The 115030-nt window shown below is 71.9% G+C and carries 99 protein-coding genes and 1 pseudogene (2 of these 100 only partly in view); 55 read left to right on the forward strand and 45 right to left on the reverse strand.

Annotated elements, in window-relative coordinates:
- Nucleotides 1-643 carry the 5' portion of an AraC family transcriptional regulator gene (locus ACQP17_RS01330; protein ID WP_433854511.1) on the reverse strand. Its footprint begins 350 nt before the window's first position, so the window shows 643 of its 993 coding nt (coding positions 1-643); the start codon lies at nucleotides 641-643; its stop codon lies off the left edge, out of view.
- Between the two features lie 516 nt (nucleotides 644-1159).
- On the opposite strand from ACQP17_RS01330, the gene ACQP17_RS01335 reads away from it, so the two are divergent.
- Together ACQP17_RS01335 and ACQP17_RS01340 are read left to right on the forward strand one after the other, a co-directional pair.
- Complete coding sequence (locus ACQP17_RS01335; protein ID WP_433854512.1) at nucleotides 1160-2380, forward strand: styrene monooxygenase/indole monooxygenase family protein; 1221 nt, start codon at nucleotides 1160-1162, stop codon at nucleotides 2378-2380.
- A gap of 79 nt (nucleotides 2381-2459) precedes the next feature.
- A complete protein-coding gene (locus ACQP17_RS01340) occupies nucleotides 2460-4184 on the forward strand; it encodes a styrene monooxygenase/indole monooxygenase family protein (RefSeq protein WP_433854513.1) in 1725 nt (574 codons plus the stop codon).
- Between the two features lie 103 nt (nucleotides 4185-4287).
- Here the strand turns inward: ACQP17_RS01340 and ACQP17_RS01345 are convergent, their stop codons facing one another.
- Complete coding sequence (locus ACQP17_RS01345) at nucleotides 4288-4659, reverse strand: winged helix-turn-helix transcriptional regulator (RefSeq protein WP_433854514.1); 372 nt, start codon at nucleotides 4657-4659, stop codon at nucleotides 4288-4290.
- Nucleotides 4660-4751: 92 nt separating this feature from the next.
- Between ACQP17_RS01345 and ACQP17_RS01350 the strand changes: the two genes are divergently transcribed.
- From ACQP17_RS01350 to ACQP17_RS01370, 5 genes are all read left to right on the forward strand, one after another.
- Nucleotides 4752-5591 carry an SDR family oxidoreductase gene (locus tag ACQP17_RS01350; RefSeq protein WP_433854515.1) on the forward strand — a complete coding sequence of 280 codons (840 nt, stop codon included), beginning with the start codon at nucleotides 4752-4754 and terminating at the stop codon, nucleotides 5589-5591.
- 607 nt (nucleotides 5592-6198) lie between these two features.
- Nucleotides 6199-7251 (forward strand): hypothetical protein, encoded by a 1053-nt coding sequence (locus ACQP17_RS01355; protein WP_433854516.1) that lies wholly within the window; start codon nucleotides 6199-6201, stop codon nucleotides 7249-7251.
- Nucleotides 7252-7365: 114 nt separating this feature from the next.
- Nucleotides 7366-7686 carry a hypothetical protein gene (locus tag ACQP17_RS01360; RefSeq protein WP_433854517.1) on the forward strand — a complete coding sequence of 107 codons (321 nt, stop codon included), beginning with the start codon at nucleotides 7366-7368 and terminating at the stop codon, nucleotides 7684-7686.
- A 151-nt stretch (nucleotides 7687-7837) separates the two neighbouring features.
- On the forward strand, nucleotides 7838-8530 hold the full coding sequence (locus ACQP17_RS01365) for a DUF4232 domain-containing protein (protein ID WP_433854518.1): 693 nt from the start codon (nucleotides 7838-7840) through the stop codon (nucleotides 8528-8530).
- A 200-nt stretch (nucleotides 8531-8730) separates the two neighbouring features.
- Nucleotides 8731-9483: a (2Fe-2S)-binding protein gene (locus ACQP17_RS01370; RefSeq protein WP_433854519.1), complete on the forward strand. Its 753-nt coding sequence runs from the start codon at nucleotides 8731-8733 to the stop codon at nucleotides 9481-9483.
- 85 nt (nucleotides 9484-9568) lie between these two features.
- On the opposite strand, the gene ACQP17_RS01375 is transcribed toward ACQP17_RS01370, so the two are convergent.
- Together ACQP17_RS01375 and ACQP17_RS01380 are read right to left on the reverse strand one after the other, a co-directional pair.
- A complete protein-coding gene (locus tag ACQP17_RS01375; protein WP_433854520.1) occupies nucleotides 9569-9790 on the reverse strand; it encodes a DUF7489 domain-containing protein in 222 nt (73 codons plus the stop codon).
- A gap of 90 nt (nucleotides 9791-9880) precedes the next feature.
- Nucleotides 9881-10606, reverse strand: coding sequence for an SDR family oxidoreductase (locus tag ACQP17_RS01380; protein WP_433854521.1), 726 nt, complete (start codon nucleotides 10604-10606; stop codon nucleotides 9881-9883).
- A gap of 103 nt (nucleotides 10607-10709) precedes the next feature.
- Here ACQP17_RS01380 and ACQP17_RS01385 point away from each other — a divergent pair, with 103 nt between their 5' ends.
- Entirely contained in the window at nucleotides 10710-11561 is an 852-nt protein-coding gene (locus ACQP17_RS01385) for a LysR family transcriptional regulator (protein WP_433854522.1), read from the forward strand.
- A 236-nt stretch (nucleotides 11562-11797) separates the two neighbouring features.
- The gene (locus tag ACQP17_RS01390; protein WP_433854523.1) at nucleotides 11798-12334 is read left to right on the forward strand and encodes a hypothetical protein; all 537 of its coding nucleotides are present in this window, start codon (nucleotides 11798-11800) and stop codon (nucleotides 12332-12334) included.
- 202 nt (nucleotides 12335-12536) lie between these two features.
- On the opposite strand, the gene ACQP17_RS01395 is transcribed toward ACQP17_RS01390, so the two are convergent.
- Both ACQP17_RS01395 and ACQP17_RS01400 read right to left on the reverse strand, forming a co-directional pair.
- Complete coding sequence (locus ACQP17_RS01395) at nucleotides 12537-13535, reverse strand: D-alanyl-D-alanine carboxypeptidase family protein (protein WP_433854524.1); 999 nt, start codon at nucleotides 13533-13535, stop codon at nucleotides 12537-12539.
- A gap of 270 nt (nucleotides 13536-13805) precedes the next feature.
- Nucleotides 13806-14459, reverse strand: coding sequence for a CatB-related O-acetyltransferase (locus tag ACQP17_RS01400; protein WP_433854525.1), 654 nt, complete (start codon nucleotides 14457-14459; stop codon nucleotides 13806-13808).
- 314 nt (nucleotides 14460-14773) lie between these two features.
- On the opposite strand from ACQP17_RS01400, the gene ACQP17_RS01405 reads away from it, so the two are divergent.
- The 4 genes from ACQP17_RS01405 (at nucleotide 14774) to ACQP17_RS01420 (ending at nucleotide 19950) form a co-directional block, all read left to right on the forward strand.
- Complete coding sequence (locus tag ACQP17_RS01405; protein ID WP_433854526.1) at nucleotides 14774-15304, forward strand: EF-hand domain-containing protein; 531 nt, start codon at nucleotides 14774-14776, stop codon at nucleotides 15302-15304.
- A 255-nt stretch (nucleotides 15305-15559) separates the two neighbouring features.
- Nucleotides 15560-17182: an acyl-CoA dehydrogenase family protein gene (locus tag ACQP17_RS01410; protein WP_433854527.1), complete on the forward strand. Its 1623-nt coding sequence runs from the start codon at nucleotides 15560-15562 to the stop codon at nucleotides 17180-17182.
- Between the two features lie 83 nt (nucleotides 17183-17265).
- On the forward strand, nucleotides 17266-18618 hold the full coding sequence (locus ACQP17_RS01415; protein WP_433854528.1) for a cytochrome P450: 1353 nt from the start codon (nucleotides 17266-17268) through the stop codon (nucleotides 18616-18618).
- Nucleotides 18619-18855: 237 nt separating this feature from the next.
- Nucleotides 18856-19950: a PP2C family protein-serine/threonine phosphatase gene (locus ACQP17_RS01420; protein WP_433854529.1), complete on the forward strand. Its 1095-nt coding sequence runs from the start codon at nucleotides 18856-18858 to the stop codon at nucleotides 19948-19950.
- Between the two features lie 60 nt (nucleotides 19951-20010).
- On the opposite strand, the gene ACQP17_RS01425 is transcribed toward ACQP17_RS01420, so the two are convergent.
- A complete protein-coding gene (locus tag ACQP17_RS01425) occupies nucleotides 20011-20727 on the reverse strand; it encodes an SDR family oxidoreductase (RefSeq protein ID WP_433854530.1) in 717 nt (238 codons plus the stop codon).
- A 72-nt stretch (nucleotides 20728-20799) separates the two neighbouring features.
- On the opposite strand from ACQP17_RS01425, the gene ACQP17_RS01430 reads away from it, so the two are divergent.
- The gene (locus tag ACQP17_RS01430; RefSeq protein ID WP_433854531.1) at nucleotides 20800-21612 is read left to right on the forward strand and encodes a helix-turn-helix transcriptional regulator; all 813 of its coding nucleotides are present in this window, start codon (nucleotides 20800-20802) and stop codon (nucleotides 21610-21612) included.
- Nucleotides 21613-21671: 59 nt separating this feature from the next.
- Here the strand turns inward: ACQP17_RS01430 and ACQP17_RS01435 are convergent, their stop codons facing one another.
- The gene (locus ACQP17_RS01435) at nucleotides 21672-21992 is read right to left on the reverse strand and encodes a hypothetical protein (protein ID WP_433854532.1); all 321 of its coding nucleotides are present in this window, start codon (nucleotides 21990-21992) and stop codon (nucleotides 21672-21674) included.
- Nucleotides 21993-22310: 318 nt separating this feature from the next.
- Between ACQP17_RS01435 and ACQP17_RS01440 the strand changes: the two genes are divergently transcribed.
- The 10 genes from ACQP17_RS01440 to ACQP17_RS01485 all read left to right on the forward strand — a co-directional run bounded on the left by ACQP17_RS01440 (nucleotide 22311) and on the right by ACQP17_RS01485 (nucleotide 39604).
- Nucleotides 22311-26213, forward strand: coding sequence for a Pls/PosA family non-ribosomal peptide synthetase (locus ACQP17_RS01440; protein ID WP_433854533.1), 3903 nt, complete (start codon nucleotides 22311-22313; stop codon nucleotides 26211-26213).
- A 52-nt stretch (nucleotides 26214-26265) separates the two neighbouring features.
- Nucleotides 26266-27669 (forward strand): M1 family metallopeptidase, encoded by a 1404-nt coding sequence (locus tag ACQP17_RS01445; RefSeq protein WP_433854534.1) that lies wholly within the window; start codon nucleotides 26266-26268, stop codon nucleotides 27667-27669.
- Between the two features lie 10 nt (nucleotides 27670-27679).
- The gene (locus ACQP17_RS01450) at nucleotides 27680-28513 is read left to right on the forward strand and encodes an enoyl-CoA hydratase/isomerase family protein (protein WP_433854535.1); all 834 of its coding nucleotides are present in this window, start codon (nucleotides 27680-27682) and stop codon (nucleotides 28511-28513) included.
- Nucleotides 28514-28685: 172 nt separating this feature from the next.
- Nucleotides 28686-30650, forward strand: coding sequence for a hypothetical protein (locus ACQP17_RS01455; RefSeq protein WP_433854536.1), 1965 nt, complete (start codon nucleotides 28686-28688; stop codon nucleotides 30648-30650).
- A complete protein-coding gene (locus ACQP17_RS01460) occupies nucleotides 30643-32265 on the forward strand; it encodes a SagB family peptide dehydrogenase (RefSeq protein WP_433854537.1) in 1623 nt (540 codons plus the stop codon). The genes ACQP17_RS01455 and ACQP17_RS01460 overlap by 8 nt, the downstream gene beginning before the upstream one ends.
- A 166-nt stretch (nucleotides 32266-32431) precedes the next feature.
- Nucleotides 32432-32614 carry a hypothetical protein gene (locus ACQP17_RS01465; protein WP_189095539.1) on the forward strand — a complete coding sequence of 61 codons (183 nt, stop codon included), beginning with the start codon at nucleotides 32432-32434 and terminating at the stop codon, nucleotides 32612-32614.
- Between the two features lie 78 nt (nucleotides 32615-32692).
- Nucleotides 32693-34711, forward strand: a complete 2019-nt coding sequence (locus ACQP17_RS01470; protein ID WP_433854538.1) for a TOMM precursor leader peptide-binding protein — start codon at nucleotides 32693-32695, stop codon at nucleotides 34709-34711.
- Nucleotides 34712-34773: 62 nt separating this feature from the next.
- Nucleotides 34774-37392, forward strand: coding sequence for a lantibiotic dehydratase (locus ACQP17_RS01475; protein WP_433854539.1), 2619 nt, complete (start codon nucleotides 34774-34776; stop codon nucleotides 37390-37392).
- The gene (locus tag ACQP17_RS01480) at nucleotides 37389-38420 is read left to right on the forward strand and encodes a thiopeptide-type bacteriocin biosynthesis protein (RefSeq protein ID WP_433854540.1); all 1032 of its coding nucleotides are present in this window, start codon (nucleotides 37389-37391) and stop codon (nucleotides 38418-38420) included. The genes ACQP17_RS01475 and ACQP17_RS01480 overlap by 4 nt, the downstream gene beginning before the upstream one ends.
- The gene (locus ACQP17_RS01485) at nucleotides 38417-39604 is read left to right on the forward strand and encodes a thiopeptide maturation pyridine synthase (protein ID WP_433854541.1); all 1188 of its coding nucleotides are present in this window, start codon (nucleotides 38417-38419) and stop codon (nucleotides 39602-39604) included. The genes ACQP17_RS01480 and ACQP17_RS01485 overlap by 4 nt, the downstream gene beginning before the upstream one ends.
- Nucleotides 39605-39614: 10 nt before the next feature.
- Here ACQP17_RS01485 and ACQP17_RS01490 read toward each other — a convergent pair whose 3' ends face one another.
- From ACQP17_RS01490 to ACQP17_RS01505, 4 genes are all read right to left on the reverse strand, one after another.
- Nucleotides 39615-42482 carry a LuxR C-terminal-related transcriptional regulator gene (locus tag ACQP17_RS01490; protein WP_433854542.1) on the reverse strand — a complete coding sequence of 956 codons (2868 nt, stop codon included), beginning with the start codon at nucleotides 42480-42482 and terminating at the stop codon, nucleotides 39615-39617.
- A 361-nt stretch (nucleotides 42483-42843) separates the two neighbouring features.
- Nucleotides 42844-43101, reverse strand: a complete 258-nt coding sequence (locus tag ACQP17_RS01495; RefSeq protein WP_433854543.1) for a hypothetical protein — start codon at nucleotides 43099-43101, stop codon at nucleotides 42844-42846.
- A 196-nt stretch (nucleotides 43102-43297) separates the two neighbouring features.
- A complete protein-coding gene (locus tag ACQP17_RS01500) occupies nucleotides 43298-44002 on the reverse strand; it encodes a hypothetical protein (protein ID WP_433854544.1) in 705 nt (234 codons plus the stop codon).
- Between the two features lie 242 nt (nucleotides 44003-44244).
- Nucleotides 44245-44715: a nuclear transport factor 2 family protein gene (locus ACQP17_RS01505; RefSeq protein ID WP_433854545.1), complete on the reverse strand. Its 471-nt coding sequence runs from the start codon at nucleotides 44713-44715 to the stop codon at nucleotides 44245-44247.
- A 308-nt stretch (nucleotides 44716-45023) separates the two neighbouring features.
- Between ACQP17_RS01505 and ACQP17_RS01510 the strand changes: the two genes are divergently transcribed.
- Nucleotides 45024-46130, forward strand: a complete 1107-nt coding sequence (locus ACQP17_RS01510; RefSeq protein ID WP_433854546.1) for an FAD-dependent oxidoreductase — start codon at nucleotides 45024-45026, stop codon at nucleotides 46128-46130.
- A gap of 94 nt (nucleotides 46131-46224) precedes the next feature.
- Here the strand turns inward: ACQP17_RS01510 and ACQP17_RS01515 are convergent, their stop codons facing one another.
- Entirely contained in the window at nucleotides 46225-46968 is a 744-nt protein-coding gene (locus tag ACQP17_RS01515) for a hypothetical protein (RefSeq protein WP_433854547.1), read from the reverse strand.
- Between the two features lie 875 nt (nucleotides 46969-47843).
- On the opposite strand from ACQP17_RS01515, the gene ACQP17_RS01520 reads away from it, so the two are divergent.
- Genes ACQP17_RS01520 through ACQP17_RS01545 form a run of 6 tightly spaced genes read left to right on the forward strand, consistent with a single transcriptional unit; the run spans nucleotide 47844 to nucleotide 53628 of the window.
- Nucleotides 47844-48611, forward strand: a complete 768-nt coding sequence (locus tag ACQP17_RS01520) for an iron-containing redox enzyme family protein (protein ID WP_433854548.1) — start codon at nucleotides 47844-47846, stop codon at nucleotides 48609-48611.
- Nucleotides 48612-48620: 9 nt separating this feature from the next.
- Nucleotides 48621-49916: a pyridoxal phosphate-dependent aminotransferase gene (locus tag ACQP17_RS01525; RefSeq protein WP_433854549.1), complete on the forward strand. Its 1296-nt coding sequence runs from the start codon at nucleotides 48621-48623 to the stop codon at nucleotides 49914-49916.
- Between the two features lie 13 nt (nucleotides 49917-49929).
- Nucleotides 49930-51708, forward strand: a complete 1779-nt coding sequence (locus tag ACQP17_RS01530; protein ID WP_433854550.1) for an FAD/NAD(P)-binding protein — start codon at nucleotides 49930-49932, stop codon at nucleotides 51706-51708.
- A 3-nt stretch (nucleotides 51709-51711) separates the two neighbouring features.
- Complete coding sequence (locus ACQP17_RS01535) at nucleotides 51712-52239, forward strand: hypothetical protein (protein ID WP_433854551.1); 528 nt, start codon at nucleotides 51712-51714, stop codon at nucleotides 52237-52239.
- Nucleotides 52236-53006: a sulfite exporter TauE/SafE family protein gene (locus tag ACQP17_RS01540; RefSeq protein WP_433854552.1), complete on the forward strand. Its 771-nt coding sequence runs from the start codon at nucleotides 52236-52238 to the stop codon at nucleotides 53004-53006. The genes ACQP17_RS01535 and ACQP17_RS01540 overlap by 4 nt, the downstream gene beginning before the upstream one ends.
- A 34-nt stretch (nucleotides 53007-53040) precedes the next feature.
- Nucleotides 53041-53628: an O-methyltransferase gene (locus ACQP17_RS01545; protein ID WP_433854553.1), complete on the forward strand. Its 588-nt coding sequence runs from the start codon at nucleotides 53041-53043 to the stop codon at nucleotides 53626-53628.
- 58 nt (nucleotides 53629-53686) lie between these two features.
- Here the strand turns inward: ACQP17_RS01545 and ACQP17_RS01550 are convergent, their stop codons facing one another.
- Nucleotides 53687-54556, reverse strand: coding sequence for a LysR family transcriptional regulator (locus ACQP17_RS01550; RefSeq protein WP_433854554.1), 870 nt, complete (start codon nucleotides 54554-54556; stop codon nucleotides 53687-53689).
- A gap of 245 nt (nucleotides 54557-54801) precedes the next feature.
- Between ACQP17_RS01550 and ACQP17_RS01555 the strand changes: the two genes are divergently transcribed.
- Entirely contained in the window at nucleotides 54802-55497 is a 696-nt protein-coding gene (locus ACQP17_RS01555) for an SDR family NAD(P)-dependent oxidoreductase (protein ID WP_433854555.1), read from the forward strand.
- Nucleotides 55498-55542: 45 nt separating this feature from the next.
- On the opposite strand, the gene ACQP17_RS01560 is transcribed toward ACQP17_RS01555, so the two are convergent.
- The 3 genes from ACQP17_RS01560 to ACQP17_RS01570 all read right to left on the reverse strand — a co-directional run bounded on the left by ACQP17_RS01560 (nucleotide 55543) and on the right by ACQP17_RS01570 (nucleotide 61139).
- Complete coding sequence (locus ACQP17_RS01560) at nucleotides 55543-57417, reverse strand: M60 family metallopeptidase (protein WP_433854556.1); 1875 nt, start codon at nucleotides 57415-57417, stop codon at nucleotides 55543-55545.
- Nucleotides 57418-57631: 214 nt separating this feature from the next.
- Nucleotides 57632-60250, reverse strand: coding sequence for a GH92 family glycosyl hydrolase (locus tag ACQP17_RS01565; protein ID WP_433854557.1), 2619 nt, complete (start codon nucleotides 60248-60250; stop codon nucleotides 57632-57634).
- A gap of 433 nt (nucleotides 60251-60683) precedes the next feature.
- The gene (locus ACQP17_RS01570) at nucleotides 60684-61139 is read right to left on the reverse strand and encodes an SRPBCC family protein (protein WP_433854558.1); all 456 of its coding nucleotides are present in this window, start codon (nucleotides 61137-61139) and stop codon (nucleotides 60684-60686) included.
- Between the two features lie 448 nt (nucleotides 61140-61587).
- Here ACQP17_RS01570 and ACQP17_RS01575 point away from each other — a divergent pair, with 448 nt between their 5' ends.
- Together ACQP17_RS01575 and ACQP17_RS01580 are read left to right on the forward strand one after the other, a co-directional pair.
- Nucleotides 61588-64245 carry a SpoIIE family protein phosphatase gene (locus ACQP17_RS01575; RefSeq protein WP_433854559.1) on the forward strand — a complete coding sequence of 886 codons (2658 nt, stop codon included), beginning with the start codon at nucleotides 61588-61590 and terminating at the stop codon, nucleotides 64243-64245.
- Nucleotides 64246-64332: 87 nt separating this feature from the next.
- Entirely contained in the window at nucleotides 64333-65475 is a 1143-nt protein-coding gene (locus ACQP17_RS01580; RefSeq protein WP_433854560.1) for an ABC transporter substrate-binding protein, read from the forward strand.
- Between the two features lie 30 nt (nucleotides 65476-65505).
- On the opposite strand, the gene ACQP17_RS01585 is transcribed toward ACQP17_RS01580, so the two are convergent.
- Complete coding sequence (locus ACQP17_RS01585; protein WP_433854561.1) at nucleotides 65506-66702, reverse strand: PP2C family protein-serine/threonine phosphatase; 1197 nt, start codon at nucleotides 66700-66702, stop codon at nucleotides 65506-65508.
- Nucleotides 66703-67243: 541 nt separating this feature from the next.
- On the opposite strand from ACQP17_RS01585, the gene ACQP17_RS01590 reads away from it, so the two are divergent.
- On the forward strand, nucleotides 67244-67648 hold the full coding sequence (locus tag ACQP17_RS01590; RefSeq protein ID WP_433854562.1) for an STAS domain-containing protein: 405 nt from the start codon (nucleotides 67244-67246) through the stop codon (nucleotides 67646-67648).
- Between the two features lie 32 nt (nucleotides 67649-67680).
- Here ACQP17_RS01590 and ACQP17_RS01595 read toward each other — a convergent pair whose 3' ends face one another.
- The 7 genes from ACQP17_RS01595 to ACQP17_RS01625 form a co-directional block, all read right to left on the reverse strand.
- A complete protein-coding gene (locus ACQP17_RS01595) occupies nucleotides 67681-68091 on the reverse strand; it encodes an ATP-binding protein (RefSeq protein ID WP_433854563.1) in 411 nt (136 codons plus the stop codon).
- A gap of 111 nt (nucleotides 68092-68202) precedes the next feature.
- The gene (locus ACQP17_RS01600; RefSeq protein WP_433854564.1) at nucleotides 68203-69519 is read right to left on the reverse strand and encodes a PP2C family protein-serine/threonine phosphatase; all 1317 of its coding nucleotides are present in this window, start codon (nucleotides 69517-69519) and stop codon (nucleotides 68203-68205) included.
- Nucleotides 69516-70529 (reverse strand): SpoIIE family protein phosphatase, encoded by a 1014-nt coding sequence (locus ACQP17_RS01605; RefSeq protein WP_433854565.1) that lies wholly within the window; start codon nucleotides 70527-70529, stop codon nucleotides 69516-69518. Before ACQP17_RS01605 ends, ACQP17_RS01600 begins: the two co-directional genes overlap by 4 nt.
- Nucleotides 70526-71002, reverse strand: coding sequence for an ATP-binding protein (locus ACQP17_RS01610; RefSeq protein WP_433854566.1), 477 nt, complete (start codon nucleotides 71000-71002; stop codon nucleotides 70526-70528). The genes ACQP17_RS01605 and ACQP17_RS01610 overlap by 4 nt, the downstream gene beginning before the upstream one ends.
- Nucleotides 70980-71396 (reverse strand): STAS domain-containing protein, encoded by a 417-nt coding sequence (locus ACQP17_RS01615; RefSeq protein WP_364880147.1) that lies wholly within the window; start codon nucleotides 71394-71396, stop codon nucleotides 70980-70982. Before ACQP17_RS01615 ends, ACQP17_RS01610 begins: the two co-directional genes overlap by 23 nt.
- Complete coding sequence (locus tag ACQP17_RS01620) at nucleotides 71393-72271, reverse strand: STAS domain-containing protein (RefSeq protein ID WP_433854567.1); 879 nt, start codon at nucleotides 72269-72271, stop codon at nucleotides 71393-71395. The genes ACQP17_RS01615 and ACQP17_RS01620 overlap by 4 nt, the downstream gene beginning before the upstream one ends.
- 456 nt (nucleotides 72272-72727) lie before the next feature.
- Nucleotides 72728-73897, reverse strand: a complete 1170-nt coding sequence (locus tag ACQP17_RS01625; RefSeq protein WP_433854568.1) for a PP2C family protein-serine/threonine phosphatase — start codon at nucleotides 73895-73897, stop codon at nucleotides 72728-72730.
- Nucleotides 73898-73977: 80 nt separating this feature from the next.
- On the opposite strand from ACQP17_RS01625, the gene ACQP17_RS01630 reads away from it, so the two are divergent.
- The 4 genes from ACQP17_RS01630 to ACQP17_RS01645 all read left to right on the forward strand — a co-directional run bounded on the left by ACQP17_RS01630 (nucleotide 73978) and on the right by ACQP17_RS01645 (nucleotide 77954).
- Nucleotides 73978-74487 (forward strand): MarR family winged helix-turn-helix transcriptional regulator, encoded by a 510-nt coding sequence (locus tag ACQP17_RS01630; RefSeq protein WP_364880152.1) that lies wholly within the window; start codon nucleotides 73978-73980, stop codon nucleotides 74485-74487.
- Nucleotides 74488-74980: 493 nt separating this feature from the next.
- Complete coding sequence (locus ACQP17_RS01635) at nucleotides 74981-75883, forward strand: Rieske 2Fe-2S domain-containing protein (RefSeq protein ID WP_433859807.1); 903 nt, start codon at nucleotides 74981-74983, stop codon at nucleotides 75881-75883.
- A gap of 154 nt (nucleotides 75884-76037) precedes the next feature.
- Nucleotides 76038-77009, forward strand: coding sequence for an SDR family NAD(P)-dependent oxidoreductase (locus tag ACQP17_RS01640; RefSeq protein ID WP_433854569.1), 972 nt, complete (start codon nucleotides 76038-76040; stop codon nucleotides 77007-77009).
- 219 nt (nucleotides 77010-77228) lie between these two features.
- Nucleotides 77229-77954, forward strand: a complete 726-nt coding sequence (locus tag ACQP17_RS01645; protein ID WP_433854570.1) for a dienelactone hydrolase family protein — start codon at nucleotides 77229-77231, stop codon at nucleotides 77952-77954.
- Between the two features lie 108 nt (nucleotides 77955-78062).
- Here ACQP17_RS01645 and ACQP17_RS01650 read toward each other — a convergent pair whose 3' ends face one another.
- Nucleotides 78063-78686: a DUF6479 family protein gene (locus ACQP17_RS01650; RefSeq protein ID WP_433854571.1), complete on the reverse strand. Its 624-nt coding sequence runs from the start codon at nucleotides 78684-78686 to the stop codon at nucleotides 78063-78065.
- A 171-nt stretch (nucleotides 78687-78857) separates the two neighbouring features.
- Between ACQP17_RS01650 and ACQP17_RS01655 the strand changes: the two genes are divergently transcribed.
- Nucleotides 78858-79085, forward strand: coding sequence for a hypothetical protein (locus tag ACQP17_RS01655; RefSeq protein ID WP_433854572.1), 228 nt, complete (start codon nucleotides 78858-78860; stop codon nucleotides 79083-79085).
- 37 nt (nucleotides 79086-79122) lie between these two features.
- Here the strand turns inward: ACQP17_RS01655 and ACQP17_RS01660 are convergent, their stop codons facing one another.
- The 3 genes from ACQP17_RS01660 to ACQP17_RS01670 form a co-directional block, all read right to left on the reverse strand.
- Nucleotides 79123-80358 carry an FUSC family protein gene (locus ACQP17_RS01660; RefSeq protein ID WP_433854573.1) on the reverse strand — a complete coding sequence of 412 codons (1236 nt, stop codon included), beginning with the start codon at nucleotides 80356-80358 and terminating at the stop codon, nucleotides 79123-79125.
- Between the two features lie 115 nt (nucleotides 80359-80473).
- Nucleotides 80474-80647 carry a CsbD family protein gene (locus tag ACQP17_RS01665; protein ID WP_364880166.1) on the reverse strand — a complete coding sequence of 58 codons (174 nt, stop codon included), beginning with the start codon at nucleotides 80645-80647 and terminating at the stop codon, nucleotides 80474-80476.
- 98 nt (nucleotides 80648-80745) lie between these two features.
- Complete coding sequence (locus tag ACQP17_RS01670; protein ID WP_086716166.1) at nucleotides 80746-80916, reverse strand: hydrophobic protein; 171 nt, start codon at nucleotides 80914-80916, stop codon at nucleotides 80746-80748.
- A gap of 255 nt (nucleotides 80917-81171) precedes the next feature.
- Between ACQP17_RS01670 and ACQP17_RS01675 the strand changes: the two genes are divergently transcribed.
- Entirely contained in the window at nucleotides 81172-81381 is a 210-nt protein-coding gene (locus ACQP17_RS01675) for a hypothetical protein (protein ID WP_364880168.1), read from the forward strand.
- Between the two features lie 36 nt (nucleotides 81382-81417).
- On the opposite strand, the gene ACQP17_RS01680 is transcribed toward ACQP17_RS01675, so the two are convergent.
- Nucleotides 81418-81633: a hypothetical protein gene (locus tag ACQP17_RS01680; RefSeq protein WP_433854574.1), complete on the reverse strand. Its 216-nt coding sequence runs from the start codon at nucleotides 81631-81633 to the stop codon at nucleotides 81418-81420.
- A gap of 658 nt (nucleotides 81634-82291) precedes the next feature.
- Between ACQP17_RS01680 and ACQP17_RS01685 the strand changes: the two genes are divergently transcribed.
- From ACQP17_RS01685 to ACQP17_RS01695, 3 genes are read left to right on the forward strand one after another with little or no spacing between them, the layout of a single operon-like run.
- Entirely contained in the window at nucleotides 82292-83968 is a 1677-nt protein-coding gene (locus ACQP17_RS01685; RefSeq protein ID WP_433854575.1) for an FAD-dependent oxidoreductase, read from the forward strand.
- Nucleotides 83965-85422: an ATP-binding protein gene (locus ACQP17_RS01690; protein ID WP_433854576.1), complete on the forward strand. Its 1458-nt coding sequence runs from the start codon at nucleotides 83965-83967 to the stop codon at nucleotides 85420-85422. The genes ACQP17_RS01685 and ACQP17_RS01690 overlap by 4 nt, the downstream gene beginning before the upstream one ends.
- Nucleotides 85419-85769, forward strand: a complete 351-nt coding sequence (locus tag ACQP17_RS01695; protein WP_433854577.1) for a UBP-type zinc finger domain-containing protein — start codon at nucleotides 85419-85421, stop codon at nucleotides 85767-85769. Before ACQP17_RS01690 ends, ACQP17_RS01695 begins: the two co-directional genes overlap by 4 nt.
- A gap of 96 nt (nucleotides 85770-85865) precedes the next feature.
- On the opposite strand, the gene helR is transcribed toward ACQP17_RS01695, so the two are convergent.
- From helR to ACQP17_RS01710, 3 genes are all read right to left on the reverse strand, one after another.
- The gene (gene helR, locus ACQP17_RS01700; RefSeq protein WP_433854578.1) at nucleotides 85866-88019 is read right to left on the reverse strand and encodes an RNA polymerase recycling motor ATPase HelR; all 2154 of its coding nucleotides are present in this window, start codon (nucleotides 88017-88019) and stop codon (nucleotides 85866-85868) included.
- Nucleotides 88020-88462: 443 nt separating this feature from the next.
- Entirely contained in the window at nucleotides 88463-88870 is a 408-nt protein-coding gene (locus ACQP17_RS01705; protein ID WP_433854579.1) for a RidA family protein, read from the reverse strand.
- A 103-nt stretch (nucleotides 88871-88973) separates the two neighbouring features.
- Entirely contained in the window at nucleotides 88974-89321 is a 348-nt protein-coding gene (locus ACQP17_RS01710) for a DUF190 domain-containing protein (RefSeq protein WP_433854580.1), read from the reverse strand.
- 406 nt (nucleotides 89322-89727) lie between these two features.
- Between ACQP17_RS01710 and ACQP17_RS01715 the strand changes: the two genes are divergently transcribed.
- Nucleotides 89728-90258, forward strand: a complete 531-nt coding sequence (locus ACQP17_RS01715; RefSeq protein ID WP_433854581.1) for a fluoride efflux transporter FluC — start codon at nucleotides 89728-89730, stop codon at nucleotides 90256-90258.
- Nucleotides 90255-90629, forward strand: coding sequence for a fluoride efflux transporter FluC (locus ACQP17_RS01720; RefSeq protein WP_433854582.1), 375 nt, complete (start codon nucleotides 90255-90257; stop codon nucleotides 90627-90629). The genes ACQP17_RS01715 and ACQP17_RS01720 overlap by 4 nt, the downstream gene beginning before the upstream one ends.
- Nucleotides 90630-90669: 40 nt before the next feature.
- Here ACQP17_RS01720 and ACQP17_RS01725 read toward each other — a convergent pair whose 3' ends face one another.
- Nucleotides 90670-91104, reverse strand: a complete 435-nt coding sequence (locus ACQP17_RS01725) for a VOC family protein (RefSeq protein ID WP_433854583.1) — start codon at nucleotides 91102-91104, stop codon at nucleotides 90670-90672.
- A gap of 352 nt (nucleotides 91105-91456) precedes the next feature.
- On the opposite strand from ACQP17_RS01725, the gene ACQP17_RS01730 reads away from it, so the two are divergent.
- Both ACQP17_RS01730 and ACQP17_RS01735 read left to right on the forward strand, forming a co-directional pair.
- A complete protein-coding gene (locus ACQP17_RS01730; protein WP_433854584.1) occupies nucleotides 91457-92425 on the forward strand; it encodes a trypsin-like serine peptidase in 969 nt (322 codons plus the stop codon).
- 130 nt (nucleotides 92426-92555) lie between these two features.
- Complete coding sequence (locus ACQP17_RS01735) at nucleotides 92556-92876, forward strand: hypothetical protein (RefSeq protein WP_433859808.1); 321 nt, start codon at nucleotides 92556-92558, stop codon at nucleotides 92874-92876.
- A gap of 88 nt (nucleotides 92877-92964) precedes the next feature.
- On the opposite strand, the gene ACQP17_RS01740 is transcribed toward ACQP17_RS01735, so the two are convergent.
- Complete coding sequence (locus tag ACQP17_RS01740) at nucleotides 92965-93417, reverse strand: VOC family protein (RefSeq protein ID WP_433854585.1); 453 nt, start codon at nucleotides 93415-93417, stop codon at nucleotides 92965-92967.
- Between the two features lie 262 nt (nucleotides 93418-93679).
- Between ACQP17_RS01740 and ACQP17_RS01745 the strand changes: the two genes are divergently transcribed.
- Together ACQP17_RS01745 and ACQP17_RS01750 are read left to right on the forward strand one after the other, a co-directional pair.
- The gene (locus ACQP17_RS01745; RefSeq protein WP_433854586.1) at nucleotides 93680-95560 is read left to right on the forward strand and encodes a transketolase; all 1881 of its coding nucleotides are present in this window, start codon (nucleotides 93680-93682) and stop codon (nucleotides 95558-95560) included.
- 121 nt (nucleotides 95561-95681) lie between these two features.
- Nucleotides 95682-96495 (forward strand): annotated as a pseudogene (locus ACQP17_RS01750) (IS5 family transposase).
- Nucleotides 96496-96614: 119 nt separating this feature from the next.
- Here ACQP17_RS01750 and ACQP17_RS01755 read toward each other — a convergent pair.
- On the reverse strand, nucleotides 96615-96836 hold the full coding sequence (locus tag ACQP17_RS01755; RefSeq protein ID WP_433854587.1) for a hypothetical protein: 222 nt from the start codon (nucleotides 96834-96836) through the stop codon (nucleotides 96615-96617).
- Nucleotides 96837-97266: 430 nt separating this feature from the next.
- On the opposite strand from ACQP17_RS01755, the gene ACQP17_RS01760 reads away from it, so the two are divergent.
- The gene (locus ACQP17_RS01760) at nucleotides 97267-99693 is read left to right on the forward strand and encodes a hypothetical protein (protein ID WP_433854588.1); all 2427 of its coding nucleotides are present in this window, start codon (nucleotides 97267-97269) and stop codon (nucleotides 99691-99693) included.
- A gap of 149 nt (nucleotides 99694-99842) precedes the next feature.
- Here the strand turns inward: ACQP17_RS01760 and ACQP17_RS01765 are convergent.
- A protein-coding gene (locus ACQP17_RS01765; RefSeq protein WP_433854589.1) for an IS5 family transposase occupies nucleotides 99843-100657 on the reverse strand; the annotation gives its coding sequence in 2 pieces (ribosomal slippage) (nucleotides 99843-100328 and nucleotides 100331-100657; 813 coding nt in all).
- A 64-nt stretch (nucleotides 100658-100721) separates the two neighbouring features.
- Entirely contained in the window at nucleotides 100722-101579 is an 858-nt protein-coding gene (locus ACQP17_RS01770; RefSeq protein ID WP_433854590.1) for a helix-turn-helix transcriptional regulator, read from the reverse strand.
- Nucleotides 101580-101739: 160 nt separating this feature from the next.
- Between ACQP17_RS01770 and ACQP17_RS01775 the strand changes: the two genes are divergently transcribed.
- The 4 genes from ACQP17_RS01775 to ACQP17_RS01790 all read left to right on the forward strand — a co-directional run bounded on the left by ACQP17_RS01775 (nucleotide 101740) and on the right by ACQP17_RS01790 (nucleotide 105810).
- On the forward strand, nucleotides 101740-102474 hold the full coding sequence (locus tag ACQP17_RS01775; protein WP_433854591.1) for an SDR family oxidoreductase: 735 nt from the start codon (nucleotides 101740-101742) through the stop codon (nucleotides 102472-102474).
- Between the two features lie 21 nt (nucleotides 102475-102495).
- Nucleotides 102496-102969 (forward strand): nuclear transport factor 2 family protein, encoded by a 474-nt coding sequence (locus tag ACQP17_RS01780; RefSeq protein WP_433854592.1) that lies wholly within the window; start codon nucleotides 102496-102498, stop codon nucleotides 102967-102969.
- A gap of 190 nt (nucleotides 102970-103159) precedes the next feature.
- Nucleotides 103160-104029, forward strand: a complete 870-nt coding sequence (locus tag ACQP17_RS01785) for a universal stress protein (protein WP_433854593.1) — start codon at nucleotides 103160-103162, stop codon at nucleotides 104027-104029.
- Between the two features lie 101 nt (nucleotides 104030-104130).
- Nucleotides 104131-105810 carry a sensor histidine kinase gene (locus ACQP17_RS01790; RefSeq protein WP_433854594.1) on the forward strand — a complete coding sequence of 560 codons (1680 nt, stop codon included), beginning with the start codon at nucleotides 104131-104133 and terminating at the stop codon, nucleotides 105808-105810.
- Nucleotides 105811-105827: 17 nt separating this feature from the next.
- Here ACQP17_RS01790 and ACQP17_RS01795 read toward each other — a convergent pair whose 3' ends face one another.
- From ACQP17_RS01795 to ACQP17_RS01825, 7 genes are all read right to left on the reverse strand, one after another.
- A complete protein-coding gene (locus tag ACQP17_RS01795; RefSeq protein WP_433854595.1) occupies nucleotides 105828-106574 on the reverse strand; it encodes a response regulator in 747 nt (248 codons plus the stop codon).
- 108 nt (nucleotides 106575-106682) lie between these two features.
- A complete protein-coding gene (locus ACQP17_RS01800; protein ID WP_433854596.1) occupies nucleotides 106683-107147 on the reverse strand; it encodes a hypothetical protein in 465 nt (154 codons plus the stop codon).
- Nucleotides 107148-107366: 219 nt separating this feature from the next.
- Nucleotides 107367-107993 (reverse strand): GNAT family N-acetyltransferase, encoded by a 627-nt coding sequence (locus ACQP17_RS01805; RefSeq protein ID WP_433854597.1) that lies wholly within the window; start codon nucleotides 107991-107993, stop codon nucleotides 107367-107369.
- Nucleotides 107990-111052 (reverse strand): non-ribosomal peptide synthetase, encoded by a 3063-nt coding sequence (locus tag ACQP17_RS01810; protein WP_433854598.1) that lies wholly within the window; start codon nucleotides 111050-111052, stop codon nucleotides 107990-107992. Before ACQP17_RS01810 ends, ACQP17_RS01805 begins: the two co-directional genes overlap by 4 nt.
- A gap of 94 nt (nucleotides 111053-111146) precedes the next feature.
- Nucleotides 111147-112190 carry an NAD-dependent epimerase/dehydratase family protein gene (locus tag ACQP17_RS01815; protein ID WP_433854599.1) on the reverse strand — a complete coding sequence of 348 codons (1044 nt, stop codon included), beginning with the start codon at nucleotides 112188-112190 and terminating at the stop codon, nucleotides 111147-111149.
- Nucleotides 112187-114202, reverse strand: a complete 2016-nt coding sequence (locus ACQP17_RS01820; protein WP_433854600.1) for a fatty acid CoA ligase family protein — start codon at nucleotides 114200-114202, stop codon at nucleotides 112187-112189. Before ACQP17_RS01820 ends, ACQP17_RS01815 begins: the two co-directional genes overlap by 4 nt.
- 10 nt (nucleotides 114203-114212) lie before the next feature.
- A protein-coding gene (locus ACQP17_RS01825) for a hypothetical protein (protein ID WP_364881857.1) crosses the window boundary here: on the reverse strand, nucleotides 114213-115030 show its 3' portion. The gene runs 112 nt beyond the window's last position; 818 of the gene's 930 nt are visible here — the last part of the coding sequence; the start codon falls outside the window, past its right edge; it ends in the stop codon at nucleotides 114213-114215.

The following is a 115030-nucleotide window of genomic DNA, read 5'->3' on the forward strand; positions in this document are numbered from 1 at the left end:
CCGATGTGTAGTTGTGGGGCTGGGCCATCAACAGCTGGGTCATGAGGAGTGATTCAAGCTGTTGTGTCACGAGGGGCTGGTTCCTCATGCCACCGGGCCCCTCCGCCTCCCGGCGCATGAGGTCGACGATGTTGAGCCAGGATCGGGAGCCCGGGGTCGTGAGGTTCATGCCGAGCGAGAAGCAGATCGGGCGGCGCACGGTGCGGCCGAGCAGACTGCCCAGGTGCGATTCCAGCGATGACCGGTCGAACCACACGATCAGCTGCGGATTGCCGTCACCCCAGCGCATGTCCAGCTTTCCGGTCGGCGAGGGGACGGAAGCGAGTTCCGGGGAGGAAATGATCTCCTCGCGGCCGCAGGTGATTTCGGCGTAGCCGGCCAGCGGTATCTGGACGAGGAAAAAGCTTTCCAGATCGCCCGGTGTAATCCGGACTTCCGTTCCGTAATCGAGGTAATAGAGACCTGTCCGATCGAAGGGTGCGCCGTGCAGCCGGGCGTCGAGCGTCGCCGAGCGCCGCGTGATGCGCAGGTCATGCGGACAGAAGGCACGGCCGACCTCGGCCCGCGCCTCCCAGATGTCCGCTGTGTGGAACAGCTGGTGATGTGCGAGAGGGGAATTTTCAGCGGGCACGTAAACCTCCACCGCCGAGATGCGCGATCGGGACAGCAACCCGCGTGATCCGGATAGCGGAGGTGATCTTGCCATACCAAGATTGACGCCTGACCGCCACGGACCCGAGAGATCCTGGGAAGCAACAATGCAGGGAGTGCCGGGCCGGACTGCGCTCGCCGAAAGCGGAGTCACGCCCAGCGGACAGCCGGCCGCATGCGCGCTGCGCGTATTACGCGCGACCGACGCGGCGAGGGCCGCCAAGGCCGTACCCCCGCACATCGCGGCGCTCTTGCCGCTGCCGCCCCGGACCACCGACTCGGCCGGGCGCCTCCAGCCGGCAGGGTCACCCGGGGCCCCTCCCCCGGCCTACGGGTGACCCGGCCCTCCCGCGGCTGCCCGCCGGCCCCCCCCCGGCGGGCAGCCGCATGCCACACAACCGCGACACCCACCGCCGACGCCACCACGTGCCCAACGCTTCCACAGCGCACCGCACCGCACGGCACCGCTCGAACCCCGCCCGTCCCGAAACCTCCGGAGTACCCCCTCATGCGCAAGATCACCATCGTCGGAGCCGGTCAGGCCGGCCTCCAGCTCGGCATCGGCCTGGTCGACCACGGTTTCGACGTCACCCTCGTGTCCAACCGCACCGGCGACCAGATCCGCGAAGGCCGGGTCATGTCGAGCCAGGCCATGTTCGGCGCCGCGCTGGCCCACGAGCGCAACCTCGGCCTCGACTTCTGGGGCGACGCCTGCCCGCCGATCTCCGGCCTCGGCGTGAGCATCGCCGACGGCCAGGGCGGCCGGGCACTCTCCTTCGACGCCCGCCTCGAAGCCACCGCACGCTCCATCGACCAGCGCGTCAAGGTGCCGCTCTGGATGGGCGAGTTCGCGCGCCGCGGCGGCCGTCTGGAACTCTGCGAGGCCGGCATCGAGGACCTGGAGCGCTACGCCGCCGAGTCCGACCTCGTGATCGTCGCGGCCGGCAAGGGCGAGATCGCGGGGCTGTTCCCGCGGGACGCCGCGCGTTCCCCGTACGAGGCTCCGCAGCGCGCGCTGGCCCTGGCATACGTCACCGGCATGGCCGCGCTGCCCGACCGCCCCGGCGTCAGCTTCAACGTCATACCCGGTGTGGGTGAGTACTTCACCATGCCCAGCCTCACCACCGGCGGCCCCTGCGACATCATGTTCTTCGAGGGCGTCCCGGGTGGCCCGCTCGACTGCTTCGACGGGCTCGCCCCCCACCAGCAGCTGGCGACGTTCCAGGAACTGCTGCGGACGTACGTGCCGTGGGAGGCCGAGCGCTGCACCGATGTCGCGCTCACCGACCCGAACGGCACCCTCGCGGGCCGTTTCGCGCCGACCGTCCGCAAGCCCGTCGCCACGCTGCCCTCCGGCGCGCAGGTGCTCGGCCTCGCCGATGTCGTCGTCCTCAACGACCCGATCACCGGCCAGGGGTCCAACAACGCCTCGAAGTGCGCGGCCTCCTACCTCGCCACCATCCTGGACCACGGCGAGCGCCCGTACGACGCGGCGTTCATGGAGCTGGCCTTCGGCCGCTTCTGGGACACCGCGGAAGCTGCCACGGCCTGGACCAACGCGATGCTCGGCGCCCCGCCCCAGCACGTCCTGGAGATCTTCGGCGCGGCGAGCGTCAACTCCCGTATCGCCGCCCGCTTCGTCAACGGCTTTGACGACCCGCGCGACCTGCTCCGCTGGTTCATGGACCCGGTCGCCGCGGAGAACTACCTGACGGAGGCTCATGGCTGAGTGCCCATCAGGAGTACGCACCCGTAGAGACCGCCGCTACGTCAGTGGCAGACACGTCACGAGAGCAGGACAGCAGGGCATGAGAAGGATCGCGGTGGTCGGAGCCGGGCAGGCGGGTGCCCAGCTCGCGCTGGGACTGCAGGCGCACGGCTATGACGTCACCTTGGTCACCGACCGTGGCCCCGACGAGATACGTCGCGGTCCGGTCATGTCCAGTCAGTGCATGTTCGACACCGCGCTCCAGAGCGAGCGCGACCTCGGACTGCACCACTGGGAGGACCAGGCCCCGGACATCTCCGGCATCGCGTTCTCTCTCCTCGGTCCGCACGGCGCTACGGACGTCTCCTGGCACGCGCCGCTGGAGGGCCCTGCCCACTCCGTCGACCAGCGGGTCAAGTGTGCCGCCTGGATGGAACAGTTCGCGGACGGCGACCGCGGCGAGATCGTGCTGCACGAGGCGGGCGTCAACGACCTCGAGTGGTACGCCCGTACGCACGACCTCGTCGTGGTCTCCACGGGCAAGGGCGAGCTGAGCCACCTCTTCCCCCGCGACTCCGAACTCTCCCCGTACGACCGGCCGCGCCGTGTGCTGGCTCTGACGTATGTCACGGGAACGGCACCACGGGAGGGGGCGGACGCCGTCCACTACCGCCTGGTCCCCGGCGTCGGCGAGTACGTCTCCTTTCCGGCCCTGACCACCACCGGCCCCTGCGACATCATGGTCTTCGAGGGTGTCCCCGGTGGCCCGATGGACTGCTGGGACGACATCCGCACGCCTGAAGGCCACCTCACCCGCTCGCTGGACATCCTCCGCCGGTTCTTCCCCGACGAATACGAGCGCTGCCGGCACGCCCGGCTCACCGACAGCGGCGGCGTGCTGCGCGGCCGGCTCACTCCCACCGTCCGGCACCCCGTCGCCCGCCTGGCCTCCGGCCGGCACGTCCTCGGCATGGCCGACGCCGTCGTCCTCAACGATCCGATCACCGGCCAGGGATCCAACAACGCGGCCCAGGCCGCGACCCACTACCTCGACAGCATCCTCCGCCACGGCACCGCCGCATTCACCCCGCAGTGGATGCGGCGCACCTTCGACAACTTCTGGCGCGGCTGGGCCCAATGGGCGGTCGGCTGGACCAACTCCCTCCTGACCGATCTGAGTCCCCACCACCGTGACCTGCTGGCCGCGGCGGCCGAAGTCCCCTCGGTCGCCGGCGCTCTCGCCGCCGGATTCGACGACCCGCGCACGCTCTACCGCTGGTGGTTCGAGGAGGCCGAGGCGCACCGCTTCCTCGCCGAGAAGCGCGCCCGGCACGCCGCCCGCTTCGACGGCCGCGCACTGCGCCGTGCACTGGGTCAGTACGCCACCGGTGTGACCGTGGTGACGGCCCGCGCCCCCGACGGCCGCCACGTCGGCATGACCGCGAATTCCTTCGCGTCCGTCTCGCTGAATCCGCCCCTCGTCCTGTGGTGCCCCGGCAAGAACAGCCCGAGCCTCCCGGACTTCACCGACGCCTCACACTTCGCCGTCCACGTCCTGGCGGCCGACCAGCACCACCTTTCCCGCCAGTTCGCCACGCCGGCCGACGACAAATTCCGGGGTACCCCCACCACGCCCGGCATCGCCGGCACCCCCCTCCTGGAGGGCGCGGTCGCCCGCTTCCAGTGCCGCACCGTCCAACGCGTCGACGCCGGGGACCACATCATCTTCCTCGGCGAGGTCGAACAGTACGAGGCCGACGGCGGTACCCCTCTGGTGTTCCACTCGGGGCGCTACCAGGTGGCGACGAAGCATCCGGATCTGTGAACGCACAGGGCCTCGGCATGCGGCCGGAGCAGGGTGACGGTCTGACTCGGCAGGTTGTCCATGGAGGGCGCGCAGAGGGGTGCCCCGGCCGGCCGCTGCCGCGTTACCCCCCGCTGTACGGCGGCAGTCGCCGGGTGATGCGGTCGAACAGCTCCGTCAGCGGCTCGCCGAGCTCCCGGCCGAACTCGGTGAGCCCGTAGGTGACCTGGGGCGGCGTCGTCGGCTCGACCTCCCGCCGGACCAGGCCGTCCTGCACCAGCGCGCGCAGGGTCTGGGCGAGCATCTTCTCGCTGATGCCCTGGATGCTCTCGCGCAGCTCGTAGAACCGGAGGTCGTTGCGCCGCAGGGAGATCAGCACCCAGATGCCCCACCTGCTGGTCACATGGTCGACCACAGCGCGCGCGGGGCAGTCGGTGTGAAACACGTCATACCGCTTCCCCGGCTCGGCCTGTCTGTGCTGCACGCCTTCCGTCACATCATGAGCTTACTTCAAGGTACGTCCTTACGAAAAGTTAGCTATTTCTCCTAGCGTGCGGATCACAGAGGACATCCGACAAGGAGCTGATCATGATCGTGGTGACCGGAGCTACCGGGAACATCGGCCGGCCGTTGACGCAGGCGCTGGCGGAGGCGGGCCGGCAGGTGACGGCCGTGTCCCGGCACACGGCGGCGGTGCCGGAGGGCGTGCGCCACGTGGCGGCCGACCTGACCGAACCGGCAGGCCTCAAGCCCACGTTGGCCGGAGCGGAGGCGTTGTTCCTGCTGCTGTCCGGCGACCTGCACGCCGCCGGGGCCGGCCCGGCGGACCTCCTCGCCCAGGCCGCGGACGCCGGGGTCCGCCGGGTCGTCCTGCTCTCCACGCTGGGGGTGGTGACCAGGCCCTTCGGCTCGACGCGGATCGCGATGCGCGCGCTGGAGGACGCGCTGCGGGAGTCCGGCCTGGAGTGGGCCATCCTGCGGCCGGGCGGCTTCGCCTCCAACGCCCTGTGGTGGGCGGAGTCGGTCCGCGCGCACCAGGTCGTCGCCGCGCCCTTCGGTGACGTCGGGGTGCCGATCATCGACCCGGCGGACATCGCCGCGGTCGCGGCGGCCTGCCTGCTGGCGGACCGGCACGCCGGCGGCGTGTACGAGCTGACCGGCCCGGCGGTGATCACTCCACGCCGGCAGTCGGAGGTCCTCGCCACCGCGCTGGGTACGCCGATTCGGTTCCACGAACTCACCCGCGACGAGGCCAAGGCCGCCATGACCCGGAGCATGCCGGCGGAACTCGCCGACGACACACTGGACATCCTCGGCTCCCCGAATACGGCCGAACTCCGCGTCAGCCCGGACGTCCAGAAGGTCCTCGGCCGCGCCCCGCGCCCGTTCGCCGACTGGGCCGCCCGCAATGTCGCCGCGTTCCGCTGAGCCGGCCCGGCGGAAACTGCCCGACGCCACCCGTCACCCGGCCGTAGCGACACGAAAGCAGGCCCGGCCCTCGCGCTCCTTCACCCACTGACTGCGGTACCGGCCATGGCCGGTACCGCTGGCGGGTGCCTTCCGGAAATGAAGCGGGCCCCTCATGGCGACGCTACCGGAGCCGGCGCGCCATTCCGACAGCGGGTGCCGAGCCCGCGCACCGACCCGATCAACTACGTTGATCATGCACGGACCGACGCCGAGGCGTCGCACGGGAGAGATGAAGCTGCCTGCCCGCAAAGGGAGTTCAGCGGCCTCCGCCCGTCAGGCGCGCCACGGACGACGCCGGTGGGACAACGGCGTCCGGCAACGACTTCAGCAGAATCGGAGAACAGCAATGCGGTACGGGTCCTCCGCGCAGCCCGACACGTTCGGCACCCCCTCGCTCACAGGCTCGACCTCGCGTCGTCGGCTGCTCGGAGTATCCGGCGCGGCCCTCCTCACAGCGGCGTGCAATCCCGAGGAAAGTAAGCAGGCGGGTGGGGAGGGGAGTGTGCAGCCGAATGCGAAGAGCGGTGGCGCACCTACCGGCGAGACACCGAACGGCGCACTCGGGGTGAACTTCAACGAGGACCCCTCGGACATGAACTTCGCCCGGATACGGGCCCTTTCGGCGAAGTGGATACGCGGCTTCGTGCCGATGACGGACGACCTCGATACGCACTCCCCGACCCGGCAGCGATCCATCGCCAGGCTGCTCGACGCCGGCGGGCACGGCTTCAAGACGATCCTTTCGCTGAAGTTCCCTTTCCTGACTCTCGGGCAGTCACTTCCCCAGGTGGGCAGCGAGGAGATGGAAGCGCTGCTGAAGCGCGTGGACCGGGTGCTGCACGCCGTCATGGGAAAGGTGGACATCCTCACCATCGGCAACGAGCCCTTCCTCGAGACCAAGAAGGACGAGCGCGATACGCGGCTCAATGTGTTCTACGAGCACGTCGCCGCACACGTCATCGCCTACCGCAAGAAGAACTTCCCGCAGGGCGGTAAGACCCGTCTGTACATGGGCGCGCTCAATCGCCTCGATGAGAAGGAAGAGCGCACCAAGGCCACCGAACGGTGGGTCGCCTTCGTCAACCGGAAGCCGGAACTCGACGGCCTCGACATCCATCCGCACGTCGACTCCCTGCAGGCGGCCGGCGCATACGTCCAGTACGTCGTGTCCCGCCTGGACAAGGGGAAGAAGTTTCTCGCCACGGAATTCTCCCTGGTGCAGCTCTGGGAGAAGCACATGGGCGACAGGGTCCCGGCGGCCTACGCCGAGAAGTACCGGGTGCCCCCGAACACCCGCGTGTGGCAGGTGATCGGCAATGCGTTCGAGAAGCCGTTCTCCCAGAAGCGGTGGGACGACTTCTTCGCGATGAGTCCGTGGTTCGCCTCCCACAAGGACTACTTGACGAAGCAGATGCAGATGTTCCGGGAGACCGGGAAGCTCGCGGTGGCCACCTACGGGGTGACGCAGATCGAGTCCATGCGGACGGGCTGGGGCCCGCACAAGCAGCCGTGGATCCTCAACCCCCTGTACGCGAACCGCACCGTCAAGGAGGAGAACGGAAAGACCGGACGGACCACCGTCTGGTTCGACTCGTTCCGCGCCCTGCAGGACTCCTGATGCGGCACCCCGTCAGTCACGTGAAGCTCAGCAGATTCCCGCCCCGGCAACCCACCTCGACGCCGTGGCGTCCAACTCCCTGACGGACGGCTGCCGATCACACCGGGAGAGGACATGGCGAAGAAGGACAAGACGACGGACGCGGCGCGGGAGAAGGACCGCGAGAAGTGGATGGCGCGCTTGCAGGTGCGGCTGGCCATGCAGCCGGGAGTGGACCGGGCCGTCGTGCTCCAGGCGGTCAAGGACGTCACGGCGCACTGCGCGGCTACGGGAGAGCACCCGCGCGCTGCCTTCGGTGACCCGGACGCCTACGCCGTGCAGACCGCCGCGCGGCTGGTTCCGGCGGACCGGGCGACGCGCGCGAGGCGACACGACGGCATGGTGAACGCGCTCGGCTCCGCGCTGAAGCGAGCCGGGGACGTCGCCGGTCTGTGACGGTGAAGGCGTCCCTCACCCGTTGGCGCGGTGTGTTTGCGGGACGTGAGTGAGGCGTTTCCGAAACGTCAGTGGCTCCGGGAAGAGTGGTGTGCACACCGCGGGAACGGCCCAAGAAGGCTCCCGCACGAAACACAGGGGGAACCCGACCATGCGCACTTCCCGGATCCGTACCGCATCCCTTGCCGCCGTCACCGCCGCGCTGGCGCTGGGCCTGACCGCATGCGGCGGCGCCGACGGCGGCTCGAAGGCGGCGGGCGGCGACCACGCCGCCGGTGCCGCGCAGAGCTCGTCCGCGACCGGCGCGGACGGCAAGGGGGGCGCGTCGCAGGCCGACGGCGGCGCCACGAAGGGGAGTGCGCGCTCGACGACCGCCTCGGGCGGGACGGGCGAGGTCGCGAGCAAGGGCACCACGGCCGGTGCCCAGCAGTGCCGTGGCGACGAGATGCTGCTCACCGCGGTGCACCGGTTCGCCGGGCAGCAGGGCGACCACCTGCTGATCAGCGCCTCGAACAAGGGCACCGAGCCGTGCTGGGTCACCTCGTACCCGTCCGTGAAGCTCGGCGACGTCAACAGCACCGCACTGCCGCACTCCAAGAAGGACAACCCCGGCGGCGACCGGCACATCACGCTGCAGCCCGGCGGCACGGCGTACAGCGCGGTGAACCTCTTCGACTACGGCTCGAAGCACCACACGGCGAAGTCGTTCGCCCTCGCGCTGCGCGGCGCGAACGGTCACGACGGCCCCATCTACTCCGTCTCCCTCAAGGGCGACAAGCCGCAGTTCAGCTGGAACGAAGCCGATGTGCTGAACTGGAGCACCAAGAAGCCGTACAACTTCTGACGGCCCGTCGGCCGGTGACGCAGCAGTGCGGGACGCGCCCGATGGCGCGCCCCGCACACCGGGTGCCGGAACAGGTCGTCTGCACGAGCGGCAGGCCACTGCTCGCGGCACCTGGCGAGCACACCGAGCCGAGGGAGTCGGGTGCGGTGCTCGCCGCTACGATCCGGGTCGGACGCCCGCGACCGAACCGAGGAGGACCGGTGCCGCAGCAGCCGATGACCAGCACGCTCGGCCGCGCCGCCGCCGTGGGTCCGTTCTTCTCCGTGCGGACCGAGGCCGGGGCACCGCGCGAACAGGGCTTCGTCCCGTTCGCGGAGGTGTACCGGGAGGGCGTCTCACCGGCGCTGAGCCACCGGGTGGAGACGGTGGCCACCCGGCTCGGCACGGCGGAACGGCGGGTCGCCGTCTCCCTCGTCCAGCAGGGACTCGCCGGCCGCCTGTGGTCGATCGCGCTCGCGCCGGCCGTGCTGGCCGGAGACGTTCCCGAGCTGGGAGCCGACACCCTGTGGTGGCATCCGGACCGGAGCACACCCGAGGAACTCTGGCTCCCCGCACCGACCACGCTGACGGCGACAGCCGGCGAAGTCCCGACAACCGAGGACCTGACGGCCCGGCTGGAAGCAGCCGTTGTGCACCACCACCTGGCGCCCCTGCACCGCGCCCTCAGCGCTGTTTCCCCGGTCTCCTCCCAGGTGCTCTGGGGCAACGCCGCCTCCGCCCTGGTCGGCACCCTCCGCGTGCTGCACGGCTGGTGTGCCGGAACCGGCCACCGGGAAGCGGCGCAACGAGCCGTGACACTGACGGCGTCCCTGCTCGGCACCGCACCGCTGCGCGACACCGGCACCTTCGACCCCGTCGGCCCTGCCTTCTCCCGACGCAGCTGCTGCCTGTACTACCGCGTGCCTGGCGGTGGACTGTGCGGCGACTGCGTGCTGAGGCATACCGGGCGCTAGGGGCCGTGATCCCGGAAGCCGGGCCCCGTCCACCCTGCGAGCGAGGCTCCTGACACCTGGCGGTCGGCCCGCTCCGGCCGGATGGCTACTCCTTGACCGGGTCGGCGCCCGGCCGCTTGACGAGCCGATCGTCGACCTCGACCGACTTCCAGAGGCGGCGGCTGATCCGGACCTTCCTCACTTCCCCGTCGGCGAGGCGGACCTCGACGAAGTGGTACATATTCGCGCCGTCGAGCATGCCCCGGGACTTCGTGACGACGGTGCCTTCCCAGGACTCGTCTCGTCCAACTTTGTGAGATGTGAACATGCCGCAAAGCCTACGAGGACCGGCCGCCGACCTGCAGAGCCGCGAGTCACCCTCCTGGAAATGACAAATGTCCTGCCGGGGCAATCCTGCTCACCACGGAATTTCCCCCTCGTCGTCGAAGAAGCCGCCGGTGGGACCGTCGTCGGGCAGGGTCGCGAGTCGGATCGCGACCGCCGCGCCCTGTTGCGGGGTGCGGACGCCCCGGTACCCGTTGAGGTCGGTCGCGCAGTAGCCGGGGCAGCCGGCGTTGATCAGGATGCTGGTGTCGCTGAGCTCCTTGGCGTACTGGACGGTGACGGCGTTGAGGAAGGTCTTCGACGGCGCGTAGGCACCGGAGATCGGGCCCGTATCGGCGCCGGGAGTGGTCTGCCGGGTGAGGGACCCGACGACGCTGGACATGTTCACGATCCGTGGCGACGAGGAGCGGCGCAGCAACGGCAGCATCGTGTTGGTGACGCGGATGACGCCGACGACGTTGGTCTCCACGGTCACCCGCACCGTCGCCACGTCAACCGTGGTCGGCTCCTGCGGCGCGCTGCCGGTGACCCCGGCGTTGTTGACAAGCACGTCGAGACGTCCGGCGCTGTCCTCGATCAACCTGGCGGCGTCGGCCACGCTCGCGTCGTCCGTCACGTCGAGCGGCACGCCGAACGCGTCGACGCCGGCCGCCCGCAGGTTCGCCACGGCCGTCTCGCGCCGCTGCTGGTCCCGGGCGCCGACCCCGACCCGCCAGCCGAGGGCGCCAAGGCCGGCCGCGATCTCATACCCGATGCCCTTGTTCGCGCCGGTGACCAGCGCAATTGTCTGTTCGCTCATGTGGTTCATCCTGCCGGGGCCGGGCCGGAGGCGGCCAACACCGATTGGGTGGTCGGCGATACCGCGTGGGTATCGATCCCGGCGGGAGTCGTACCCTGGCGACGTGGAGACAAGGGAGTTGCGGTACTTCGTCGCCGTCGCTGAGGAGCTGCACTTCGGGAGGGCCGCGCAGCGGCTCGGGATGGCGCAGCCCCCGCTGTCGCGGGCGATTCATCAGCTCGAGCGGCGCCTGGGCACGGCACTGCTGGAACGCACCAGCCGAACGGTCACCCTCACGGGGGCCGGTGCGGTGCTTCTGCTGGAGGCCCGGGCGGCGCTCGACGCGGTCGAGGCCGCCGAACGTCGCACCCGTCGCGCCGCGCTCGCCGAGGCCGGCCAACAACCCGGCGTGGTCCTGGCCACGAAGGCCGGCGCGTCCAGCGAGCTGCTGGCGAAGCTGCTCGACGCCTACGCCGCCGAACCCGACGCGGCCACCGTCGATCTGCTGCTGTGCGGAATCGGCGAGCAGGAACGCATGCTGCGCGACGGCCGGGCCGACGTGGCGCTGCTGCATCTGCCGTTCGACGTCACGGCCGGCTTCGACACCGAACAGCTCCGCACGGAGGAGCAGGTGGCGGTACTGCCGGCCGGACATCCCCTCACCATCCGGGCCGATCTGCGGATGGCCGAAGTCACCGCACTGCCCGACCTGCCGATGCCGCGCTGGCCCGGCCGCGACGGCACCTACCCGGACGGACCCGGCCCACAGGCCCGGGACCACACCCAGTTGTTCCAACTGATCGCGCTCGGCCGCACATGCTGGATCGCGCCGGAGTCCTGCCGGGCCCAACTGCGCGAAGACCTCGCCGCCGTGCCGGTGCTGGACGCCCCGACGGTCACGACGGTGATCGCATGGCCGCCCCACAGCCGCTCCCGAGCCGTCGCCGGCCTCGTCCGTGCCGCGACACGGATCTGAGTGCGCGAAAGCGTCCGCGACTTCCGCCGCCGCCGGCAGCCGGACGGGCTGCCGGACTCCGCTCGTCCCGCGGTGACCGCTGCCTATACCACGAACCCTGACGCGTGTGCAGCCGAAGGTCGCGGAGTCCAGCTACCGAATGTCCTCCACCGGGATTTGCGGACCTCCCGCCCGATCGGCGGTCTACCGTACGGACATACCGCGTCACCCGCTGCGGTCATACGAGGAGGAGTCCTGTGTCGTCGCCCTGTGACCCCGAGTACGCTCCCGCCGGCGATGTGGGTGCGGCGCTCATGATGATCGACTCTCGGCTCAAGGCCCTCTACGACAACAAGACCGAGACCGACCCCGAACAGCAGGAAATACTGGACCACTTCGCCGCCTCCATGGGCCCGACCGGGGTCGACGCACTGCTGGACGGCGCGTGCACGCTGATCTACATGTTCATGAAGTGGCTGCGGACGGCCTGCGAGGAGCACGACAAGGACGTCATCGAGTACTCGGTACCCAGCCTCGTGGCCACGATGCGCATGATGCCCAAGACCTTCCGTCCCGAGGTCATCCCCACCATGGCCGGCCTGCTCGTCGCCGCGGGCACCGGCCTGAGCCCCAACTTGTGGCGCGCCCAGTACGGAAGCTGGCGCGAGGTCGAGATGAACCCGCTGGAAGCCCTGGTCGTCCTGCTCGCCGAGCACCTCAACCGCATCGCCGACGACCACGACTTCGCCACCCGCTTGATCACCGACGCGCTGTCCAGGGCACACGAAGACTGACGCGCGCATTCTTCGCACGCCGCCGGGGCCACCACCAGTCGCCCCGGAGTGCGCATGCCGGGCGACCGGAACGTTCACGCGGCATGCGCGACGTCAACCAGACATTCAAGGGACGGCCCACGCGGCCGGCCGGAAGCGTCCTGGAGTGGCGTCCGGCCGGGCCGCGCGTGGTCCCCGCTCAGTGGGCAAGGGCGTTGCCCGCTCAGTGGGCGAAGCCCCAGTCGAGCATCTTGGTCGCGTCGTCGAAGCGGCCCGTGTCGTCCTTGAGGATCGCGCCGACCAGGGTGCGGTTGTCCCGCTTGGCGGCGAACACCAGGCAGTAGCCGTCCTCCGGGCCGCTGCCCGTCTTGATGCCCAGGGCACCGTCGTAGGTGGTCAGCAGCTTGTTGGTGTTGTCCCAGGTGTAGTACCGGATGTGGCCGTTGGCCGCCGGGGCCTCGGCCTTGAACTGCTTGTTCTTCACGATGTCGGCGAACATCGGCTGCAGCATCGCGCGCTGGCCGAGCCTGGCCAGGTCGCGGGCGGTGCTGTGGTTGTTGCCCTGCGAGATGCCGTCGAAGCTGTCGAAGTTCGTTCCGGTCATGCCCAGTTGCTGCGCCTCGACGTTCATCTGGCGCACGAAGTCGGCGATCCGCGCCTCCTGGGTGCTCCCGGATCCGAGGTTGTCGGCCAGCGCCATCGCGGCGTCGTCGCCGGACGGGATCAGCATGGCGTGCAACAGCTGCTCGACGCTCAGCGTGTCGCCGGTCTGGAGGTCCGCGGTGCTGCCGCCGACCTTCTGGACGTAGTCCCGGTACTCCTGCCTGACCGTGATCTGGCGGTTCAGCCACTCCGGATGCTTGAGGATCACCAGGGCAGTCATGATCTTGGTGGTGCTGGCCATCGGCACGCTCTCGTCCGCCTTGGCCCCGCCCCACAGCTCCCGCTGCCGGCTGCCGTCGCCGGCGTCCAGGAGGAAGGCGTGGTCGGTGTGGATCTGAGGAGCGGTCTGGTCCTTCGCGTCAGCGACCGTGTGCTGGGCGTCCGTGGTGGTGCCCGCGCTCCCCTGCTGGCCGTTCTCGTCCGCGGAGTGCGTGGCGCCGGGGGTGGCGGCCTGGGCGAGGCCGCCGGCGGTGATCGGCAGGGCGGCGCCGACAAGCGCGACCATCGCGATCCGGACACCGGTGCGGTGTATTCGATTGGGGCGGGCGTGGGAACCCATGGGGCATCCCTCCTTCCGGCGAAGGGACGCCGGTGTCGTAGTAGGAACTCGGTTCAAGGTGAATCTACTTGCTCGACGAAAACGATGATCAAGCGGGCTATGCCTGTGCCGGATAACGGAGTTCGTCGTTGCAGAGGTGCGCGGCCGACGGAATCCGCGCACGGTCAGCCAGAACCGGGGCGTTGGCTGACATGGCCCGGTGGCCGCGAACCACCGGCTCGCGAATGATCTTTAAGCTCCTTGAACGGGATCGAGGTCCAGCCGCCGGTGTCACGGATGACGAGTCGGCGGGGCGGCCGCCACCAGCTCGGCGACCGATCCCGACATGATCGTCCGTACGTGCTCGGTGAGGTGATCCGCCGGCCAGTTCCACCAGGCGACGGCGAGGAGACGGGCGACATCCTCGGCGTCGTAGCGGGTGCGGATGAGCCGGGCGGGGTTGCCGCCGACGATGCCGTAGTCGGGTACGTCGGCGGTGACCACGGCGCCGGCGGCGATGATGGCGCCGTGGCCGATCCGGACGCCTGGCATGATCGTCGCGCCGTGGCCGAACCAGACGTCGTTGCCGACGACGGTGTCGCCGCGGCTGGGCAGGTCGGTGAGCAGGTCGAAGTGGTCGGCCCAGGAGCCGCCCATGGTGGGGAAGGGAAAGGTCGAGGGGCCGTCCATACGGTGGTTGGCGCCGTTCATGAGGAAACGCGTTCCGGTGCCCAGCGCGCAGAACTTGCCGATGACGAGTCGCTCGGGGCCGTAGTGGTAGAGGACGTTGCGCGTCTCGAACGCAGTCGGGTCGTCCGGGTCGTCGTAGTAGGAGAACTCACCGACCTCGATCAGCGGGGACTTCACCAGCGGCTTGAGCAGCACCACCCGCGGCTGGTCGGGCATCGGGTGCAGGACGGTGGGGTCGGCGGGAGCAGGCGGCATCGTGAGTCGATTCCTCTCCGGAACGGGCGTAGGGGTGGGGCAGGAACCCTCAGTCTCTGACAGCGGGTACCGGCATGTGCGCCTCGGTCCCCTGCGGACCGGTCGGCTGTTTCCGGTGCCGAACGGGGATCCGGTACCGCGTGGAGCCGGCCGGAAAACCAGGCCTCCCCGGGAGCGACAGAAATTCGAGAGATTCGTCAACCATGACGGCCGCACTTCACTCGATAGAGACCTCCACAATGGATGGATTCACCCGAACGCCTCCCAGTATTCTCAGACCCGCTTCGGTCAGACTTCCGCCGATGGAGGGCTATATGGGCGCACTACTGGATCAGAAGTACGAGAAGCTCTTCGCCTTGCTGGACACCAATGGCGACGGGGTGATCGCCGAGAACGACTTCGAGCTGATGGCCGGCCGCGTGCTCACCGCCGCCGACGAGGAAAGCACGGCGAAGGGCGAGAAGTACGCCGCAGAAATGCGGAACTACTGGCGGGCTCTGCGGAATTCCGCCGACGCCAACGACGACGGCGAGATCAGTAGGGACGAGTTCCGCGAGGCGCTGCGCCACGTGAGCGACACCTTCGACACCCTGGTCGGGCCGCTCTACCAGGCCGGCTTCCACGTCGCCGACAGGGACGACGACGGCCTGGTCGGTAAGGAGGACTTCGTCGCGGTCCTCGCCGCCATCGGCGTCCCGGCGCCCGAGGCCGGGGCGTCCTTCGACCGGCTCACCGAGCAGAGCGGACAGCTGACGAAGGACCAGCTGATGACCGCCGCCACTCGCTACTACTGCCATGAGGACCCGGCAGACTCCGCAAGCCATCTGCTCTTCGGCGCTCTGTGAGGTAAGCCCACATTGGACGCGATCGCGGTGGCGGAAACGGGCGCCCGTGATACGGCTGACAACACAGCCGTCCCGGCGAACCGTGTGCAGGTACTGAAGGACGTCCTTTTCGACGGGCGTTTCGATGATCTGCACGCGCCATGGACGAACGTTTTATGCCGGGGCGTTTTCCGCTACCGCGATGGGTTGTCGCCTTCCGAACGTTCCGAACTTTCCTATGAGCGTTTACGTGCTGTCAATGACGAGATCGACGACGTGGCGGAACTGGTCGGCGACATCGACCGACTGAGTGCGCTGCACGAATGGTCGGGGATGGTCGACGGCACGCTGACCACCCTGGCGACCATCCACTACAACCTGTTCCTGGGCAGCCTGCTGCGCCTCGACCCCGGGCGCACGGTGGACCTCACCCCGTTCACCCGGCTGCGGCGCTACGGCACCGTTCTGATCACCGAACTCGACTACGGCAACAACGCTGCCGAGTTGGAGACCACGGCGACCCATCAGCCGGACACCGACACCTTCGTGCTGCACACCCCCTCGCGCGGCGCCCAGAAGTTCATGCCCAACACCGGAGCCGCCGGCGGGGCCAAGAGCGGCCTGGTCGCGGCCCGGCTGACGGTCCGCGATCAGGATTGCGGCGTGTTCCTGTTCCTCGTGCCGCTGCGCGACGCAGGAGGGCCGCTGCCGGGGATCCGGGTGCGCCTCCTGTCACAGACACCCGGTTCCGCCGTCGATCACGCCCTCACCTCGTTCGACCGGGTCGTGCTCCCGCGTACGGCGCTGCTGGCCGGTGACCACGCGGACCTCACCGCCGAAGGGGCCTTCCACAGCACGCTCGGCAGTCGGCGGCGCCGCTTCCTGCGGTCCATCCAGCGCGTCACCACGGGCAAACTCTGCCTGAGCGCGGCGGCGTTGGGCGGAGCCCGGGCGGCTCTCACCATCGCCGTACGGTATGCCCACCGCCGGCACACCTTCGCCCCGGCGAGCAGATCCGGCGTCCCGGTGTTCGACTACCGCTGCCACCAGACCAGGCTGCTCGGGGCCGTGGCCCGCGCCTACGCGGCGACGTTCCTGCTGCGCGAGGCCATCCGCAGCTGTGCGGGTGCGGAAACCCCCGAGTCGGCCGACACGGAGGTTCTCGTCGCGGCGGCGAAGGGCTGGATCACCTGGCGGTCCAGGGACATCGCCATCGAGTGCCGGGAACGCTGCGGCGCCCAGGGGCTGCTGTCGGCCAACCGCATCGTCGACCTGCTCACGCCGATCGAGAGCACCATCACCGCCGAAGGGGACAACCTCGTCATCTGGACGAAGGCCGGCGCCGACATGCTGATCGGACGCGGCTACGACCCGCCCCCGGCCCCCGTGGTGCGCACCGGCGCGCTGACCGACTGCGCGTTCCTGCTCGACTTGCTCGTCGGGCACGAGCGGTACTGCCTCCAGTACGCCCGCAGCCGGCTCGGCCGGCCGAGCGCGGACGCGATGGAGCGCTGGAACCACGCGGTGAACCCGGCTCTGGACCTCGTCGGCGCGTACGCCACCCGGCGGGCCGCCGAGGCGTTCCTGGCCGCCGCCGACCGCGTCGACGACGCCACCACGCGCGGCCTGCTCAAGACGGTCTTCCAGCTGTTCGTGCTGCAACATCTCATGCCCTGCGCGGGGTTGCTGCTGGCGGAGGGGCAGCTCACCAACGAAGCGGTCCGGGACCTGACCCCCGCCATCGACCGTGTCAGCGCCGCGCTGGCTCCCCACGCCCGCACTCTCGTGGAGGCGTTCGCCGTGCCGGACGGCATCCTCCAGGCTCCGATCGCCACCGACGGCTACGACACCGCCTACGACGACCCGGAGGGACCGTGGCGGCCGGCACCGGCCGGCTGAGTCCGGCCCGGCCCCCCGGCCTCACCCCTCCCCCGTTCCCCGTTCGCCGTCCGTCGTCCGTCGTTCCGAGGAGTCCACCGGCCATGAGCGTCGCGTTCGCCCGTGAGCCGTCGTGGGACCCTCGGCTCTTCCCACCGGCCGCCCGTGCGCCGCGTGCCGTGCAGACCACACGGATGCTGCTGGACCCCCAGGGCTACGCGCGCTCGCTGCGCCGGCGGTTCGGGCCGGTCTTCTCGCTCCGTACCTACCCCTACCGCGCTGCCCTCGTCTGCGCGGCCGGCGCCGCGGCCAACCGGGCGGTGCTGACCGACCACGCGCGCTTCACCGGCGGTGACGCCGCCGCCCTGCTGGCGCCCGCGGTCGGGGCCGGATCGCTGATCTGCACACCACCGCCCCTGCACCTGGGCCACCGCAAGCTCCTGCTGCCGCCCTTCCACGGGGCCCGTATCGCGCGCTGGCAGGAGCGGGTGCGGGAACTGGTCCGCAGCGGACTGCCCGGCCTGCTCGGCGGCGACGGCGTGGCCGTGCGCCCCTGGGCCCAGCGGCTGACGCTCGACATCATCCTGCGGGTCGTCTTCGGTGTGCAGGCGCCGGCCCGGGTCGCCGCCTTCCGGCACGCGCTCCAGGCGTTCGTCGGCACGGGGAACCTCGCCGTGCTGTTCCTGCCCGAGCAGTTGCGGCGCGACCTCGGGCCGCTCACCCCGGGTGGCCGCTTCCACCGGCTCCGCGCGACCGTGCGCGACCTGACCCGCGAGGAGATCGCCGCACGGCGGGCCGCGCCCGACCGCGCCCCGCGCGACGATGTGCTGTCCCTGCTGCTCGACGCACGCGACGAGCACGGGGCCGGGCTGGACGACGCGCAGCTCCTGGACGAGCTGACCGGTCTGGTGCTGGCCGGTTACGAGACCACGGCGACCACGATCGCCTGGACGCTCCATCTGCTCGCCCACCATCCCGTCGCCCGCGACGACCTGATCGCGGACCTCGACGCGGGCTCGGACCGCCTGCTGAAGGCGACCGTCAGCGAATCCGGCCGGCTGCGGCCCGCCGTCCAGCACGCCATGCGCAACGCGGCACAGGACACGGAGCTGGGCGGTCACCCGGTGCCGCGGTACGCGTTCGTCGCGGCCCTGTTCTCGCTCACCCACCTCGATCCCGAGCTGTGGCCGCAGCCGGATGCCTTCCGGCCCGCGCGCCACCTGGGGACGGGTCCGGTGCCCTACTCGCTGACACCGTTCGGCGGGGGTCTGCGACGCTGCATCGGGGTGTCGCTGGCGCAGCTCGAAACCGAGACGGTGCTGCGGGAGATCCTGGCGGTGGCCGTCCCCGAGCCGGCCGGGCCGCTGGAACGGGCGCGCCTGGTGTCCGTGACGATGATCCCGGCGCGGGGCGGACGGGTCCGGCTCCGCGAGCGCCGATCGTGCCGGGCGGCGTAGGACCCGTCGCGCAAGTGCCGGCCACCGCCACTGGTTGAGCATTCATCGATTCGGACGTGCACGGGGGCGCGCCGCGCGCGGTGCCGGCGGGCGTGAGCCCGGCGCAGGCCGCCGTCCGGCAGGGCCCGGAGGACGCCGACCGAGCTGGTCGGCGGGCGGACGGCCCGGGTGGGGCGCTTCCCCCGTCACGCTGCCGCCAGAGCGCTATGTTCCCTTTGCGTGGATACTCTGTGAACTGTGATCGAGTCTGGACGGCCGCGGATCCGTCGCCGCCACGGCCGGTGGCTTGTGCGGCTGTCGCCGGTGATCCTGACCGTCGTCATCGCCAGTCTGGCGTACGCCACTCCCCCGGAGGTGGCCTTCAGCCGACTTCTGCCCGCGGCGCCGACCCTCGCCGCCGCCATGTGGCCGGTGCTCCCCACCGTGCTGCTGGGGACGGTGTGTCTCTTTCTCATGATCGGCCTGAGTGTCGTGTTCCCCGGTCTGGGGACGTGGTGGACGGCCGGGGGGATCATCGCGGTCACCGTGGCGGCCGCGTACGGAAGCCATGTCCGGCTCCAGCGGGAGCGGACCCTCTTCCAAGTGCGGCTCGTCGCGGACGCGGCGCAGCAGGTGGTGCTGAGTCCGATGCCGCGCCGCTTCGCGAGCATCGAGATCGAGTCGCTGTACCTCGCGGCCGCGGCCGAGGCCCGTATCGGCGGCGACTTCTACGAGGTGGTCGACACACGGTTCGGGGTCAGGCTGCTCATCGGTGATGTGCGGGGCAAGGGGCTGCCGGCGGTGGGGGCGGCCGCGGCGATCGTCAATTCCTTCCGGGAGGCGGCCTACGGTGAGGCCGACATGGTCAGCGTCGCGCGCCGGCTGGATGCCAGCAGCACCCGTTACAACGCCGCGTTTCCCCCCGAGGGGCCGATGGAGCGCTTCGCCACCGCGCTTCTCGTCCAGATCCCGCACGGGGAGCGGCGTATCGAGATCCTCAACTGCGGACATCCTCCGCCGCTGCTCCTGAACCGCGGGGAGCTACGTGCCCTCGACCCCACGGCCCCCTCGCCGCTGCTCAACCTCGCGGAGCTGCTCGGCGACCACTACACCATCGACACCTTCGACTTCACCCCCGGTGACCTGCTGCTTCTCTATACGGACGGGGTCGCCGAGGCCCGCTCCCGCGACGGCGGGTTCTTCCCGCTGGCGGCCTGGATGAGCCAACAGCCCCCGACGCCGCCCCACGAGCTGCTCACGGCTCTGCACCGCGACCTCCTCCGCTACAGCAGAGGACGCCTGGACGACGACATCGCCGCCCTCGCCGTGCGCCTGTGTGACCCGCCCGACTGAGCCCGGCCCGGGTCCGACCCGCCGTCGCGGCCCTCCCGGTGACGGCTCCCCCACCGCACCTCACCAGGGCACGGGTGTCCCGTCCCAGGAGAAGAAGCCACCGGTGGGGCCGTCGTCCGGCAGCAGGGCCAGGCGGAGGGCGCCCCGCGCGGCCTCGGCGGGGTCACCGCCGGACGTGGCGGCCCGGGGGTTGAGGTCGGTGGCCCGCAGGCCGGGGGCGAGCGCGTTGACCTTGAAGCCGTCCTCGGCCAGCGTCTGGGCGTAGAGGACGGTGAGCGCGTTGAGGGCGGCCTTGGACGACCGGTAGGCGGCGGCGCCGGCGCTTCCCGGGGTGAAGTGGGGGTTGGGGTGGGTGCTCCAGGTCAGTGACGCGGTGCCGCTGGAGACGTTGACGATGCGTGGGTGCGGGGACCGGCGCAGGGCGGGCAGGAAGGCGTTGGTCACCGCCACCACCCCGAACACGTTGGTCTCGTAGGTGCGCCGGAATTCCTCGATGCCGGTGGCGGTCGGCGGGGCGAGGGACGGGGAGATGCCGGCATTGTTGACCAGCACGTCCAGGCGGTCCACCTGCGCCGCGGCCCGGGCGAGGCCGTCGGGGTCGGTCACGTCGAGGACCAGCAGCCGGGCGCCGGCCCCGATCTCCTCGACGGCGCGCTGTCCGCGCTCCGGGTCGCGGGCGCCCACGTACACGGTGCGGCCCTCGGCCGCGAGCAGGTGGGCCACGTGCTTGCCGATGCCTTTGTTGGCCCCGGTGACCAGGGCTGTGCGATCGTTCATGGGAGCTACGGTCCCCCGGCGGCCAGTGCCCTGCCAGGGACGGTCTGTACCAGGCACACGGCCGGAGGTGGCATGGCGAGGCAGGAGCTGGCCCGCTTTCTGCGGAACCGTCGGGCGGGCCTGCGCCCCCAGGAGGCAGGGCTGACGACGACGGGCGTCCGCCGTACGCCGGGCCTGCGCCGCGAGGAGGTGGCGGAGCTGGCCCACATGTCGGTCGACTACTACACGCGGCTGGAGCAGGCACGGGGGCCGCGGCCCTCGACCCGGATCCTGGACGCGCTGGCCCGGGCGCTGCGCCTCACACCGGCCGAGCGCAGCCATCTGTTCCGTCTGGCGGGGTCGAACGCGCCGCCCGGCGGCGACACCGTGCGGCGGGTCCGTCCGCACGTGTCCCGGATGCTGGAGCGGCTGCCGGAGACGGCCGCCCTGGTCACCGACGCCGCCTACGGGGTCGTCGCCTGGAATCCCCTGGCCCGGGCGCTGTTCGGCGACGATCTCGCACGGGGGACGACAAACCTGGCCCGGCGCCGCTTCCTGGGCCAGGGGCGGATGTACGAGACCTCCAGGGCCGAGGAGTTCGGGCACCTCGCGGTGGCGCGGCTGCGCCGGTCCGCCGACCGTTATCCGCACGATCCTCAGCTCACCGCCCTGCTGGACGAACTGCACGCCGACAGCGAGGAGTTCCGGCAGATCTGGCGGACACATCCGGTCCACGCTCCCGGCCACCGCACCAAGACCCTGGAGCACCCGGAAGTCGGCCCGCTGCGGCTGAACTGCGACGTGCTGCTCGTGCCCGAGGACGACCAGGAAGTCGTCCTGGTCACGGCCGACCCCGGATCACCCACCCTGCGGGCCCTGAACGTGCTGGCCGGTCAGGCGACCTGAAGGGGGACGGGACCGCCGCTGTGAGCACGGTGCTCGGCCCGAGGGGCGAGCGGGCGGTGTTACGGGACGTGGGGCGTGGAAGGGGCGGCGGGCAGCAGGGTGATGGTGGCGTGTGCCGCGTCGGAGTCCCCCTCGTAGGAGTACGTGAGCAGACCGGCCTCCCGGAGCCGGGCCAGGGCCGTGGTGAGGACCTCCGGGGAGGTGCCCAGCGCGCGGGCGGCCGGGTGCACGGGAAGGCTGATGATGTGCGCCGTGGCCCGTCCGAGGGCGGGGGCGGGGGCGGCGAGGTCCGCGAGAAAGCCTGCCAGCACTCCTCCCTCCAGCGCCGAGTGTGCCTGCGCCACCCAAGGGGCCAGCCAGTCTTCGGCCAAGGACGTCACCGGGACCACTCCTTCCACCGGGGTTCCAGAGCAGGATCGGCCGGGGCCCGGCGCGGTGCACGACCACGCCGCCGAACGGGTGACCTGCCGGCCGCCCCTGAATGCGGGACAAGGGCCGGGCCGCGGGGGAGCAACCCTATTGCCGCCAATGCTCGCCGCGTATCGGCCGACGTCGCATATTCGGAGGGATGGACGAGTGGATCCGGCGGGCCACGCGTGCGGTCCTTGCCTGCCGGGTCGGCGTCGCGCGGCGGAGTTGTCCGCCCCCGGTCACCCGTCCCACTCGATGCGGGAAGGGGGAACAGGGACGAGGGACGCATGGTGGAACTGATATCGGGGCACAGGGTGCGGCCGGCCCCCGTCGAGGAGAGCGCCGGGCCCCTTCCCGCCGTGTTCGGCGGACGGACGGCTCCCGCCGCGCGGACGCTCGTGGACGTGCTGGACGCCACCGTCCTGATCCATCCGCACGCGCCCGCCCTGGACGACGGACGGACCACCCTGAGCTACCGGGAACTCGCCGCCCAGGTCGACTCGCTGCGGCGCCGGCTGGCGTCGGCCGGCATCGGTGGGGGCGACCGCGTCGGGGTGCGGCTGCCGTCCGGCACCAATGATCTCTACGTCTGTGTGCTGGCCGTGCTCGCCGCGGGGGCCGCGTACGTTCCGGTGGACGCCGAGGATCCGGACGAGCGGGCGGATCTGGTCTTCGGGGAAGCGGGGGTCAGTGCCGTCCTGGGGGCCGGGCGGGGCCTGACGATGCGGGGTCCGGGCGCCACCGGCCGTCAGCGCCGTCCGGTTCCCTCCGATGACGCCTGGGTCATCTTCACCTCCGGTTCCACGGGGAAGCCCAAGGGTGTCGCCGTCACCCACCGCAGTGCGGCGGCCTTCGTCGACGCCGAGGCCGCGTTCTTCGTCCAGGAGGAGCCGATCGGCCCGGGTGACCGGGTGCTGGCCGGTCTCTCGGTCGCCTTCGACGCCTCGTGCGAGGAGATGTGGCTCGCCTGGCGGCACGGTGCCTGTCTGGTGCCCGTGGCGCGCTCCCGGGTACGTGACGGAGCCGGTCTGGGCCCGTGGCTGGCCGAGCAGGACATCACCGTCGTGTCCACGGTCCCCACCCTCGCCGCGCTCTGGCCGGCCGAGGCACTCAACGAGGTGCGGCTGCTGGTGTTCGGCGGCGAGCCGTGTCCGCCCGAACTGGCCGAGCGGCTGGTCACGGAGGGGCGGGAGGTCTGGAACACCTACGGTCCCACGGAGGCCACGGTGGTCGCCTGCGCCGCACAGCTGACCCGGACCGGGCCGGTGCTGATCGGTCTGCCGCTGGACGGCTGGGAGCTGGCCGTGGTGGACGGGGCCGGGGCGCCCGTCGCGATGGGCGGGAGCGGCCAACTCGTCATCGGCGGGGTCGGGCTGGCGCGGTACCTGGACGAGGACATGGACAGGGAGAAGTACGGCCCGCTGGAGTCGCTCGGCTGGCAGCGGGCCTACCGCACCGGTGACCTCGTACGGGCCGAGCCCGGCGGCCTGGCCTTCCTCGGCCGCAACGACGAACAGGTCAAGATCGGCGGCCGGCGGATCGAGCTGGGTGAGGTGGACGCGGCGCTGCAGGCGCTCCCCGGCGTGAGCGGTGCGGCCGCCGCCGTGCGGACCGCGCGCGGCGGCAACGCCCTGCTGGTCGGGTATGTGGTGGCCTCGGAGGACTGGGACCGCGCGGGGGCCGTCGAGCGGCTGCGGGCCCAGCTGCCCGCGGCCCTGGTGCCGTTGCTCGCCCCCGTCGACGTCCTGCCGACGCGTACCTCCGGCAAGGTGGACCGGGCCGCGCTGCCCTGGCCGCTGCCGGAATCGTCCGGGCCGGATCCCGGGGACGCGGGTCCGGCGGGGCTCGACGGCACCGAGGCGTGGCTGGCCGAGCAGTGGCGCGAGATCCTCGGTGTGCCGGTCGCCGACGCCCGGGACGACTTCTTCGCGATCGGCGGCGGCAGTCTCGCCGCCGCCCGGCTCACCACCCTGCTCCGCGACCGCTACCCGGCCACCGCCGTCCGCGATGTCTACCGGCATGCCACGCTGCGCAAGATGGCCCGGATGCTGGAGGGTTCCGCGCAGGACGGCGGTGGCACCCGCCGGGTGCTGCCGGTCCCGGCCCGGGCCGGGCTCGGGCAACTGCTCCTGCTGCTGCCGCTCTTCACCCTGGTCGGGCTGCGCTGGACGCTGGCGCTGCTGGCCCTGGGCAATGTGCTGACGTGGTGCGGCAGTTATCCGTGGGCGCCGACGGCCTCGTGGTGGTGGGTGGCGGCCGGCGGCCTGCTGTTCTTCAGCCCGCCGGGCAGGCTGGCGATAGCGGCCGGCGGGGCCCGGCTGCTGCTGCGCGGGCTGCGGCCGGGCAGCTACCCCCGCGGCGGACACGTCCATCTGCGGCTGTGGACGGCGGAGCGGCTCGCGGACCTCAGCGGAGCCGTCGGCCTGTCCGGGGCGTGGCTGGTCCGGTACGGCCGGGCGCTGGGCGCACGCATCGGACCGGAGGTGGATCTGCACTCGCTGCCGCCGGTCACCGGGATGCTGAAGCTGGGCCGCGGCTGTGCCGTCGAGCCGGAGGTGGACCTGTCCGGTTACTGGCTGGACGGGGACCGGCTGGAGATCGGTCCGGTGAAGGTCGGCTCGGGCGCCGTGGTCGGTACCCGCAGCGCCCTGATGCCCGGCGCCCGGGTGGGCAAGCGGGCCCGGATCGCGCCCGGTTCCGTCGTCAGCGGCCGGGTGCCGACCGGTCAGAGCTGGGGCGGTGCGCCCGCCGTCCACACGGGCCGGGCCGCTCGGCGGTGGCCCAAGCGGCGTGCCCCGCGCCGGGCCGGGTGGGCGTTCCTCTACGGGGTGAGCGGCCCGGGCGCGGGGCTGTTGCAGGTGCTGGCGGTGGTCCCGGCGCTGGCGGTGGCGAGCCGCTTCGTCCGCCCCGGTGCGGGTCTCGCCGAGGCGGTTCGCGGCGCGCTCCTCGCGCTGGTGCCCGCCACGCTGGCTTACGGGCTGGTGTACGCCGCCCTGCTGATCGCCGCGGTGCGGCTGCTGAGCCGTGGTCTGCGCCCCGGCTGGCACCCGGTGCACGGCGCGGTCGCCTGGCGGGCCTGGGCCGTGAGCCAGCTGATGGATCTGGCCCGCGGCACGCTCTTCCCGCTCTATGCCGGCCTCATCACTCCGCTGTGGCTGCGCACGCTGGGCATGACGGTGGGCCGGCGCGTCGAGGTCTCCACGGTGCTGGCGCTGCCGACCCTCACCACGGTGCGCGACGGGGCCTTCGTGGCCGATGACGCCCTGCTCGCCCCGTACCGGCTGGGCGGCGGGTGGCTGCGGATCGGTGCGGCCGAGATCGGCGAGCGCGGATTCCTCGGCAACTCGGGCATGACCGCGCAGGGGCGTGCCGTCCCCGCGCGGTCGCTGGTGGGGGTGTTGTCCGCGGCCCCGAAGAAGGCCAAGAAGGGCGGCTCGTACCTGGGGATGCCGCCCATGCGGCTGCCGCGCTCGGCGGACGCCGCGGACGACCGCCGGACCTACGATCCGCCGTCCCGACTGCTGTGGTGCCGCGGGCTGGTCGAGGGGTGCCGGCTGCTGCCGGTGCTGCTCTCCGCCGCACTCGCCCTGCTGGTGCTCGCCGCGCTGGCCCGGCTGGCCGGGCAGGGCTCTGCGGTGGTGGCGGCGCTGCTGTCCGGCCCGGTACTGCTGGCCGCGGGAGGCGCCGCCTGCGCGGTGTCCGTCGCCGCCAAATGGCTGCTGGTGGGCCGGTTCCGGCCGGTGGAACGCCCGCTCTGGAGCGGGTTCGTGTGGCGTGCGGAGCTGGCCGACACCTTCGTGGAGGTGCTGGCCGTGCCGTGGCTGGTGGGGGCGGTGCCGGGCACGCCGCTGCTGAATCTCTGGCTGCGGGGACTGGGCGCCACCGTCGGCCGGGGGGTGTGGTGCGAGACCTACTGGCTGCCGGAAGCCGACCTGGTCACGCTGGAGGACGGGGTGAGCGTCAACCGGGGATGTGTGCTGCAGACCCACCTCTTTCACGATCGCATCATCCGGATGAACGGGGTGGTGCTGCGCGACGGTGCCACGCTCGGCCCGCACGGCATCGTGCTGCCCGGCAGCACTCTCGGGGCGCGCAGCACCCTCGGGCCGGGGTCGTTGGCGATGGGCGCGGAGACCGTACCGGACGGCACCCGCTGGCTGGGCAATCCGATCCGGGCCTGGCGAGAATGAGGCACCGCGCGAGCGGGGACCGCCGGCCCGTCGCCCGGGAGGAGGCAGACCGTTGAGCCCGCCACAGACCGCTCCCGGCCCGGATCCGTACTTCCCGGATCACGGGGACACCCGCTACGGGGTGCAGCACTACGCACTCGACCTGGACTACCGGCCCCTGTCCAACCGGCTCAGCGGCACGGCCCGGCTCAGCGCGCTGACCGGCCCCGCCGCGCTGCACGAGATCGCCCTCGACCTGGCCCCGTTCCGCATCCACCGGGTGCTCGTCGACGGCCGCACCGCGCGCTACACCCACCGGGCGGGCAAGCTGCGCGTCCGGCCGGGCCGCGCACTCGCCCCCGGCACGCCCTTCACCGTCGAGGTGCGCTACACCGGCAACCCCCGGCCGCTGAACAGCCCCTGGGGCGGCCTGGGTTGGGAGGAGCTGACCGACGGAGCGCTGGTGGCCAGCCAGCCGGTCGGCGCGCCGTCCTGGTACCCCTGCAACGACCGGCCGGCCGACAAGGCGTCCTACCGGGTGTCGATCACGACGCCGTCGCCGTACACCGCGGTGGTCGGCGGCCGGCTGGTCAGCCGTACGACCCGGTCGAGCAGCACCACCTGGGTGTACGAGCAGCCGGCCCCCACCTCCAGCTATCTGGTGACCGTCTCCCTCGGCAGGTACACGGCCGTGCCGTTCACCGCCCCCGTGCCGGCGGACGGACCGCACCCGCCGGTGCCGCAGACCGCCTACCTGCCCGTGTGGCTGCTGCCCCGGTTCTCCGTGGACTTCGCCCGGCAGACCCGGATGATGCGGTACTTCGAGGCGGTCTTCGGGGCGTACCCCTTCGGGGAGTACGCGGTCGTGGTCACCGACGAGGAACTGGTCGTCCCGGTGGAGGCCCAGGGGGTGGCCACGTTCGGAACCAACCATGTCGACGGCGCACGCACCTCGGAGCGCCTGATCGCCCACGAACTGGCGCACCAGTGGTTCGGCAACAGCGTCTCGGTCGCCGACTGGCGGCACATCTGGCTCAACGAGGGCTTCGCCAAGTACGCGGAGTGGCTCTGGTCGGAGCGGTCCGGCGGCACCACGACGGCCGAGCACGCCGCCGCCGCCCACCGCACGCTGGCCGCGCTCCCGGAGGATCTGCTGCTGGCCGACCCGGGCAAGCGGCAGATGTTCGACGACCGGCTCTACGAACGCGGGGGGCTGACCGTCCATGTACTGCGCGGTGCCCTGGGGGACGACGCCTTCTTCCGCATGCTCAGGGACTGGGCCCAACACCATCGTCACAGCGCGGTGAGCACCGCCGACTTCACCGCGCACGCCCAGCGGTACGCCGCCTCGCCCCTCGACGGGCTCTTCGACGCCTGGCTGCACGAAGCGTCGCTGCCCCCGCTGCCGCCCTCCACACACCCCACCACCGCCCGGCCCGACCGGGCACGCCGCTCGCGCGAGGGAGATCTCCCATGAGGACGAGACCATGACCGCCCCGTACGAAACCCTCGGCACACGGCGGGAGGGAAACGTCCTGTTCGCCACCTTCGACGCCCCGCCGGTCAACCTCATCGGGCCCGAGGTCGTGCGCGACCTGGTCGGCCTGTGCGAGGAGCTTTCCCGGCCGTCGGACATCCGGGTGGTGGTCTTCGACAGCGCCGATCCCGACTTCTTCTTCCCCCACGTGGATCTGACCAAGGTGGCCGAGTACACCGCGGAAGCGGCGAAGGCCGGCGGTCCGGGCGACGCTTCCCTGGGGATGCTGTTCCGCAGGATCAGCGAGCTCCCGGCCGTCACGGTCGCCACGCTGCGCGGCCGCGCACGCGGGGCGGGCAGCGAGTTCCTCCTCGCCTGCGACATGCGCTTCGCCTCCCGGGAGCACGGCGTCCTGGGCCAGCCCGAAGTCGGACTCGGCACCACGCCGGGCGCAGGAGCCCTTCAGCACCTGACGCGGCTGCTGGGCCGGGGCCGGGCACTCGAAGCGGTGCTGACGTCGGCGGACTTCGACGCCGACCTCGCCGAGCGCTACGGATGGATCAACCGCGCACTGCCCGACGCCGAACTGGACGCCTTCGTGGCCGCCCTCGCCGCGCGCATGGGCGGCTTCCCCCGCGACGCGCTGCTCGCGGCCAAGGCGGCCGTCAACGCCATCGGCCTGCCCGAGCCGGCCGCCGTGCGCGCGGACGCCGCCCTGTTCCAGCAGCTCGTCCGGGGTGCGGAGGCACAGCACCGGGTGGCAGAGCTGTTCGCACGGGGCCTGCAGACCCGTGGCCGTACCGAACTCGAACTCGGCGACGTACTGGGCGAGATGTCCGGCTAGCACGACCCGGCGCCGGCCACAACCTGTGGTCCGCCCTGTGGCCCGACCGTGAAGACCCCGCCGCGGACTGCCGTGATACTCGGCTGGGCTCCAACCGACTGCAGGTGCCGCGGCCGGGCTCGATGGCACATCGGATGCCGGACCGGTGGGTACCCGACCCGGAAGGCGGACGATGCGCCCCCGACTCAAGTCCGATGTCCTGTACGTGCCGACCGGCGACGGTGTCCATGTCTTCGGCGCCGGGGTCGACCTGGCCCTGCGTGGCAGGTCCGCCTACCAGTGGCTGGACCGGCTCGCACCGCATCTCGACGGCTCGGTCGAACTTGACGCGCTGCTCGGACGGCTGCCGGACGACAAGCGGCAGGCGGTGCGCGCGCTGGTGGGCCAACTGCGCGCCGCCGGCTGCCTGATCGACGCCGGGGAGGACCTGCCGCACGGGCTCACGCCGCGGGAGCTGGAGATCTATGCGTCCGAGATCGCGTTCCTCGAATACCACGGGGACTCCGCGGCACGGCGGTTCGAGACCTACCGGCACAGCGAGCTGGCGGTGGTGGGCTCGGGTCCGGTGTTCGTCTCCCTGGTGTGCTCGGCGCTGCGTTCGGGGGTGCGCAGCCTGCGCACGGTGTGCACGGAGGAAGCCGGCACCCCCACCGCGCGCTTGGCGGAGCTCATCGCCGAAGCGGCGGCGCGCGATCCGCGACAGGTCGTGCACCACACTCCGCTGGAGGACGGCACCTTGCGCCGGGTGGTCGGGCAGGCGGATGCCGTGCTCCATGTCGCGGAGGGTGCGGGGGTCGACCGGGCCGTCCGACTCGACGCGCTGTGCCGGGAGTCGGGCACACTGCTGGTGCAGGGGCTGGTCCTGGACGACGTCGCCTGGCTGGGGCCGGCCGGTGCCGCCTGGCGGTCGGCGTGGCGGCGGCTCGGCGCGCGCGGCCCGTTCCGGCCGAACGCCTTTCTCACCGGGCCGGCCGCCGCGGTGGTCGCCGCGCACCTGGGACTCGCGGCGTTCACCGCGCTCACCGGGATCGCCGCCGACAAGGCAGCCGCAGCCGGCGCACGGGAGGAGATCACGCGCATCGATCTGGAGACCCTGCGCACCTCCACGCACGCCTTCCTGCCCCACCCCACGGCGCTGCCCGCCCGTGCGGAGACCCGGCAGGAGTTCACCCGGCGGCTCGAACTGCTCGCCGCCGCACCGCCGTTGGACGAGGAGACCTTCTCCGGGCACGCGGCCCGCTGCTTCGATCCGTACGTCGGTGTGCTGCGCGCCCTCGACGAGGGGGAGAGCACTCAGGTGCCGCTGAACGTGACCGAGGCGGTGCCGCACACGCCGGGCGCCGCACCGGTGTACGGGGCGGGCACGGGCTTCGCCGAGGCGCGCCGGAGTGCCGCGCTGCGCGGGCTCGCCTCGTACGCGCTGCGGCAGGTCGACGAGCGCCGGCTGGGGCCCGGGGACACCGTGTGGGGGTGGGCGCCGGACGAGCGGCGTGCCGAGGCGGTGGCCGCGGGGCAGGTGTTCGCGGCGGGCCACGAGGTAGGCGTGGCCGCCCGTTTGAGCTGGGACGACGCCGTGGCGGACGGTCTCGCCCAGCACTGTGTACACCTGGCCCTGCGCGAGGTGGCGGAGGGGCGGGCGTGGCCGTCGCCCCTGCGTCTGGATCCCGGTGCCCTGCCGCCCGGGGCGCGGGACCTCCTCGACCTGCTGCACGCCTCCCGCGGCGCGGTCGAGGTCGCCGATCTCGGCGGGGCGCTGGGTCTGCCCGTCCTCGCCTGGTGGCAGCAGGACCGGCCGGTCGCCGTGACCTGCGGGCCGGCGTCGGTCACCGAGGGGCTCCGTGCGGTCCTGCTCGACCGGCAGTCGGTGATGACCCACGAACCCGCCTACGCGCCGGTCCCGTGGGGGATGCCGCGGGTCCCCGCCCCGGACGGGCGGCACGCCGGGGTGCCGGAGCCGGCGGGAAGTGCCCGGATGGTCGGGGCCTTGCGTGCGCGCGGGGTGCGTCCGCTCGTGGTGCCGCTCGACCACGATCCGGCGGTGTACGAGGTGCTGCCCTTCCTGGTGCGCGTCGTCCTGGCCGACGGGACGGGTGCGGCGGCGGCCGGGCCACGGGCGGCGGTGCGGGAGCGTGCCTAGCGTCGCCGAGGACCTGCGCAGCTCCGTCGGCCTGCGGTTCTGGTGGCGGACGTTCGAGGGGGTCCAGGACCTCTTCGCCGAGGGGCACGGTGAGGAGGGCGGCGCGGACGACCCGCTGCCGGTCAAGACGTACCGCGGGCTGCCCCGCCACGTCCTGCCCGGGCCGGCGCTGCGGACCGGGGACGCCCGCTGGTCCTTCGAGGCGTTCCGCGCCGCGCACCCCGACCGGGCACCCCGCCGCGACGCCCTGGATCTGCGCACGCTCTCCGCCCTGCTGTACTGGACGTACGGGGTCGGCCGGATCGAACTCGGTCCGCACGCGGTGTGGCCGTACCACCGGATGGTGGCGTCCGCGCGCTGTTTCCACCCCGTGGAGCTGTATGTGTGGCCGGCCCGTCGGACGGGCGAGCTGCCCGCCGGGTGCTACCACTACCACCCGGCGCACCACGCGCTGACGCGGCTGCGGGAGGGCGGCGTGCCGGACGCCGTGCGCGCCGCGGCGGGGGTGCGGGCGGACCACGGGCTCCTGGTGGTGTCCGCGTGGTTCCGCAAGACCGCCTTCCGCTACCGCGACTACGCGTACCGGCTGTGCGCGCAGGAAGCGGGGATGACGGTCGGGAACGCGCTGCTGACCGGGGCGGCGCTCGGGCTGCGCGGGCGGGTGCACCACCGTTTCGACGACGCCGTGGTCAACCGTGCGCTGGGGCTGGACGGCCGGGAGGAGACGGCGTTCGCGGTGATCGACCTGTCCCCGGCCGGGGACACGGACCCCCTTCCCGCTCCCGTGCGCCAACGTCCCGCTCCCGCCCGCGCGTTGCCCGTCCTTCACGCTCCCCCCGTACGGACCAACCACTCCCCCGCCCGCGCCTGGTCCGGCCTGACCGCGCTCGACCTGGCCGCCCGGCTCACCGGTCCCGGCGAGGCCGTCGAACCCGACAGTTTTCACCGGCCCGCCCCGCCACCGGCCCCGGACGGCGCCCTCGCCCTCGCGGCGGCGGAGCCCGGACCCGGCGGCGTGGAGCTGTCCGCGGCGCTGCGGGCCCGCGACTCGGGAGGGCGGATGTTCCTGCCGGCCGCCCGCCCGCTGGCCGCCGGACGGCTGCTGTCCGCGGTGCGGTACGCGCTGGAGCCCGTGCCCGCGGACCACACCGACGGGCCGTGCCGCCCCCTGGTGGACGCCTATGTGCTGGTGCTCGGTGTGGAGGGGGTGCGTCCGGGGCTCCACCGGCTGGTGGCCGGCGGAGGATCACCGGCGCTGGTGCGGCTGCCGGAGCGGGACTGGCGCGCCGTGGTGGACATGCTGTGCGACCGCACGCCTGCGGTGAACTCGGCGAAGGCGGACGCCCTCCTCTTCCTCACCGCCGACCGGCTGGCCGGGGAGCGGTGGTTCGGGGCCCGGGGGTATCGCGTCCTGCACCAGGAGGCGGGGATCGTCGCCCAGCGGATCAGTGTGCTCGCCGCCGCGGCCGGGCTGTCCGTACGGGTCACCAACGGCTACCACGACGCGATGGTCCGGGACCTGATCGGCGTGAGCGCCGCCCAGGTACCCGTCTTCACGCTGGTCATGGGCAGGCGCCGGCCCACCGCCCAGTACGAGCCGCGGCTGATCTGGTGAACGGGCCCGCGGTGGACCTACGGGCGCCCTACGGCCGCGACCACGGCCCGGCCCTGCGGCCGTCCTGCGGTCGGACCGTGGAGACGCCGGCGGCCCGGGCGCCGGAGGATGCGCATGGACCAGTGACTGGCCCACCTCACCCATCCGAGTAGAAGGGGGGATCGCGATGAAGGACGACCTTGTCCTCGACCTCGCCGACCTCAGTGTGGACGACCTGGACATCCTGCCGGCCTCACCGGGCGCGAGCCTGGAGACCGTGAACGTCGGCCACGCCATGGTCGAGATCGGCGCGTCCAACTGCACGTCCACCGGGACTCCGGCGAGCTGCTGTTCCTGCTGCTGCTGCTGAACCGAGCACCGGCATCACCGTGTCCGGCGGGCCCTGGACCGCCGGACACGGTGGCCGGGCGATGACGAGGAAGTGACGTTGAGCGACGCAGTGACAGTTCCCCGCACCGGACGGCCGCCCGCCCGGACACCGGCGCGCTCCGGTGACGCGGCGGCGCCCGCGGCCCGCGTCGCCGTCGTCGGCGAGGGCGTTCTCGCCGCGGCGATCCGCAGCGCCCTGTCCCGGACGAACCGGCTGGTGCCGGCGGAGGACCGCGCCTGCGAGGCGGTCGTCACGGCCGAGGACCACTGGGAGACCACGACCGAGCCGCCGCGCGCCGACCTCCGCCGGCTGCCGGTCCGGGTCGAACTCGGCCGGCTGGTCATCGGCCCGACCACCGTTCCGGGCCGGGCCGGCTGTGCCCGGTGCGCCCGGACCCGCCGGCACCGGGCCCTGGGCAAGGACAGTGCGCGCGCGGCGCTTGTGCAACGCCACGGCGAACGGCTCGCCGAGCGTGCGTCGCCGGTCCTCACCACCTGGTCGTGCGCCACGGCCGCCACCCTCGTGGCGAACGAACTGGACCCGGAGGCCCAGCGGTTGACGGACCGGGCCGTGGTCTTCCTGTCGCTGACGACCCTCGCCGTCGACGTACACCCCTTCCTGCCCGACCCGGCGTGCGACGGGTGCGGCGGGCTCCCCGCGGACCGGCCGCCCGTCCTCATGGAGCAGCCCCGGCCCAAGCCCGACCGGGACGTGCCCCGCGTGCGCGACCTGCGGGCCGACTGGGACGGGCTCGTCGCCCGGTACGTCGACGGGCGCACGGGACTGGTCCGGCAGCTCGACGTGCGCACCGACTACCCGTACCCCATGGTCTCCGCCCCGTTGCACCTGCCGGGCGGAGAGCAGGAGGCCGGGTTCGGCCGCGACCTGGGCTACGGGGCCTGCGCCCGCACCGCGCTGGCGGAGGCCCTGGAGCGGCTGGGCGGCGCCCGGCCCGGCGGGCGGCGCACGACGGTGCGGGCCGGCTACGCGGAGGTGGCCGACCGCGCGCTGTGCCCGACCGACCTGGGGCTGTACCCACCGGAGCGGTACGCCGAACCCGGCTTCCCCTATCCGCCCTACGACCCGGATCTGGCCCTCAACTGGGTCTGGGGCCACTCCTTCGCCCGCGACGCACCCGTTCTCGTACCGGAGGACTACGCGTATTACCGCACCCGGCACGACAACCCCACGGCCCGGCCCCTGGCGTACGAGGTGTCCAACGGCTGTGCGCTGGGCGGGTGCCTGGAGGAGGCGGCGCTGCACGGACTGGTGGAACTCGCCGAGCGGGACGCGTTCCTGCTGACCTGGTACGCCCGCCTCCCCGTGCCACGGGTCGAGCTGCGGTCGGTGGCGGATCCCCGCATCGGTGCGCTCGTCGAGCGCGTCCGCCAGGACAGCGGCCACCGGGTGCTGGCCTTCGCCACCACCCCGGACCACGGCATCCCCACGGCCTGGGTGATGGCCGTGCGTCCGGGGGGACCGGGACGGGACACGGAGCCCGCCGCGGTCTGCGCCGCGGGCGCGCACTTCGATCCCGAACGCGCCCTGCTGAACGGGCTGTTGGAACTCACCGCGAACCTGGGATGGAACCGGTCGGCCTTCCGCGAGGAGCGGGACCGGATCGCGGCGATGGTCGACGATCCGGACCTGGTGCGCGAGATGCGGGACCACGCGCTGCTGTACTGCCACCCTGCCGCGTTCGACCGCTTCTCCTTCCTGCTCGGCGACGGCGGTGACGCCGGACCGGGCGGACTGCCGGTCGAGGAGGCCTTCGCACACGCCACCTGCCGGCCGCGCCACCAGGACATGCGCGACGACCTGGCCGAGGCGGTGGCCCGGTTCACCGAACGGGGCCTGGACGTGATCGTGGTCGACCAGACCACCGACGAGCACCGGGCGGGCGGTCTGGCCTGCGCGAAGGTGATCGTGCCGGGTCTGCTGCCGATGACGTTCGGGCACCGGATGCGCCGTACCCACGGGCTGCCGCGGCTGCTGCGGCTGCCCGTGGAACTCGGCCGTCGTGCGGCGCCCCTGACCGCGGAGGAGATCAATCCGCACCCGCACCCGTTCCCGTGACCGCCCCCGACGTCGCCGTGCCCACATCCGCCCCTCCGCACCTTCCGTGACGGGAGTCCGCCATGACCGAGGAGTTCTCACCATCGGACGCCTTCGGCGTACGGATCGGCGGGCTGCCCGCGCACACCCTGGAGGACATGCGCTCGCCGGACATGTGGCGCCAGGTCGAGTCCGTACGCGACGCGGAGCACCAACTGGATTGCCTGGCAGCCGAGTTGTCCGGTCTCCTGTATGAGCAGATCGGGCGGGCCGGTGCCGGCAAACCCCTCCTGGTGGCCGTGCGGCGGGCCATCCACAACCGCCGCCCGCTCACCGAGCGGCACTGGAACGACAGCGTGCGCGCGCTGCTGCCGTCCGCCCTCGTCGCCGAGGTGGACCTCTGGGCGACGCTGCGCGCCGGCCATCAGGACGCGCTGGCCCTGCTCGACGACCTGATCGCCCACCACCTGCGCACCCGGCACACGCTGCTGCGCAAGGCGGCCGCCGATCCCGGGTTCCAGCACGGTCTCGTGCTGAGCAGCCCGGTGCTCCTCGCCGAGGTGCGCAAATGGCTCGCGCACCCCGACGAGCGGGCCCCGGAACGCTCGCTGGCGCTGCGGCTCGCGAAGTACCTCGGGCGGGTGACCATGAAGACCAGCCCGTTCAGCACGTTCACCGCGAGCGGCCTGGGGACCTGGAGCGACGGCGAGGCGGGCCGGGCGGCCACCGGCGCGGAGGTGCGTACGGTCGCCGAGCTGAACGTATGGGTCCTCCAGCAGGTCGTCCGCAGGCTCGAAGGCCATCCCGAACTCGCCGGGCGCGGCAGGCTGCGCCTCAACCCCAGCGCCCTGCGCACCGGTGACGGCTGGCAGTTCCTGGGGGCCGGGGCCGAGGAGCCGCTCCGTACGCTGCCCGGGGCGGCCGCGGTGGAAGTGTGCGTGGAGGTGGTCCGCGAGAGTCGGCCCACCCGCGAGGAGGCGGCGCGGGCCGTCGCGCGCCGCACCGGCAGCGACCCGGCCACCGCCACCGCGTACCTGGCGCGCCTGGAGGAGCTGGGCCTGCTGGAGGCCGAGCGGCCCTTCGCCGACCAGAGCCTCGATCACGTCGCCGACCTGCGCGCGTGGCTGGCCGGGGCGACGAGCCCGGAGCTGGTCGGGGTCGAGCGGGAACTCGCCGTGATCGCCGCGACGCTGTCGGACTACCCGGCGATGACGGATCCGGCGCACCGGATGCGCGCCGTCCACACCGTCGAGGGCACGCTGCGACGGATCAGGGATCTGCTCGGCGCCGATCACCTCAGCCTGCCCGCAAAGAACAGCGTCATCGAGAACGCCCTGCTGACGGCGCCCCTGTCGGGGCCGGACCGGGGGGCGTGGGATCCGGTCCTGAGCGATCTGGACGCCCTGCGGCACTGCTACGCCGTGCTCGACCCGGCGCTGCCCGGCCGGGTCGCGCTCGCCGATCTGTACGCCGAGCGGGTCGGGGCCGGGAAGACCGTGCCGTTCCTGACCTTTCACCGGCAGGTCCAGACGTGGCTGCGTGAGGACCCCGCGCTGCCCGCCCTGCTCTCCGTCGCCGTGCACGGCTACCGGACGATGCACGAGCACCGGCTGCCGCGGCTGGGCGAGCTGGCGTCACTGCGGGACGACCTGTGCGAGGTGGTCCGCGCCACGCCGGCCGATGCGCACGGAGTGGCACGGATCGCCCCCGAGCGGCTCCGCGCGGTGGCCGCGCGCCGCCCCGGGTGGATGCGGGCGCCGGACTCCGTGGCGTACTACGGCCAGCCCCTGGGCGCCGGCGCCGCACCCGAGTTCGTGGTCAACGCCGTCAACTCCGGGCACGGCCGGGGGCGTGACCGGATCGGGCGGCTGCTCACCCAGGCGGGCGCCGACGCGGCGCGCGGAGCGGCCGTGCACACCGCTCCCCCGCCCGCCGGTGTCCTCCACGCCGACACCTGCCGGCACTTCGGAAGCAATGTGGGTCTGCGCGCGTCCGCCGTGGCCCTGGAGATCGACTACCCGGGAGGGCGCAGCCTGCGGGGCGCGGAACACCGCATTCCGCTGGCCGACCTGTCGGTGCGGCACGACGCGGCACTCGGCCTGCTGACCCTGCACGCCCGCGGGCACGCCGGTGAGCTGCGGCCGGTCCACCCGAACCTGATCGCGGAGCTGTGGCTGCCGCCGGCGCTGCGCCTGCTGATGCAGGCCTTCGGCGCCACGTCCAATCTGCTGATCCCGGGCCGGCGGATGTTCGGCGATCCCTCCCTCGCCGAGGTGCGGGAGGTCCTGGCGGAGCCGCGGGTGGTCGTGGGCCGTACGACGGTCAGCCGCCGGCAATGGGTGCTGCCGCCCGATGCCCTGCCGCGGCGCAGCAAGGGGGAGAGCGACCGGTCCCTGCTGTTGCGGCTCGCCGGGTGGCTGGCGGAGCACGGGATGCCGCAGCGCTGCTTCCTGCGTGCCCTCGACCCGCGGTCGGTGGTCAGCGGGGACGTGTGGCGGGTGAAGTCCCGCAAGCCGCTCTACGTGGACTTCGCCAATCTGCTGCTGGTCGGCGTCTTCGAGCGGCTGCTCGCCGCCGGCGCGGGCCAGGTGCTCTTCCTCCAGGAGGCCCTGCCGGACCCCTCGCAGATGCCGGTCCACGGCGACAGCGGACCCCGGGTGACCGAATTCCTCGTCGAGATCAACGAAGGACGGACACGATGAGCATGACGAACGCACACGGCGACGGCCTCCGCCTGGATCCGGCGACCGCGCGCGCGGCGGACTGGGTGTGCGCCCACGTCTTCTACGACACCGACCAGGACGCGCTGCTGACCCGCTGTGTGCAGCCGTTGGTGTCGGAGCTGGAGAAGCACGGGCTGATCCAGCGGTACTTCTTCCTGCGGTACTGGGAGGGCGGCCCCCATGTGCGCCTGCGTCTGCTGCCGTCCCACGCCGGCGACCGCGCCGAGGTCACCGAGGCGGTGGAGCGTGGCATCAGCGCGTTCCTGGCGCTGTCCCCCGCCCCGGACGTGGTGGACCGCTCCCACTTCACGCAGGTCGCGCGGGGACTGGCCGGACTGGAGGGCCGCGCGGGCCACGACGCCGTGGTGCGGGCCAACAACACCGCGGAGTTCCTGCCGTACGCGCGCGAGCACGCCGACTACGGGCACGGCGCCGCCATCGCGGCCGTGGAGCGGCACTTCTGCGAGTCGAGCCGGCTGGCGCTGTCGGTGGTCACCGCGGGCGCCACCGTGGAGCAGCGGGCGCTGCTGGCGTTCGACCTGGTGGTGGGCGTGTTCGCGCTGTGCGACGAGATCCGCGAGCGGTGGGCGCGGCACGGCGGTCCGCCGCTGCCGTTCGGGAGCGGCCCCGAGGCGGCCGACGTCGAACCGCGCTACCGGCTCCAGCGGGAGCAGTTGCACGCGCGCGCCCGGCGCACCTGGGAGCTGGCCGCCGAACCCGCCGCGACCGGCCAGCGCGGATTCTGGCTCGCCTCGATCCGGCGGCTGCGCGACGCCCTGCACCGCATGGAGGAGTCCGGCGAGTTCGCCGCCGACTGGGCGGCCTCCCCGCTGGCGGAACCGCTGGACCTGCCGGCGACCGCGCACCCGGCGACGAGCCTGGTGCTGTTGCGCTGCGCCCACCTGGTGAACAACCGGCTCGGACTGACCCTGTGGCAGGAGAACCAGTTGCGGTTCCTGGTGGGGCGGGTGCTGGCCGAACTGCCCGAGGCGCAGGGCGTGGCATGACCGGGGCCGCCGAGGTGTCCTGGCACGGCCTGCACGTCCACCACCACGACGAGGCCGCGGAGCCGGCGCTGATCCTCGACGCGGTACGCCCCGCGTTCGCCGCGGTGCGGCCGCGGGTGCGCGGCTGCTGGTTCGGCCGGCACTGGCTGCGCGGCCCCCACCTGCGCCTCAACTTCCTGACGGACGAGACGACATGGCGCGATCAGGTGCGCCCCGTGGTGGAGGGCGTGGTCACGGATTACCTGCGGGTGCGCCCGTCCACCGCCGTACCGGACCGGGCGGCGCTGGCCCCCGTGCACGAACGGCTCGCGGAGCTGGAGATGGAGCCGGGGCCGCTCGTCCCGTGGGTGGCGGACAACACGGTCGTGGAGCGCCCGTACGACCACCGTCTCCAGGTCCTCGGCTCGCTGCGCGCCGGCGAGCTGCTGGCGGGCTTCCTCTCCGACACCACCGACCTCACGTTCCGCATGTACGAGCGACTGCGCACCGCTCCCCTGTCCGTACTGGCGCTGGACCTGATGTGGGCCACGGCGGCCGCGGCGGCGATCCCGTTCGAGGCCGGCGGGGCGCCGATCGAGCGGGGGGTGCTGTCGCTGCGCTCGCACGCGGACGCCTTCCTGTCCCGCACGCACGATCCGGTGGCCTACCGCGCCCGCTTCGACGAGCGGTTCCACCGGCAGGAAGCCGCCTTGAGCGCCCGGTTGCGGGAGGTGGAAGCGGCCCTGGCGGCGCCGGAGGACACCGAGTCGACGGACACCGGGGCGGCGTTCGTACGGGAGTGGGCGCGGGCCGTGCGCCGCCATCAGCGCCTCGCGCAGCCGCTGCTCGCCTCGGGCGAGGTGTCGATGGGCGGGGCGGCGCTGGCTCCGCGCATGCCGACGCGGCAGCTCAGCGAGTTCCACACGCTCCTGCTGTCCGACCACGGGCACCGGGACTTCCTCGTCGACGACGTGTGGTTCGCCTCGTTCCGCCTGGTGATGAACTACCTCTACCTCCACCTCAACCGGCTGGGACTGGCGCCCGTGGACCGCGGTCTGCTGTGCCACCTGGCGGCGCGGACCGTGGAGTCGGTGCACGGCACCTCGGCCGCCGCCAGCTTCGCGCGGTACGTCGCCGCGCCGGACGCTCAGGAAGAACCCACCTGGCGGCGGATCGGCGCCGAATGGGCGGAGGACACCCGTTAGGGCTCCGGTGTCAGCCGGCGCTGAACACCTCCGCGAGCTCGCGCCGGCCGGCGATGCCCAACTTCCGGTAGGCGCCGGAGAGATGGAACTCGACGGTGCGGACGGCGACGAACAGCCGGCCCGCGATGTCACGGTTGGAGTAGCCGTCCCGGGCCAGGTGAAGGATCTTCCGTTCCTGCGGCGTCAGGCTGTCCAGCAGCGGGTGGGCGGCGTGACCTCCGGGCTCCGGGACCGCGGCGGGCGCCACCTCACCGGCCGGACGGGGGCGGGCAGCGGCCGAAAGCGCCCCGGAGGGCGCGAAGGCCTCCAGACACCGTGCCCGGAGCGGACCCAGCGCCCTCTGGACGCGGTGTGCCAGCGGATCGGCACCACAGGCATGGGCGAGCTGGAGGGCCGCGAGCAACTCGGCGCGCGCCGCCTCCGCCCGGCCGTCCGCGGCCAGCTCCGCCCCCAACGCCGCCTGGGCCGCGGCATGTTGCAGACGGTCCGAGGATTGGGCGAGCACTCCGGTCGCCTCGGTGAGCGCACCGATGCGCTGCTCCCCGGTCTCGCTGAGTGCCAGGGCGTGCCATGCGGTGCCGACGGATTCCGGGGTCCCCCAGCGGCGGGCGTCCGCCAGCTCGGCTCCCGCGAGGGCGGCGGCCTGTGCGCGCTCCCCGCACGCCGCGAGGATCCGGGCGGCACGGGAGCGCCAAGGGAGGACCGCGGGGTTGCGCACCCCGGCCTCGTCCAGGAGGCGCCCCGCCGCGAGCAGATCCTCGACGGCGCGGCCGGGATCGTCGCTCTCGTGCACCGCGGCCCGGGCGGCCAGGGCGTACGCCGAGTCCCGCCGCCACGGCAGCCGGTGCCGGTCGAGCCTGCTCTCGGCCAGCAGGGAGCGCGCCGAGTCCGTCGCGCCCCGCAGGGCCCGCACCTCGGCCAGGGCCGACACGCCGACCACGGCCAAGGGGTGCCCGGCGGCCACGAGGGAGAGCAGACGGTCGGCCACGGGGGTCAGGGTGGCGTCGGCGGCATGGAGGTCGCCCCGGGCCCGCAGCACCGTCGCGCGCACCAGTGCCGGCGTGACCTGGTCCCAGCGGCCGGCCCGGACGCCGGAGACCTGCCGCCCGCGGCCGCAGTGCGTCCACGCCTCGGCTACCTCACCGGCCGCCACCAGCGCACCGCAGGCGTGCCACAGCAGGGTCGCCGACCCGCACCCCTCGCCCCGGGGCAGGCCCTGCCGGGCGTAGCGGGCCGCCGCCGCCCGGTCGGCACCGGCGTCGACCGCACGGACCGCGCGCAGCGCCGCGAGTTCCCGGCCGGCGACGCCCTTGCGCGGGGCTTGACCGGTCAGCGGGCCCACCGGATCGGCGGCCCGCGCCAGCCACAGGGGGGCGCGCCGGCAGATGAATGCCTTGTGCAGGCGCAGCCGTAGTTGCCAGGAGCCGTCGTGCGGAGTGCGTCCGAGCCGGACGGCGGCGTCGTCGAGGACGGTGACGGCGTCCTCGGACCGGCCGCACCCGTCCAGCACCGCGGCCAGCGCCAGCGCGTACTCCACGACGATGCCGGGGGGATGCGCCTCGCAGCGGGCCTCGTCCAGGAGGTGCACGGCCCGCTCGGGATCGATGACGGCGTACAGCTCGGCGAGTTCCCGGCGAAGGGCCAACTTCTCCTGCGGACGCAGGGGTTCACGCAGGACGCAGCGCCGGTAGCGTGCCGCGTCGTGGGGCCGGCCCTCCCGCTCCAGCTGGCGCGCGGCCAGCCGCAGCCAGCGCTTGGCCCATTCCTCGCCCACGGGGCCGGTGGCGAGCAGGTGGTGGGCGACGGAGGTCGCTTCGGCCTGCCGGTCGCGCAGCAGAGCCGCCGCCCGGAGGTGCAGGGCGGTCCGGGTACCGGCGGCGATGCTGCCGAGCACCATCGCCTCCAGCAGCGGATGCCGAAAGGCCAGCGGCGTGCGGTTGGCCAGCAGGCAGGCGTCCACGAGCTGGTCGACGGCCGCGAGCGCCTCCTCGACCGTGAGGTGCGCGAGTTCGGCGCTGACCGCGACCTCGGCGCCGCCACCGAGCACGGCGACCGCCCGCGCCAGGGCCAGCGCGGGCGCGCCGAGCGGTGCCAGCCACCGGTCGGCTCCCGTCAGAGCCCCTGACGCCGCGGTGGCACGGAGGGCGTCCTCGGTGGGCGCGCGGTCGGCGTGCGGCGCCAGCAAGGCGTGCAGGAGGGCGGGATTGCCGCCGGTGAGCTCGCCGCACACCGCGGCGGTCCGGGCGTCGAGCACGACGCGGCACCGCGCGGCGGCCGCTGCGGGCAGGTCCTCCGTCCGCAGCCCCGGCAGGTCGATCGACTCGGCCCCGGTGAGGAGCACGCCTCCGGGCGCGTGGGCGCTGCCGAGCGTGGGGGCGGCGACGGCCCTGGCCCCGGCGCCGCACATCCGGTCCGTGAGCACGACGGCCAGTGGCGCCGGCGGCACCGTGCGGGAGAGGTCCAGCAGCCACCGCAGCGACCAACTGTCGACACGTGCCACATCGTCCACGCACAGCACGAGGGGAGCCTCGGGCTCGCTGCCTGCCCGCACCGCGGCGGCCCACTCCGGGCCGGGGTCCCCGTCCGGTGCGCAGTGCCGGTCCGCCACGAATTGGCCGTCCCCGGGCCGCAGCTGGGCGATGAGCCGATGGACCGCCGCGTACGGCCGCTCCCCCGCCCCGGTCCCGCGCACCGCGGCCACCCGGCAGCCCCCCGCGGAGGCCTCGGCTCCACACGCGTCCAGCAGCGCCGACTTCCCCGCCCCCGGCTCTCCGCGGACCACCACCAGGGCCGCCGCCCCGCGGCCCCGGCGGGACCGTTCCAGCACCGCACGAAGCCGCGCCGTCTCGCTCCTGCGGCCGATCTCCCCGAGCGCCATGAGCCCCTCCCGGTCGCCGGCCGTCCCACCCTGCTCGCGGCACAAAACCGGCGATCAGTCCACAGGATGCGCGATAGGCATGAAGGGCATACTTCCGTAATTGTCTTGAAAGAAATGCTTTATGGCAGGATGCCTTTAGGCGCCCACCTCGACGTCCGCCGGCCCCGTCACCCACTCCTCGGGAGCGCTCTCATGCGTCCCGAGCATGCGCGCACGCCCCCGGGGCGACAAGCCGCAGTGCGTGCTGACGGGGGTGAATCGGCCACACTCGATCGCGCAGGACTGTGCGGCGAGGCGCGAGGCCCCCAACCCCTCCATGTGACCCGGAGTCACGACCGGCCGCTCATCGGCGACCCCGCGCTCAGGACATGACCCTGGCGGACAGCCCGTAGTCCAGCTCGTCACCGTCGACGAGTACCGCCTCGACCGTCCGCGTACGGGGGTCGACGTCGGCCACGATCCCGTCCCCGGCGTAGCGCGGGTAGCCGGAGGCGCCCGTCTCACCCGTGGCCTCGACGACCGCCGAGCGCACGGCCGCGTCCTCCAGGTAGGCCCCGTCCGCGCCCTCCACGTGCTCGGGTACCAACAAGATCTTGAAGCGCTGCGGCTGTGTAGTCACCCTCCGATTTAAGCGCCTGCGCCACGAGCGGTGCGGCAGGCGCACGGCACCGGATCGGCATCTGTGGGCAGGTCATCGTGCGGACGGGGGAGGTCACGCGCGGGATCGAGGCCGGCGCCGACTTGCACGCCTGCCCCGAACGGGCGTCGCCCCGACCCGGACGACCGGATCGGGGCGACGTGACACCGATGCGGTGTCACCTGTCCGTACCGTCGCCGGGGACGGCGTCGGCGGGGGCGGTGTGCCAGTTGGTGACGATGGGCTTGTCGACCGTGACGGAGCCGGTGGGCACGCTCGCCGGGTTCGGGTCGGACGCGCCGATGGCCGCGATGAGGAACGTGAACTCGACGCCGCCGTCGGCCTTGGTGGTCTTGGGGTTGATCCCGGCGTAGGCGGTCGTCGCGCCGCTGAGTTTGATCGCCGGGCCGACCGACTGCTCGGCGTTGCCGGCCTCGATGCCGTTGGACCCGAAGGAGATCGAGGGCAGCTCGCCGGGAAGCGTGCAGGTGACGCCGGGCTTGGCGCGGGCGGACAACTGGATGTAGCCGCCGGCCTGCGTCTCGGATCGCGCCGAGAACTTCAGGTCGTCGGCCCCGCAGGCCTGCCCGTACCCCTTCTTGCCGCCGCCGGAGGCCGACCCGGCGCCCGACGAAGACGCCTGGTCCTTCCCCGCCGAGCCCCCGTTCGACGACGAACCGGCCGCCTTGCCGCTGTCGGAGCTGTCCGGGGACGCGCCGCTCGACGCCTCCGCGGTGGCCTTGGCGGACGCGGCGGAGTCGCCGCTCGCGGCCGACCCGCCGCCGTCGGCCGAACCGCATGCGGTGACAGTCGCCGCGAGCACTGCGCCGGCAGCCGCGGCGAGCGCCACACGTCGGATGCGGGCGGTGGAGGTGCGGTTCAACAGATACTCCTCATGACATGCAAAGGCAGCGGGACCGGAGAAAGCATGCCGGCCCCGCATCGGATGCCTCCATTTTCCCGTACGCCACTGCCGAACCTACGCGCGGGTAACGCCGCCATCAGGCATTACGTCAACAACTCGGCGCATTCGGACATCAATTGACGCCGCGCCAGACCCCGCGTCGAGGATCGCCGTGCACACACCCCGGCCCAGGCGGAATGGTGCGTGGGCCGCGTCGGCGACTACCGCCCGACGGCCCGGCGCAGATGGCGACTCACCTCGCCGACGAGGTGGATACGGACGCGTCGCTCCAGGAAGCGCCAGCGTCCGTCACGGCGCACGAAGCGGTCGTGGTAACGGCCCGCGGCGATGGACTGGAGAGGCAGATCGGGCAGCGCCTGAAAGACGGTCAGATAGGAACGCGCGGTCGCCGTGCCTGCCTGTTCGTCGACCTCGATCGCGAGGTTGCTCGTCACGTGGTGCGTGCGCGGAGTGCCGTCGGAGTGGAGGATCAGCGTGTCCCGGAACATCTGCTCGATCGCTTCGCGGCCATGCACCGGTGCGCCGCTGCCGGTGAAGGTGGCGTCGGCGAGCAGGACGCCGAGCCCCGCGAAGTCGCCGTCGTCGACGAGTTCGGCGTAGCGAGCGATCAGGTTCTCCACAGCCCGGTGGCCCGAGGGCGATGCGGCCGACTCGTGGCGGGACGCGAGCATGGTGTGCCTCCCGGCGGGACGATGTGCGCGACTCGCTGCCATGAGTCCAACGGGGCAGCCTGCATGCCTGTGACGACGAGCAGTCTGCCTCACGGGGACGGCTGCTTCGCCTCTCGCGGCGGCCGTCCATCGCCCGAACCAACGGCCGGGGAGGGCCACATGGTCCGGGTCTTCCGGCGCTCCCGGCGCCCCGTGGGCTCGGTGTCGGCAACACGAGAATCCGATGACGCGCGTTCGACGACTGTGATTTCTTGGAGGAGTCGCCGGGCCTTCCGGCGACTCCTCCACCTCTTCGAGGGGACAGCACCATGAACTCCGCTCACGCCCGTATCGCGGTCGTCGGCGCCGGCCTCGGCGGCCTGGCCTTAGCGCGCATCCTGCAGCTCCACGGCCGCACCGTCACCGTCTTCGAGCGGGAGGCCGCCACCGGCGCGCGCCCCCAGGGCGGCAGCCTCGACATCCACGGCGGCACCGGGCAGGTCGCTCTGCGCGCGGCGGGCCTGCTCGACCGGTTCCGCGCCCTGGCCCGCCCCGAGGACCAGGTGTGGCGCGTGGTAGACCCCGTCACCACCGCCGTCCTGCCCATTTCGGGGCCCGAACACGACGACGACTGCCCGGAGATCGACCGCGGTCAGCTGCGCGGCCTGTTCCTGGACGCCCTCACCGAAGGCACCGTCCGGTGGGGCTGCGCCGTCGCCGGTGCCACCCCGCTCGGGGACGGCTCCTGGCGCCTGCACCTCGACGACGGCTCCACCGAGGACGCCGACCTGGTGGTGGGCGCCGACGGCGCCTGGTCGCGCATCCGCCCCGCCTTGTCGGACGCCACCCCCGACTACATCGGAGTCACCCTCGTCGAGACCGGTCTCGACGACTGCGACACCCGCCATCCCGCCCTCTCCCGCTTGGTCGGCAACGGCACCGTGCTGGCGACGGCCGCCGGCAAGGCCCTGCTCGCCCAGCGCAACAGCAACGGCCACCTCCGCGTCTATGCCACGCTCCGCGTCCCGCAGGACTGGCAGGTGGCCGCCGGCGTGGACCTCGACGACGCGGCGGCCGTGCACACACACCTGCTGAAGATGTTCGACGGCTGGGACAGCGGCCTGCTCGCTCTCCTGCGGCACCACGACGGCGGGTTCATCAACCGGCCCTTGTTCGCGCTGCCCGTCCCGCACACCTGGGAACACGTCCCCGGCATTACCCTGCTGGGCGACGCCGCGCACCTGATGCCGCCGGTCGGGCTCGGCGCCAACCTCGCCCTGCTCGACGGCTCCGACCTCGCCCAGGCACTCCTCACCGAGTCCACCGTCGACGCCGCCGTCCGCGCCTACGAGGACCTCGTGCTGCCGCGTTCGGCCCGGGCCGCCGCGGCCTGCGCCGGGGTGCTCGACGACCTCATTCCCCCGACGGACGGCTGAGCAAGCAGGCTGCGGCGACCGCACCGGGCAGGGCATCCACGCCGACCGGTTCCGGTGTCGGTGTCGGTATCGGTGTCGGTGGCGCCGCAGCTCGTCAGCGCCGGCGGGGGCGCGTCACCAGGACCCGTGCCGGTACGGTGGCGCGCCCCGCGATCACGTCGTCGAGCCCCCGCCGGATCCGACCGCGGGTCGCGATCAGCTCGTACAGGCCGGCACCCGTCACGAGCACACCGACCGCACCGACCGCCACGCCCAGTACCTGACGGCCGCCGGAGAGCGGTGCGTAGGCGATGCCGCCGTCCACCTCACTGACGTCGATGCGGAGCGTACTGCCGGGCGGGGCGGTGACCGGCAGCGTCCGGCCCCTCTCGCGAGTGTGGTTGACGGTCCAGCTGCCGAAGCATTCGCTGCCCTCGCGGGCGGCGTCGGCGTGGCACTCGGTGACCGTGGCGTTCACCGGGATGGTCGGCACCAGCGCCGGAGCGAGGATGTTCGCGGCCGCGGAGAGGGCCACCACCCCGAAGAGGAAACCGCATGCCACGAGGCAGCCGGGCCCGGGACGGAAACGGCGGTTCCGGTAGGGGGAGAGACCGACCACGCGTGTGGTGGGCATCGTCCACAACAGCGTGATCGGGAGCAGCAGTAGCGGCGCGAGGAACCGGGCCACGTGCCACCCGGTGGCCGCGTCGACCTCCCCGACCGGCCAGGAGACGAGGAAGAGCGCCAGCAGCGCCCAGAACGGCACGGCGAGGAGGCGCCGCAGCAGACGTGCGACGCGCGCCTTGCGAGCCGCCTCCTCGGGCGGCAGCGTCCGGCCGCCCTGTTGGTACATGGACATGGTTACTCCTGGGCGCACCGGCCGGAGGCTCTTGCTGCCGGTGAACACCCACGCTCGTCTCGTCCTGCGGGCAGCGTTCAACGTCTCATACGAGCGCGCCGAGCAGGACAAGCCCCCGACGCCGGCGAACTCGCCCCCGCAGGGCGGTTTCCCGGGCGAGACTGCTACTTCCAGCCGACTATGACTTCCGGGCATGCAGGGACCGGCGGGCCCCGGCGACGCCCGTCGTCGTGTCCCGACGCGGCTCCGGTGCGACGGAGTATCAGGGCGGTAATTCTCCGGAGAAGCGTTGCCGCAGCTGCTGTCGCCCGCATCCTCGGGGCCGTCGGTTACCCCGCACTGTCGATTCCGGTTACCCGGCAGTTCCTTCCCGGTCGGGTAACGGACGCGTGACCATGGGTCATTTTCCGGCTCCCGACAAGTGGCCGGTAAGGACTGTCCCCGAATCAACCTTTACGCAATCATGGAGCACGACCGAACGCTGGCATACTCGTCGTGGCTCACCTGGAGGGTGGATACACGTTCAGCAATCCGTCCGCCTTCACCGGGAGAGTCCCTCGGGCTTCTGCATTCGCGATCGCTCTTCCCGGGTCTCACTTTTGGGTGCCGCAGCGCGACACACAAGGGGAATGAGCGATTCCTCCTTCCGTCCACAGGAAGCAAGCATTCTTCCTCCAGACCGGACGAATCTCACGGCAAGAGTGCATGAATGAGCCGGAGAACTCTTGCAGTTCGCCGGCAGGGCCGCCACGATGGCTCGTGCGAGTGATCAGCGCGATCGAAAACGTCCTGAGTATCTCTTCAGTGGATTGTTGCGTCGATTTTGAGCTGCTTATCGACCGCGATCCACTCTCTGTGAACTGAGGTGGAGCAAGATGACCACAAGCACGGCAACCACACTTCACGATCACGTCACTTCGCTGATAGACGATTTGGACCGGCACCCGGTCTACGACAACGAGTACTTCACGTTCCTGAAGAACTCGCCGTGGAACGCCGAGACCTATGCCCTCCACCGGGCGAACTTCTTCCAGCGCACCGAGGGCACCGTCAAGGGAATAGCCCACGTGTGTGCGCAGGCGGCAGCCCACGACGACCGTGACACGCTGGTCCTGTTCTCCTACATCCTCAACGAGGAGGCCGGGAACGGCGAGGCCGCCCATTGCCATGAAGTGCTGATGGAGAATGCCCACAACCTGCACGGCAAAATCGAGTTCGGCCTGGAGCCGTTACTCGTGAAGGACGCGCGCCACAGCGACCTGGTCATCCCGGAGACGTTCGCGTACCGCGAGCGCACCCTGGAGCTGCTCAGCGCCAACTACCACCGCATGCTGGGCGTCGCGATGGCCCTGGAGTCCCACGCCGACCGGATGCTGCAGATCTGCCGCACGGCGTTCCGCAACAGCAACAACAAGCAGCCCGAGTCCGAGTTCGTCGACAACGTCGAGATCTACTTCAACGTCCACGTCGGCGATGAGGGCGTCGAGGAACGCCATGCCGCCGATGCCAAGAAGTGCGTCCAGAACAACTGCCACACCGAAGCCGACGTCGCCGAGATCGCCTATGGCGCGAACGAGACGCTCAAAATCCAGATGCAGATGTGGAACGCGATGCACAAGGCCGTCCGCGACTTGAATTCCTAGCGGGGAGAGGTGGCTCGGCCGACCGTGCAGAAAAATCGTGGCATCTCCGATGCCGTCCTGAACATCCCTGAATCGGCGACTCACGGTACCGCGGCGAAGATTGCCGCGCTCAACACGTCGCTCCCCGAAGACGAACAGATCATCGACCTCAGCATCGGCGCGCTGGACACCCCGACCGATCCACGGATCGACCGGGGCGTGATCGAGTTCGTCGAGAAGAACTCCGAGACGATCCACGCCTTTGCACCCATCAAGGGATTCCCGTTCCTGTTGGCGTCCGTGGCCGCGCGGGTGGCTCGCCTGCACAAAATCACCTACGACCCGGACCGGGAAATCATGGTCACGCCGGGCGGTGTGAAGGGTTCGATCTCGGTGGCCTTCCACGCCCTGCTGAACCCGGGCGACGAAGTCGTGATCCCGGTGCCCAACTGGCCGCACTACTCGGACATGGTGCGGCTGCACGAGGCCGTCCCGAAGACCGTTTTGGTCACGGCGCAGGACGGCCTCACGGCGCCGGCTCTTGACGGTGCGCTCTCGGCGCGAACCAAATTCGTCGTGCTGGGCGACTGCATCAACCCGACGGGCAAGGTCTATTCGACCGAGGAACTGTCGGCGCTGGCCGAAGTCGTCGCGCGGCACAATGTGCGGCGCGAGTCCTGCGGCGAGAGCCCGGTCTACGTCCTGTTCGACACTCCCTACGAGGCCCATATCGTCGGGGCCCGCGCCACGACTTTCGCCGCCCTCGACGTTCCGCTCCCCGACGGCGGCCGCTGCTCCATGCGGCAGTGGACCCTGTCGGTGACCGGACCGGGCAAGACGTACGGCATGCACGGCGATCGGATCGGCTACCTCTGCGGTCCGTCGGACATCGTGGACGCGGCGGCGCGCGCACAGGTCAACATCACCTCGTTCGCGTCCACTTACGGACAGGTCGCCACGCACCTCGCCCTGCAGCCGGAAATGGACGAGGTGGCGGACGCCAGGGCGAAGGCCGCACGCACCCATCTGCAGGCCATGCTGCGCGAACTCGAAGCCGTCCCCGCGTTGAAGATCGTCCCTCCCCAGGGGGGCTACTTCCTCTTCGTCGACCTTTCGGGCTACGCCCACGCCTACCAGAAGCACGGCTACGGCAGCGCCGAGCAGTTCCTGCTGGAAGAGGCGAAGGTCGCCACGATCTGCGGCAGTCATTTCGCGGAGGGGCACTCCCAGCACCACTTCGTGCGGATCAACTGCGGCCGGACGGCCGCGGTCGTGAGCACCGCCGGCATCCGCATCAGGCGCGCCCTCGCACGCTTGGAGTCCTGACCTGAATGCCAAAATGAGGGGCAACCTCACCTACTGCGTCATCGGTACGGGCTTCGCAGGCACCTGCGCCTTGTGGCATCTGGTGCAGCGACTCACCGATGCACGCCGCCGGCCCCCGCTCTTCCGCTCGGCCGTCACGATCGTCACGGTGGAGCGGGGGCCGGTGAACGGTCCGGGGTATCCCTACGCGAAAGACAACGTCCAGCTTGCCCATCGGTGCAACAACGAGGCGAGCACCATGGGGATCCATGGCAACGACTTCGTCGACTGGCTGACCGAGAGCAAGCCATGGCTCATCCGGGACCATCCGGAGTTGATCCGGGAGACCCACCCCGGAATCGAGCTGAATGAATGGCAGCCCAGCGACGGTGAGTTCTATCCGCGTGCGCTGTTCGGCCTGTATCTGGAAAAGCGGTTCCAGGAGACCGTCGAGCGGGCCCGTGCCCATGGCATCGACGCGCAGCAGTACGTGCGACACGAGGCCGTCGACGGCTACGCGACGGAGCGGGGTTTCGCCCTGGCCCTGCGGAGCCTCGACACCGGCAACGAGTTCACCGTGGACGGGATCGACCGCGTCCTGCTGAGCACCGGGCACTGGCAGTCCCGGGCAACCGACGCACTCCCAGGGGACAGCGGACTCGTCGCATCGCCCTATCCACCGGACGCGGTGAAAGCCGCCGTCGCCGCACGGATCCGGTCGCGACGCGCACGCGACGAGCGCCCCCGTGTATTCGTTCAGGGAATGGGCCCCAGCGGCATCGACGCCATCATGACCCTGTGCGGTGACGGCGAGTTCACCTACACCGACGACGGCCACATCGCGTCGTACCGGCCGGCGGCGCGAACCGGCGAGGAACCCCTGCACATCGTCGCCGGATCGCGGTGCGGGTTCTTCTCTCCCGTTCGGGGGCCGCTCGCACGATACGAGCCGCACCACCTGACGGAGGAGCGGCTCGCGGACATCCGGCGCGAGCACCGGGGGCAGCTGAAGATCGAGCGCATTCTGGACCTCCTGGACAAGGACCTGCGCCGGGCAACTGACGGGGCAGTGGGGTGGGACGACATCAAAAATCCCCCCTATCCCTCCGCCAAGGAGAAACTCGCAAGCGATCTCCAGGATTCGTACACCGGAAATCTCGTCTACACGCTCGCGTTGAGAGCGCGAAGGCTGCGCTTCTACCACCAGCTCGCGCCGCGCGACAAGGCTACGTACGACCGCCTGCTGGACACCCACTTCATCCGGACGGCCGTGCCGATGCCCGCCGCGAACGCGGAGAAGCTCCTCGCTCTGATGGACGCCGGGGTATTGACGACCGTGCGGCAGGGTTATGACGCGCCGCGGATCGCGGTGGAGGAGGACGGGAGGTTCCGGATCGCCTACCTGTCCGACGAGGGCGGGCAGTCGGTTCTGCGGGCGGATTGCGTGATCCGTGCCGGCGGGCACGACTTCCGCATGGAGAACCACCCGTCACCGTTGATACAGAACCTTCTGAGGCGGGGCGAGATCGTCCCGCATGAAGAGGGCGGATATGTCACGGGCGGGATCGCGCTCGACGCCCGCGGCGGGTATCGGGTGATGAAGCGTGCGGGCGACGCCACTGTTCCGTCGCCGCATCTCACCTCCTACGGTGCGCCCGTCAGGTTCTGGCAGCACCAGCACAACTTCGCCGCCGCATTCGTCGAGGCGGCGGAGTCGGTCGCCGAGGACTGGCTCGACGACGTGGCGGCGCTCACCGCACGATCCCTCACCGTCGACGGTCCCGGACTGGTCACCAGCGAGACAAGGAGTTGAGCCATGGAGATGAAAGAGTTCCATTACCAGGACGGCCTGCGGGTCAGCCTTTTCAACCTCGATCACAAGGCTGTCCCCTATCACTTCCATAATGAAGTGTCGGACATGATGTACTGCTCAAAGGGGCAGATCACGATCGAACTTCCCGATACGGACGAGATGTTCACCGTCCATCCGGACCAGGTGTTCCAGGTCCCCCATCCGAGCAAGCACCGTTTCGTCAACGGAGCCCCGGTCGGCACGCCTTCACGCTACGTCCTCCTGCAAATCGGTGCCTTCGACATCAACTTCGTCCCGGCCGCAAAGGACATCGCGGGCACGTTCGCCGAGCGCGCCGCGACGCAGGCCGCGGTCGACACCGTCTACATCGAGGACCGCAAGGGCGACATCATCAAGCTCGCCGACCACTTCGAACAGGAGCGGCCCGAGGTCCTGGACTCGGAGGAGCAGGCGGACGTCGTGGCGGCCCTGCGGTGCTTCGCCTCCCGTGGGGTTGAGTCGGCGCACCCGCGGAGCGGCCACCACTCTTGACCCACGCGGCCCTGGTCTCCTTCGACGTGGCCACCGTCACGTTGATTGTTCTGACGTTCTTCGCGGGTGGATTGATCAAGGGATTGACCGGTCTCGGCCTGCCGCCCGTCGTCCTCGGGATTCTCGCCGCGACGATCGGGATCCACCCCGCGAAGGCGCTCATTCTCCTTCCGACGTTCCTGACCAATGTGGTCCAGGCGTCGCGAGGCGGTCACGGCCGGGAAGTCGTCCGGCTCACCTGGCCGTTTCTCCTGGCAGCCACGGTCTTTACCGTCTCGGGCGCTTTCACCCTGAGCTACTTCCGGGCGGACGTGATGTCGGCGCTGCTCGGCTTGGGGCTCGCGGTGTACGGATTGCTCGGACTGTTCCGGCTCCGGGTGAACATCAGGGACAGATGGTGGCACCACCCCGCGGGTGTGCTCTTCGGAGCCACCAACGGCTTCCTCACCGGAATGACCGGCTCGTCCGCCGTCCCGGGCGTCTTCTACCTGCAATCCCTCGGGCTTCTGCGCGACCAGCTGGTGCAGAGCATGGGGATCCTCTTCACGCTCTCCACCGTCGGCCTGGCGTGGTCGCTACGGTCGCAAGACCTGCTCAGCATGGATCTCGGCGTCATGTCGGCCGCCGCCTTGGTCCCGGCGTTCCTCGGGATGTCGATCGGCAACCGTATTCGCCGGAGGATCTCCGAGGAGAAGTTCCGCACAGTACTGTGTGTCGCCCTGCTGCTCCTCGGCCTGTACGTCGCGATGCAGAGTCTGGCCGGCTGATGGGGCACTCACGAAGCCAGGAGAGGAATAAGCCATGGAACACGGTCTCGCCGAACTGCTGCATGAGCTGGAGGAATTCGGCACTTCCCAGGATGCGGCGACGGACGACCGAAGCCAGAAAATGCTGAACATCACGCACGACACCGGCGCGTTCCTCGCGTTACTGATCAAGGCGACCAAGGCGAAGAACCTGCTGGAGATCGGCACGTCGAACGGCTACTCGACATTGTGGCTCGCCGATGCCGTGGGCAAGAGCGGCTCGGTCACCACCGTCGAACAGGCCCCTCACAAGCGCGAGATGGCCGAACGCAACTTTCAGCGCTCCGGCCTCTCCCCCCGCATTCACCAGATCGAGGACGAGGCCGGCCGCTTCCTCGCGACCTGCGACGCGGGAGCGTATGACTTCATTTTCCTGGACAGCGACCGCGGACAGTACGCCGACTGGTGGCCGTCCCTCCAACGGATCCTCGCGGACGGCCATCTTCTCGTGGTCGACAACGCGGTCTCGCACGCCCATCAGATGGAGGACTTCCACCGTCTGGTCGCGGCGTCGGACGGCTACCTCAGCTCTCTGTCCCCCATCGGGAAGGGGGAGTTGGTGATTTTGAAGGAGGGCGCGTAACGGGCTGTGGCGCGAAGGAGCCCGCACCCCGTGGCGGACCCTCCTCCCGGCCGTCCCCTCAGTCGCCCCCCTCGGGCGCCGGGACGGCCGCCCCGGCCTCCGCTCTCTCCTCATCACCGGCGTTCCGGCGCAGTGTCGCGGTGGCGATGGCGAGGAAGTCCTGTACGGGGCCCGCGGTGCCGCTTTCCGGTGCGGCCAGGCACGTCCCGACCGGCGGGGCGTCGGTGACGGGCAGGTAGACGAGGTCGGGGCGGGAGTAGGAGCCCGCGACGCTGACGGGGACGAGCGCGAGGCCCTGGCCGGAGGCGATCAGCTCGAACTTCTCCTCCAGTGAGGACGTTCGCCGCGTCCTGACGTCGAGGATCGGCTCACCGTCGAGGTCGGCCGAGGTGAGTGTGGGACGGCCGGCCAGCGGATGCGTCACGGGCAGGCACGCGACCTTGGTCTCGTGGCCGATGGGGACGGTGCGCAGCCCCGCGTCGTCGAAGGGGCGCCGCAGGTACCCCACGTGTGCGCGACCGTCGCGAAGCGGCGCGTCCTGCTCCCACCAGCGCAGCGGAAAGACATCGATCTCGACCTCCGGGTGGCGCGCCGTGAACGTCCGGATCGCGTCCGACACATGCAGCCCGGGCGAGAACGCGACGATGAGCCGCTGTTCACCCCGCGCGGCCTCTTCCACCCGCCGCAGGGCCGCGTCCACCACCGTGGTGATCCTCGGCGCCTCGTCGTACAACTGCCGCCCTGCGGGTGTCAGCTCGACGCTGCGAGTGGTCCGCGTGAACAGCGCGCAGCCCAACTCCAGCTCGAAGGCCCGGATATGGCGGCTGAGGACCGGCTGCGCCAGGAACAGCGCCTGTGCCGCCCGGCCGAAGTGCCGATGCTCGGCCACCGCCGCGAAGTAGCGGAGCTTTCGCAGATCCAGATCCATGTCGTAACGGTATCAATGGGACCAGAAGAGTATTGGACGCCCGGCGGGACCGCGCGGAGACTTGAAGCATGATCGTCAGCACCGCTCCGACGGGCTGATCGGCAGTTGGATTCCCGGCCCGCGCGGGCCACGGGCCCCTGGTTGCTCCCCCGTTGATGACCGTCGCCCGACGGTGGTCCTCAACGGGGTTTCCCGGCAGTCCCGTTCCACGGCCGACCTACGCCCTGACCCACGACAGGAATGACATGACCCACACCCGCAAGACCGCTCTCATCGTCGGGGCCTCCCGGACCCTGGGCCTCGCGCTCGCCGCCGAGTACCTCCGCCGCGGCTGGGACGTCATCGGTACCGTCCGCGGCAGCCGGCGCACCGGGCTCCACGACCTGGCCGATGCCTCGGAAGGGCGACTGACCATCGAGTCGCTGGAGATGACCGCACCGGAGCAGATCTCGGCGCTGCGCGACCGACTGGCGACGCGCACCCTCGACCTGCTCTTCGTCAACGCCGCCATCACGCGGGGCGATCTCCCGATCGGCGAGGTGCCGACGGAGATGTTCACCGAGGTCATGGTGACCAATGCCCTCAGCCCGATGCGCGTCGTGGAGACCCTCCGCCCGCTGGTCGCGCCGGCCGGGACCATCGGGGTGATGTCCTCCGACCAGGGCAGCATCGCGCTGAACACCGAGGGCGGTCAGGACCTGTACCGGGCCAGCAAGTCGGCGCTGAACCAACTGATGCGCAGCTTCGCCGCCCGCACCGCCGAGGACACGCGGACGCTGCTGCTCCTCGATCCGGGCTGGGTGCGTACCGACCTCGGTGGGCCCGACGCCGAGCTCAGCGTGGAGCAGAGCATTCCCGGGGTCGCGGAGACGATCGAGGGCCACCGCGGGAAGCCGGGTCTGCATTTCGTCGACTACCAGGGGCAGGTCGTGCCCTGGTAGACGCCGCTACCGGGACATTGCCGGCTCGCTTCACGTCACCAGGCTTCACGAGTCCTTGAGAGCGACGTGAGGGGACTCGGCGAGCGGTCGCCCCGTCTTCGGGTCGTAGGACTTGACCGCTGCCCGACCCTTGATGGTGCGCTTGGTCTTCAGGGTGAAGGTGCCGTCCGCGTCGGCGTGAGCGGGAGCACCGGTTTCCGGGTCGTACCAGCCGACGGCCGGGTTGGTCGTGGTCTTCAGCCGGCTGTTCGGGGCAGCTGTGCCGCTGAGGGTGATCCATCGGTCCTTGCCCCGCACCGCCGACTGCACATGTGTCGGCGTCGGCAGGGTGTAGTGATTCGACTCGTGGAGGGCGTGGCCGGCCGAGTCGTACGACGTGACGGCGACCTGCCCGTTGAAGGTGCGCGCGGTCTTCAAGGTGAACGTACCGTCGGCCCCGGCATGAGCGGGAACGTTGGTCACCGGGTCCCACCAGGAGCCCTTCGGGGTGCTGGTGGTCTTCAGCCGGCTGTTCGGCTCAGCCGTTCCGCTGAGGGTGAGCTGTCCGTCCGCCGCCCGCACCACCGACGTCACCTGCGTGGGCGCAGCGAGGTGGATCCGTGCCGGATCCTTGGCCGGGGCCCGCAAGTGGAGAGCGGCGACGGCGCTGCGCGTCGACTCGTCCGGTTTCCAGCCCCACTCGGTGAAGAATCGCGTCAGATCCTTGCCGGCGATCTTCGAGGAGAGCACCATGAAGTTCTTCCGGCGCTGGGCGTCGCCGGCAACTTGCTCGTGGGCCCGCACCTCCTTGTGGAGGGCCGTGAAGAATTGATCCCCGAACGCCGCGCGCAGTTGTTCCAGCATGACGAGTCGGACATAGAAGTTCTTGTTGTCCTCGAACTTCTTGTCCGGGCGGGGATCGTCCAGGAAGTCGTGGGCCTTCTTGTCGTACGGGGCGGCCTTGGAAGGCTCCTCCTGGAAGCTTCGCTGGGCCGCGAGCGAGTAGACGTTCACCGAGGTCTCGGTCAAGGCCTTTGGTGTCCACGAGGCCTGCTGCTGCATGTGCCCGAGCTCGTGCCACACTCCCCATGCGCCTTTCAGTCCGGCAACGGTGAGCATGCCCTCGGCACCGCCGGCCGGGAGGCTGATGCGGTAATTCGTCGCGTTGGGGTCCCCGCTGAGCCTTTCGGAAGCGAGGATCCTCAGTGGGCTCTCCGGAGCTTCACCCGATGAAGAGCCGATGGCGGCGATGCGGTCCTCCGCGCGCAGGATGTTCTCGTACGCGCGCAGCAGGGCGCCGGGGTCGTGATCGGCATACTTCAGTGCGCTCGATCTCCAGACCGTGAGGACCACGTGTTTTCCGACGATCTGTACGGGTGAATGGTCGTCCTTCAGCTGCGAGTTCTCTATTGCTCGCCTCCAGGAGCCCGGGTGGGTCTTCCCGTCGCAGAAGACCGGGATCTCGTTCACGTCCTGCGTTCCGAAGGTGATCGGGACAGGTCCCGCCGAGCCCGCGTCCTCGGAGCTGACGCGGATCCACACCACGCCCCCTTCCGCGTCCGGAATCGCGTTGCTTCCCTTCACCAGCGTGTGACGGCGTGGCTGTTCGGGCTTCGCGCCCCGGCCGTACCCGTAGGTGCCGATGACGGCTTCGGCCGTCGCCCCCTTCGGCAGCTCGCCCAGGGACACCTTCAGCGTTCCGCCGGGCTTCAAGGCGTAGCCGGTCGGCTGGAAGTCGGCTCTGGCGTTTGTGCGCCCCAGTCGCTTCCTTTCCCGTTCAGCCGACGGAAGCACCGGGAAGTCCTGCGCTGAACGGGCGGAGCTCACCCGGCATAGGGGAGCGGTCGCGGCGGGAGTGCTCTTGCCGGCTCGCGGTGGTGACACGGCGAACGCGGCGGAGGTCGTGCCCAGCGACACCGCCGTGGCAACGGCGATGCTCATCCAGGTAGACGGTCTCATTGCTACCTCCAAAGAGGAATCGAAGGGGGGAGAAAGCACCACACGGTTTCCCCTTCGGGCAGGGGGTGAGGGCACGGGCCGGATGCCAGCGGTGCGGCGCCGCGAAGAGAAACGGAAAGGTGAGGTCAACGGGCCTGGATCGTGCAGGAGTCAGCCTGATTCCAGGCCCGTTTTGAGCAGCCGAGCAGAAGTGCTTCTACTTCTTCGAATTCACCTGCTGGAAAAGGGATGGGGGCAGCTCGGTCGAGGTGGCCCAGTTCTTGTCGGTGCCGAAGGTGAAATGCAGGGTGCCGCCGCTGTTGACCGACGCGGCGTCGATCCATGAAGGCAGAGCGCGCGGGCTCCTCGTCGTGCCGGCGGTGAAGTTCGCCGCGTGGACGTACCTGTTGGTGCTGCTCGCGCCGGTGGCGGTGAGGGTGAGGTCGGCCTTGCCGGGCCTGTGGAGGACGGCCTTCGGGAAGACGGGGGCGCCGAGCAGCAGGTCGCCGGAGCCGGGAGCCTTGGGGTAGATCCCGAGCGCGGAGAAGACGTACCAGGCGGACATGGTGCCGAGGTCGTCGTTGCCCGGGAGGCCGCCGTGGCCGCTGTTGTAGGCGCTGTCAAGGATGGCCCGCACCGTCTCCTGCGTCTTCCAGGGCTTTCCGAGCGCGTTGTACAGCCACGGGGCATGGATGTCCGGCTCGTTGGACGGGTCGTAGTGCGCCCCGTCGGTGTTCTGTGTGTAGCTCCACCCGTCGGTGCCCGGTGTGAGGTGGAAGAAGGCGTCCAGACGCCTGGCCGCGTTCTCGGAGCCGCCCATCTTCGCGGCGAGGCCCTGGGGATCCTGCGGCACCATCCACACATATTGAGCGGCGCTGCCCTGGGCGAACCCGGTCTGCCTTTCCGGATGGAAGGTGTGGTCCGCCGGATCGGTCACCCACGAACCGTCGGCATTTCTGGGCTGGATGTACCCCTCCTTGCCCTCGGCCTTGTCATGGAAGACGTTCTGCCAGTACCCGCCCCGCGGCCCCAGGTTCTGCTGTGTCGCCAGTTGCTTCTTCTGCGCCGGGTCCTTCACGTCGCGCTGCATTGCCCGGGCCCATGCGGCGAGAGCCGTGTCCGCGACGGATTCCTCCAGGGTCTCGGAGGCCCCGCCCCAGCAGCCTCCGCCGCACTTCTCGCCGGGTGCGTACCGCAGCTTCTGGTAATCGGTCAGGTTCGGGCGGGCGGGGCGGCACTGGCCGTTGCAGCCCACGGTGGACTTCTCCCCGGCAGCGGGCGTGGTGGCCTGGCGGTAGAGGGATTCGAAGGCGCCGTAGGAGTCGAAGTTCCGCACTCCCATGGCATAGAAGGTGGCCAGTGTCGCCGCTGACGGATCCCCGGACATCACATGCGTCGGGCCGTTGAGGTGGATCCAGCGGTCCCAGACCTCCGGGTCCCCACTCCGCTGCTTGTTCTGCTGGGCGAAGCTGTACAGCGACTGGGCGAAGTCCCCTGCCACCTCGGGCTGGAGCAGTGCGAGCAGCTGCACTTGGGCCCGGTACTGATCCCAGCCGGAGAAGTTGCTGTATTGCGCCTCCTGGCCCGGCTTCACCTTCTGAATCGTGGACGTGGGGGCGGCTGAGCTTTCCGGGTCGGGCGAGATTCCGGGGTACCGGCGGTCGACGTCGCTGATGACATTGGGCTGTTGCAGTGCGTGGTACAGCGCCGTGTAGAAGACCTTCAGACGCTCGGTGTCCTGCGTTCCACCGATCGTGATTCCCGACAGCACGTCATTCCAGCGTTTCCGGCCCTTCTGCTTGACGTCCTCAAGGACTGTCGTCGTCTTCCGACCCGATGCCTGGGGAATTTCGTGCTGCAGATTGTTCTTCGCGCCCGCGAGGGAAACGTAGGAGATCCCGACCCGCATCCCCACGTGGTCGGTTCCCTTGTCGAAGGTGACGTATCCACCCGATCCTTTGCCGGAACGGCTCTTCTCGAAGGTCTCGCCGCCGCCGGCAGAGGAGGAACCGGGCCTGCGTACGCCGTCCTTCCAGGTACCCCAGGAAGTGAACGGCCGGTCGAAGGCTGCCGTGAAGTACAGGCGGTAGTAACTCCTGCGGTCGGGATTGGGGTCGCCCCCGTTGAGCCGGTGGCCGCAGAAGCCGCCACCGTCCACCCAGCCGCTCACCGTGGTGCGGTCCGTCGCGTCGATGTCGATGTGGGCGTCCTTGCTGCCGTTGAGCGAGTTCGACACCCGGAAGAGCAGGCTGGCCGGCTGACCGTCGGCCGGGTGTGCTGTGTCCGTGGGGTAGGTGAAATCGGCGATACCCGCGCGTTGCGTGGCCGCCAGGTCCGCTCCGACCCCTGACGTGAGCCGGGCCCGGAAATGGCCGGGCGCGGCGATCTGTCCCTCGCCCGTCTTCGAGTCGTCATTGCCCGTACCGTCCGCGAAGGCGGTCACGTACTTGTCGTCATCGTCGGCGGAACCGGGCGCGGAATTCACCTCGCCGGCGTACGGCATGATCGGGATGTCGCCGCCGGGGCCGGGGTCGCAGCCGGCGCCGTTCAGGTGGGTCAGCGAGAAACCCCGCAACGGCTTGGTCGGGTCGTAGCCGTCTCCCTTGAGGTGCGTGGTGGGTGACCAGGCGATCATGCCGAACGGCAGGGCGGCCCCGGGATGGGTGTTGCCGGAGCCGGTGGATCCGATGAAGGGGTCCACATAGCCGGCGGGGTCGGATTCGACCGCCATGGAGGGGGTCGCGCTGACGAGCGGGGCTATCAGCCCGGCCGCCACCGCGGTGACGACGGCGCATGCCGGTCGCAGGTACCGGCCTGTCCACAGTGAGTGCCTCATGAGGTGACTACTTCTCCCGCGGTTCGCTGGCGGCTCTGGGAACGGAGGGGATGCCGGGCAGGAAGCAGGGTGCCGCGAGGCCCGGCGACGGGCGCGCCGCTCTTCCGCGACTCCTCGGACGAGGGTGTGCGGAGAGCGTCGCCGCAACGGATGACAACGATGTCAGAGGAGTGTGTGACCGGCCCATCGGCGTGTCAAGAGCCTCTGCAACGACGGCGGCTGGGCCACGCGGCACTCGCGGTCCGCCACGGCCACGACAGTGAAGCGGTGAGCCCATGGTGGCGGGCCCCAGCGCGGGAACTCGGCCCCCCGGACTCCCGCTTCCGGCCGTGGCCGTGATTTAGGTGTTTCACCGAAGTCGGTTCGGTGACGGAGGCGGTGGCAGCGGCAGCGGCAAGGGGAGCTGGAGGCCCGATCTGCTGCGGAAGTCGGATCAGTGTCTGGCGCCGAGCTCCCGTGGTGCGTTCTCGACCACCGTGGCGAGCCGGTTCAGCATGCTGCGGTGGCGCAGTTGGAGGAAGGTGTCCAGCGCCGCGTTGTGCAGCGTTCCGCCGGGCCCGGCCAGGGGGTGCTCGTCGACGATGACGAAGGTGTGTTCGCCCCAGGGGCGGACGTAGATGGCGATCCGGGCGGTGCCCAGCGGGCCGCTGTCGACTTCCAGTTCCAGATTTTCCGGCGGCTCGCAGCGGCGGACGACGGTGTGTCCGTTCAGCGTCCACGGCCCCACGCGGACGGTGTACGCGAGGGTGGAGTCCGGCTCGGGCCAGCGCCCCTCATCGGGCCGCGAGTGTGCCGTACCGACGACCCAGTCCGCGTAACGGGAGGCGTCGGAGAGGACCGCCCGGACCGCGGCCGGAGCCCTCTTGATCAGCTGATGCCGCACCGCCATGCGCTTCGCCCTCCAGCGTCTCGGTGGAGCTGATCGTCGGGGTCGTCGAAGGTCAGCCTGGAGCGGCTCGGTGCGCTCGGCGCGCCGAGGCGTCCGGGCGGGCCGCCGGGGGTGCCGGCATGTCCCTCCGGGCGGGGCACCCGCCCGTGCGCGGGCGGAGGCCGGGCCGGACGCCACTGCCGGACCGGTCGCGGACGAACGCCCCGCACCCGGGCCCGTCCTCGTCGGCCCGTGGGGCAGCTGCCGTAGCACGCCTTGCCGCCGCCCGGACGAGGCAGGATAAATGTGAATCATGAGCGGACACTCGGGTCGATTCCGGCGTTGGCTGAGCCGCGCGCCCGATCGTTCCGCTTTTCCGGAGACGGAGCCTGACGGGGGCGGGACCGGCGACCGCCGGGAGGAGCCCTCCCCGGGGGCCGGGGAGGGGCGGCGCATCCGGCGCTCGTGGTTGACCCGCAGCGTCTCCCGGCAGGTTTTCCTCCTTCAGCTGGTGCTCGTGGTGTTGCTCGTCGCGGCTGCGGTGGTGGTCTTCGTCGTGCAGACCCGGCGGGACACCATGACCGACGCCCGGCACCGCACGCTCGCCGCCGCGGAGTCCTTCGCGCACTCATGGGGGCTTCAGCAGGCCCTGAACAGCCCCGATCCGAGCGCCAAGCTCCAGCCGCTCGCCGAGGCGGCACGGAAAGCCTCCGGCGTCGACGCCCTCATCGTGTACAAGCTCGACGGGATCACGCTCACCCACAGCGACCCGCGGCAGCTCGGCAAGCACGTGATCGGGCCGTACGCCGATGCCGCCCGGGGCAAGTCGTTCACCAGGACCTTCGAGGGCGCCCTGGGCCTCTCCGTGGTCTCCGCGGCCCCCGTCAAGGACTCCTCGGGCAGGGTCATCGCCATCGTCGCCGCGCCGGTCACCGTGGAGAAGGTGCAGAAGTCCGTCAACCGGCAGCTGCCGCTCTTCCTGGGCATCGCGGTGGTGGCGCTGGCACTCGCCGGCGGCGGCGCGGCGCTGGTGAGCCGTCGGCTGCGCCGGCAGACCCACGGTCTGGGGCCGGCCGAGATGACCCGGATGTACGAGCATCACGACGCGGTGCTGCACGCGGTGCGCGAGGGCGTGCTCATCGTCGGCCGCGACGGGCGGCTGGTGCTGGCCAACGACGAGGCCCGGCGGCTGCTGGACCTGCCGGCCGACGCCGAGGGACGCGCCGTCGACGACCTGGGGCTGGACCCCCGCACCGCCGAACTCCTGGCGTCGGACCGGATCGCCACCGACGAGGTGCATCTGGCGCAGGACCGGCTCCTGGCCGTCAACAAGCGGTCCACCAGCCCGTACGGAACCCACCAGGGCAGCGTGGTGACCCTGCGCGACACCACCGAACTCAGGTGGCTGTCGGGGCGCGCCGAGGTGGCGCGGGAGCGGTTGCGGCTGCTGTACGACGCGGGGGTGCGGATCGGCTCCACCCTCAATGTCGCGCGCACCGCCGAGGAACTGGCGCAGGTGGCGGTCCCCCGGTTCGCCGACATCGTCACCGTCGCGCTGCAGGATCCGGTGCTGACCGGCGAGGAGCCGGCCGGGGCGGGAACCGAGCTGCGCCGGACGGCCCTCGCCGGCCTGACGCCGGACCACCCGCTCTACCCCGTGGGCGAGCTGCTCGCGTGCGTCCCCGGTACTCCGGCGGCGGACGGGGACCGGGCCGGCTCGACGCTGGAGCCGGATCTCGCGGGCTCCTCCGCCTGGCGGTCCCAGGACCCGGAACGCACCCAGCGCATCCTGGACCACGGGGTGCACTCCCTGGCGGTCGTCCCGCTGCGCGCCCGCGGCGTCGTGCTGGGAACGGTGGACTTCTGGCGGTGGGGCAATTCCGCCCCGTTCGACGAGGAGGACCTGTCCTTTGCCGAGGAGCTGGTGGGGCGGGCCGCGGTGGGGATCGACAACGCCCGGCGCTTCACCCGCGAGCGCACGATGGCGATGACGCTCCAGCGCAGTCTGATGCCCCGTGGCCTGCCGGACCAGGACGCCCTGGAGGTGGCGCACCGCTATCTTCCCGCCCAGGCGGGGGTGGGCGGGGACTGGTTCGACGTCATCCCGCTGCCCGGCGCGCGGGTGGCGCTGGTCGTCGGCGACGTGGTCGGGCACGGTCTGCACGCGGCGGCCACCATGGGCCGGCTGCGCATCGCCGTGCACAACTTCTCGGCCCTGGACCTCTCCCCCGACGAGCTGCTGGGCCACCTGGACGAGTTGGTGACCCGCCTGGACCGGCAGGACGAGGACGCCGACGACGCCCCGGCGATCACCGGCGCCACCTGCCTGTACGTGGTGTACGACGCCGTGTCCGGGCGGGTCACCGCGGCCACGGCCGGCCATCTGCCGCCGGCCGTGGTCCACCCCGGCGGGACGGTGGAGTTCCTGCACCCGCCGGTCTCCCCGCCGCTGGGGCTGGGCACCGGCCTGCCCTTCGCGACCGCGGAACTGTCGCTGCCGGAGGGGTCCCGGCTGGTGCTCTACACGGACGGGCTGGTCGAGAACCGCAGCCGCGACCTGGACACGGGGCTGGAAGCCCTGCGGGCGGCCCTCGGCGGGCCGGACCGCACCCCGGAGGACACCTGTGCCACCGTCATGCACGAGCTGCTGCCCGCCCGGTCCGCCGACGACGTCGCGCTGCTGGTGGCCCGGACCCGGCGGCTGGACCCGTCGCACATCGCCGAGTGGGAGGTGCCCCGCGACCCGGCGGCGGTGGGCCCGGTCCGTAACGCCTGCGTGCGCCAGGTGGCGGACTGGGGGCTGCGGCACCTCGCCGTCGGCGCCGAACTCATCCTCAGCGAGCTGATCACCAACGCCATTCGCCACGGCGCCGAGCCGATTCACGTGCGGCTGCTGCGTACCCGCTCGCTGATCTGCGAGGTCTCCGACGGCAGCAGCACCTCCCCGCACATCCGCCAGGCGAAGGACACCGACGAGGACGGCCGCGGCCTGTTCCTGGTGGCGCAGTTCGCCGATCAGTGGGGCACCCGCTACTCGGCCCGGGGCAAGACGATCTGGGCCGCCCAGACGATCGGCGCCGACGCCCCGGCCCCGGAAGACGAGTCGCCGCAGCAAGGCGCAGAGTAGGCTAATCCGGACCATTGACGCGAAGCGACGCTTCGGGCGGTGACCCGCCCGGCGGACCGCCCCTCACCTGGTCCTGCTGGAGGCGTTGTGACGAGACATCATCGGGCCCGCGCGGGCGCCCTCCTGTGCGTTCTCGGCCTGGTGACGCCCGGTGTCGGTGCCTGCGGGGAAGGGGGGCCGACCCGGCCGGTCCCGCCCTCGCGGGCCGAGTCGGCCGCGGACGTGGGCGGGTCGGCGGCGCTGGTCAGGGCGGCGAAGCGGGAGGGCAGGCTCAACACGATCGCGCTGCCGCGCCAGTGGGCCAACTACGGCGGGCTGATCGACGGCTTCGAGAAGAAGTACGGCATCAAGGTCGTCGTCAGCGAGCCGAACGACCACAGCGAGCAGGAGATCGACGCCGTCAAGCGCTACCGCGGCCCGCGGCGCGCCCCCGACGTCATCGACGTCGGGGACACCTTCGCCCAGTCCGCGGCCCGGCAGAATCTGCTGGCCCCCTACCGGGTCGCGCCGTTCGACCGGATCCCGCCGGAGCAGAAGGACGCCGAGGCCCGCTGGTACAACAACTACGGCGGCTACGTCTCCATCGGCTGCGACGCCTCCCGCGTCCGGACCTGCCCCGACTCCTTCGCTGATCTGCTCCGGCCGGAGTACAAGGGCCTGGTCTCGATGTACGGCCGGCCCACGGACGCGGGATCGGCCTTCGCCGCCGTGTACGCGGCGGCGCTCGCCAACGGGGGGTCGTTCGACGACATCCAGCCGGGCATCGACTTCTTCGCCCGGCTCAACAAGATGGGCAACTACAACCGTGCCGCCCCCAGCCCCTCCTCGATCGCCCGGGGCAGGACACCGATCAGCATCGAATGGGGCTACCTCAACCTGGCACACCTCGACCAGCTCCGCGGGACGGGCGTGAAGTGGAAGGTCTCCATTCCCTTCGACGGCAGTTTCTCGCAGTACTACGCGCAGGCGATCAACAAGAACGCCCCCCATCCGGCGGCGGCACGGCTGTGGGAGGAGTACCTGTTCAGTCCGGAGGGCCAGAACCTGCGGCTGGTGGACTACGCCCGCCCGGTGCTGTTGGCCGTCATGGCGAAGGACGGGACCCTGAACAAGTCCCTGGCCGCACGGCTGCCGACGGTCGAGGGCACGCCGCAGTTCCCCACCGAGGCGCAGCTGGACAAGGCGGTGCGCACGGTCCGGGAGAAGTGGGCCAAGGCGGTGGGCCACTGAGGCGCCGTTCGCTTCCGGCCGCTCACGGGCTCAGCCTCGGGAGGCCGCCGGTCCGGGCGGCCGGTCCCCGGGCGTGCCGAACCAGTCGATGCAGAGCACCAGCGTGTCGTCCGTCGATTCCGCGGCACGGAAATCGGCCAGGTCGCGCAGTACGGCGCGGGGCACGGCGGCGGCCGGGAGCAGCCCGCCGGCGTGCAGGGCCCGCGCCAGGGCACGTTCCGCGTACGCCTCCCCCTGGGGCGACCGTGCCGCGTACACGCCGTCGCTGACGACGAGCAGCCGGTCCCCGGGCCGCACGTCGAATTCCTGCGCCTTGTAGTGCGTCTCCTCGAACATGCCGAGCGGCATCTGGGGATCGAGTGCTATCCGCTCGACCGCTCTCCCCCGCATCCGCCACAGCTGGGGCGAGCCGGCGTCCACGGCCTGGACGTGGCCGGTCGCGAGGTCGAAGCGCAGCAACAGGGTGGAGACGTAGGCGGCTCCGCGGTATTGGGCGTAGAGGGCCTGGTCGGCCAGGGCCGCCTGGTCCTCGATGCTGATACCGGCCCGGCGGGCGTTGCGCAGCGCACTGACGGCGAGGTGGGTGAGCATCGAGGCGTTGACGCCGGTGCCCATGCCGTCGGTGACGGCGAGGGTCAGCTCGTCGGCGTCCGAGGCCCAGTCGTAGTTGTCGCCGTGGGTGTCGTGGGCGGGTTCGAGCTGGGCGCCGATGGCGTACTCCTCGGCGGAACAGGCCCGGGCCGGGAGGAGTTGCCACTGCATCTCGGCGGCCAGGGTGAGCCGGCTCAGGCGCCGGGCCCGCCGGTAGACGTCGGTGTCGCGCTCGGCCACCAGGAGCTCGTGGCCGAGCAGACCGGCCACGTGGACGAGGTCGCGGACGGTGTCGGGGACGGAGCGCTCGGCGGGCAGCCACACGGTGAGGACGCCGGTGCGCTCCCCCCGGACGGCCACCGGGAAGTGGTGCTCGACGAGGTCGCCGTGCCGGGTCTGCTGGTGGGGCTGGCGGCTGCCGAAGGCTCTGCCCTCGGCGCTGTTGACGACCGGGACGCGCGTGGCCGCCGCCCCCGCCGCGCGGAAGGGGGTGAGCACCGTGGCCCCGTGGTCCGCGAGCAGCAACTCCACGGAGAGTGCTCCGTAGCGTGCGGCGAGCACCTCACGAAGCGTGTCCACCAGAGCGTGCGCGGCCGAGGCCCGCACGGCTCGTTCTACTTCACGCGGTTGAGTCACGGTCTCTCAGACATTCTTCGTCCGGGGACGAGGGCAGAGGCGGGAGCTGACAGGGACCACGCCGCGGGACGGAACGGGGTGGTCGGGTGTCCCGTCACCGTGGCCGGCCGGGCCGCCGCGCACGCGGAAGGGTGGGCGCCCCGGGCGCCGTTGAACCGGCGGAGGCGCTCAGGGGTGGGCAGGGGGTCCTCCCGCCGGGAGGGGGCCGCGCAGTCACCGCCGCGTTCCCGTGTGGGGGCAAGGCTCGATGCGTGCCACGCGGCGGCCTCCTCCCCCTCACCGATGAGGGTGGCGGCCCACTCGTCGTCGGCGGCCACGCTCATGTTCTGACAGCGTGCAGCGGATCTCAGGCCGCCCCTTCGTCCCCAGCCACGGCAGGCGCAGCCGCCTCGTGATGTGACGAGAACAGATTGTTGCCTTATGGCGAATGTTGTCAAACGGCAACTATCGCTTCTATCCTGGTCCGAGCTGGTCACTTGGTCGTGTGGAACGTCCGGCCCGCTGTCTTGCCCCGACCGTCAGCCCTACAGCGAGGTGCACCGTGCTGCCGCAGCCCAGTGGAGGCCGACCGATAGCGGGAGAGGGCGAGCCGACCGTGCGCCGGGAGCGCGGCGCCCTCGTCGTCACCGTCACGGGACACCTCGACATCGACAACATCGAACCGCTGAGCGGGACTCTGCGACGGGCGGCCGAGGACGGCGTGGCCCCGGTCGTCATCGACCTGTCAGCGGTCACCTTCGCCGACTCCGCCACGATCAACGTCCTGCTCCAGGCGCACCACGCGCTGGGTCCGGCCCTGCGTCTCGCGGCGCCCTCCACCGTTCTGGCACGGCTCTTCACCCTCACCGGGCTCGACACCGTCCTGCCCCTGTACGCGTCCGTGGCGCAGGCCATCGACGCCGAGTCGCCGGCCTCCCCCATGGCCGACAGCGGCCGCGAGGGCTGAGCCCGTTCCCGGGCCCGGTGGTTCCGCCGCGCTCAGCGCGTCAGGGTCGCCCGGACCGTCTTGCCGCCGCCCGTCCCCGGGAGGACCGTGACATCGGCGGCCAGCGTGTGCACCATGGGCCATCCGAAGCCGCCGTGACTGCCGGTCAGGTCGGGGCTGCGCTCCTGCGGCGGCGTGGGGCTGGGGTCCTCGACACACACCTCGATGCGCGCGGGGTCCGCGCGCAGGCGCAGGGCCGTGACGGCGCCGGCGTGCCGCAGCGCGTTGGCGACCAGCTCGGACACCAGCAGCAACAGGTTCTGAGTGGTCAGTGCGGAGGGCTCGGGGTGGAGCAGCGCGGCGAAGCCGCGGGCGAAATCGCGGGCCTCCGCCGCGGAATCCGGCCGGCAGGCGCGCTGCACCTGCGGTGACGGGTGGTCGTCAATCGCGAGCCGACGTTGCATGGCTTTCGTCCCCCCGCTCGTAGGGTCTGTTTCCGGCTGCTGTCCGTGAGGCGTCTACCCAGACAATCGAGCGGGAAAAGAGCGTGTTCGGTCCAGTATGGTCTGCGATGCTCACGGCTGACCTGCCAGGGGGTGTCCGCGCTGCGGCTTCTTCGCCCGGCGGACGGCCAGGGCCAGGGTGTCGTCCGGATGCAGGATGACGGTGTGCATGTCCTGCGCGACGGCGCCGGGGATCTCCTCCACCGGGCGCCCGGCATGGGCCTGGGCGCTCTTGACGAGTCGCGCCTCGCCCTCGATGGGGTCGCGCCGGCTCTCGGTCAGCCCGTCGGTGTAGAGCATGAGGAGATCCCCCTCGTGCAGGGTGTCCTCCCGCACCGTGTCGCTCCCGGGAAGCGGGAACCCGATGCCCCGGCCGCGGAGTTCCAGGTAGTCGGTGGTCCCGTCGGCGCGCACGACCAGCGCCGGTGGGTGGCTGCCGTTGGCCAGTCGCAGCGCGCCGGTTTCGGGATCGATCCGGGCAAGCAGGACGGTGGCCATGAGTTCGGGATCGAACGGCGCGAGGATGTCGTGGGTACGGGCCACGATGGATTCCAGCGGATGGCCTTCCAGGGCCAGGGTGCGCACGGCGTGGGTGACATTGAGCGCGCTGCGGGTGCTGCGCACGCCGTGGCCCAGCGCGTCCACGACGGTGATGTGCACGGTGCCGTCGGGAAGCAGCAGCCAGTCGTAGAAGTCGCCGCCCGTGGGGGCGTCGGGGTCGGCCGGCGCGTAGTGGACGGCGAGATCCATACCGTGGACGGTGATCGGCGGGGGCCGCAGCGCGTCCTCCAGCTCGCGCAGGATCTGCCCGTGCGCCCGGCGCAACTGCTCGTCCCGCTCTTCCAGTTGGACGTAGAGGGCGAGCACGCCGCTGTTGGTCTCGGCGAGTTCGTCCTTCAGACGGTGCAGTTCGGTGCTGAGGGTGTCGACGCGGGAGAGCGCGGCGCCCAGCTCGCCTTCGAGGGCCGCGATCTCCGCCTCGGCGGCCGCCGCCTCGCGGGCGCCGCCGGGGGCCGGCGCGGTCGCCCGGGACGCCGTCGGGGCGAGGGCGGGCGCCCGGTCCGCACCTCGGCGCTCGCCGAGCGGGAGGTGCCAGGCGACGGTGCCGTCAGGGGTGGCCTGTCCGGGCAGCGGCAGGTCGGCCGGGCTGGGCGATGCCGGGGTCCGTGCGGCGTGCAGGGTGACGGCCAGCAGGGTCCTGCCGCCGGGCGCGGGGTGCTCGACGGCCTCCAGGCGGACGGAGCCGCCGGCGTCGAGGGCGGCCGTGGCCAGCCGGGACACGGACAGCACCAGACGCGCTCCGTTGGGGGACGACAGGCGGTGCGCTCGGCAGATCCCGCGGACCGCGTGGCGCAGGCTCGGCAGGGTGTGGAAGGTGTGGGGGCTCACGTAATTCTCTGGCTGGGTCGGGCCGCGATCACGGTCGCGTCGTCGCGGCTGAGGCGGTGGCTGTGGGCGAGGGAGGCGGCAAGGAGGAACGGTGGCAGCCGGTGCACGAAGGCCGAGGGCGACCGTGCCCATCGCTGGTCGATGCCGTCGGAGTGAAGCACCGCGGTGGCCTCGGTCGGTAGGGGGAAGGCCCGCACGCTCGGTGTTGCCATGTTCAGCCCGACGATACCCGGCTGGCCGGTCAGGCGGTGCTCCACGTCGAGCGGAGTGAGCGTCAGCACCCGGACATTGCCGACACCGCTGTACTCCGCACGACCGGGGTGCAGCCGCAGCACGCCCACCGCCGCGCCCCGGGTGCGGCGCAGCGCCCGGTGGAGGGCGGTGAGGAGTTCGGGCAGCGGAAGGTCCGGTGCCCGGTGGAAGGCGCGCAGGGCGGCCTGCGCCGCCTCGGCCGCCGGCGGACCGTGGCCGAGGCCGTCGACCACGATCGCGGTGCGGGCGGTGTCGTGCTCGACGACGGCGCAGGCGTCGCCACTGACCTGTTCGCGGTCCGCCGGCAGGCAGACGACGCCCACTTGCTGTCCGGCCGGGGCCTTGGCGTCGGGCTCGGTGAGGCGCGCGCAGATGAGGGTGCCGGTCCCGGGCTGCGTACGGATGGTGAGGGCGGTGGCTATCCGCTTCACGGCACCCAGCCCGGCACCGAGGGAGGTGCCGGTGGTGTAGCCGTCGGCGAGGCACCGCTGCAGCTCGCCGATGCCGGGACCGCGGTCCACGGCGACGATCTCCATCCCCCCGCCCAGGGGCAGGGGCTGGAGGAACAGCGAGCCGCTGCTGGCGTGTTTGGCCAGATTGCTGGCCAGTTCCGAGGCGACGACCGCGGCCCGGTCGGGCAGGGCGCCCGACAGGCGGCAGCGCCCGGCGACCGTCCGGGCGGTCTCGGCTGCGAGATGGACGGCGCTGTAGTGGTCCACCGCGATATGTGCCGTCGGCACCGTCTCGGCGGATGTCACCGCCCCGCCCACCGGGTGGCGATCACGGTCGTGCCCTGCCCGGGTCCGGTGTGCAGTTCGAAGTCGTTCATCAGGCGGCGGGCGCCACCCAAGCCGTGGCCGAGTCCCACGCCGGTGGTGAAGCCGTCGGCCAGCGCCGCATCGGTGTCCAGAATGCCCGGACCGTCGTCCTTGACGGTCAGCCGCAGCCCGGCCTTCCCTCCCATCGCCAGGTGGTCGATGGTGACGGTGCCCCCTCCCCCGTGGATATAGGCGTTGCGCGCCAGCTCACTGGCGGCGGTGACCACCCGTGTCTGGTCGACGATGCTGAATCCGGCACGCAGGGTGGCGGCCCGTACGGCGTGGCGGACGGTCAACAGGTCTTCTTCGGTGCGCACGTGGTGGACCGTCCGGTCCGTGCCCACGCGGCGGTCCGCGGCGAGCCCGCTCGGGGCGAGAGCCACCGCGCGGTCAGTGTTCCGGGTGGAACTCACCCAGGCCCCCTCCGGATGGTTGCGGACTCTGACGCCAGCCCATCGCGGCCATTCCCTGCTCGGCATTGAGTGCCGTCTCCACGCCGGTGAGCTGGAGCCCCAGCTCGACCAGGGTGATGGCGACCGGCGGCCGCATCCCGGCGACGATCACCCGGGCGCCCAGCAGCCGCGCCATGGTGGTCAGTTCCATCAGCGTGCGGGCCACGAAGGAGTCGACGATCTCCAGCCGGGAGATGTCGATGAGGACGCCGCGGGCTCCGTCCCCGCTGATCCGGCTGGTGAGCTCCTCGGTGAACGCCACGGCGGTCTTGTCGTCGAGTTCGTTGAGGAGGCCCGTGACCAGCACGTCCCCCAGACGCAGGATCGGGACGCTGCCCGAGACGGGCGTGCTCATCGCCGATCCAGCGGCGCGTGGTCCGACCCGGCGGCCTCGGTGAGCTTGACGGCCTCGCTGAGGGCGTCGGCGAGGGTGGCGCGGGTCAGGATCGTCGACAGGTCGATGCCGAGCTGCGCGATGGTCTGGGCAATGGGCGGCCGGATGCCGCTGATGACGCAGTCCGCGCCCATCAGCCGCACCGCGTTGACGGTGTGCATCAGGTGCTGGGCGACCGCGGTGTCGACGGTGGGCACGCCGGTGATGTCGATGATGGCGACCAGCGCCTCGTGCTCCTGGATGGCCTGGAGGAGGTTCTCCATCACCACCTGGGTGCGGGCGGTGTCGAGCGTGCCGATGAGCGGGACGGCCAGGACCTGGCGCCACAGTCTGACGACCGGCGTCGACACCTCCAGCAGCTGCTGGCTCTGCCGGCGGATGATCTCCTCGCGGCCCTCGACGAAGGTCTCGAACGCGAGCGCGCCGGCGCTGTCCAACAGCCGGTTGATCAGCACCGCGCTGCCGAAGAGGTCGCCCCCCGCGCGGGTCCGCCGCTGGACGGCCTCCAGCAGGGCCTCCTTGAGCGAGAGCACCGCCAGGGACGTCGCGGTGGGGGAGACACCGCGGCGGGCGCGGCGCAGGGAGATCTCGGACACCGTCCGGTGGATCTCCTCGTGGGCGGTGACCACGCGCTCGACCGGGAACCCGAGGTCCAGGCCGGACAGCAGGGCGCTGACCAGGGCGTCGGCCTCCTCACCCAGCTCGGCCTCGCTCACCTCCCCGTTCAGCGACGGCTGCGCCAGCTGCAACTGCACCCAGCGGTCCGAGATCTCGTCGGCCTCTTCGCGCAGCACGCTCGTGACATGCTCGCGTGCGGCAGCTTCAGCGGAACCCAACTCGTTGTCCTTTCGGTCCGGCCGGCCCGTGGTCCCCCGGACCGCTCGTCCGAGGGGCGGTCGGGCCGCGCCGCGTTCATCGATTGTTGCCTTCCGGCAAATGTTATCGAGCGCGATCAAGCCCTGGAACCCGCGGGCCCCTCTTCACCCGCGGGGGCCGGCATGGCCGGACGGCCGAAACGGTGCGGTGAGATCGTGGCCCGAGAGCGGGGAGCCGGGCCCGTGCATTCTCGAGGATCCGACAGTACGGCGGCGGCCCGCGGGGGCGGCGGGCAACCCCCTCGTGAGTGATCTCACGCGACGCCAGGCCACCGGGGGCGCGGCAGGTCGGCGGCCACGGACCGGGCCGGGCGCCGCAGCGCGCCCGCCCGCGGGGCGGCCCCCTCGTCGACCGGGGCCGAGGCGACGTACCCGGAGGCTGAAGGACTGCGCCGACGGACACCCACCTCCCCATGCTCAGTCGAGACTGTCACCGAACCAGTCAAAACACAGCACCAAGGCATCATCCAACGTGTCCGCCGCACGGTATTCGGCCACATCACGCAGGAGCGCACCGGGCACCAGGGCGGCCGGCAGCAGCCGCGTGGCGAGCAGCGCCCGCGCGAGCGCCGCCTCGACATATGTGCCGCCCCGCGGCGAGGGCGCCTCGTACACCCCGTCGCTCACGAACAGCAGCCGGTCCCCCGGCAGGACCGTGAAGCTCTCGGGTACGTAATGGGACTCCTCGAACATGCCCAACGGCAGTTGCCGGTCGGGTTCGATGCGTTCGACGGTTTTGCCCCGCAACCGCCACATCTGCGGCGATCCCGCGTCGATGATCTCCATCCGCCCCGTTGCCAGTTCCACGCGCACCAGGAGCGTCGAGACGTGGGACGCACCCCGGTAGTGGTCGTAGACGGCCTGGTCGGCCAGTGCCGCCTGGTCGGCAAGGCTGACGCCGGCCCGCCGGGCGTTGCGCAGCGCGCTGACCGCGAGGTGGGTCAGCAGCGACGCGTCGACGCCCCGGCCCATGCCGTTGGTGACGGCGAGGGTCAGCTCCTCGCCGTCCGAGGCCCAGTCGAAGTTGTCGCCGTGCACCGCGTAGGCGGGCTCCAGCTGGGCACCGATCGCGTACTGCGCGGCGGCGCACGCGCGGGCGGGAAGCAGCTGCCACTGCATCTCCGCGGCCAGGGTGAGGCGGCTGACCCGGCGGGCCCGCTGGTAGAGGTCGGTGTCCCGCTCGGCGACCAGGATCTCGTGCCCCAGCTGGTCGACCACCTGCCGGAGCGCGTCGAGGACCTCGGGGGTGGAGCGGTCACCGGGAAGCCGGACCGTGAGAATGCCGATCCGGTCGCCGCGCACCGTCACCGGGAGGTGGTGGTCGACGGCGTCCCCGTGCGGCACCTGCTGCGCGTGGCGCTCCTGGCTTCCCAGCGCGCGCCCCTCCGGGCTGCTGGAGACGCGCAGCGGCCCGGAGTCGTCCCCGGAGGGGTCGCACGGGCTGAGGACGGTGCCGCCGTAATCCGTCAGATACAGCCGTACCGAGGTGGCCCCGTGGACGGCCATGAGGTGCTCACGGACGGTGTCGAGCAGGGCATACGGGGGCGAAGCGCGCAGCGCCCCACCCGCGTCACGGCCTTCCGTCATGCGGTCACCGACCCCCTTCGTGCCGCGCCAAGGGCAGGGTCGGTCTGACAACGGGACGCACAGGGTGACAGAGTGTTCGTGTGCCCCGTTTCACCAGTCGGTCCCTTTCCCGCGAGCAGGCGAGCGCGGCGGCCCTCGCCGCCTCCGAGCTGCTCGAGGTTTTGTGGGGACGCGGGCAGGAAGCGGCGCGCTCGGCCGAGGTCTCCCCGTCCCAACTCCGCGCGCTCCTCGTGATCGAGCAGCGGGAGGGCACGAATCTGCGCACGCTCGCCGAGGCGCTCGCCTCGCGTCCGCCGGCGGTCAGCCGGCTCTGCGACCGCCTGGAGGCGATGGGCCTCGCCGAACGGGCGCCCAGCGCGACGAGCCGGCGCGAGGTCGAGCTGCGGCTGAGCCTGCGCGGCCGCGTGCTGCTGGAGGAGTACCGCGCGGCCCGGAGCCGGGAGGTCACGGCGACCCTGGAGCGGATGGAGCCCTCCGACGTCGCCAAGCTCGCGGCCGGCCTGGAGGCCTTCCACACGGCGTTCGCCCGGCGCGCGGCCGACGAGCGCGGCGCCTCCGTCCGGGACGACAGCGTCGCGGACACTGCCTGACTTCACCTGTTACTCCGCCTCTCGAGCCGGTATCCCCCAACGGAAACCCTCTGCGCGGACGGACAAGCGATCTTCGCCGCACCGGCGACGCTATCAAACCGCCCCTTCACCCCCCCGTTCGGACGAGTCCGGCGCAACGCCCGTATCCGTCCTGCGGCCCGCCCGGACTCTCGCCCGGCCGGGGCGGCACGGGGGCTCCCCTGTTCGGCCAAGTGCCGGGTGGGCAACAGGAGTTCTTGAGGCAGCGCCCGCCCGGACGGCACGGCGGCGTCCGACACGGTCGCGGAAGACCAGCTCGCGCACGAACCGCGGCCGGGTGGCACGCTGGGAGAGCGTGCGGTGTGCGAGGCCGGCGCCCCCACCCGTCGCACCGGCCGACGCACCGGGCCGGCGGTTCGACAGGGCTCCAGGAGAACGCCGTCCGCGCGCGAGGGCGGACGACAGGAGGATGACCGTGCGAGTGACTCCCCGAGCCGGCGGAAGCGGCCCCACCGTGCCGAGCGCGGACCAGGTGACGGGGGGCGTCACCCGAGCGGGCGAGACGCTCCTGGCATCCCTGGACGCGCTCGGCCGCAGCAAGGCCCTGGATGTCGTGATCACCCCGATCGAGCGCGTGGTGCGTGCGCTGCCCCTGGGGCGGGCGCGCGATGTGCTGCACGGGCTGCCGCTCGGTCATCCCCTCCACCCGCTATTGGTGCAGGTGCCGATCGGGGCCTGGCTGTCCTCCGCCGTGCTGGACGTCGTGCCCGGAAACCGCCGGGGTGCCCGGCTGCTGATCGGTGTGGGGGTCCTCGCCGCCGCGCCCGCCTCGTGGGCGGGCTGGGTGGACTGGGCCGAGCAGCACGACGAGCAGAAGCGCACCGGTCTGGTGCACGCGATGTCGACCGCCGTGGCCGTCGGCCTGTACGCGCAGTCATGGGTGCAGCGGGGCCGTGGCCGTACGGCGCTGGGCAAGGTGCTCGGCATGGCGGGTCTGTGCGCGGCCGGTGCCGGCGGGATGCTCGGCGGCCACCTCGCGTTCCGGCAGGCCGCGGGTCCCAACAAGGCGGAGCCCGTACCGCATCTGCTGACGGACGACTGGCAGACGGTGGGCAGCGTGCGGGACTTCCCGGTGGGTGAGGCCGTGCGCCGCCAACTGGGCGAAGTACCGCTGCTGGTGGTCCGCCAGGCCGGCGGGGACATCCAGGTCCTGGCCGACCGGTGCAGTCATCTGTCCGGACCCCTGTCGGAGGGCACGGTCGCGGACGGGTGTGTGCGGTGTCCCTGGCACGGCAGCGTCTTCCGGCTCGTGGACGGCGCGAATGTCCGTGGGCCGGCGACGGCTCCGCAGCCCTGCTTCGAGGTGAGCATCGACGAGACCGGAACCGTCCGGGTCCGGCTGCCGGGCGCCGGGTGACGCGGCGCGGACCACACCCGCGGCCCGCCGCCGGCGCACATGCGCGCCGGAGTGCCTCCGGGTAGCGTCGGACAGGCGAAGCGCACGTCCGCACCACGGTGCGCCCGGCCGCCACCTCCGATGGCACGGGACGGGCTCGACGGAAGGGCTCCTCATGCAGGTGTTGCCGGCCGCTCCCTCGATCGCGGGGCTCACCGCCGTGGTGACCGGCGGTTCCCGCGGACTCGGTCTCCTGATGGCCCGTCAACTATTGTGGCGTGGCTGCGATGTGGTGGTGCTGGCACGCGACGCGGCCGAACTGGACCGGGCGGTCGGCAACCTCGGCAGGGCGGGAGGCCGGGTGGTGCGCGGCGTGGTGTGCGATGTGCGCGACGGCGCGGCGGTGCGGGAGTGCTTCGACGAGATCGCGCGGCACCACGGCCGGCTGGACATCGTCCTCGCCAACGCGGGCATCATCCAGGTCGGCCCGGCCGAAGCGCTCGGGGCCGAGGGGTTCCGCGACGCGATGGACGCCATCTTCCGCGGCGCTCTGAACACCGCGCTCGCCGCTCTTCCGCACCTCCGGCGCAGTCCGGCGGGCGGCCGGCTGGCGCTCATCGGGTCGGTCGGCGGCCTGCTGGCGGTCCCGCATCTGCTGCCGTACTCCTGCGCCAAGTCGGCGGTCGCCGCGCTGGCCGAGGGGTTGCACGCGGAGGAGGCGGCACACGGGGTGACCGTCACCGGGGTGCATCCCGGACTGATGCGGACCGGATCACATCTGCACGCACGCTTCGGCGGGGACCGGCGGCGCGAGTACGCCTGGTTCCAGGCGCTGGCCGGGGCGCCCGTCCTGTCGATGAACGCCGAACGGGCGGCCGAGCGCATCGTCTCCGCGGTCCAGCGCCGCCGGCCCCGGATCGTGCTCACCCCCGCGGCCAAGCTGGGTGTGGTGGCGCACGGCGTGGCACCGGTGCTCACCACCCGGCTGGTGTCGGCGGTGAGCCGGCTGCTGCCGCGTGGCGACGGCTCCGGCACGGCGGAGGGCCTGCGCATCGAGGCGGAGGAACAGCCGCCCGCCCGGCGGCTGCGCGGGGTGCTGGGCGTGCTCAACGAACGGGCCGCGGGGCGCTTCAACCAGCGGGGCTGACGGGCGGGCGGGCGTCCGGCTCGCCCTCGTCCTCGGTCACGGCAGGCCGGGGGCACGACCGGTCGGACGACCAGGACACCCAAGAGTGTGACCCCGCCAGGAACCATGGTCCTGCACGGCTCGTGAGTTATCCCCGCATTGCAGAGGAACACCCGCGCTGTTCCGCCCGCGGCGGAACAGCGGCCCGACCGGACTCGACGATCACTACAGTCCGGTCGCATGACGACGATTACCACGCGCACGGTCGAGTATCCGGCCGACGGTCTGACGATGATCGGGCACCTCGCCCTCCCGGCCGGAGTCGATCGCCGGCCCGCGGTGCTGCTCGGGCCAGAGGGCATGGGGCTCAGCGACGTCGAGCGCCGACGGGCCGATGCTCTCGCCGAGCTGGGATACGTAGCGCTCGCCTTCGACCTTCACGGCGGGCGCTATCTGGGTGACCCCGAGGAGATGCTGGCCCGTTGCATGCCGCTGCTCGCCGACCCCGACCGGATGCGGGGCATCGGTCATGCGGCACTCGACGTATTGCGCGCCGAACCGCGGACCGACCCGGACCGGATCGCCGCCGTCGGCTACGGCACCGGGGGCGCCGTCGGGCTGGAACTCGGACGCGACGGCGCCAACCTGCGCGCGATCGGGACAGTCAACGCGCTGACCACGGGCCGACCGGGCGAGGCGGCGCGCATTCGCTGCCCGGTGTGGGCCGGGGTCGGGTCGAATGACCCGATCATGCCGCCCGCGCAACGGGTCGCGTTCACCGAAGAGTTGCAGGCCGCGGGCGTCGACTGGCGCCTTGTGCTCTACGGCGGCGCCTTGCACGCCTTCCACCACCCGCCGGTCGACCACACCGTGCGTCCCGGCGTCGGCTACCACCCACGGCACGCGCAGCGAGCCTGGCACGACGTCCTCGGCCTGCTCGCCGAGTGCCTGACCGTAACGGAGTGATCTGCTCGACAACCGCGATTCCGGGCCGCGGACCGGGCCCGTCGAACGGTCGGCGTCGGCGGCGCGCCTGCCGGCCCGCACCGCCGGCCTCCGGCCGCGTCGGATGTCTCAGGCCGCCGTCGGCCGGGTCACCAAGCGCAGTTGTGCCTCGCGCTCCTGGTCACCTGCCGTGGTGCCGACTCGCTGGACGGAGAACACGGAGGCCAGGCCCGCGTGCAGGCGGTCGACCGCCCACCGGCCGCCCTGGAGGGTGACGGTCACCGGCGCCGTCAGCGGGAACGGCTCGGCCTCGGCGGGCTCCTCCGCCACGTCGGCGGTCGCCGTCCACACGATCGGCCGCACCCCTTCCGCGGGCCGGGGTGCGTCGTCCCGTGAACGGTCGGACGTGAACACCGAGTTGAGCCCGCTGAAGACCGCTTCCGCATCCTCGGCCGAGCAGTCGGACACCTGCACCTGCACCTGCACCCGTGCCGCACCGTCGTTGGACTGGGCCGCTTCTTCCGCCATCGTCATCCTTTCTCCGCGGTTCACGCGCTTCGGGAGACGGACATCCCCCACCGCCCGGCCGTTCGGCAGTCGCGGTTGTTCCTCGGGGAGGGGCGGGCCCGGTGCCCGGGACCTGACCCGCCGCGCCCGGACGAAGGCGCCGACCAACAGGGCCACGATGACGACTCCCACGAGCGTGAGCAGGACGGCACTCACGCCGGGCCGCGCGGCCAGTTGTACGTTCATCTACGAAGTAACCAAAGCCGGTTACCTCATGCGAGCCGGGTACCCGACACACCGGGAGGCAAGCACCCGGGCGGCTCCGGCGCAGGGCTCGCCCCGTGTGTCCCGCGCTCCGGCGAAAGTGCACGGGGGCGCGGGCGCCTTGAGACGGGCGTCACGGGGCATACGCGGACAATGAACCAACACAGCGCACCGTCCACGTTCGCCCACCCCGCCTGGGCGGGATGGATCTACCTCGGGCTCGCCGCACTGGCCGGTGCCCAGCTCCTGGCGACCGTGCTGCAGTCCGGGGCCGGCGATCCCGGCTTCGTACCCAGCGTGGTCGGGGTCATCGCGTTCCCCGCTCTCGCCGGCCCGGCCCTGCGGCGCCGCCGCACGGACCGGACCGGGCAGCACGACTAGGGGGTCCCCGCGAGCTTCAGGGTTCCCGCGCCTCGCCCTACGTGCACGCCTCGCGCTCCGCGGCGCGCTGGTCGACGTGGTGCTGAAGGACGTCGCAGGTGTACTGGAATTCCTCCATGAGGCGGGTGGCCTCCAGGACGAGGACGCCGTACGGATGTGCCGGATCCATCAGCGGCAGGTCGTCCTTCTCGGCCTGTTCGCTCACGCGCTGACGGCGCTGCTGCGCCTCGTCCGACAGCCGGCACAACTGCGGGGCCTGCTCGTTCAGCCGGTCTTCGTCGAGTGCGGCGAGGACCTCGTTGATCTCGGCGATGGACTCCACGAAGTCGGCATAACACACCAGGAAAGAGCCGTAGTCGTGGTGATCCCCGGCTTCCTCCTTGCTCCACCGGTGCAGGCTGCGGGTGAGGGACGCCAGCTGATAGAGCGTCCGCTCCAGCGCCTCCAGCACCGCGCCGTAGCCCTCGAAACTGGTACGGCCGCGGTGGCGGCGCAGCAGGCGGCGCGGGTTGTACTGGATGCTTTCGCGGGCGGTTCGCAGACCCGTCCGGGCCTGGGTGACGAGTTCTCCGGTCCGGTCGGCCCGCTCCCGCCAGTGCGCGGCGCGTTCCTCGTCGAGTTCCCCCTGGCGCAGTGCCGGGTAGATGTCGGCGACCAGGTCGCGCTGCGCGTCGGCGAGGGAGCGGATGCCGTGTTCGGCCCCGCGGAGCCGCAACGGCGGGAAGACGGTGAGGTTCACCAGGACGCCGACGCCGCACCCGATGAGGACCAGCAGGATGATCTGTCCGAGCTGGGTGATCTTGTCGAGGTCGGAGGTCGCGGAGATATAGGTGGAGAACGCGAAGAACGCCGCGGTGGCCACCTGCGAGCCCTGCGCGCCGAGGGCGGGCCACCGCCCGATGGTGAGCGCGACCAGCGCCACCAGGGCGAAAGTCAGCAGGTCGGGGCCGCCCAGGAAGCCGAGAGCGGCCTGCACCGCCACACCGGCCGCCACCGCCCCCACATAGCGCGTGGACTGCAGGAGCGACTGGTAGACGGTCACCTGCATGATCAGCACCGCGGAGAACGGCGCGAACGCCGGCGACTGCGCGTGGAGGACGTTGTAGGAGAGCACCCAGGCCAGCGTGGCGGCGAGGGTGCTCTTCCCGATCAGCAGCGCCGTGTGACGCTCGTGGCCCTCCCACCCCCATGCGCGCCGCCACCACTGCGCGACCCGGGCCGACCGGCCCTGCCGTGTCGAACCCGCCCGGTGCTCGTCCGCCGCCCCGCTCACACCACTCTCCCGCTCTCCCACTCGTCCTGAATGCTGCCTGCCGTCGGAGGGACGACAGACGCGCGGGTGGGGCCCGGCGTTCCGCTGGGCCCCACCCGCGCGATATCCGTGCACCTCAGTGCTTGAAGGCGTCCTTGGCCTTTTCCTTGGCACCGCGGAGGTCTCCCTTGGATTCCTTCGCCGAGCCCTCAACGGCGGCGCTTTCGTTCCCGACCGCGCCCCCTGCTTCCTTCTTGACCTTGCCGGCTACCTGCTCGGCCTTGGCCTTGGCCTTTTCACTGGCGCTCATGACGCGGTCCTTTCATAGGGGACATCACTCCGGTGCCCGGTAATTCCTCCGCAAAACCCATGGTAATCCGGAGCAGGACGTTCTTGCTGGCAGTGCGGCTACCAGCGGTACCAGCGGCCGCGCTTTCCACCCGCTCCTGCGGAACGCAGGACAAATCCGAGCAGCCACACCGCGAGCACGATGACCGCGACTATCCAAAGCGCCTTGAGGGCGAATCCGGCACCGAAAAGAAGCAGTGCGAGAAGAAGAACGAGAAGCAGCGGAACCATATTTATCAACCTCCGAGCGCTCATGTGCCCCGTCCAGCGCCACCCACACGACGGAAAACAATGTTTCTCAGTCCGGATACCGGGCATTTCCCAGGCCGCCCGGCCCGGCCTGGCCCGGCCCGGCCCGGCCTGGCCCGGCCCGGCTCGCCACCGCCCGGCCCGGCCCGGCTCGCCCCGCTGCGTAAGGACGGCGCCGCGTCCCCCGACTGGCCTATGCCGCGCGCGCTGCGTGCCGGGACTCGGCAGGCTGAGGGTATGTCCAAGCCCCGGCCCCGCATCGTCGTCCATCCACCGGCCCCCACGGGCGGCCGCCGCGTGCACGGTGACACCGACATCCTCGGCGTCGCCTACGGCGTGGTCGACCTGTTGGAGTTCCTGCGCCGGGCGGGCCTCGATCCGGAGGAAGTGGGGCTACGGGATCCGCTGATCAGATGGGTCGGCGGCGGTCCCGACGTCTGGGGATGACCCCACCACGCACCCGGCACGGGCCCGGCCCGGCGCTCACAGGGAGACATCGGGGTGGAGGCGCCCGACGGTCCACACCCGCATCCGCCCGGCGAGCGCGAGCAGCAGGGAAGTGCGCCCGGAGCCGGCCGGGCCGTGAACGGCCAGCAGTCCGCCCGCCGGCACATCCAGGTCCACGCCCTCGAACACCGGACCTCTCGGACCCCGCACACTCGCCCCGCGGGCCACCACGTCGACTCCAATAGCTGTCATGCGGCAAGTCCTGGCCAGGAAAGGTCAACCCACCCCTGTTGTAAGGCAGTTGTGACGCTCTTCACGCGCGGAGGGCGAAATCCGGACACCCGTCCGGGACGCCGCCTCTCCCCGCGCGACGAGGAGAGCAGACGCCGGTGCCCGGAGGTACTCGATGACGCCCGCCGGGAGTTCTAGGACCGGCTCGCCCTGACCCTCGGCGTCGCCCCAGCCTGCGGACGTCGCCGCGCCGGCCGTCCCTCTCATGTGCCACGACGCCCTCACCGGCGGCACGTGCCACATCGACGGCGGACAGCAGCTCCTCCCCCGCTGAAGCCCCCCGGCCGTGTCCGGGGCGACGAGTGCGGTGGGCATTCCGTGGCCGGTATGCGCACCGCACGCGGAAGGGCATCGGCCACCCTGTGCGCCACGCGGCGGGACGCGGACCTGGCCGTCGGTTCAACGCCCCTGACGCCCCTCCCATCCGTCACATCCCTCGCGCCGCTCCCCCACCAGGAGGCGACGCCGGCGCCCGGCAGCCACCCTCCCGATCTTGCATGGAAAACCATGACAATCCCCCATACGATGGACGTGACCGGCGCACCGGCACGCCAGACGGGCTGGTGCGACTGGTGAGGGAAGGACGAGAAGGCGCGAGCGACCCGGGGACGGGATGCCGATGGAGCAGGCCACCAGTCCGGCGCGGACCGTCATCCTGACCGTGGACGACGATCCGGGCGTGTCGCGAGCCGTGGCCCGCGACCTGCGGCGACGCTACGGCGAGTCGTACCGCATCGTGCGCGCGGAGTCCGGCGAGTCCGCCCTCGACGCCCTGCGTGAGCTGAAGCTGCGCGGCGGCCCCGTCGCGGTGATCCTGGCCGACTACCGGATGCCGGAGATGAACGGCATCGAGTTCCTCGAGCAGGCCCTCGACATCTACCCTGACGCCCGGCGGGTGCTGCTGACCGCGTACGCGGACACCGACGCCGCCATCGACGCGATCAACGTCGTCGACCTCGATCATTACCTCCTCAAGCCGTGGGAGCCGCCCGAGGAGAAGCTCTACCCCATCCTCGACGATCTGCTGCAGGCCTGGCGGGCCGCCGACCACCGGCCGGTGGCCGTCACCAAGGTCGTCGGGCACCGCTGGTCGGCGCGTTCCTCGGCCGTGCGGGAGTTCCTGGCCCGCAACCAGGTGCCCTACCGCTGGTACTCGTCCGACGACCCGGAGGGCAGGCGGCTGCTGGGCGCCGCAGGCGAGGACGGCCTGCGGCTCCCCCTGGTGATCACTCCGGACGGCACGGCCCTCGTCGAGCCCGAGGACCGGGAGCTCGCCGCCCGGGTCGGCCTCGCGACGACCCCGGCCACCGACTTCTACGACCTCGTCGTCATCGGCGGCGGGCCGGCCGGTCTGGGTGCGGCGGTGTACGGGGCCTCGGAGGGGCTGCGGACCGTCCTCGTGGAGCGCTCCGCGACCGGGGGCCAGGCGGGCCAGAGTTCGCGCATCGAGAACTACCTCGGCTTTCCCGACGGCGTGTCCGGGGCGCAGCTCACCGACCGGGCCCGGCGGCAGGCGGCGAAGTTCGGCGCCGAGATACTGACCACGCGCGAGGTCACGGGCCTGGAGGTCAACGGCGCCTCGCGGGTGGTGCGGTTCTCGGACGGCTCCGCCGTCGCCGCGCATGCGGTGATCCTCGCGACCGGCGTGTCGTACCGGCAGCTGGACGCGCCCCACGTACCCGAGCTGACCGGCTGCGGGGTGTTCTACGGCTCGGCCCTGACCGAGGCGGCCGCCTGCCAGGGCCACGACGTGTACATCGTCGGTGGTGCGAACTCCGCGGGGCAGGCCGCGATCTACCTGGCCCGGAGCGCCAAGTCGGTCACCGTGCTGGTGCGCAGGCCGTCCTTGTCCACGTCGATGTCGCACTACCTCGTCCAGCAGGTCGACGACGCGCCCACCATCTCGGTGCGCACGCAGACGGTCGTCGACGCCGCCCACGGCTCGCACCAACTGGAGCAGCTCACCCTGCGCGACACGGCGACCGGAGACACCGAACTCGTCGACACCCAGTGGATGTTCGTCTTCATCGGCGCGGCCCCGCTGACCGACTGGCTGGAGGGCACGGTCCTGCGCGACTCCCGCGGCTTCATCCTGACCGGACCCGATCTGACCGTGGACGGAAGCCCGCCGGACGGCTGGGAGTTGAACCGGCCGCCCTACCACCTGGAGACCAACGTCCCGGGCGTGTTCGTGGCCGGGGACGCGCGCGCCGAGTCGGCCAAGCGTGTCGCCTCCGCGGTGGGAGAGGGCGCCATGGCGGTCATGCTCGTCCACCGGTATCTGGAGCAGTCATGAACAGCCGCCCGATGCCGTGCAGCCAGGAGGAACTCTCCTCCCTGTTCCTCTTCGAGAAGCTGGCCCCCGACCAGATCGCCCGGCTCTGCCGCGAGGGCCGGGTGGAGGCGTTCGACCCCGGGCCCGTGTACGCGGAGGGCGACGCCGCCACGTGCTTCTATGTGCTGCTCGAAGGAACCCTTGTGCTCTCCCGCCGGATCGGCGACTACGACGTGGAGATCAACCGGAGTTCCAGCCGCGGGGTGTACGCGGGAGCCTTCCAGGCGTACCTGGGTGACCGGATGCGTCAGGTGTACAACAGCTCCCTGAGCGTCATCGGTCCCACCCGCTTTTTCGTGCTGCCCGCGGAGAGTTTCGCGGCGATCATGCGGGAGTGGTTCCCGATGGCCGTCCATCTGCTGGAGGGCCTGTTCTTCGGCGCCAAGAGCACGCAGGAGGCCGTCGGCCAGCGCGAACGGCTGCTGGCACTGGGGTCGTTGTCGGCGGGTCTGACCCATGAGCTGAACAACCCCGCCGCCGCGGCCGTGCGCGCCACCTCGGCGCTGCGCGAGCGGGTCGCCGGAATGCGCCACAAGCTCGGCATGCTCGCGGCGGGACCGTACCGGCGCGACAGCCTGGAGACGCTCATCGAGGTGCAGGAACGCACCGCCGAGCGCGTCGCGAAGGCTACCACGCTGACCCCGCTGGAGGCCTCCGACCGGGAGGACGCGCTCGGCGACTGGCTGGAGGACCACGGCATCGGGGACGGGTGGCAGCTCGCGCCGACGTTCGTCCAGGCCGGGCTGGACACCGACTGGCTGGACCAGGTCGCCGCGGCCGTGGACCGGGACAGCCTGGAAGGCGCCGTGCGATGGCTCAACTACACGGTGGAGACGGAGCTGTTGATGAACGAGATCGAGGACTCGACCACCCGTGTCTCGTCCCTCGTCACCGCCGCCAAGCAGTACTCACAACTCGACCGGGCGCCCCACCAGGTCTCCGACGTGCATGAACTGCTGGACAGCACGCTGCTGATGGTCTCCGCGAAGATCGGTCCGCACATCACCGTCGTCAAGGACTACGACCGCACGCTGCCGAAGATCCCGGCCTACCCCGGCGAACTCAACCAGGTATGGACGAATCTGATCGACAACGCCGTCGCGGCGATGGACGGCACCGGCACCGACGGCACCTTGACCGTCCGCACCGCGCGCGAGGGTGAGCTGCTGCTCGTCGAGTTCCGCGACACCGGTCCCGGGATCCCCGAGGAGATCCGCGAACGCGTCTTCGACCCGTTCTTCACCACCAAACCGGTGGGTGAGGGGACGGGCCTCGGCCTGGACATCTCCTGGCGGATCGTGGTCCACAAGCACAACGGGGACCTGCGCTTCCACTCCGTCCCCGGCGACACCCGCTTCCAGGTCCGTCTCCCGCTGGCCGCCGCCGACCCCCGTCCCTCACAGGAGCCGTCATGACCTCCCCGAACGGAATCGACCCCGCGGTCCCGCCCAGCGGAACCGGTTGCACCGAGTGTGACGCCGACGGCGGCTGGTGGTTCCATCTGCGACGCTGTGCGCAGTGCGGCCACATCGGCTGTTGCGACGACTCGCCCGCCAAGCATGCGACGGCCCACGCGCGGGACACCGGGCACCAGGTGATCCGCAGCTTCGAACCGGGCGAGGCCTGGTTCTACAGCTACGAGACCTCGAAGGTGTACGCCTCGGGCCCGCCCCTCGCTCCCCCGGAGAGCCACCCGGCCGACCAGCCCACCCCCGGCCCCGCGGGACGGGTCCCGCAGGACTGGGCCGACCGCCTGGGCTGAGGTGTTTCGGCAGGCAATGCGCCCTGCCCTAGCGGCAACGCCACCCGTGACGGCGCCTGGGCCCTCCAGGCCCTCTGTGCCAGCACCGGGCCGCCGTCAGGAGCCGGTGAGGAGGACGAGTTGCCGGGTCGCCCGGGTCATCGCGACGTAGCGGTCGACCGCTCCTTCGATGCCGTCGCCGCATGCCTCCGGGTCGACGAGGACGACCAGGTCGAACTCGAGCCCCTTCGACAGCTCCGGGGTCAGCGACCGGACCCGCGACGTCGCCCGGAACGTGGGGTCACCGATGACGCAGGCGATCCCCTCCGCATGGGTGGCCAACCAGGTGTCCAGGATCGAGTCCCGGTCGGCAACCGATCCGTGGACGACGGGGATGCCGCTGCGGCGAATGGAGGTCGGCACATTGGCGTCCGGGAGCGCGGCCCGGATGACCCCTTCGGCCTCCGCCATGATCTCTTCCGGCGTGCGGTAGTTGATGTTCAACGAGGCCACGGTGCTCCGGGCGAGCCCGACCCGCTCCAGCCGTTCCTGCCACGACTCCGTGAAGCCGTGCCGGGCCTGGGCGCGGTCGCCGACGATGGTGAAACTCCGGGACGGGCAGCGCTGGATCAGCATCTGCCATTCGGCGTCGGTCAGTTCCTGCGCCTCGTCCACGACGATGTGCGCGAAGGGTCCGGCGAGCGGCTCCGGATCGACGCCGGGCAGTGCGCTCTCGTCGAGGAGAGTGTCCTGGAGGTCCTGCCCGTGCAGCATGGTCACCGCGCCCTCACCGTCGTCCTCGGCCCGCAGCAGACCGTCGATGACCTCGGCCCTGCGCGCACGTTCGGATGCGACGAAGGCATCGCGCCGGCGCTTGCGCCGGGACGCCTCCGGGTCGCCGAGCCGCAGCCGCGCCGCGTCCAGGAGCGGCAGGTCGGACACCGTCCAGGCCTGCGCGTCCACACGCTGCAACGCGCGCACCTCGTCAAGGCTGAGCCGGGGAGCGCACTTGCGCAGGTAGGCGGGCACCGACCACAGGTCGCCCACGAGGTCGTCGGCTTCGAGTATCGGCCACGCGCGGTTGAGGGTCCGGATCAGCTCCCGGTTCTGCAGCAGCGACCGCCTCAACAACTCGGGCGAGGCGTCACTGCTGTCCTTGTCGATCAGGATCGTGAGCAGCTCCTCCCGGATCTGGTCACGCGCCTCGTTGTGCGGGGTGCCCGGTTCCACCGCGTCGAACGCCGCCGCCCAGTCGTCGGCGCTCAGCCAGAGGTCGGACCAGTGGCTGGAGACCGTCATCCCCTCGGTGGGCGGCTCCTCGTAGATGCCGACGGCCGGCTCGATCGCCTTCACCAGGTCCGCTGACGCCTTCAGCCGGGCCACGTTCGGATCGCTCTCGGTCACCGCGGCGGCTCCCTCGGGGACGAGGTCGCGCAGGATGCAGGTCTGCACGCCCTCCTCGCCGAGGCTGGGCAGGACATCGGCGACATAGGCCAGGTAGGGCCGGCTCGGGCCGACGAACAGCACGCCTCCGCGGCGGTGGCCGAGGCGGGGGTCGGAGTAGAGGAGGTGGGCGGCGCGGTGCAGCGCGACGACGGTCTTGCCCGTACCGGGGCCACCGTCGACGACGAGCGCGCCGCGGGATCCGGCCCGGATGACGGCGTCCTGGTCGGCCTGGATGGTGGCGAGCACATCGCGCATCCGGGCCGACCGGTTGCCGCCGAGGCCGGCGATGAACGCGGACTGGTCGTCGAGCGCGGCGTGCCCCTCGCGCCCGTCGGCGGTGAACACCTCGTCCCAGTAGTCGCTGATCCGGCCATGGGTCCAGCGGTATCTGCGGCGGCTCGACAGGCCCATCGGGTGGGCGTGGGTCGCCGCGAAGAACGGCTCGGCCGCCGGGGAACGCCAGTCGAGCAGCAGCCGGTGCCCCGTGCTGTCGGTGAGGCCGAGGCGTCCGATGTACACGGTCTCGGCGTTGTCCGAGCGGACGAAGTGCCCCAGGCACAGGTCCAGCCCGAAGCGGCGCAGGGCGCGCAGCCGGCCGGTCAGCTGGTGGACCTCGGTGTCCCGGTCCATCGCCGCCCGGCCGAGGCCGCCGGGTGCCTTGCGCGCGGCATCGAGCCGGTCGGACAGTTCGGCGATGGTCTGCGTCAGGCTCTCCGAGATGGCCGCGAAGTGCCGTTCGTCGCCGTCGATCAGCGCGGGGTCGGCCTTGGCGGCGAGCTGCTCGGGAAGGTCGAACGCGCTGGTGGCCGCGGTCAGGGGAGTCATGTCCTCAGCTCCGTTCCGGGGTCGCTGCCACGACGGCCGACGGCGTGCCCGCTCGCGATTCCTCGTCGAGCGCCCGCCACCACACCTGCGTCCGCCCCCGCGGTGCGCGTTCCGCCACCGGCTCGACGCCCCCGCACCATCCCTCAACCGACAGCAACGCACGCACTTGGTGAATCTCCCATTTTTCGCAGGTTCCGACCTCGGCCCGCGATTGTGCCCGACCACCAGGGCCTTGCCGCAAGCCCCCCGGTGCGCTATAAGTTGAGAGTGGCAAGGAGAGGTAATTCCTCCTTGCCTTTGTGTTTTCCGGCCGCCGTGGAATCGGGCTTTACCGTTGCCGTTGCCCGGGCCCGGGCCGTGCTCGCGCCATCGCCGGGAGCGGCGACATCACCCTCGAACGGAAAATCGCGCGAGCCCGGGTCCGGTTCACCGAACTCGCGCGCTTATTCCGGCACGACCGCCATGGCCTCCACCTCGACGAGGTATTCGGGCTGCGCCAGGGCCTGCACGCCGATCCATGAGGACGGGGGCGGGTTCTCCGTTCCGAAGACGTCGACCAGGACGCGGCCGATCACCTCCGCCTCGGGGCCGGAGGCGAAGTCCGGAAGGTAGAGCCGGAGGATCTGGATGTCGTCCGGGGTGCCGCCGACCGCTTCCAGGGCGAGGAACACATGCCGCAGAGCCTGGCGGAGCTGTGCCTCCCGCCCCACCGCCGTCACCTCGTGGTTGCTGTCCCACGCGACCTGGCCCGCGATGTTGACGATCTTCCCGGGCGGGGACACCGCGACCTGGGAGAACCCCCACGGACGGCTGGGGAACAGGTCCTCGGGCTGGAACGTCGTACGCGGCACAGCACACTTCCCTCGGTAGCCGGGGCCATGGAGCGGGCCGGACACCGGAGCAGCCCCATGAGTTGCTCTTCACCCTAGCCGTCAGGCGTCATGCCCGGCCGGATCAGGCATCCCCCTGGGTACGACCCACGTAACGGATGACCTCGCAGTCGTCGAGAATCACCAGCCCCTCGCTGACCAGTTCGTCGAGCTGCGGCAGGAACGCGCGAATGCGCTCTTCGTCGTCGACGATGACGACGGCGACCGGCAGGTCCTCACTCAGCGACAGCAGTCGGGCGGTGTGGATCAGCGAGGAGGCGCCGTACCCCTCGATGCCGCGGAAGACCGAAGCTCCCGCCAGCCCTGCCTTGTGTGCCCGGTGCACGATTTCGGAGTACACCGGCTTGTGGTGCCAGACGTCGTTCTCACCGATGAAGATCGTCACGCGCAGTGCGGTACCGCTCAGCCTCATCGCTGCCTTCCCTGGACTCTCGATGACGTGTTGCCGCGGACGAAGCTGCTGCGACGCCGCTCCTCCTCGCGGAGCGCCGGTGATCCCGTGCGCGGCTCTCGCCAGTAGGGAACCGTCGGCGGCATTTTGCCGCTGTCCGGGTACGGCGGGGCTCAGCGCCGCGCGGTGTCCGGGACAAAGACTCCGCAGGACGTGCGCACGGGTCCCGGAGCCCGGCAGGACAGGCCCCCACGGCCCACCGGCAGTGGCGGCCGCTAGGCTGGATGGCGCAGTCACCCCTCAGAGGGCGGCTGCACGGCGGTGGGGCCCGCCGTACCCAACCGCAGCGACACCGCCGCCAACGGTCCCTACCTGAACGGCGCGCCGATGCCCGCGCGCCGGATCGACGTCAGGTAGGAGATTGCCCGTGACCAGCGAACACGACGGCCCGGCGCCCCGGCCGGGCGACTGGGCGGCCGCGCCCGTCGACCCGGACACCGCGATCGACCCATGGCCCCGCCACGCGCGCCGCACCCCCGCACGCAAGCACGCCGAGATCCTCTCCGCGATTGCCGCCGGCGGGGCGATCGGGGCCTGCGCGCGCTACGGTGCCACCCTGCTGTGGCCCACCGCGCCCACCGCGTTCCCGTGGACCACGTTCTGGGTCAACGTCACCGGCTGCGCCGCCATGGGCGTGCTGATGGTCCTGATCACCGAACGCTTCACCGTGCACCCCCTGATGCGGCCGTTCCTGGGCACCGGCGTCCTGGGCGGCTACACCACCTTCTCCACCAGCACCCTCGACACCCAGCGCCTGCTGGTGGGCGGCCACCCCGGCAGCGGAGTGCTGTACGTGGCCGCCACCCTGCCGGCCTCCTTCGCAGCGGTGTGGGCCACCGCCACCCTCACCCGTCTCGTCTTCCTTTCGCACGCCGGCGCGGAGCGGGGGCGGTCGTGAACTGGCTGATGGTCATCGCCGGCGCGCTCGTCGGCGCCCCGCTGCGCTACCTCACCGACCGGGCCGTCCAGGCCCGCCACGACACCGTCTTCCCCTGGGGCACCTTCAGCGTCAACCTCGCCGCCTGCGCAGGGCTGGGTTTCCTCACCGGCGCCGCGACGGCCACCACCGTCCCCCAGGCGCTGCAGCATCTGATCGGGCCGGGGCTGTGCGGGACGCTGAGCACCTACTCCACCTTCTCGTTCGAGAGCCTGCGCCTGGCCGAGACCGGCGCGAAGTATTTCGCCGCCGCCAACGCGCTCGGCAGCGTTCTCGCCGGTCTGGGCACCGCCTACCTCGCCACCGCCCTCGCGTCGGCGCTCCTGGCCTGAGCCGGGCGCGACGGGGCGGTACGCGGCAGGTGCGCGGCCCTCAGTCGAGGCAGAACTCGTTGCCCTCGATGTCCTGCATCACGAGGCACGACTCGTTCTGGCCGTCGGCCCGCAGCAGCCGCACGCGTACCGCGCCGAGTGCGACCAGTCGTGCGCACTCGGCCTCAAGCGTGGCGAGGCGCTCCTCCCCCACGAGACCGGTGCCGGCCCGCACATCGAGATGTACCCGGTTCTTGACGACCTTGCCTTCGGGTACCCGCTGGAAGAACAGCCGCGGGCCCACCCCCGAGGGATCGATGCAGGCGAACGCCGCACCCTGCTCCTCAGCCGGCAGCGAGCGGTCGAAAGCGTCCCACGTGGCGAACCCCTGTGGTGGCGGCGGTACGACGTACCCCAGCACCTCGCACCAGAAGCGCGCGACGGACTCGGGATCCGCGCAGTCGAAGGTGACTTGGAACTGCTTGACCGACGGCATGGGCCCCCCGATGAGTGCTGTCGGCGGCGACACCGGATGTCGTCGCCACGTCATGGCGGGCGAGCCTGCCATGACGGCCACCGGGGCACAACCGGATTTCCCCCTGCCGGCCGGAGTCTCGCCCGACCTGCCGTGCAGGGCCCTCACACCCCGCTGCGACCCGCGCGAGGTCAGGTGTCCCGCCGTTTGTCCCGGACCTCGGGGCACTGCCGGAAGCCTGCTGCAAGGGCAGAGCGCACCCCGTTTCCCGGCCGACACGTGGGTGTGCGGCGAAACCCGGCCCGGTGAAAGACCGTCATGTTCGGTGACCCGACGGTGTGTGTGCACCGATCCCTGCCTTCAGGAGCCCCGTATGCCCCCGACTTCCGCCAGCCCGGCCGTCTCCGCGCCGCACTCGTCGTCCGGCTCGTCCGTGACCTCCGCCCCGGCGTCCCGCCGCCGTCACCGGATCGTCGTGGCCGCCGCCGCGGGGACCGTGCTGGCGGCCGTCGCGGCGATGCCCGCGACGGCCGTGCCCGAGAAGAAGCCGGCCGACCCGGTGTCCCGCGTCTCCTACACCGCCGGCGAGCGACGCGATGCCCTCTCCTACTGGACTCCCGCCCGCATCAAGGCCGTGGGGAAGTCGGTGGACCTCGGCCCGACCGGCCCGATGTCACAGTCGTGGCAGGGCGCCGCGATGAAGACCGTCGGACGGCTCTTCTTCGTCAACGCCGACGGCGCCGACACCTGGTGCACCGCCACCGCCGTGCGCAGCGGCAACCACTCCGTGGTGATGGCCGCCGGCCACTGTGTCCGCCGTCCCGCCTCCCCCGTCAACACCTACACCGACCTGGTCTTCGTGCCCGGCTACCACAAGGGCACCCGGCCGTACGGCTCCTTCCCGGTGCGCGCCGCCCTGACCCCGCGCACCTGGGCGGAGGACGGCGTCGACGACGTGGCCGCGATGGTCGTGGACGCCGACGCCACGGGCCGCAAGCTCACCGATGTGGTGGGCGGCCAGGACATCGCCTTCCACCACCCGCTCGGCGGGCGGACCGTGGCCTTCGGCTACCCCGCGACCCGGCCGCAGCGCGGCGAGGAGCTGCTGCACTGCACCGGCACGACCGTGCGGGCGCCGGGCGACGAGCAGTCCGTGCCGTGCGACATGACCGGCGGTGCCAGCGGTGGCCCCTGGCTGACCGATTTCGACGCGGCGACCGGCCACGGCGTGCTGGTCTCCGTCAACAGCCACGGTGACGGGCTGTCGGGCAGCACGCACATGTACGGCCCGGTGTTCGGCGACCTCGCCCAGCAGGTCTACGGGCGGGCCGAGCGTCTGTGAAGTGCCTTAGTCGCAGCACCAGTTGAGGGGGGCGCCGCTGTAGGAGTATTCCGTTGTGGGCGCCGGGGCACTGCCCTAGGGTCCCGGTATGTCCCTCCGACTTCGTATGCGTCAAGCCCTTCCGGGAGCGATGCGCGCCCGCGACAAGGCCGCGGTGAGTGCCCTGCGTGCCACGCTCGCCGCGCTGGACAACGCGGAGGCGGTGCCCGTGGACGAAGCGCAGCTGCGGGGTGTGGCGCTGGAGCACGCACCGGCCGGGGTCGGTGTCACCGAGGCGGCGCGACGTGAGCTGAGCGAGCCCGGTGTGGCGGATGTCGTGCGCGCCGAGGCCACCGAACGGCTGGACGCCGCAGCACAGTTGGATGCCTGCGCGCACGCTGATCGCGTCGCGCGGCTCCGCGCGGAGGCCGCGGTGCTCCTTCGCTTCCTCGACGACCACGACACCGTCTAGAAGAGAAGCGGGCGGATGGGCGGCGCCGCACACCCCCCGCGACCGCGGGGAGGGCCCGCTCCTCCCCGCGCCGTCCGGCCGTCGGCTGCTACGCGGCGCAGAATTCGTTGCCCTCCGGGTCGCGCAGGACCCACCAGTGTCCGGCGGGTCCCTTGTCCACCTCGCTGACGCGGGTCGCGCCCAGGCTCTCCAGGCGGGCCACCAGGGCGTCGAGGCCGCCGGGTTCCGCGTGGATGTCGAGGTGCAGGCGGTTCTTGCCGGTCTTGTCCTCCGGTACGTCCTGGAAGAGCAGCCGTCGCCCGCGGCCGATGCCGCTGGTCTCGTCGAACGGGTCGTCGGGGTGGCGGATCGCCGCATAGCCGCGGAAGGTCTTGTGGCCACGGTGCTCGGTGATGGCCTCCTCGCCGATGTGGCCGGCGGTCAGCAGCTGCTCGATGAGCGGGCCCGGGTTCTCCACGTCGTAGCCCAGGGCCTCGGCCCAGAAGTCCGCGAGGGCGGACGCGTTCCTGCTGTCGATGACGAGTTTCCAGCTCAGGGTCATGCGACCGGTTATAGCGGAGCCGGGCACCGTGCGGTGGCCGGGTGGGGACCGCCGGGGTCACCGCACTGCGCGCGGTCCGGCCCGGGCCGCCATTCGGGTGCGCGGTGGGCGGTTCGCCGGCAGGGGGTGTGAGGGCGGGGTGCGCGGGTCGAGGGGGCGGCGGCTCGGCAAACGGTCGTACCGGCGGCCGTATCCGGGAGCCCGCCCGGGGCACGGGGTACACGCACCTGGTACCCGTGTTTCCGCAGGAGAGGAGGCCGTGATGGCGGCCGAGCCCGGATCCACCCATGTGATCGGTCCCGACAGCGAGCTGAGCGAGGTCTTCGAGCTCGCCCAGCAGCTGCGCGTCGACTCCGTGCGCGCCAGCACCTCGGCCGGCTCGGGCCACCCGACCTCCAGCCTGTCCGCCGCCGACCTCATGGCCGTCCTCATGGCCCGCCATCTGCGCTACGACTGGCAGCGGCCGGCGGACCCGGCGGGCGACCACCTGATCTTCTCCAAGGGCCACGCCTCTCCCCTGCTGTACGCCATGTTCCTCGCCGCCGGGGCCATCGACGAGAAGGAGCTGCTGACCACCTACCGCCGGGACGGCGCCCGGCTGCAGGGCCACCCGACCCCGGTGCTGCCCTGGGTGGACGTGGCCACCGGGTCCCTGGGGCAGGGCATCGCCTACGGCGTGGGGATCGCCCTGACCGGCCGCGACCTGGAGAAACAGCCCTACCGGGTGTGGGTGCTGTGCGGGGACAGCGAGATGGCCGAAGGGTCGGTGTGGGAGGCCCTGGACAAGGCCGGGCGCCACCGGCTGGGCCACTTCACCGCCGTCATCGACGTCAACCGCCTCGGCCAGACCGGGCCCACCGAGTGGGGCTGGGACACCGACGTCTACGCCCGCCGCGCCGAGGCCTTCGGCTGTCGCGCGCTCGTCGTCGACGGCCACGACCTGGCAGCCGTCGACCAGGCCCTGGCCACGGCCGCCGACGGGCAGGCGCCCACGGTCATCGTCGCCAGGACGGTCAAGGGCCGGGGCGTGGCGGAGATCGCCGACGCCGAGGGCTGGCACGGCAAGGCCCTGCCCGACGACCTCGCCGAACGTGCCGTCGCCGAGCTGGGCGGCGTGCGCCATCTGACCGTCCGCGGGCCCCGGCCCCCGGCCGACGCCCACCCCCGCGAGCCGCTGGGTGCGGTGCCCGTCGAGCTGCCGCGGTTCGAGCCCGGCGACAAGGTCGCCACCCGGGTCGCCTTCGGCAAGGCCCTGGTCGCCCTCGGCGCACGCGCCGATGTCGTCGTCCTGGACGCCGAAGTCGGCAACTCCACCCACACCGCGGACTTCGGCACGGCACACCCCGAGCGCTACTTCCAGACCTATATCGCCGAACAGCAGCTGATCGCCTCGGCGGTCGCCATGGCCGTCCGCGGCTACCGCCCCTACGCCGCGACCTTCGCCGCCTTCCTCAGCCGCGCCTACGACTTCATCCGCATGGCCGCGATCTCCCGGGTGACCATGGCACTGTCGGGCAGCCACTGCGGTGTCGAGATCGGTGCGGACGGGCCCTCCCAGATGGGTCTGGAAGACCTCGCCATGATGCGCGCGGTGCACGGCTCCACGGTGCTCTACCCCGGCGACGCCACCTGTGCCGCGGCGTTGACCGCCGCCATGGCCGACCTGGAGGGCATCTCCTACCTCCGCACCACCCGCGGCGCCTACCCCGTCCTCTATTCCGCGGGCGAGTCGTTCCCGGTGGGCGGCTCCAAGACGCTGCGGGCCACCGACCGCGACCGGGTCACCCTCGTCGGCGCGGGCGTCACGCTGCACGAGTGCCTGGCCGCCGCCGACCATCTCGCCGCCGACGGCATCGGTGCCCGCGTCATCGACCTGTACTCCGTCAAGCCGGTGGACGCCGACGCGCTCGCCCGTGCCGCCCGGGAGACCGGCGCCCTCGTCGTGGTCGAGGACCACCATCCCGAAGGCGGCCTCGGCGAAGCGGTCCTGGCGGCCCTCGCCGAGCACCGCCAGGCCCCGGCACTCGCGCACCTCGCCGTGCGCAACCTGCCCGCCTCCGGCACGCCCGACGAACTCCTGGACGCCGCCGGGCTCTCCCACCCGTCCATCGCCCGCGCGGCCCGCGACCTGCTCGCGCGCTGACCACACGCCGGGTTCGCCGGTCGGGGCGCGGACTCGCCCCGACCGACACCCCCTAAGAACTCCTAACGGAATGATCTTCGAGGTGGTTGGATCGCTCCGGGACCGTTGATCGGGGTGTGGGGTGGCGCGGCCGAAGCCGTGGGAAGTCGATGACGAGTTGTGGTCGGTGATCGAGCCGCTGCTGCCCAGGGTTGAGCGTCGGGTCCGGCATCCGGGACGGAAACGGCATCCGGACCGGCTGGTGTTCCAGGGCATCTTGTTCGTGCTGCATACCGGGATGGCGTGGGAACACCTTCCGCAGGAGCTTGGCTTCGGTTCGGGCATGACGTGCTGGCGGCGCCTGGCGGAGTGGACCGAGGTCGGCGTGTGGCCCCGGCTGCATGAGGTCCTCCTCGCCAAGCTCCGCAGCGCGAACGCCCTGGACTTCTCCCGCGCGGCGGTCGACGGCTCCCACATCCGGGCGTTAAAGGGGGAGCCAAGACCGGACGAAGCCCCGTCGACCGGGGCGGAACCGGCAGCAAACACCACCTGATCACCGACGCCACCGGGATCCCACTCGCCGCCACTCTGACCGGCGGCAACCGCAACGACGTCACCCAGCTGATCCCACTGCTCCAAGCCGTGCCGGCCGTGCGCGGCAAGCGCGGCCGGCACGGCGCCGCCCGGACGTGGTCCTGGGCGACCGTGGCTACGACCACGACAAGTACCGCCGCCTGGTCTGGGACCTCGGCGTGAAGCCGTTGATCGCCCGCCGCGGCACCGAGCACGGCTCCGGCCTGGGCACCCAACGCTGGGTCGTAGAGCGCGCGTTCGCCCATCTGCACTGGTTCCGCCGCCTGCGGATCCGCTGGGAGATACGCGACGACATCCACGAAGCCTTCCTCACTCTCGGATGCTCACTCATCTGCTGGAGACGCCTGAAGTCATTGCGATAGGAGTTCTTAGGGCATCGGGGCGACGCCGAAGTGCACCTACTGGCAGCCGCGCCCAGTGATACCTCCGGTTTGATGTGGGCGACGAGCTCCTGGGTCTCGCGGGCCTGCCGGGTCCGTGCCTACTCGGCGGCGTAGACCTCCGGCATCGGGTGGCTCAGGCCGTGGCCCCACTGGTGCCGTTGGGCGTTGTACTCCGTGTCGGCCTTGATGTCGGAACCGCGGGACTTGGCGCCGCACTCGCAGCGCCAGCGGTAGATCGGCGGGTTGCTGAAGCTGTCGGGTTCGGTGTCCGGCCGCTGTGATGCATCCCCAGCGAGGACACGCAGAATCTTCCTGAGCACAGTGGGTCTCCCGCATTCAAAAGCCGCAGGTCGACGGTCCGCCAACGGTCATCTTCAGTGGCAGGAACCTAGCGGCCGTCGAAGTTCAGGGGCAAACGGTCGAGGTTCGGTGGCACGAGTCCGGACCGGGCAAGGTGCGCTGGGTTGGACAAGCGCTTCGGACCGCTCGGACTCGCTGCGGTCGTGAGCAGTCGCCAGCTCCTCCACCGCGATCAGAAGCGCGGGGCTGGTCCCAGCTTGTGGTGCTATCGCTGATTCGGGTGATTGCGTCGGCCTGGTGAATGAGGTGTCGAGCGCTTCGGTGCAGGGGGCGGTAGGTGTGGGTGGGCACTTATCGGTCAGATACTTGGGGGAGTGTCTGAATGGCACCCTTGGCGCCTGAGTGGCCACTTTGCGACGATCGCCTCCCCATTGCTACTCGGAGGCATCTATGCCTGATCACGCTCCCAGTTCGGTGGCCGACCGCTCGGCTCTACTGCGCGGCCAGTTGTCCGGCGCCCGTTCTGAAACCCGGTCAGGTCGGCGTCTCGCGCAGAGCCAGGCGGCGAACGTTCTGGTGGCTGCCACCCTGCATGCGGCCGCGCGGCGTGAGCGGGGCATGGAGCTGACCGGGCTGGAGCAGCGACTCACCGATCAGCTGGCGGCCCTGTTCGGTGAGGAGCAGGTGGCGGAGTTCGGGCGGATCTACCAGGAGCCGGCATCCCGCACCGGCATCACTTCCCTGTTCCCGGACGTCGTGGCCGAGCGCTCCCTGGAACTGGGGCTGGATGCCGAGGACGTAGCCGCGTGGCTGCCGTCGGTGCAGGCGGAGATTGCCGCGCTGTCGAATGCGCGGCAGGTGTCGGTCGAGGAACTGGACCAAGGGGTGCTGACCGGCGAGGAAGAGGTCGTGGTGGTCACCGCACCGGCGACCGCGGGCACCGAGTTCGAAATCGACGCGATCAACGAGGTGCGGGTGCGGTTCGTGAAGTTCCGCTGCGACCGCAGGTCAACCGAGCTGGGCAGCGACGAGATCTACTGGGGGACCGGGGCGGCCAGCGAGCTCCAGCCCCAGATCGTCATGCTCACCCCCGAGTACCGCAGCATCAGCACCGGCACAGTGAAACACTTCTCCCCCAACGCCTGGTTCTTCAAAGGCCCGGCCGAGTCGTACATTGCTGGGCACATCCAGTGCTGGGAGGCCGACCCCGGCGGGAACAACTTCAACAAGATGCGCCAAGTCCTCGCCGACGCGGCCCGCCAGTGCACCATCTGGGCAATCGAGTTCGGCATCAGCTATGAGGCGGCCCTCGCGGGGCTGACCGCCGCCACGGCGGCCCTGGTCAACTGGATTCTCGGCTTCAACAAGGACGATCTGGTCAAAGAGATGACCGTGGCTTGGAGCCGTGACGCCCTGGTGCGCATGGCGCAGACGAACGGCGGCCAGTCGGAGCTGGTCTTCGACGGCGGCAGCGGAGGCAAGCACACCCTGACCATCGAGGTCACCTTCGGACCCGTCATCGCCACCGCCCTGCGCCACTCTCTCTACTACGCCGGCGACTGGTCGAAGCAGGTGGAGATTCCCCAGCTCATCAGCGGCTCCACGCGCCCTTCCATGGCCGTGGGCCCCAACGCTCGGGGCGTCGATGCCCTGTACGCGGTGTACCGCCAGGCAGGCGGCAAGGTCACCATGGGTATCTACGACAGCGAAAGCTGGAGCCTGCCCCGCCCGATCACGGCCCCCGACGGCAACCCCATCTACTCAGAATTCGACCCGTCCATCGTCAGCTATGACGGAAAGTCCATGGTGATCTGGGTTCTCCGGGATCCCCAAGACGAGAGGAGGCATCACACCCGGTCACAGTTTGTTGACCTGGCCACAGGCAAGCTCTATGGCCCCATGGCAAGCATCCAAGATTCGCCCATTGCTGCGACGACTCCTATCGTGCACAAAGGCTCGCTATGGCGGATCGGACCCAGGCGAAGTAATGGCGTCGAGGGTGAGAACGTCGCGGTCAATCACTACAACAGCAGCACAAACACATGGACGTGGGAAGCGGCGCTGCTCAAAATTCCCACGTACCTGCCCGTGGCAGCAGCATCCTTCCAGGAGCGGCTCTGGATTTTCTACCGGGAAAATAATGGAGCGAGTCAAGGGTTCCGAGCGATGTCCAGCCCGGACGGCCAGATCTGGCGCACCGAGACACTACCGACGCTCATGGGCAGGAATTCTGCCGCTTTGCCGCCGTCCGCGACCGTCGCTTCCCAGGGTGTGTACAGCAATCCGCGGCCACGGCTGTTCGTCGCCTATGCTTCGAATACCCAGCCGCACCGTATGACCGCCTGGAGCTTCGACGGGAGTACGTGGACCCAGTCCGACTCCGTGACCCATTCTGACGGACTCGGCCCCTGGTCCCCCTTCCTTCACGAGCACGCAGGAAATCTGCACATGCTATTCAACATGAATAATGAGTTCCACTACCGTCAGACGCTTATGATGAATTCTGACGGTACGGTGCGGGGTATCCCACATGTACCCCATGACGGGCGGCAGCTTTTCCGCCTCATCTCGCTGGGTGACGGCTCTCCGGCCATCCGCGCGGAGCAGAGCAATCTTCTGCTGACAATGAATTCCGACGGCACGGTTCGGGGCATGCCGCATGAGCCCTACAATTACGGCCAGATCGTCGAAGTTATCACCTTGAGTGACGGCAAAAAGGCGTTCCGTGCGAGCCATGTAAGCGATCTTCTGCTGACGATGAACGCTGATGGAACGGTATGCGGAGTGCCGTATCAACCTAACAATTTCGGGCAGGGATTCGACCTCGTCCCCCAACCTAATGGCAGCCACGTATTTTTCAACGGGTACGGGCGTTAAGGACGTTCGTCGAGCTCATGTGGTGGACGGGTGACCTTGCCAGTCACCGTTCAAAACCGAAGCCTCGATGACCGTCAGTCGGCCATCGTCTGCCTCTTCAAGCTGCCTGTGCTGGCGGGATGTTCGGTACTGCCGCTGGCTTAGAACTCCTATCGCAATGACTTCAGGCGTCTCCAGCAGATGAGTGAGCATCCGAGAGTGAGGAAGGCTTCGTGGATGTCGTCGCGTATCTCCCAGCGGATCCGCAGGCGGCGGAACCAGTGCAGATGGGCGAACGCGCGCTCTACGACCCAGCGTTGGGTGCCCAGGCCGGAGCCGTGCTCGGTGCCGCGGCGGGCGATCAACGGCTTCACGCCGAGGTCCCAGACCAGGCGGCGGTACTTGTCGTGGTCGTAGCCACGGTCGCCCAGGACCACGTCCGGGCGGCGCCGTGGCCGGCCGCGCTTGCCGCGCACGGCCGGCACGGCTTGGAGCAGTGGGATCAGCTGGGTGACGTCGTTGCGGTTGCCGCCGGTCAGAGTGGCGGCGAGTGGGATCCCGGTGGCGTCGGTGATCAGGTGGTGTTTGCTGCCGGTTCCGCCCCGGTCGACGGGGCTTCGTCCGGTCTTGGCTCCCCCTTTAACGCCCGGATGTGGGAGCCGTCGACCGCCGCGCGGGAGAAGTCCAGGGCGTTCGCGCTGCGGAGCTTGGCGAGGAGGACCTCATGCAGCCGGGGCCACACGCCGACCTCGGTCCACTCCGCCAGGCGCCGCCAGCACGTCATGCCCGAACCGAAGCCAAGCTCCTGCGGAAGGTGTTCCCACGCCATCCCGGTATGCAGCACGAACAAGATGCCCTGGAACACCAGCCGGTCCGGATGCCGTTTCCGTCCCGGATGCCGGACCCGACGCTCAACCCTGGGCAGCAGCGGCTCGATCACCGACCACAACTCGTCATCGACTTCCCACGGCTTCGGCCGCGCCACCCCACACCCCGATCAACGGTCCCGGAGCGATCCAACCACCTCGAAGATCATTTCGTTAGGAGTTCTAAGTCGCCCTCGGCCGCGTGCCGTTGGCGTGGTCGTGGCGGCGGGTGGCGTCGAGGCTGCCGAGCAGGGTGAGTGCCTGGGCGCCGGGGCTGCCCGGTTCCGCGTGGTAGATCACGAGCTGCTGGGCGTGTGCGCCCCGTACGTCGAAGGACTCGTAGGTGAGTGAGAGGCTGCCGACCTCGGGGTGGTGCAGCTCCTTGGCGTCGCCGTTCTTCGCCCGGATGGTCTGGGAGGTCCAGAGCGCGGCGAATACCTCGCTCGACTCGCGGAGTGTCCGCACCAGTGCGCGCAGGCGGGGGTAGCGCGGGACGAGGCCGGTGGCCTGGCGCAGGTGGGCCACGGTCGCCTCGGCCGCGCGGTCCCACCGGGTGTAGAAGCGTGGGCCCGCGGGGTCGAGGAAGATCATCCGGGCGAGGTTGTCCGCGGGGTCGAACGGCGAGAACAGCGCGTCGGCCAGCGAGTTGGACGCCAGCAGGTCCAGGGCCGGGTTGAGGACGAAGGCCGGGGTGTGCGGGTAGCCGTCCAGCAGCTGCCGCAGCGTCGGGCTCACGGTCTCCTGCGGGTGCGCCCGGGTGCCGGCGGGGACGGTGTCCGCCAGCCGGTAGAGGTGGTCGCGGGTCGCGTCGTCCATGCGCAGGGCGCCGCTGATCGCGTCGAGGACCTGCATGGAGGGGCTGGACTCGCGTCCCTGTTCCAGGCGGGCGTAGTAGTCGGCGTTCATGCCGGCCAGGACGGCCACCTCCTCACGCCGCAGGCCCGCCACCCGTCGCCGGCCGTACGACGCCAGCCCCACGTCGCTCGGCTGCAGGCGTGCGCGGTGGGCACGCAGGAAGTCTCCGAGGTCGTTGCTCTTCACCTCGTCAGGTTAAGGGCCGCCCGCCGGACGGTGCCTGGGTGTGCCATGCCCAGGCACCGTCTGTTCTGGCAGGGCCGTCCGCCGGTGCCGAGAGTGGTCGCAGCGCTCCACTGAACGAGCGAGGACGCAGCGCTCCTCCACCGAAGGAAACGGAACAGGTATGACACAGCACGCCAAGGTCGTCGCGATCACCGGCGCGAGCAGCGGTATCGGTGCGGCGACCGCACGCCGGCTGGCGGCGGACGGACACCGGGTCCTGCTCGGCGCGCGCCGCACCGGCCATCTGCGGGAGCTGGCCGAGGAGTTGACGGCGCAGGGCGGCAGCGTCGCCTTCCGCCGGCTGGACGTCACCGACGCGGCGGACATGCGGGCGTTCGTGGACGCCGCGCGCACCGAGTTCGGCCGGCTCGATGCCCTGGTGAGCAACGCGGGGGTGATGCCGCTGTCGCCCCTGGAGGCCGCGCGGACCGACGAGTGGGACCGCATGATCGATGTGAATGTGCGTGGTGTGCTGCACGGGATCGCCGCCGCGCTGCCGGTGATGCGCGCCCAGGGCGGCGGCCACTTCGTGCAGATCGCGTCCGTCGGCGCGTACGAGGTCTCGCCGACCGCGGCCGTCTACTGCGCCACCAAGTTCGCGGTCCGCGCCCTCTCCGAGGGGCTGCGCCAGGAGTCCGCCGGAGACATCCGCGTCACCCTCGTCTCCCCCGGTGTGACGGAGTCCGAGCTGGCCGACGGCATCTCCGACCCGGCGGCGCGGGAGGCGATGAAGGCCTACCGCGCGGTGGCGCTGCCCGCCTCCGCCATCGCGGACGCCATCGCCTACGCGCTGTCCCAGCCCCCGCAGGTCGATGTGAACGAGATCGTCGTCCGTCCGAGCGCAAGCGCCCAGTAACCGACCGTGACAGGAGCCGAGATGACCGTCACCACCGAGGAGTACCGGCGTCTGACGCGACGCCTGAACGACCTGGAGGACAAGGAGGCCCTGCGCGCCCTGCTGATCCGGGGCTGGCGGGCGCTGGACCGCAAGGACTGGGACGCCTGGATCGGGTGCTGGGCCGAGGACGCCGTGCTGGAGTTCGGGCCCTGGGAGGAGATCCACGGCAGGGAGGCGGTCCGGGAGACGGTGGCCGCCGCGGAGGCGCCCTATCCGAGCATGCAGCACCACCTGTTGAACATGCAGTTCGATGTGGCGGGCGACCGGGCGACCGGCATCGGTTACATGTGGTTCGTCGCGGTGACCCAACCGGGCCGCACGGCCTCCCCCTACGCGATGGGCGGCCCCTACGACTGGGAGTTCCGCAGGGGCCCCGGGGGCTGGCTGCTGGCCCGGCAGCGGCTGGGGGTCTGGTGGACCCAGGGCGAGGACACCGTGCGGGCCTTCGAGTAGCCACCCGTGCTGTCGTGGTCGTGCGGGGACCGGTGGGCTCTTGCCGTAGGGCGGCCGCTGCGATCACTCTGGAGGTGCGGGGCGGTGCGCCGGCCGCCGTGACGACGACGGTCGTCCCGGCCGCCGGGGCCCGACACCGGTCACGGTGACCCGCGCCCCGCGGCATCCGCCGGAGGAGGCTGAGCACGTCATGACGAACCTCATCACCGTCGGCCTGGACGGCACCCCGCAGTCGCTCTCCGCGGCCGTGTGGGCCGCGCGGGAGGCGAGGCTGCGGCAGGCCCGGCTGCGGCTGCTGCACGCCTGGGTCCTGCTCGTTCTCGCACCGGACGGCACGCCGGCCGAGGGCGCGGAGCAGAACTACTGGCCGCTTCGGATCATCGAGGAGGCCCGGGCGGCGATCCGGTTGTCCTGCCCGGATCTCGACGTCGAGGTCGGTGCGGTGCCCCGGGACCCGCTGGACGCCCTGACCGAGGCCGCCGGGCAGTCGGACCTGCTGGTGATGGGCTCCCGGGGGCTGGGGGCCGCGGCGCGCTTCACCCTGGGGGAAACCGGGCTGGAACTGGTGACCCGGACCGAGACGCCCACCGTGCTGGTGCGCACCCGGCAGGACGCGCCCGCCGACGGCGCGCACCAGAAGGTGACCGTGGGTGTCGGACTGCACGCCGCCTGCGAAGAGCTGTTCGCGTTCGCCTTCGAGACGGCGGCGCGGCGGGCGGTCCCGCTGCACGCCGTGCACGGCAGGCATCTGCCCTCGTACGCCTACAACCGCGGTGGCGGGGTGGAGCAGAGCGCCGCGGACGAGGCGCTGCGCGAGGCGCGGCAGGAGCTGTCCGGAGCCTTGCGGCCCTGGCGGGAGAAGTTCCCGGAGGTCGCGGTGCAGGAGGAAGTGGTGAGGGAGAATCCGGCCGCCGCCCTGCTGCACCGCAGCGCGACCGCGGAACTCCTGGTCGTCGGCCGCCGGCACCGGGGGCGGCTGCTGCCCCCGCGGATCGGCCATGTCGTCCAGGCGGCCGTGCACCACGCCCCGTGTCCGGTGGCGATCGTCCCGCACACCTGACGGGCGCGGCACGGCGGTGCCCGGGACGCGCTCAGGGCGGTGCGGCGGACCCGGTCCGGTTCGAGGTGAGGCGCGCGCCCGCGGTCACTACCGTGGACGGTGTGACCGCCCCTGGGGCGGCCGCACCGGAGGGCGCCGTGGGTGACGAGAGACCTGGCCGGGCGGGCAGCGGGCCCGTGCAGCTGGGTGCGCTGCCGGACGAGCTGCACGAGCGGCTGCGGGCCGTGGAGCGCGGCGGGGGAGGACCGCCGCATCTGCTGCTGGAAGCGGTGCTGTCCGTGGGCCGGGGGCTGGAGCTGGAGCAGGTGCTGCGCCATATCGTCGAGGCGGCCGTGGTGCTGGTGGACGCCGGGTACGGGGCGCTGGGTGTGCTCGGCGACGACGACTCCCGCGTCTCGCAGCTCCTGACGGTCGGCGGCGTCGGGGACGAGGCGGCGGCCGCCGCGGCGCGGCACCCGCCGGGGGGCTCGTTCCTCGCGGCGCCGGTCAGGGTCCGCGACAAGGTCTTCGGGCATCTCCACCTCACCGGGAAGCGCGGGGGCGGGGAGTTCGACGCGGCGGACGAGACGGTGCTGTCGACGCTCGCGGTGGCGGCGGGTGCGGCCATCGAGAACGCCCGGCTGTACGAGGAGGCCCGCTACCGTCAGCGGTGGCTGGCGGCCAACGGCGAGATCGTCGCGGGCCTGCTGCCCGGTACGGGCGGGGCCGACGTCCTGGAGACGATCGTGGACCACGCCGTGCGCATCCTGTCCGCCGATCTCGGCGTGCTCGCGCTGCCCGAGGGCGACGACCGGGTGCGGGTGGCGCTCGCCGTCGGGGTGGACGCCGAGGCGCACCGCGGTCTGGTCCTGCCCCGCCGCGGCTCGTTCGTCGGCACGGCGCTCACCGCCCGGACTCCCGTGACCAGCATGGACGTTGAGCACGATCCCCGGATCACCGCCGGCCCGCCGCGCTGGGCGGGGCTGGGACCCGCGGTCGCCGTGCCGATGATCACCGGCGAGCGGGTGCACGGGGTGCTGTTGCTGGCGCGGCTGCACGGCCGCGGCCCGTTCACCGAGCCGGAGACCGCGCCGCTGCCGACGTTCGCGAACCAGGCGGCCCTGGCCATGGAGCTGTCCGAACAGCGCCGTGGCGCCGAGCAGTTGGCGCTGCTCAGGGACCATGAGCGTATCGCGCGTGACCTGCACGACCTGGCCATCCAGCGGCTCTTCGCGACGGGGATGACGCTGCAGAGCACACTGCGTTTCGTCGAGCATCCGCAGGCCAGGGAACGGCTGTTGCGGGCGGTGGACGATCTCGACGAGACCATCAAAATCATCCGGTCCACCATCTTCGGGCTCCGCGCGCACGAGACCGGCCGGGCACCGCACGGCCTGCGGGTGCGGACGGTCACCGCGGCCGAACAGGCCACCCACACACTGGGGTTCACCCCGTCCCTCCACATGGAGGGCCTCCTCGACACGGCCGTCCCGGCCGGTATCGCCGAGCAGGTGCCGGCCGTCCTCGGCGAGGCCCTGAGCAATATCGCCCGGCACGCCCGCGCGAGCGCCGCGGACATCTCGCTCGTCGTCCGCGGCGGGAGTCTGACGCTGGCGGTCCGGGACAACGGGGTGGGCATGCCGCGCGGCGGCCGGCGCAGTGGCCTGGACAATCTGGCCGGGCGGGCCGGGAGTCTGGGCGGCACGATGACCATCGAGGCGCTTCCCGAGGGCGGCACCCGCCTGGTGTGGCGTGTCCCCCTGCCCTTCCCGCCGGAGGGCCGCCCGCCGGGGGCCTCCTAGGGAGGGGGCCCGACGGCTCAGGGCGGGCCGGGCGGCGCGCGCGGCGATGTCGCGTCCGGTGGCGCGCTGTCCGGCGCCGAGGTGTGCGGTGGTGCGGTGGCCTGGGTGGCGAGGACGGCGGCCTGAATGCGGCGGGCGACCCCGAGCTTGGCGAGCAGCCGCGAGACGTAGTTCTTGACGGTCTTCTCGGACAGATAGAGCCGTTTGCCGATCTGACGATTCGTCAGCCCCTCGCCGACCAGGCCCAGGATCTCCCGCTCGCGCGGCGAGAGTGCGGACAGCGCGTCCCCGGCGGGCTCCGCCCCGGTGTCCTCGCCCCGCAGACCGTTCATCAGCCGTCCCGTGGTGGCCGGATCCAGCAGCGAGCGGCCGGCGGCGATGGTGCGCACCGCGGTGACGAGGTCGGCCCCCTTGATCTCCTTCAGCACGTACCCGGCCGCCCCGGCCAGGACCGCGTCCAGCAGCGCCTCGTCGTCGTCGAACGAGGTGAGCATCAGGCAGCCCAGCCCCGGCATGCGCGAGCGCAGCTCCCGGCACACGGAGACGCCGTCGCCGTCCGGCAGCCGCACGTCCAGTACCGCCACGTCCGGCCGCAGGGCCGGGCCGCGGGCCAGGGCGTGACCGGCCGTGCCGGCGTCCCCCACCACGTCGATGTCGGGTTCGGCGTCGAGCAGGTCCCGCACCCCGCGCCGGACCACCTCGTGGTCGTCGACGAGGAACACCCGGATCGACCGCTCCGCAGCGCAGCCCTCCGCGTTGCCCATGGCGCCCTCCGTGGGTACCGGGTCCGCCCCGCTTCCCATCGTGACCCCTGTCGCCGCGGCGTGCCAGGGCTGCGGGGCCGTCCCGGACGGAGCCGGCGGGCGGGGCCGTCAGGCCCGGTGGACGGCGGCGCTGGTGATCTCGCCGTTCTGCACGGTGTACGTACCGGTGAACCGGCCGTGGGAGCCGTTGGTCCCGGTCGCGTCGAAGGTGACGGTGACCTTGTTGCCGACCACGGAGTCGACGGAGACGACGTTCTGGTCGGTGCCCTGGGTGGCCGTCACGAAGCCGTCGTACGGCCGCCCCGAGGTGTTCTTGCCACCGAGCGCCCAAGCGGCCTCGAATTCATCGTCGTTGAGGGCCGCGAAGTAGGCCTGGACCACGTCGATGGGGTCGGGCTGCGGCCCGGCCGGGGCGGCCGCGGGGCGGGCCGCGCTCCCGACGGCGTGGGCCGGGGAGGTGGCCGCCGGTGTCGCGGCGCCGGCGGGCTGGACGACGCCGGACAGCGCCGCGGCACCGGCCAGGGCCACGACCACCGCTGCCCGCACGAGCGTCACCCGCACGGTCTTCACCACAGAGGTCTCACATCCTGGAAGCTCCGTCATCGGACGTCCCGGGGATTCGAGGGGTGGGGGTGGGTGCTGGTTCCATCGTGCGGTACGGGTGCCGGGGACGCACCCGCGGCCGGGACACCGGTGACGTGGTGCGTTCGCCCGCTCACCGGACCGTCGTCAGGGTGGCGTGGGCTGCCCGTACCCGCCGGTCCCGCCCGCGGCGCCGGCCGGTGCGCCGGGTCAGCCGCGCACCGTGCGGCGCATCCGGCGGAAGCCGTCGAGTCCCGTTCCGCGCCGGTCGTGCCGTTCGCCCTGCGACTCGAATCCGAGACGCTGGTACAGCGCCCAGGCCCGGGTGTTGGAGCAGGAGACATCCCCTTCGAGGTGGGTCAGGCCCGAGGCGCGGGCGAGGCGTTCGGCCTGTTGCACCATCAGCGAGCCGTAGCCCTGGGAGCGGTGGGCCGGCCGTACGGACAGGTTCGCCATGAAGAGGGCGTGCGGGCTCGGCGGGGCGAACAGCCGGGAGACGGCCGCGGTCCGGCGCAGCACCGAGAGCAGGCCGCGGGGTCCGAACCGGGCGGCGGACAGCAGGGTCTGCAGGCTCAGTGCGCCGTAGCGCTTGCCCCGGTAGAGCGTCATGGTGGCCAGTACCTCGCCGTGCGGTGCGACCGCGAGGATCTGCTGGGCGTGCCCGAAGATGCCGCGGCCGCGCAGGAAGTCCCGCCGCAGCAGGGCCGCCGGGCCGCCCGGCACCCCGCCCATGGTGCGGTCGAGGAGGTCGCGGGAGGAGTCCCACATCAGGGGGACGACCTGGTCGGCGTCCGTCGGGCGGGCGGTGCGGAACTCGACGCTGAGGGGGGTGGTCATGGGTGCTCCGTGGGTGGGGTGGTGAGTGCCGTGCGCGCGGCGGCGCAGACGTGGTCGAGGGTGGGCCGGCGGATCAGGTCACGCAGTCGGGCGTCGAAGGCGGGCCCGCCGGCCGGGCCGACCACGTCCGTGGCGACCGCGGCGAGCATCCGCAGCAGCGTCAGGGAGTCGCCGCCGAGCCGGTGGAAGTCGTCCTCGGGGGCGGGGCGCAGGCCCGGGTCGCCCAGGACGCGCGACCAGATCGCCGCGACGGCCGTTTCCACCGCGTCCGCGCCGGAGCCGGCCGGCGGGTGCCGGTGCGCCGTCCCGTCGGGCCGCCCGGGCGCCAGTCCCGCGCCGTCGGCCGCACGCGCGGGGGCGAACGGGTCCGGGAGCGCCCGGACGTCGACCTTGCCGTTGACCGTCCACGGGAAGGCGTCCACCACGTGGACGGCGGCGGGAACGAGGGAGGACGGCAGGTGGCGAGCGGCGTGTGCCCGCACGGTGTCCGGGGCGGCGGTGCCGGTGACCCAGGCACACAGCACGGGTTCGGCTCCCGCACGCGGCGGGCGGGCGGCGACCACCGCGCCGCTCACTTCGGGGTGCCGCTCCAGTGCCGCCGCCACCTCGCCCGGCTCGATCCGGTGGCCCCGTACCGACAACTGGTCGTCGGTACGGCCGAGGCAGCGCAGCAGCCCGTCGGGCGTCAGCTGTGCCAGGTCGCCGGTGCGGTACACCCGGGTGCCGTCGGCCAGGTGCCCGAAGCGCTCCCGGTCGAGGTCCGGCCGGCCGAGGTAACCGCGCGCCAACTGGACGCCGGACAGGTGGAGTTCACCCACCTCGCCGGGCGCGGTGAAGCCGCCGTCGGCGTCCAGCAGGTAGGCCCCGGTGTTGTCCACCGGCAGGCCGATCGGCACGGCCGGGAGGTCGCCGTCGCGGGCGGGGTCGAAGGTGTGCACGAGGCAGCCGATGGTCGCCTCGGTGGGGCCGTACTCGTTGACGATCCGGCAGTCCGGGCCGAACATCCGTTGCGCCCGGGCGGCCACCGGACCGCGCAGCTGCTCGCCGCCCACCACGAGCACCCGGAAGGGGTCCGGCTCGATGCCGAGGGTGGTGATCAGGTCGAGGTGGGCGGGGGTGAGTTTGAGGGCGTTGGCGCCGGAGCGGGTCAGCAGGTGGCGGAGCGTGCGGTGGTCGGGCGCGTCGGGCACCAGGGCGATGCTGCCCCCGGCGGCCAGTGGCGCGAAGAGCGTGGTGCCGGTCAGGTCGAAGGCCAATGAGGTGAACAGCGCGAAGCGGGTGGTGGCATCGACGCGGTAGCGGTCGGTGGCCCAGCGGGTGTAGTTGACCAGCGCCCGGTGCTCGACCACGACGCCCTTGGGGTGGCCCGTCGAGCCGGAGGTGTAGATGACGTAGGCGGGATCGTCCGGCGCCGCCGTTCCGGGGTGCGGCCGTGCGCCGCTCAGCGGCAGGTCGTCCAGGACGAGCACGGAGTGGTCCGGGCCCGGCAGCGTCCGGTATTCCCGGCCGGCCAGGCAGTGCGAGGCGCCCGCGTCGGCCAGGAGGGCGGCGATCCGGGCCGGTGGATGCGCGGGGTCCAGCGGCAGGTACGCGGCACCCGCCTTGAGCACGCCCCACAGCCCGGCGACGGCCGCCGCGGAGCGGTCGGCGAGCAGCCCCACGACCGCTCCGCGGCCCACGCCCCGGCCGGCCAACTCCGCCGCCACCACATCGGCGCGCCGGTCCAGCTCCCGGTACGTCACCGTGCCCTGCGGCCCGGTCAGCGCCACCGCGTCGGGGGCGCGGCCCACCTGCCGCCGCAGCAGGTCGGTCAGCGTCAGCGGGGGAACGGAGCGCCGCGGGCCCACGGCGGCCGGCCTGCGCCGGGCGCGGGGTGACAGCGCCTCGCACACCGCGTCCAGCAGCGCCGCGGCCCGGGTGTCCGCGCGGGGGCCGCCGGGGTGCGACATGGCCAGTTCGGTACGGCCGGCGCACTCCACGGCGGTGAACGACAGCGGCACGAACGGCGCCTGGACCGGCAGCGCGTACACGGTGCGGGCCGCGAAGCCCGGAGCGCTCATCTCCTGCGGGGCGATCCGTCCGAGGGTGGTGACCAGGGCCGAGCAGGGGTGGCGGCCGGCCGCCGTGGTGGCCGTGTGCGCGGCGGTCAGCAGTCCGGCGAGCGGCCCGAGCGGCAGCCGGATGGCCGACTCCTCCTCGCCGGCGGACAGTTCGCGCCGTTCGGCCAGGGCCCGCAGCAGCTGCTCGTGCCACTGTTCCCAGGGGTCGCCCGCGGTGCCGTCGAGGAAGACGGGGAGGCTGAGATTCGCGGTGGAGCGCAGCTGCGGGCGGTGCCGGCGCAGGTCCACCGGCACCATCACCCGGGTGTCGCCCGGGGTGAGGTCCGCGAGGGCGGCGGCGGTCTTCGCGACCAGGCCGGGGTGGGTGCCGTGCAGGGTCCGCCGCTGCCAGCGCGGTGGGTGGGCGCGGCGGACGCCGGCGAGCGGGGAGCGCCAGCGCGGGGTGACCGGCGCGCGGCGGGTGCCGCCGAGCGCGCCCAGCAGGGCGAGGTCGTGGACCGGTGACGGGGCCCCGAGGGGGGTCTCCCCCCGCAGCGCGCGGAACACGTCCGCCGTCCAGTCGAGCGCGCCGCGCGCGTCCATGACCGCGTGGTGGACGCGGAAGACCAGCGTGGAGGTGGCGCCGCCGGTGACGACGACCACCTCGCAGCCGCGGCCGTCGCCCGGGGCGAGCGGGGCGCCGAGCACCGCGCCGAGCCGGTCCACGGTCCGTACGGCCGGGGGCCGTCCGGTGTCCGTCCAGATCCGGCCCCGGCGGCGCAGGCGTGCCCCGGGGCAGGCGTCGGACGCCTCGTCGACCGCCCGGCGCAGCGCGTCCGGGGGGAGGTGTCCGGTGCCCTCGATCACGATCTGGACGGCGAACGGCGGGGCGAGGCGGCCGCCGGCGAGGTAGAGCCACTCGGTGGGTGAGACGGGCCGCTCGAAGCGGCCGCTCCCGGGCGGGCGGACCGGTGCGGGCACCGGTCGCCCGGCCGCGCGGGCCTGCTGGAGGGGGGTCATGACGTTCCGTTTCGTTGTGCTCGACTGCCGCGGACGGTCCGGGCGGCGGCTCCGGGCGCCGTCTCGGCACCCGGAGCCCGGTGCCGCTCGGGTCTCACCGGACGGCGCGTACGAAGACCTCGGCGCCGCCGACCGATTCGACCCAGGCGGCCAGCTGCCGCAGCCCGGTCTCCTGGTCGGTCTCCGGGACGTAGCCGAAGTCGCGTGCCGCGGCGCCGGTGTCGTAGGTGGTGGAGCGGGTGAGCAGGGCGACGGTGTAGCGGCTCAGAGGCGGCGCCACCCGGGCCCGCAGCGGGGGCAGTTTCCAGAGCTGGTCGACGGTCGCGGCCACCGCGTCCCTGACCCGCGGCGGGAGCGGGCGGGTGGGCGGCAGGCCGTCGAACATCCCGGCGAGCCGGGCCAGGAAGGCCCACAGGTCCGTCCGCTCCCGGTCCGCGATGAAGTAGGCCCGCCCGCCGACCCGTTCGGCCGGGGCCGCGGCCGCGCGCAGGCAGGCCGCCACCGCGTTGTCGCAGTGGCACAGCGACACCTCCACGCGTTTGCCGGCCGCGAGGTCCGGCAGCCGGCCCGATCGCATCCCGGCGACCAGGCGCGGCAGGAACCCGGAGTGGTCGCGCGGCCCCCAGATGCCGCGCGGGCGCAGCGCGACCGTGGTGAAGTCCGGCCCGTCCGCGGCCAGTACCCGCCGCTCCGCCGCGGCCTTCGTCTCGGAGTACAGGTTGAGGAACCGGTCGGGGTAGGGGGTGCTCTCGTCGATGTCGAACCGGTCGCCTTCCTTGACGCGCATCAGCGCGCTGGGGCTGCTGACGAACACGAACCGGTGGGCGCCGGCCCGGCGGGCGGCGTGCAGCAGGTGCCCGGTGCCGGTGACGTTGGTCTGCCGGAACTGGGCACGGGTGCCGTAGTCCACCACCCGTGCCGCGCTGTGGTGCACGACGTCCACGCCCGCCACGGCGCGGCGCAGCGAGTCGGCGTCCTCCAGGGAGCCGTGGACGAGTTCGACGCCGTCCAGGGCCCGCAGCCGCGCGAGGTCGCCGGTGCCGCGGACGAGGGCGCGCACCTGGTGCCCCTCGGCCAGGCAGCGGTCCACGAGGTGCCCGCCGAGGAAACCGGTCGCACCGGTCACCAGGACCCTCATGCCGCCTCCTCCCCCGTGTCCGCGCCCCGATGGGCGGAGGCGGCCGGGGGCAGGGTCCGCCACCAGGTCGCCCCGTAGAGCATGGTGAGGCCCACCGTGGCCGCGGTGCCCCGGCCGGCGGCGCGTCCGCGCGGCAGGGCCTTGGGGAGCTGGGCGGCGTGCACCACGACGCTGAGGAAGGCGTCGGCCCACCACAGGGCCGTCAGCACCGGGGAGTGGAACGGCCGTACGGCGCCGAGCAGCAGGAACGCCCAGCCCGCCAGCGGGATCGCGCGCAGCGCCGTGCGCCGGCGCCGTGCTCCGCGGTCCAGTTGCCGGCCGGCCCAGCGGGCCAGCTGCTCGCGGCCGATCTTCGCGTTGTGGCGGGGGTCGACGGGGAAGCCCGGGTGTCGCAGGAAGTCCTGGATCTGCCGGGTCTGCGGGTGTCCGGCGGCCAGTTGCCGCAGTTCGGGGACGAGGGTGCGCCACTGTGTGCGGCCGGTGCCGGGCTCGGTCTCCACGCAGAGCACCGGCCGCTGTGCGCCCGCCGCGCCGACGCCGACCAGCGCGGTGCGCCGGACGAGCGGGTGGGCGTGGAAGACGCCTTCGCAGCGGACGGTGTGCAGGTCGCCGCCGGTGGTGGTGACCCGCTGGGTGCGGCGGCCGGCGAACCACAGCCGGCCCTGGTCGTCCAGGCTGCCCAGGTCGCCCGTGCGGTGCCAGATCCGGGGCGCGCCGCCGTCGTCGGGAAGCTCCTGGATCTTGTGCTGGGCGTCCGCCGCCGGGGCCGCGTGATAGCGGCGGCTGACCGCGTCCCCGGCCACGGCGATCTCGCCGACCCCGCCCGTTTGGACGCCGAGTGTCCGCTCCCAAAGGGGCAGTGGCCCGTCGGTGGTCCGCACGATCCGCAGGTCGACGCCGGGCACCGCCCGGCCCACGCAGGTGCCGTCGCCCCGTGTCGCGCGCGCGGCCGTCTCTCCCAGCAGTTCGGCGGACTCCAGGGAGGAGATCGGCAGGGCCTCGGTGGCGCCGTACGTCGTGTGGATCTCGGCCGCGTCGTCCAGCACGTCCCGGAGCAGGGCGACGAGGTCCGCGGGCACCGGGGCGCCGCCGGAGACCACGCAGCGCAGCTCGGGCAGTGCGGTGGGGTGGCTGCGGAGGTGGTCGCCGAGCACCCGCAGCAGCGCCGGGGAGGCGAACATGGTCGACACCGCGAACCGCTCCAGCGCCGCCACCACCGGCACCGGGTCGGCGCCGGCCACCTTGGCGGGGGCCACCGGGGCCACCACCAGGGTGGAGCCGAAGACCAGATCGAGGATGCCGTAGAGGGGCAGCGTGACCAGCGAGACCTCCTCACGGCTGCGGTGGTGCGCGGAGGCGATGCCGCGTGCCATAGCGGCGGCCATCCGGTGGGTGTACTCCACGCCCTTGGCCGGCCCTGTGCTGCCGGTGGTGAACCCGATCATCAGCAGGTCGTCGGCGGCCGGCCGGCGCTCCCCCGCCTCCGTGGCGCTCGGCTCCCCGGCCGCAGGGGCCGGCCGGCGCAGCTCGTCGAGGGTGTGGCCGCCCCAGAACCACCGGCGGCCCACGGTCACCCGGATCCGGGCGTCGGCGAACGTGCGGCGGCTGAGCACGCGGACGGCGTGCGCGGCCGGCGGCCCGATGAACGCCTCCGCTCCCACGCTGCGGTAGCAGTGCAGCATCCGCCGCACGCCCATACCGGGGTCGACGACGACGGGCACGGCGCCGATCCGGAACAGGGCGAAGGCGAGCGCGAACAGGTCCGGGCCCGGGGCCGCCATCAGGACGGTCTTGGTGCCCCGTCCGATGCCGCCGCGGAGGAAGCCGGCCGCCAGGGTCTCGACCTGCTCCTGGAGCGCGCCGTAGGTGAGCGTGCGGTAGTGGATTCCGCCGCCGGGTTCGGTGCCGTGCGGGTGGCGGATCGCGGGCTTGCCGGGGAAGTTGCGGGCGTTGCGTTCCAGGTACGAGGCGAGGTCCACCACCTCGCTCTGACGCATCGTCAGGATCGTCATGAGGCCGTCGTCACCTCCCCTGGAGCGTGTAGCTCGCGCACGCCGCGCTCGGCCCGGCGCCCACGGAGACGAAGAGCAACTCCTCGTAGGCGTGCGGCAGTCCGCCGTCGAGGGCCGCGAGATAGCCGAGGACGGGCGCCGCGGTGTGCGGCTCACCGGACCGCTCCGGGTCGCTGCCGGGCACGCCCGCGGCCACGACGGAGGCCGGGTCGAGATCCAGCCGCTCGGCGAGCCGGGCCGCGAAGTCCGGGGCGGGGCGGGAGCAGACGACCATGGTGCGCTCGGGGTCGAGGCCGTGCTGCTCGACGTACTCCGCGACGGTGGCGGCCGCGAGGTCGAGCAGCTTCTCGGAGCGGTCCGCGTCCTGTTCGACGGTGATCAGACTCCGGCCCCCGGCCCCCATCGCGGCCGTGTCCAGATACCCCGACGTGCCGACCGGGCCCGGACCGCTCCGCAGGTGCACCGGTCCGAAGCCGGCCCCGGGGTCGGTGGAGCGCTCCAGCAGCAGCGCCCCGCCCAGGTCCTCGTACGGGTACGCCGGGTCCTCGGCGGCCCGCCCGCCGGGGTGCACGTCCGCGGCGGTCACCAGCACCCGGTCGGTGCTGCCGGTGGCCAGCAGGGCCTGTGCGACCTGCACGGCGTTGAGCAGGCCGCAGGCGCCGTTCATCAGGTCGAAGGAGAAGCCGGCGCTCGGCACGGCGTCGGCGAGGTAGTCCAGATTGATGCCCGCCTCCTTCTGCACCATGGCCGCGAGGGCCGGTTCGAAGGTGTTGGACTCGCGGTAGACGCCGACGTTGATGAGCACCCCTACGGAGTCCGGCGACAGTC

It is taken from the genome of Streptomyces kronopolitis, from assembly GCF_050953795.1.
Lineage (GTDB): Bacteria > Actinomycetota > Actinomycetes > Streptomycetales > Streptomycetaceae > Streptomyces > Streptomyces kronopolitis_A.

Coding starts and splice junctions, on each gene's coding strand:
- ACQP17_RS01815 (WP_433854599.1), bottom strand. CDS start 112,190: ATGAGGGTCCTGGTGACCGGTGCGACCGGTTTCCTCGGCGGGCACCTC.
- ACQP17_RS01380 (WP_433854521.1), bottom strand. CDS start 10,606: ATGAGCGAACAGACAATTGCGCTGGTCACCGGCGCGAACAAGGGCATC.
- ACQP17_RS01615 (WP_364880147.1), bottom strand. CDS start 71,396: ATGAGCACGCCCGTCTCGGGCAGCGTCCCGATCCTGCGTCTGGGGGAC.
- ACQP17_RS01350 (WP_433854515.1), top strand. CDS start 4,752: ATGATCGTGGTGACCGGAGCTACCGGGAACATCGGCCGGCCGTTGACG.
- ACQP17_RS01740 (WP_433854585.1), bottom strand. CDS start 93,417: ATGACCCTGAGCTGGAAACTCGTCATCGACAGCAGGAACGCGTCCGCC.
- ACQP17_RS01545 (WP_433854553.1), top strand. CDS start 53,041: ATGGAACACGGTCTCGCCGAACTGCTGCATGAGCTGGAGGAATTCGGC.
- ACQP17_RS01400 (WP_433854525.1), bottom strand. CDS start 14,459: ATGCCGCCTGCTCCCGCCGACCCCACCGTCCTGCACCCGATGCCCGAC.
- ACQP17_RS01595 (WP_433854563.1), bottom strand. CDS start 68,091: ATGCAACGTCGGCTCGCGATTGACGACCACCCGTCACCGCAGGTGCAG.
- ACQP17_RS01655 (WP_433854572.1), top strand. CDS start 78,858: ATGAACCAACACAGCGCACCGTCCACGTTCGCCCACCCCGCCTGGGCG.
- ACQP17_RS01450 (WP_433854535.1), top strand. CDS start 27,680: ATGACCGCCCCGTACGAAACCCTCGGCACACGGCGGGAGGGAAACGTC.
- ACQP17_RS01560 (WP_433854556.1), bottom strand. CDS start 57,417: ATGAGCATCGCCGTTGCCACGGCGGTGTCGCTGGGCACGACCTCCGCC.
- ACQP17_RS01730 (WP_433854584.1), top strand. CDS start 91,457: ATGCCCCCGACTTCCGCCAGCCCGGCCGTCTCCGCGCCGCACTCGTCG.
- ACQP17_RS01505 (WP_433854545.1), bottom strand. CDS start 44,715: ATGCTCGCGTCCCGCCACGAGTCGGCCGCATCGCCCTCGGGCCACCGG.
- ACQP17_RS01510 (WP_433854546.1), top strand. CDS start 45,024: ATGAACTCCGCTCACGCCCGTATCGCGGTCGTCGGCGCCGGCCTCGGC.
- ACQP17_RS01710 (WP_433854580.1), bottom strand. CDS start 89,321: ATGAGGCTGAGCGGTACCGCACTGCGCGTGACGATCTTCATCGGTGAG.
- ACQP17_RS01475 (WP_433854539.1), top strand. CDS start 34,774: ATGACCGAGGAGTTCTCACCATCGGACGCCTTCGGCGTACGGATCGGC.
- ACQP17_RS01555 (WP_433854555.1), top strand. CDS start 54,802: ATGACCCACACCCGCAAGACCGCTCTCATCGTCGGGGCCTCCCGGACC.
- ACQP17_RS01425 (WP_433854530.1), bottom strand. CDS start 20,727: ATGAACGATCGCACAGCCCTGGTCACCGGGGCCAACAAAGGCATCGGC.
- ACQP17_RS01820 (WP_433854600.1), bottom strand. CDS start 114,202: ATGACGATCCTGACGATGCGTCAGAGCGAGGTGGTGGACCTCGCCTCG.
- ACQP17_RS01680 (WP_433854574.1), bottom strand. CDS start 81,633: ATGACAGCTATTGGAGTCGACGTGGTGGCCCGCGGGGCGAGTGTGCGG.
- ACQP17_RS01640 (WP_433854569.1), top strand. CDS start 76,038: ATGCAGGTGTTGCCGGCCGCTCCCTCGATCGCGGGGCTCACCGCCGTG.
- ACQP17_RS01775 (WP_433854591.1), top strand. CDS start 101,740: ATGACACAGCACGCCAAGGTCGTCGCGATCACCGGCGCGAGCAGCGGT.
- ACQP17_RS01455 (WP_433854536.1), top strand. CDS start 28,686: ATGCGCCCCCGACTCAAGTCCGATGTCCTGTACGTGCCGACCGGCGAC.
- ACQP17_RS01645 (WP_433854570.1), top strand. CDS start 77,229: ATGACGACGATTACCACGCGCACGGTCGAGTATCCGGCCGACGGTCTG.
- ACQP17_RS01485 (WP_433854541.1), top strand. CDS start 38,417: ATGACCGGGGCCGCCGAGGTGTCCTGGCACGGCCTGCACGTCCACCAC.
- ACQP17_RS01375 (WP_433854520.1), bottom strand. CDS start 9,790: ATGTTCACATCTCACAAAGTTGGACGAGACGAGTCCTGGGAAGGCACC.
- ACQP17_RS01665 (WP_364880166.1), bottom strand. CDS start 80,647: ATGAGCGCCAGTGAAAAGGCCAAGGCCAAGGCCGAGCAGGTAGCCGGC.
- ACQP17_RS01550 (WP_433854554.1), bottom strand. CDS start 54,556: ATGGATCTGGATCTGCGAAAGCTCCGCTACTTCGCGGCGGTGGCCGAG.
- ACQP17_RS01695 (WP_433854577.1), top strand. CDS start 85,419: ATGACCTCCCCGAACGGAATCGACCCCGCGGTCCCGCCCAGCGGAACC.
- ACQP17_RS01565 (WP_433854557.1), bottom strand. CDS start 60,250: ATGAGGCACTCACTGTGGACAGGCCGGTACCTGCGACCGGCATGCGCC.
- ACQP17_RS01360 (WP_433854517.1), top strand. CDS start 7,366: ATGGCGAAGAAGGACAAGACGACGGACGCGGCGCGGGAGAAGGACCGC.
- ACQP17_RS01340 (WP_433854513.1), top strand. CDS start 2,460: ATGAGAAGGATCGCGGTGGTCGGAGCCGGGCAGGCGGGTGCCCAGCTC.
- ACQP17_RS01785 (WP_433854593.1), top strand. CDS start 103,160: ATGACGAACCTCATCACCGTCGGCCTGGACGGCACCCCGCAGTCGCTC.
- ACQP17_RS01440 (WP_433854533.1), top strand. CDS start 22,311: ATGGTGGAACTGATATCGGGGCACAGGGTGCGGCCGGCCCCCGTCGAG.
- ACQP17_RS01430 (WP_433854531.1), top strand. CDS start 20,800: ATGGCGAGGCAGGAGCTGGCCCGCTTTCTGCGGAACCGTCGGGCGGGC.
- ACQP17_RS01780 (WP_433854592.1), top strand. CDS start 102,496: ATGACCGTCACCACCGAGGAGTACCGGCGTCTGACGCGACGCCTGAAC.
- ACQP17_RS01725 (WP_433854583.1), bottom strand. CDS start 91,104: ATGCCGTCGGTCAAGCAGTTCCAAGTCACCTTCGACTGCGCGGATCCC.
- ACQP17_RS01395 (WP_433854524.1), bottom strand. CDS start 13,535: ATGGGTTCCCACGCCCGCCCCAATCGAATACACCGCACCGGTGTCCGG.
- ACQP17_RS01650 (WP_433854571.1), bottom strand. CDS start 78,686: ATGAACGTACAACTGGCCGCGCGGCCCGGCGTGAGTGCCGTCCTGCTC.
- ACQP17_RS01675 (WP_364880168.1), top strand. CDS start 81,172: ATGTCCAAGCCCCGGCCCCGCATCGTCGTCCATCCACCGGCCCCCACG.
- ACQP17_RS01415 (WP_433854528.1), top strand. CDS start 17,266: ATGAGCGTCGCGTTCGCCCGTGAGCCGTCGTGGGACCCTCGGCTCTTC.
- ACQP17_RS01795 (WP_433854595.1), bottom strand. CDS start 106,574: ATGGGCAACGCGGAGGGCTGCGCTGCGGAGCGGTCGATCCGGGTGTTC.
- ACQP17_RS01365 (WP_433854518.1), top strand. CDS start 7,838: ATGCGCACTTCCCGGATCCGTACCGCATCCCTTGCCGCCGTCACCGCC.
- ACQP17_RS01520 (WP_433854548.1), top strand. CDS start 47,844: ATGACCACAAGCACGGCAACCACACTTCACGATCACGTCACTTCGCTG.
- ACQP17_RS01690 (WP_433854576.1), top strand. CDS start 83,965: ATGAACAGCCGCCCGATGCCGTGCAGCCAGGAGGAACTCTCCTCCCTG.
- ACQP17_RS01685 (WP_433854575.1), top strand. CDS start 82,292: ATGGAGCAGGCCACCAGTCCGGCGCGGACCGTCATCCTGACCGTGGAC.
- ACQP17_RS01535 (WP_433854551.1), top strand. CDS start 51,712: ATGGAGATGAAAGAGTTCCATTACCAGGACGGCCTGCGGGTCAGCCTT.
- ACQP17_RS01760 (WP_433854588.1), top strand. CDS start 97,267: ATGCCTGATCACGCTCCCAGTTCGGTGGCCGACCGCTCGGCTCTACTG.
- ACQP17_RS01805 (WP_433854597.1), bottom strand. CDS start 107,993: ATGACCACCCCCCTCAGCGTCGAGTTCCGCACCGCCCGCCCGACGGAC.
- ACQP17_RS01490 (WP_433854542.1), bottom strand. CDS start 42,482: ATGGCGCTCGGGGAGATCGGCCGCAGGAGCGAGACGGCGCGGCTTCGT.
- ACQP17_RS01810 (WP_433854598.1), bottom strand. CDS start 111,052: ATGACCCCCCTCCAGCAGGCCCGCGCGGCCGGGCGACCGGTGCCCGCA.
- ACQP17_RS01335 (WP_433854512.1), top strand. CDS start 1,160: ATGCGCAAGATCACCATCGTCGGAGCCGGTCAGGCCGGCCTCCAGCTC.
- ACQP17_RS01570 (WP_433854558.1), bottom strand. CDS start 61,139: ATGGCGGTGCGGCATCAGCTGATCAAGAGGGCTCCGGCCGCGGTCCGG.
- ACQP17_RS01465 (WP_189095539.1), top strand. CDS start 32,432: ATGAAGGACGACCTTGTCCTCGACCTCGCCGACCTCAGTGTGGACGAC.
- ACQP17_RS01735 (WP_433859808.1), top strand. CDS start 92,556: ATGCGCGCCCGCGACAAGGCCGCGGTGAGTGCCCTGCGTGCCACGCTC.
- ACQP17_RS01625 (WP_433854568.1), bottom strand. CDS start 73,897: ATGACGGAAGGCCGTGACGCGGGTGGGGCGCTGCGCGCTTCGCCCCCG.
- ACQP17_RS01405 (WP_433854526.1), top strand. CDS start 14,774: ATGGGCGCACTACTGGATCAGAAGTACGAGAAGCTCTTCGCCTTGCTG.
- ACQP17_RS01515 (WP_433854547.1), bottom strand. CDS start 46,968: ATGTCCATGTACCAACAGGGCGGCCGGACGCTGCCGCCCGAGGAGGCG.
- ACQP17_RS01530 (WP_433854550.1), top strand. CDS start 49,930: ATGAGGGGCAACCTCACCTACTGCGTCATCGGTACGGGCTTCGCAGGC.
- ACQP17_RS01480 (WP_433854540.1), top strand. CDS start 37,389: ATGAGCATGACGAACGCACACGGCGACGGCCTCCGCCTGGATCCGGCG.
- ACQP17_RS01670 (WP_086716166.1), bottom strand. CDS start 80,916: ATGGTTCCGCTGCTTCTCGTTCTTCTTCTCGCACTGCTTCTTTTCGGT.
- helR (WP_433854578.1), bottom strand. CDS start 88,019: ATGACTCCCCTGACCGCGGCCACCAGCGCGTTCGACCTTCCCGAGCAG.
- ACQP17_RS01745 (WP_433854586.1), top strand. CDS start 93,680: ATGGCGGCCGAGCCCGGATCCACCCATGTGATCGGTCCCGACAGCGAG.